80 protein-coding genes, 1 tRNA gene and 1 riboswitch are annotated in these 96,471 nt (G+C 70.3%); of the genes, 30 read left to right on the plus strand and 51 right to left on the minus strand.

All coding sequences use genetic code 11. From position 1 onward, the window contains the following. The 3 genes from ACI2K4_RS33455 to ACI2K4_RS33465 all read right to left on the minus strand — a co-directional run. Positions 1-10,034 (minus strand): LamG-like jellyroll fold domain-containing protein (locus ACI2K4_RS33455; RefSeq protein WP_404517174.1); only part of this gene is annotated, 10,034 nt, incomplete at its 3' end. A 121-nt stretch (positions 10,035-10,155) separates the two neighbouring features. Continuing rightward, positions 10,156-10,683 carry a hypothetical protein gene (locus ACI2K4_RS33460; RefSeq protein ID WP_404517176.1) on the minus strand — a complete coding sequence of 176 codons (528 nt, stop codon included), beginning with the start codon at positions 10,681-10,683 and terminating at the stop codon, positions 10,156-10,158. Positions 10,684-10,838: 155 nt separating this feature from the next. Beyond that, positions 10,839-12,641 (minus strand): NAD-binding protein, encoded by a 1,803-nt coding sequence (locus tag ACI2K4_RS33465; RefSeq protein WP_404517178.1) that lies wholly within the window; start codon positions 12,639-12,641, stop codon positions 10,839-10,841. 130 nt (positions 12,642-12,771) lie between these two features. Between ACI2K4_RS33465 and ACI2K4_RS33470 the strand changes: the two genes are divergently transcribed. The 4 genes from ACI2K4_RS33470 (at position 12,772) to ACI2K4_RS33485 (ending at position 15,781) form a co-directional block, all read left to right on the plus strand. After that, on the plus strand, positions 12,772-13,269 hold the full coding sequence (locus tag ACI2K4_RS33470; protein WP_404517179.1) for an MSMEG_6728 family protein: 498 nt from the start codon (positions 12,772-12,774) through the stop codon (positions 13,267-13,269). A gap of 74 nt (positions 13,270-13,343) precedes the next feature. Next, positions 13,344-14,900, plus strand: a complete 1,557-nt coding sequence (locus ACI2K4_RS33475; protein WP_404517181.1) for an FAD-dependent oxidoreductase — start codon at positions 13,344-13,346, stop codon at positions 14,898-14,900. A 122-nt stretch (positions 14,901-15,022) separates the two neighbouring features. Further along, complete coding sequence (locus ACI2K4_RS33480) at positions 15,023-15,154, plus strand: hypothetical protein (RefSeq protein ID WP_404517182.1); 132 nt, start codon at positions 15,023-15,025, stop codon at positions 15,152-15,154. 183 nt (positions 15,155-15,337) lie between these two features. After that, positions 15,338-15,781, plus strand: coding sequence for an HNH endonuclease (locus tag ACI2K4_RS33485; RefSeq protein WP_404517184.1), 444 nt, complete (start codon positions 15,338-15,340; stop codon positions 15,779-15,781). Between the two features lie 162 nt (positions 15,782-15,943). Here the strand turns inward: ACI2K4_RS33485 and ACI2K4_RS33490 are convergent, their stop codons facing one another. Beyond that, positions 15,944-16,825 carry an oxygenase MpaB family protein gene (locus ACI2K4_RS33490; protein WP_404517185.1) on the minus strand — a complete coding sequence of 294 codons (882 nt, stop codon included), beginning with the start codon at positions 16,823-16,825 and terminating at the stop codon, positions 15,944-15,946. A 125-nt stretch (positions 16,826-16,950) separates the two neighbouring features. Between ACI2K4_RS33490 and ACI2K4_RS33495 the strand changes: the two genes are divergently transcribed. Continuing rightward, positions 16,951-17,184, plus strand: coding sequence for a helix-turn-helix domain-containing protein (locus ACI2K4_RS33495; RefSeq protein WP_404517187.1), 234 nt, complete (start codon positions 16,951-16,953; stop codon positions 17,182-17,184). A gap of 60 nt (positions 17,185-17,244) precedes the next feature. On the opposite strand, the gene ACI2K4_RS33500 is transcribed toward ACI2K4_RS33495, so the two are convergent. The 3 genes from ACI2K4_RS33500 to ACI2K4_RS33510 all read right to left on the minus strand — a co-directional run bounded on the left by ACI2K4_RS33500 (position 17,245) and on the right by ACI2K4_RS33510 (position 19,796). Further along, entirely contained in the window at positions 17,245-18,144 is a 900-nt protein-coding gene (locus ACI2K4_RS33500; RefSeq protein WP_404517189.1) for a peptidase, read from the minus strand. Further along, on the minus strand, positions 18,144-19,442 hold the full coding sequence (locus ACI2K4_RS33505; protein WP_404517191.1) for a VWA domain-containing protein: 1,299 nt from the start codon (positions 19,440-19,442) through the stop codon (positions 18,144-18,146). The genes ACI2K4_RS33500 and ACI2K4_RS33505 overlap by 1 nt, the downstream gene beginning before the upstream one ends. Before the next feature lie 117 nt (positions 19,443-19,559). Beyond that, positions 19,560-19,796 carry a hypothetical protein gene (locus tag ACI2K4_RS33510; RefSeq protein WP_404517193.1) on the minus strand — a complete coding sequence of 79 codons (237 nt, stop codon included), beginning with the start codon at positions 19,794-19,796 and terminating at the stop codon, positions 19,560-19,562. Between the two features lie 116 nt (positions 19,797-19,912). On the opposite strand from ACI2K4_RS33510, the gene ACI2K4_RS33515 reads away from it, so the two are divergent. Further along, positions 19,913-20,578, plus strand: coding sequence for an RNA ligase family protein (locus ACI2K4_RS33515; RefSeq protein ID WP_404517195.1), 666 nt, complete (start codon positions 19,913-19,915; stop codon positions 20,576-20,578). A gap of 9 nt (positions 20,579-20,587) precedes the next feature. Here ACI2K4_RS33515 and ACI2K4_RS33520 read toward each other — a convergent pair whose 3' ends face one another. Together ACI2K4_RS33520 and ACI2K4_RS33525 are read right to left on the minus strand one after the other, a co-directional pair. Next, positions 20,588-21,169, minus strand: a complete 582-nt coding sequence (locus ACI2K4_RS33520) for a hypothetical protein (RefSeq protein WP_404517197.1) — start codon at positions 21,167-21,169, stop codon at positions 20,588-20,590. Between the two features lies 1 nt (position 21,170). Further along, positions 21,171-21,584 carry an ASCH domain-containing protein gene (locus ACI2K4_RS33525; RefSeq protein WP_404517199.1) on the minus strand — a complete coding sequence of 138 codons (414 nt, stop codon included), beginning with the start codon at positions 21,582-21,584 and terminating at the stop codon, positions 21,171-21,173. A gap of 130 nt (positions 21,585-21,714) precedes the next feature. On the opposite strand from ACI2K4_RS33525, the gene ACI2K4_RS33530 reads away from it, so the two are divergent. Next, entirely contained in the window at positions 21,715-21,924 is a 210-nt protein-coding gene (locus ACI2K4_RS33530) for a hypothetical protein (RefSeq protein WP_404517201.1), read from the plus strand. A gap of 18 nt (positions 21,925-21,942) precedes the next feature. Here the strand turns inward: ACI2K4_RS33530 and ACI2K4_RS33535 are convergent, their stop codons facing one another. The 3 genes from ACI2K4_RS33535 to ACI2K4_RS33545 form a co-directional block, all read right to left on the minus strand. After that, positions 21,943-22,275 carry a helix-turn-helix domain-containing protein gene (locus tag ACI2K4_RS33535; protein ID WP_404517203.1) on the minus strand — a complete coding sequence of 111 codons (333 nt, stop codon included), beginning with the start codon at positions 22,273-22,275 and terminating at the stop codon, positions 21,943-21,945. After that, a complete protein-coding gene (locus ACI2K4_RS33540) occupies positions 22,272-22,640 on the minus strand; it encodes a type II toxin-antitoxin system RelE/ParE family toxin (protein WP_404517204.1) in 369 nt (122 codons plus the stop codon). The genes ACI2K4_RS33535 and ACI2K4_RS33540 overlap by 4 nt, the downstream gene beginning before the upstream one ends. Positions 22,641-22,747: 107 nt before the next feature. After that, a tRNA-Thr gene (locus ACI2K4_RS33545) sits at positions 22,748-22,824 on the minus strand. 323 nt (positions 22,825-23,147) lie between these two features. On the opposite strand from ACI2K4_RS33545, the gene ACI2K4_RS33550 reads away from it, so the two are divergent. After that, a complete protein-coding gene (locus ACI2K4_RS33550; protein WP_404517206.1) occupies positions 23,148-24,239 on the plus strand; it encodes an ABC transporter ATP-binding protein in 1,092 nt (363 codons plus the stop codon). 76 nt (positions 24,240-24,315) lie between these two features. On the opposite strand, the gene ACI2K4_RS33555 is transcribed toward ACI2K4_RS33550, so the two are convergent. Both ACI2K4_RS33555 and ACI2K4_RS33560 read right to left on the minus strand, forming a co-directional pair. After that, complete coding sequence (locus tag ACI2K4_RS33555; protein WP_404517262.1) at positions 24,316-26,562, minus strand: ATP-dependent RecD-like DNA helicase; 2,247 nt, start codon at positions 26,560-26,562, stop codon at positions 24,316-24,318. Positions 26,563-26,737: 175 nt separating this feature from the next. Beyond that, positions 26,738-27,187, minus strand: a complete 450-nt coding sequence (locus ACI2K4_RS33560) for a GNAT family N-acetyltransferase (protein ID WP_404517207.1) — start codon at positions 27,185-27,187, stop codon at positions 26,738-26,740. 84 nt (positions 27,188-27,271) lie between these two features. On the opposite strand from ACI2K4_RS33560, the gene ACI2K4_RS33565 reads away from it, so the two are divergent. Next, the gene (locus ACI2K4_RS33565; RefSeq protein WP_404517208.1) at positions 27,272-27,907 is read left to right on the plus strand and encodes a LysE family translocator; all 636 of its coding nucleotides are present in this window, start codon (positions 27,272-27,274) and stop codon (positions 27,905-27,907) included. A 57-nt stretch (positions 27,908-27,964) separates the two neighbouring features. On the opposite strand, the gene ACI2K4_RS33570 is transcribed toward ACI2K4_RS33565, so the two are convergent. The 10 genes from ACI2K4_RS33570 to ACI2K4_RS33615 all read right to left on the minus strand — a co-directional run bounded on the left by ACI2K4_RS33570 (position 27,965) and on the right by ACI2K4_RS33615 (position 42,997). Continuing rightward, entirely contained in the window at positions 27,965-28,159 is a 195-nt protein-coding gene (locus ACI2K4_RS33570; RefSeq protein ID WP_404517209.1) for a DUF397 domain-containing protein, read from the minus strand. A 237-nt stretch (positions 28,160-28,396) separates the two neighbouring features. Next, complete coding sequence (locus ACI2K4_RS33575) at positions 28,397-29,962, minus strand: polysaccharide lyase family 1 protein (protein ID WP_404517210.1); 1,566 nt, start codon at positions 29,960-29,962, stop codon at positions 28,397-28,399. Positions 29,963-30,038: 76 nt separating this feature from the next. Beyond that, positions 30,039-32,594 (minus strand): polysaccharide lyase family 1 protein, encoded by a 2,556-nt coding sequence (locus tag ACI2K4_RS33580; RefSeq protein WP_404517211.1) that lies wholly within the window; start codon positions 32,592-32,594, stop codon positions 30,039-30,041. A 245-nt stretch (positions 32,595-32,839) separates the two neighbouring features. Next, positions 32,840-34,462, minus strand: a complete 1,623-nt coding sequence (locus ACI2K4_RS33585) for a family 16 glycoside hydrolase (RefSeq protein ID WP_404517212.1) — start codon at positions 34,460-34,462, stop codon at positions 32,840-32,842. A 100-nt stretch (positions 34,463-34,562) separates the two neighbouring features. After that, positions 34,563-35,912 (minus strand): polysaccharide lyase family 1 protein, encoded by a 1,350-nt coding sequence (locus ACI2K4_RS33590; RefSeq protein WP_404517213.1) that lies wholly within the window; start codon positions 35,910-35,912, stop codon positions 34,563-34,565. 239 nt (positions 35,913-36,151) lie between these two features. Continuing rightward, a complete protein-coding gene (locus ACI2K4_RS33595) occupies positions 36,152-37,360 on the minus strand; it encodes a Gfo/Idh/MocA family protein (RefSeq protein WP_404517214.1) in 1,209 nt (402 codons plus the stop codon). Between the two features lie 56 nt (positions 37,361-37,416). After that, positions 37,417-38,934, minus strand: coding sequence for a mannitol dehydrogenase family protein (locus tag ACI2K4_RS33600; RefSeq protein ID WP_404517215.1), 1,518 nt, complete (start codon positions 38,932-38,934; stop codon positions 37,417-37,419). Next, positions 38,925-40,220: an enolase C-terminal domain-like protein gene (locus ACI2K4_RS33605; RefSeq protein WP_404517216.1), complete on the minus strand. Its 1,296-nt coding sequence runs from the start codon at positions 40,218-40,220 to the stop codon at positions 38,925-38,927. The genes ACI2K4_RS33600 and ACI2K4_RS33605 overlap by 10 nt, the downstream gene beginning before the upstream one ends. Continuing rightward, a complete protein-coding gene (gene uxaC / locus ACI2K4_RS33610) occupies positions 40,217-41,650 on the minus strand; it encodes a glucuronate isomerase (protein WP_404517217.1) in 1,434 nt (477 codons plus the stop codon). The genes ACI2K4_RS33605 and uxaC overlap by 4 nt, the downstream gene beginning before the upstream one ends. Positions 41,651-41,668: 18 nt before the next feature. Beyond that, the gene (locus ACI2K4_RS33615; protein WP_404517218.1) at positions 41,669-42,997 is read right to left on the minus strand and encodes a Gfo/Idh/MocA family protein; all 1,329 of its coding nucleotides are present in this window, start codon (positions 42,995-42,997) and stop codon (positions 41,669-41,671) included. 309 nt (positions 42,998-43,306) lie between these two features. Between ACI2K4_RS33615 and ACI2K4_RS33620 the strand changes: the two genes are divergently transcribed. The 5 genes from ACI2K4_RS33620 to ACI2K4_RS33640 all read left to right on the plus strand — a co-directional run bounded on the left by ACI2K4_RS33620 (position 43,307) and on the right by ACI2K4_RS33640 (position 48,575). Further along, positions 43,307-44,452 carry a LacI family DNA-binding transcriptional regulator gene (locus ACI2K4_RS33620; RefSeq protein WP_404517219.1) on the plus strand — a complete coding sequence of 382 codons (1,146 nt, stop codon included), beginning with the start codon at positions 43,307-43,309 and terminating at the stop codon, positions 44,450-44,452. A 19-nt stretch (positions 44,453-44,471) separates the two neighbouring features. Beyond that, positions 44,472-45,821, plus strand: coding sequence for an ABC transporter substrate-binding protein (locus ACI2K4_RS33625; protein ID WP_404517220.1), 1,350 nt, complete (start codon positions 44,472-44,474; stop codon positions 45,819-45,821). A 38-nt stretch (positions 45,822-45,859) separates the two neighbouring features. Then, on the plus strand, positions 45,860-46,840 hold the full coding sequence (locus ACI2K4_RS33630; RefSeq protein WP_404517221.1) for a carbohydrate ABC transporter permease: 981 nt from the start codon (positions 45,860-45,862) through the stop codon (positions 46,838-46,840). Further along, positions 46,840-47,745, plus strand: a complete 906-nt coding sequence (locus ACI2K4_RS33635) for a carbohydrate ABC transporter permease (protein ID WP_404517222.1) — start codon at positions 46,840-46,842, stop codon at positions 47,743-47,745. Before ACI2K4_RS33630 ends, ACI2K4_RS33635 begins: the two co-directional genes overlap by 1 nt. Before the next feature lie 173 nt (positions 47,746-47,918). Then, positions 47,919-48,575, plus strand: coding sequence for a hypothetical protein (locus ACI2K4_RS33640; RefSeq protein WP_404517223.1), 657 nt, complete (start codon positions 47,919-47,921; stop codon positions 48,573-48,575). Positions 48,576-48,612: 37 nt separating this feature from the next. On the opposite strand, the gene ACI2K4_RS33645 is transcribed toward ACI2K4_RS33640, so the two are convergent. From ACI2K4_RS33645 to cysS, 3 genes are all read right to left on the minus strand, one after another. After that, positions 48,613-51,510 carry an Hsp70 family protein gene (locus tag ACI2K4_RS33645; RefSeq protein ID WP_404517224.1) on the minus strand — a complete coding sequence of 966 codons (2,898 nt, stop codon included), beginning with the start codon at positions 51,508-51,510 and terminating at the stop codon, positions 48,613-48,615. A 252-nt stretch (positions 51,511-51,762) separates the two neighbouring features. Continuing rightward, on the minus strand, positions 51,763-52,920 hold the full coding sequence (rlmB, locus tag ACI2K4_RS33650) for a 23S rRNA (guanosine(2251)-2'-O)-methyltransferase RlmB (RefSeq protein ID WP_404517225.1): 1,158 nt from the start codon (positions 52,918-52,920) through the stop codon (positions 51,763-51,765). Continuing rightward, positions 52,920-54,335, minus strand: coding sequence for a cysteine--tRNA ligase (gene cysS / locus ACI2K4_RS33655; RefSeq protein ID WP_404517226.1), 1,416 nt, complete (start codon positions 54,333-54,335; stop codon positions 52,920-52,922). Before cysS ends, rlmB begins: the two co-directional genes overlap by 1 nt. Positions 54,336-54,495: 160 nt before the next feature. Between cysS and ACI2K4_RS33660 the strand changes: the two genes are divergently transcribed. Beyond that, on the plus strand, positions 54,496-55,143 hold the full coding sequence (locus ACI2K4_RS33660; RefSeq protein ID WP_404517227.1) for an IclR family transcriptional regulator: 648 nt from the start codon (positions 54,496-54,498) through the stop codon (positions 55,141-55,143). Positions 55,144-55,215: 72 nt separating this feature from the next. Here the strand turns inward: ACI2K4_RS33660 and ACI2K4_RS33665 are convergent, their stop codons facing one another. The 4 genes from ACI2K4_RS33665 to ACI2K4_RS33680 all read right to left on the minus strand — a co-directional run bounded on the left by ACI2K4_RS33665 (position 55,216) and on the right by ACI2K4_RS33680 (position 60,604). Then, a complete protein-coding gene (locus tag ACI2K4_RS33665) occupies positions 55,216-56,625 on the minus strand; it encodes a class II fumarate hydratase (RefSeq protein WP_404517228.1) in 1,410 nt (469 codons plus the stop codon). Between the two features lie 169 nt (positions 56,626-56,794). Next, positions 56,795-58,465 carry a fumarate hydratase gene (locus ACI2K4_RS33670; protein WP_404517229.1) on the minus strand — a complete coding sequence of 557 codons (1,671 nt, stop codon included), beginning with the start codon at positions 58,463-58,465 and terminating at the stop codon, positions 56,795-56,797. A 139-nt stretch (positions 58,466-58,604) separates the two neighbouring features. Next, positions 58,605-60,041, minus strand: coding sequence for a hypothetical protein (locus tag ACI2K4_RS33675; protein ID WP_404517230.1), 1,437 nt, complete (start codon positions 60,039-60,041; stop codon positions 58,605-58,607). A 26-nt stretch (positions 60,042-60,067) separates the two neighbouring features. Further along, positions 60,068-60,604, minus strand: a complete 537-nt coding sequence (locus ACI2K4_RS33680) for an Lrp/AsnC family transcriptional regulator (protein WP_404517231.1) — start codon at positions 60,602-60,604, stop codon at positions 60,068-60,070. Positions 60,605-60,739: 135 nt separating this feature from the next. Here ACI2K4_RS33680 and hppD point away from each other — a divergent pair, with 135 nt between their 5' ends. The 6 genes from hppD to ACI2K4_RS33710 all read left to right on the plus strand — a co-directional run bounded on the left by hppD (position 60,740) and on the right by ACI2K4_RS33710 (position 66,586). Beyond that, a complete protein-coding gene (gene hppD / locus ACI2K4_RS33685; protein ID WP_404517232.1) occupies positions 60,740-61,948 on the plus strand; it encodes a 4-hydroxyphenylpyruvate dioxygenase in 1,209 nt (402 codons plus the stop codon). A gap of 10 nt (positions 61,949-61,958) precedes the next feature. Next, entirely contained in the window at positions 61,959-62,750 is a 792-nt protein-coding gene (locus ACI2K4_RS33690) for an RDD family protein (RefSeq protein WP_404517233.1), read from the plus strand. Further along, positions 62,747-63,751 carry an RDD family protein gene (locus tag ACI2K4_RS33695; protein WP_404517234.1) on the plus strand — a complete coding sequence of 335 codons (1,005 nt, stop codon included), beginning with the start codon at positions 62,747-62,749 and terminating at the stop codon, positions 63,749-63,751. Before ACI2K4_RS33690 ends, ACI2K4_RS33695 begins: the two co-directional genes overlap by 4 nt. Continuing rightward, complete coding sequence (gene hisC, locus ACI2K4_RS33700; RefSeq protein ID WP_404517235.1) at positions 63,748-64,875, plus strand: histidinol-phosphate transaminase; 1,128 nt, start codon at positions 63,748-63,750, stop codon at positions 64,873-64,875. The genes ACI2K4_RS33695 and hisC overlap by 4 nt, the downstream gene beginning before the upstream one ends. A 132-nt stretch (positions 64,876-65,007) precedes the next feature. Next, on the plus strand, positions 65,008-65,565 hold the full coding sequence (locus tag ACI2K4_RS33705) for a hypothetical protein (RefSeq protein WP_404517236.1): 558 nt from the start codon (positions 65,008-65,010) through the stop codon (positions 65,563-65,565). Between the two features lie 31 nt (positions 65,566-65,596). After that, the gene (locus ACI2K4_RS33710) at positions 65,597-66,586 is read left to right on the plus strand and encodes a hypothetical protein (protein ID WP_404517237.1); all 990 of its coding nucleotides are present in this window, start codon (positions 65,597-65,599) and stop codon (positions 66,584-66,586) included. 23 nt (positions 66,587-66,609) lie between these two features. Here ACI2K4_RS33710 and ACI2K4_RS33715 read toward each other — a convergent pair whose 3' ends face one another. Continuing rightward, positions 66,610-67,869 carry a PQQ-binding-like beta-propeller repeat protein gene (locus tag ACI2K4_RS33715; protein WP_404517238.1) on the minus strand — a complete coding sequence of 420 codons (1,260 nt, stop codon included), beginning with the start codon at positions 67,867-67,869 and terminating at the stop codon, positions 66,610-66,612. A 53-nt stretch (positions 67,870-67,922) separates the two neighbouring features. Further along, positions 67,923-68,432: an SRPBCC family protein gene (locus ACI2K4_RS33720; protein ID WP_404517239.1), complete on the minus strand. Its 510-nt coding sequence runs from the start codon at positions 68,430-68,432 to the stop codon at positions 67,923-67,925. A gap of 151 nt (positions 68,433-68,583) precedes the next feature. After that, a riboswitch (cobalamin riboswitch) is annotated at positions 68,584-68,784 on the plus strand. A 108-nt stretch (positions 68,785-68,892) separates the two neighbouring features. Between ACI2K4_RS33720 and bluB the strand changes: the two genes are divergently transcribed. Further along, positions 68,893-69,510, plus strand: a complete 618-nt coding sequence (bluB, locus tag ACI2K4_RS33725) for a 5,6-dimethylbenzimidazole synthase (protein ID WP_404517263.1) — start codon at positions 68,893-68,895, stop codon at positions 69,508-69,510. A gap of 33 nt (positions 69,511-69,543) precedes the next feature. On the opposite strand, the gene ACI2K4_RS33730 is transcribed toward bluB, so the two are convergent. The 4 genes from ACI2K4_RS33730 to ACI2K4_RS33745 form a co-directional block, all read right to left on the minus strand. Further along, complete coding sequence (locus ACI2K4_RS33730) at positions 69,544-70,386, minus strand: methyltransferase domain-containing protein (protein ID WP_404517240.1); 843 nt, start codon at positions 70,384-70,386, stop codon at positions 69,544-69,546. Between the two features lie 277 nt (positions 70,387-70,663). Next, a complete protein-coding gene (locus ACI2K4_RS33735) occupies positions 70,664-70,867 on the minus strand; it encodes a DUF397 domain-containing protein (RefSeq protein WP_404517241.1) in 204 nt (67 codons plus the stop codon). 195 nt (positions 70,868-71,062) lie between these two features. Beyond that, entirely contained in the window at positions 71,063-72,265 is a 1,203-nt protein-coding gene (gene fahA, locus ACI2K4_RS33740; protein WP_404517242.1) for a fumarylacetoacetase, read from the minus strand. Further along, positions 72,262-73,152: a hypothetical protein gene (locus tag ACI2K4_RS33745; RefSeq protein WP_404517243.1), complete on the minus strand. Its 891-nt coding sequence runs from the start codon at positions 73,150-73,152 to the stop codon at positions 72,262-72,264. Before ACI2K4_RS33745 ends, fahA begins: the two co-directional genes overlap by 4 nt. A gap of 95 nt (positions 73,153-73,247) precedes the next feature. Between ACI2K4_RS33745 and ACI2K4_RS33750 the strand changes: the two genes are divergently transcribed. Further along, complete coding sequence (locus ACI2K4_RS33750) at positions 73,248-74,417, plus strand: homogentisate 1,2-dioxygenase (protein ID WP_404517244.1); 1,170 nt, start codon at positions 73,248-73,250, stop codon at positions 74,415-74,417. A gap of 166 nt (positions 74,418-74,583) precedes the next feature. On the opposite strand, the gene ACI2K4_RS33755 is transcribed toward ACI2K4_RS33750, so the two are convergent. From ACI2K4_RS33755 to ACI2K4_RS33770, 4 genes are all read right to left on the minus strand, one after another. Then, positions 74,584-75,651 (minus strand): tetratricopeptide repeat protein, encoded by a 1,068-nt coding sequence (locus ACI2K4_RS33755; RefSeq protein WP_404517245.1) that lies wholly within the window; start codon positions 75,649-75,651, stop codon positions 74,584-74,586. 105 nt (positions 75,652-75,756) lie between these two features. Further along, positions 75,757-76,230, minus strand: coding sequence for a 2-C-methyl-D-erythritol 2,4-cyclodiphosphate synthase (gene ispF / locus ACI2K4_RS33760; RefSeq protein ID WP_404517246.1), 474 nt, complete (start codon positions 76,228-76,230; stop codon positions 75,757-75,759). 36 nt (positions 76,231-76,266) lie between these two features. Beyond that, complete coding sequence (ispD, locus tag ACI2K4_RS33765) at positions 76,267-76,977, minus strand: 2-C-methyl-D-erythritol 4-phosphate cytidylyltransferase (RefSeq protein ID WP_404517247.1); 711 nt, start codon at positions 76,975-76,977, stop codon at positions 76,267-76,269. Between the two features lie 66 nt (positions 76,978-77,043). Beyond that, positions 77,044-77,529 (minus strand): CarD family transcriptional regulator, encoded by a 486-nt coding sequence (locus ACI2K4_RS33770; protein ID WP_396808197.1) that lies wholly within the window; start codon positions 77,527-77,529, stop codon positions 77,044-77,046. Between the two features lie 328 nt (positions 77,530-77,857). Between ACI2K4_RS33770 and ACI2K4_RS33775 the strand changes: the two genes are divergently transcribed. Next, positions 77,858-78,601 (plus strand): hypothetical protein, encoded by a 744-nt coding sequence (locus ACI2K4_RS33775; protein WP_404517248.1) that lies wholly within the window; start codon positions 77,858-77,860, stop codon positions 78,599-78,601. A 30-nt stretch (positions 78,602-78,631) separates the two neighbouring features. Here ACI2K4_RS33775 and ACI2K4_RS33780 read toward each other — a convergent pair whose 3' ends face one another. From ACI2K4_RS33780 to ACI2K4_RS33795, 4 genes are read right to left on the minus strand one after another with little or no spacing between them, the layout of a single operon-like run. Beyond that, a complete protein-coding gene (locus ACI2K4_RS33780; RefSeq protein ID WP_404517249.1) occupies positions 78,632-79,168 on the minus strand; it encodes a hypothetical protein in 537 nt (178 codons plus the stop codon). Between the two features lie 43 nt (positions 79,169-79,211). Further along, positions 79,212-80,291 carry a type III polyketide synthase gene (locus tag ACI2K4_RS33785; RefSeq protein WP_404517250.1) on the minus strand — a complete coding sequence of 360 codons (1,080 nt, stop codon included), beginning with the start codon at positions 80,289-80,291 and terminating at the stop codon, positions 79,212-79,214. Further along, complete coding sequence (locus ACI2K4_RS33790) at positions 80,285-81,454, minus strand: acyl-CoA dehydrogenase family protein (protein ID WP_404517251.1); 1,170 nt, start codon at positions 81,452-81,454, stop codon at positions 80,285-80,287. Before ACI2K4_RS33790 ends, ACI2K4_RS33785 begins: the two co-directional genes overlap by 7 nt. 58 nt (positions 81,455-81,512) lie before the next feature. Next, on the minus strand, positions 81,513-82,322 hold the full coding sequence (locus ACI2K4_RS33795) for a methyltransferase domain-containing protein (RefSeq protein WP_404517252.1): 810 nt from the start codon (positions 82,320-82,322) through the stop codon (positions 81,513-81,515). Between ACI2K4_RS33795 and ACI2K4_RS33800 the strand changes: the two genes are divergently transcribed. The 4 genes from ACI2K4_RS33800 (at position 82,321) to disA (ending at position 87,004) form a co-directional block, all read left to right on the plus strand. Further along, positions 82,321-83,208 carry a UbiA family prenyltransferase gene (locus ACI2K4_RS33800; protein ID WP_404517253.1) on the plus strand — a complete coding sequence of 296 codons (888 nt, stop codon included), beginning with the start codon at positions 82,321-82,323 and terminating at the stop codon, positions 83,206-83,208. The two genes, ACI2K4_RS33795 and ACI2K4_RS33800, sit on opposite strands and share 2 nt — an antisense overlap. Positions 83,209-83,360: 152 nt before the next feature. After that, complete coding sequence (locus ACI2K4_RS33805) at positions 83,361-84,107, plus strand: hypothetical protein (protein WP_404517254.1); 747 nt, start codon at positions 83,361-83,363, stop codon at positions 84,105-84,107. Between the two features lie 106 nt (positions 84,108-84,213). Continuing rightward, complete coding sequence (gene radA / locus ACI2K4_RS33810; protein WP_404517255.1) at positions 84,214-85,656, plus strand: DNA repair protein RadA; 1,443 nt, start codon at positions 84,214-84,216, stop codon at positions 85,654-85,656. A gap of 163 nt (positions 85,657-85,819) precedes the next feature. Further along, positions 85,820-87,004 carry a DNA integrity scanning diadenylate cyclase DisA gene (gene disA / locus ACI2K4_RS33815; RefSeq protein WP_404517256.1) on the plus strand — a complete coding sequence of 395 codons (1,185 nt, stop codon included), beginning with the start codon at positions 85,820-85,822 and terminating at the stop codon, positions 87,002-87,004. Positions 87,005-87,058: 54 nt separating this feature from the next. Here disA and ACI2K4_RS33820 read toward each other — a convergent pair whose 3' ends face one another. The 3 genes from ACI2K4_RS33820 to ACI2K4_RS33830 form a co-directional block, all read right to left on the minus strand. Further along, positions 87,059-87,799, minus strand: coding sequence for a hypothetical protein (locus ACI2K4_RS33820; protein ID WP_404517257.1), 741 nt, complete (start codon positions 87,797-87,799; stop codon positions 87,059-87,061). Between the two features lie 120 nt (positions 87,800-87,919). Next, a complete protein-coding gene (locus ACI2K4_RS33825; protein WP_404517264.1) occupies positions 87,920-88,495 on the minus strand; it encodes a peptide deformylase in 576 nt (191 codons plus the stop codon). Positions 88,496-88,566: 71 nt separating this feature from the next. After that, positions 88,567-89,079, minus strand: a complete 513-nt coding sequence (locus ACI2K4_RS33830) for a glycine cleavage system protein R (protein ID WP_404517258.1) — start codon at positions 89,077-89,079, stop codon at positions 88,567-88,569. Between the two features lie 191 nt (positions 89,080-89,270). On the opposite strand from ACI2K4_RS33830, the gene ACI2K4_RS33835 reads away from it, so the two are divergent. Beyond that, complete coding sequence (locus tag ACI2K4_RS33835) at positions 89,271-90,212, plus strand: A/G-specific adenine glycosylase (protein ID WP_404517259.1); 942 nt, start codon at positions 89,271-89,273, stop codon at positions 90,210-90,212. A 141-nt stretch (positions 90,213-90,353) separates the two neighbouring features. Here the strand turns inward: ACI2K4_RS33835 and ACI2K4_RS33840 are convergent, their stop codons facing one another. From ACI2K4_RS33840 to lysS, 3 genes are all read right to left on the minus strand, one after another. After that, positions 90,354-92,885, minus strand: coding sequence for an ATP-dependent Clp protease ATP-binding subunit (locus ACI2K4_RS33840; RefSeq protein WP_121157508.1), 2,532 nt, complete (start codon positions 92,883-92,885; stop codon positions 90,354-90,356). Between the two features lie 576 nt (positions 92,886-93,461). Next, complete coding sequence (locus tag ACI2K4_RS33845; RefSeq protein ID WP_404517260.1) at positions 93,462-93,812, minus strand: Lsr2 family protein; 351 nt, start codon at positions 93,810-93,812, stop codon at positions 93,462-93,464. Between the two features lie 107 nt (positions 93,813-93,919). Then, positions 93,920-95,374, minus strand: a complete 1,455-nt coding sequence (gene lysS, locus ACI2K4_RS33850; protein ID WP_404517265.1) for a lysine--tRNA ligase — start codon at positions 95,372-95,374, stop codon at positions 93,920-93,922. Between the two features lie 244 nt (positions 95,375-95,618). Here lysS and ACI2K4_RS33855 point away from each other — a divergent pair, with 244 nt between their 5' ends. Further along, positions 95,619-96,362, plus strand: coding sequence for a class I SAM-dependent methyltransferase (locus tag ACI2K4_RS33855; RefSeq protein WP_404517261.1), 744 nt, complete (start codon positions 95,619-95,621; stop codon positions 96,360-96,362). Positions 96,363-96,471: the final 109 nt, after the last annotated feature.

The following is a 96,471-nucleotide window of genomic DNA, read 5'->3' on the forward strand; positions in this document are numbered from 1 at the left end:
AGACCGGAACCGAGCCGCCCACCCACCGCCGCAGCGGCCTTACCGGCCAACGCCCCACCGACACCACCGGCCAGACCCGACAACGCACCCGTACCGAGCGAGCCGAGGGCATCGCCCATCGAATGGATGTCACCCTGTGCCGCGTCCTTGGCCAGGTTGATCAACGCTCCGGCGCCGACCATGCAGGCGACCGCACCCACACCCGCGGTCACCGCCGTACAGGCCATGCCGGCGAGGATCGCCCCGCCGATCGCGGCGAACTCCAGCAACGTGTCCTTGTTCGCCGATGCCCACTTGCTCACCGCCGCGTACGAGTCCTTCAACGCACTCGCCGAAGCCACCAACGGCCGCGCGGCCTTGGCCACGACCTGTTTGCCGAGCTGTTTGGCGGCGGTGGCGGTCTTCTTGACCGCCGTCTTCGCCTGCGAGACCTTCTTTGCTACGTACTTGCGGCCCTGGTCGATTTTTTTGCTGACAGCCTTGACGACCTTGTTCTTCAGGTTTTTCGTCGCGGTGTACCCCTTCTTGGCGATCCCCACCGCTTTCTTCGCCAGGGAGAGAGTCGCATTCCCGATCGTCTTCGCCGCAGCGATCACGGGTGCGGCGACCGCCTTGGCCGCGGTGTACACGTACGTCGTCGCTCGCGAGACGGCCGACGAAACCGTGCTCACCGCCTTCTTAGCGAGCGACTTGAACGGGTTGCCCCAGTGGCCGGTCGGGTCGGTGACGGTCATCGGGTTCGCGTCGCCGTACTGGTAGCGGTTGGCATTGATCGAGTCGGGTACCGGCGAGTTCGAGGCGGTGTCCCGGGTGTCGAACTGGCCGGTCTCCGTGTTGTACCAACGCGCGTGCATGTTGACCCGGCTGGTCGCGGTGTCGGTCCACTCGGACTGGTAGCCGAGGCTGCCGAGCAGCCCCGCCTGGGCGAGCACCTTGCCCAACGGGTCGTAGGTCGTCGAGCCGGTCAGCGCGGTGGCGGTGGCGGTGAACTGGCCGACCACGTCCGTGTGCAGGTCGGTCCAGGTCAACCGCTGGCTGCCGCCCGCCGCCGCGCCCAACACCCCGCCGAACGGGTCACGGGTAAACGTGGTCGTGCCGTCCGAGGCCAGGTCGTTGCCGAGCCCGGCGTACGCGAATCCGGGCCGGACCGCCCGACCGAGCGCGTCGTAGTCGTACGTCTGTGAGCCGGTCGCCGAGCCCTGGGTACGTACCTGGCCGAACGCGTCGGTCTGGGTGGTCACCCCGCCGGCCGAGGCGAGCGTGCCCCGGGCGGTGTACGCGTAACTTGCCCCGTCCGCCGTCAACAGCCGGTTCCGCTGGTCGTACGTGAACAGCTTGCTGCCGTTCTGCACCCGGTTGCCGGACTTGTCGTAGGCGTACGAGGTGATCGTGGCGCCGTTGTTCCAGGAGGTCAGCCGGTCGGCCAGGTCGTAGCCGTAGCTGTTCGCCGTCGTCGTCCCGAAGCCGACCGTCGACTTCGACACGATGTTGTCGTTGCCGTCCCAGCCGTACGTGACCTTCGCGATCGACGTACCGGTGGCGGTTTTCAGCTCGTCCGCGGTCTGCCGGTGCAGCCCGTCGTAGGCGAACTCGCGACTGTTGCCGGTGCCCCCGTAGGTGATCTTCGAGATCTGGGACAGCGTGTTGTACGCGTTGGTCAGCTGCACCCCGGCCGCGGGGTTCGCGACCGTGGCCAGCCGGCCGGCGCCGTCGTAGCCGTACGAGGTGCTGCCGGCGGCGTCGACTCGGGAGGCGAGCTGACCGTCCGGGTTGTAATCGAAGGTCGAGTTGCCCATCGGACCGTTGATCGTCCGTGGCAGGTCCCGGTCGTCGTAGCTGAGGGTGTTCGCTCCTCCCGGACCGGAGAACGAGGTCATCCGCCCGGCGATGTCGTAGTCGAAGACACGGTCCGCCGCAGCCGCCTCGGCACCCGCGCCGACCTGCCGTCTCACCTGCCCCAAAGCGTCATAGGTGCTGGTCAGCGAGACGCCGCCGGGCATCACCTGGGAGACCGGTCGCCCGGCCTTGTCGTAGGTGATGGTGAAGGTCCGGTCCGCCGGTGCCGGATGCGCCGTGGTCGACGGCTCGATCTGCGACTCCGGCAGGCCCCAACTGTTGTACGTGGTGAGGAACGAGCCGCCTCGCCCGTCGGTGAACCGGGTCCGGTTTCCGGCCAGGTCGTAACCGAACGTGGTCTGGATCGAGTCCGACGGGGAGATCGGTTGCAGTTGCCGGGTCAGCATGCCGGTCGCGTCGTACTCGAACGTGGTGGTCGTACCCCGTCCGTCCTTGGTCGCGACCACGTTGCCGGCCCGGTCATAGCCGCTCGACTCGGACGACAGCAGCGTCCCGGTCGCGCTGTACGACCCGGTGGCGGTCGCCCGCCCAGCCAGGTCGTAGCTGGTGGTGGTGTACGTCTGGTCCGGCAGCGTGGTCCGGGTCAACCGGCCGGCACCGTCGTAGGTGTAGCGGGTGACGTTGTTCGCCCCGTCCTTCACCGTCGACGTCTCGCCGAGCGCGTTGTACGTCGTCATCGAGGTCACCGTCGACGGGCTCTTGACCTCGGCGAGCCAGCCGCCGGCCGCGTAGCTGTAGCTGGTGGTGTAACTCTGGCCGTCCTGGCGGACCACCTCGGTCGAGGTGAGCTGCCGACCTAGGTAGTCGTAGGTGGAGGCGCTGACCGCGCCGGACGGGTCGGTCTGGGAGAGCCGGTCGCCCAGCAGGTCGTAGGTGAAGGTGGAGACACCGTCGTTCGGCGCGATCACCTTCGAGGTACGCCCCAACTGGTCGTACTCGTATTCGGTGCTGTTGCCGAGCGGGTCGGTCGTCTTGGTGACCTGGCCGAGGGCGTCGTACTCGGTGATGGTCTCGGCGACCATCGGGGTGGACGAGCCAGGAGCGGTGTAGCTCGGCGATCTCTGCGAGACCAGCCGTCCGCCCCTGTCGTAGCCGGTGACCGACCAGTTTCCGTTCGGGTCCCTGCTGTCGGTTTGCTCACCGAAGGTGTTGTAGCCGGCCCAGGAGACCGCGTTCGCGAGCGCCGCGCCCTGGGTGGCCGACTCCGCCATCGCCGCCGGGGCGGTGGTCTTCGACAGCCGGTCGGCCTCGTCGTACGAGTAGCGGGTGGTGTTGCCGTTCGGGTCGGTGCTGGCCTTGGTGTGGCCGTTCCGGTCGAGTTGTACCGAGGTACGCACGACGTGGCTGCCTGCCGCCGGCAGGGTGCCGCCGTACACCTGCGCCACCTCGGCGGAGGTCAGCGCCTGTTGGTAGACCTGCACGTCGTCGATCGAGCCATCCCACTGGTCGGAGGGACCGCCGTTGTACTTGATCTGGCCGATGGTCAGCGGGCCCTTCGCGGACCAGGAGACGGGCGGCGCGGTTGCCGTTCCTTCGAGCCGGCCGTTGACGTAGAGACTCCGGGTGCCGGAGTTGGCGTCGTAGACGCCGGTCAGATGGGTCCAGACTCCGAGCGACGCCTGGGTGGTCGAGAACGAGCCAGTCCCGGGAAAGAAGTCCGTGTCACTGTCTGCCGTGTAGAACGACCACTTGTTGGAACTCATCTGGTAGCCGAGCAGGAAGGCGCTCGCACGGTCCCCGTCCTGGCCGAGCATGTTGCGGTTCCAGGTGGCGGTGTCGAGCTTGACCCAGCTCGAAACGGTGTAGCTGCGGCGGGTGTCCAGCAGCGGGCCGTCGGAGACAAGTGGTGCGTCGGTGGTGTCGAACGTGGCCGAGCCGCCGCGTTCGGTCGACCAGTGGACGGCTCCGGCCGAGCTGAGCCTGCTGTTGCCGCTCGCGTCAGCGGCGGTTGTACCGGTGGTCTCGTCGAGGTTCCACCGGCCGACCGGGGTCGGTGTCGTCGAGGGGTAGGTGGTTTCGGCGACCGCGTTGCCGTTGCGGTCGTACAGCGCCTCGGACCGAGCCACCACGCCGTTCGGATCGGACTCGACGGTCGTGACGACGTTGTCGTCGCGGTCGTAGGTAAGGGTCGTGGTGCGGTTGACCCCGCCCGGATCGGCGGTGGACGAGATTTGCCGGCTGGCGGCGTCGTAGACCGAGGTCGTCGTGGTCACACCGTTGTTCGCCACCTGCTTGACCACGTTGCCGGCCGCGTCGTAGGAGTTCTCCTCGACCACGAACGTGCTGGTGCCGTCCGTACGGGCGGTCTTCACCGCCAGCCCGTTGTCGGTGTACGTGTACGACGTGGTCCACCCCATCGCGTCGGTCTCGGTCGCGAGGCGGCCCGCCGGGTCGTACCGTTTGGCAACCGTGACCAGGTCCCTTGCCGGGCTGGGGTTGTTCGGATCGTCGGTGAAACCGAGCACGGTGGTGGTGAGCAGGTTGCCGTTGACGTCGTAGGCGTTGGCGGTGACCCCGCCGTCGGGTTCGATCTCCTTGACCAGGTTGCCGTGCGAGTCGTACTCGAAGCTGGTGGTGGCGCCACCGGTGTTGGTGGTGGCGGCCTCTTGGCCGTAGCCGTTGAAGACGTGGGTCTCGGTCCGCGACGCGTCGCCGCCGGTGAGATCGGCGGTCGTCTCGGAGAGAATGTTGCCGTCCGGGTCGTACTCGGTGGTGGTCTTCGGGGTGTGCACCGCCCCGGTGACCCGGTTGGTCACCGCCGGGTCGGTCTGGGAGACCATCCGACCCTGTCGGTCGTAGCTGTAGGTGGTGGTGAGCCCGGACGGGTAGGAGTCGGTGATCTCGCTCTCGCTGAGCTTGCGACCGATGCCGTCGTACGTGAATCGAGTGATCTTGCCGACCGGGTCGACCACCTCGGCCACGTCACCACTGGCGTAGTAACGGACCGTCTGCTTCGCCCCGCCCGGTGTGGTGACCGTGGTCGGCAGTCCGGCGGGCGGGAAGCCACCGTCGAATCCGGGCACGGTCGCACCGTCGGTGTACGTGGTCGCGGTGACCCGACCGAGCGGGTCGGTGATGGTGGTCTGGTTGCCCCTGGCGTCGTACCCGAACTTGGTCAGGTAGGTGTTGTCCGTCGCCGACGCGGACCGGCCGTCGCGGGTCTCCAGCAACAGGTCGTTACGGCCGTCCGGGGGCAGGTTGGTGCTCGTGGCGTCGGGGAAATAGGTGTAGTAGATCGACGAACACTTGTTCGTCTCCTGGTCCTGGCAGGTGATCTTCTGTTTGGTGTTGCCGCGTACGTCCTGGAGTTCCTGGGTCCAGACGCCACGCGGGTCGTAGACCAGGCTGCTGAAGCCACCGACGTCGTACCCGAACTTGGTGGTGTTGCCGAGACCGTCGGTCTGGGCGACGATCCTGTTTCCGTTGACCAGGTCGTAGCTGTAGGAGGTCTGCTCACCCGTCGGTCCGGTGACCGCCACGGTCGAGACCGGCATCGCCATGGTGCTGGTCGCCCCCGACACCAGGGTGATTGCCACCGGGGTGGTCTGCTTCGACGCCTCGAAATGCGCCGCGACCTGCGGCGTGCTCAGTGTCGTCGGATAGTAGGCAAGTTCGGCCATCCGACCGTTGAGGTATGCGGTCGTGTTCGGAAGAAGCCCCGAGAGTCCCGTTCCGGTGGCACCCGCTCCGGCGTACGCGAAAGGCTGGGCGACCGGTGTCAGCGGCTCCGGACCACCGTTGCCGCTGATGACCGCCCCGTCCAGGTAGAGCGCCTGGGTGTTGGCAGTCGTGACCAGCACCGCGTGGTGCCACTTGCCATCGGTCACCGCCGTGCCTGAGCTCAGCGACTGGATCCACTGCTGTGCGGGCGTCCCGTTACAGGTGTTGATTACAACCTGGGAGCCGTTGACGTTCGAGTTGAGGTAGTTGTCCAGGCATTTGCCCGACACCGGATTGCGCAGACCGCCGTTGTACGGCTCCCACTGCTGGTTCGCGCCGCCGTGGCAGCCGTGCAGCACGACCTTGCTCAGGTCGGCCGTGGCGGCGTTGAACACGTCGAGGCATTTGCCCATGGCTCGGAGCGTCCGGTCCGGAAAGTAAGACCAGTTCTGGGCGCTGCCTCCGTTGCAGGCATGGACCACGATCGGATTGCGATCCGCCGTGCTGGCATTGAAGTCGTCGAGGCACATGCCCTGTCGTCCGGCCTGGATCGGTCCGGTCGGTGTGCTGGACGGGGCCAGCGCCCGCAGTCTGCCATCGGAGGTGATCCAGAGCGTGGGCAGGCACGGACATTCAACCCCGCCGAGCGCCGATGTCTGCGAGGAGGCGAGCACCGAGCCCGCTTGAGTCGTGGAGAACCACATCTCGATGGAACTGGAGCCGTTGGGCAGATTTTCCGGCAGCCGCAAGTGCGACGAGGTGCCGTTGAAGGATGCCGCTCGGCTGTCCGAGAACGGGCCGTCCGCGTTGAGGGTTACGGAGTTGTAGGTGGCGACCCCGCCCTGGACCTCGTTGACCGCCTCGGTGGCGTCGGTCTCGCTGAGCCGCCAGTAGTCGGTTGGCTTGCTGCCCAGCACTGCTGCGGCGTACACGTCGCTGCTGCCGGAGACCGTCGGCGTGCCCATCGACCAGACGCCGCCGTTCTCGTCGGTGACCGACGCCACCCGACCGGTCACCTTGTCGTACTCGATCCCGGCGGTGATTCGGCCGCTGGGCCGGGTCACCCGCGACAACACGGGATGCACCCGGGTGCCGGCCAGGTGCAGCGACGAGACCGCCGACGCGGTGAGCGCCTGATTGAAGATCGCTACATCGGAGATCGAACCGTCGAAGTAGGTGGACGACACGGCCGCGCCGGTCTTCGCGTGGCCGGGCCAGGTTCCACCTATGAACCCGGCTCCGACGTGCACGTTGTTGGCGCCACCGGTAGCGGCGATGGCGATGGTTCCCGCGAGGGTGCCACGGGCCAGTCCGTCCAGGTACAGCGTCTGGGTGTCGCCGGCTCCGGCAAGGACGACGTGGTGCCAGGCGCCGTCGTTGACCACGACGTTGGAGTTGATCGGGGTGGTCGCACCCTGCCAGAACTCACCACGTAGCTTGCCATCGCCGCCGATGTAGAGCGCCGGGGAGTAGTTGCCGCCGGTTGTCCCCTTGCTGACCGGGTCGGCGCTGTAGCTGAACAGCACCCCGTTGGCGCTACTGGTCTTGAACCACATGCTGATCGACTGGTACTGGCCGTCGCTGACCAGGTTGCCCGGTAGCTGGACGTACGACGAGGTGCCGTTGAACCCGGCGGTGGTGGCGGTCGAGCCCGGCCGAGCGGCCGGCTGCCCGAGCGTCACGTCGTTGTAGCGAGCGTTGTCGACTCCCGTGTTGGCCAGCACCCGGCTCGACGCGACCGTCGCGCCGCTCGCCTCGTTCAATGGCCAGTACGAGTAGGGGTCGGCGTCGAGCACCGTGTTGGCGTACTGGGAGGTGGTTTCCTGCTGGTACGTGGTGCACCGACTCCAGTCCGGCGGGGCGCAGACCTTCTCGAGTTGGTCGTTCGCGCCGTAGCCGTAGTCCCAGTTGTCAGTCGTGTTCCAGTCGTCCGGAACGACGGGGCTGGTGGCGACCTGGGTCACGTGCGGGTAGGTCGATCCCGGTGGCGTGTTCCAGAGAAACGAGAGGAATCGACCAGAGGCGGAGATCATGCGGGTCGCCCGCGCGGAGGTGTCGTATTCGATCGACAGCCGGCGGCCGTTCGCATCGGCGATACTGCTCACCTTGAACACACCCGGCTCGGCCGGCTGGGCGAAGGTGTAGACCGAGGCGTCCTTGTCCGTCAGCGTGTAACCGGTGAGCGCACCACTGGCGCTCTTGGTTTCCTTGAGCACGGAGAACCGACCGGACGGCGGGGTGAAGCTGCCGTCCGCGTTACGGCCAAAGGCCACGTCCTGCCCCGTCGGATACGTGACGAGAACGGTCTCGACCGCGCCGTTGACGTCCTTGACCTGCGTGGCGCGTACGTCCAGCACGCTCGACCAGCCGGAACCGAAGGCGCTCGCCCGGCGCGTGTCGATGCTGTTGTAGCTGCGGGTGATGTTCAGCGCCGGGCCAACCGTCGCGATGCTGGCGTCGGTCGCCGTGGTGGTGTAGTTGCCGATGCTGGGGTCGTAGCCCCGGCCCGAGTTCTGTGCGAGGTTCGCGGTGAGCTGCGGTTGCGGCACCGAGGTGGCGAATGCGTACGGTGGCGCGATCGCGCTGTAACCCGCCTTGTCGAACGTTTGGACCGTGTACAGGTAGCGCTTGTTCCAGGCCAGTTTGCCCGCCGGAACGGTCCAGGCGGCGGTGGTCCAGCCCGAGTTGGCGACCACCGCTCCGGTTGCCGCATCGCCCACGACGAAGTTGTAGGTGAGCCCCTTGGCCGGCCAGTTGTCCGGGTCGTGTCCCTTGGCGAGCAGCTCAGGAGTGAGCGTCGACACGACCGCGTTGTTCTGCGGATACCGGACGTTGACCTGCGGTGCGACGTTGGCGGCGTAGTCCAGCTCCAGGTACGGCTTGAGCACCGCTCCCGCGTAGTTGGCCGAAGTGAACTGCTTCCACGCCCTCGACTCGGTTTCGGAGGTGGTGACCGCCAGGCCGGCGTTCCAGCCACCGGTGGACCAGTCGTCGAACGTGGCTACGTTGAGCGGAACACCGACCCACTTGCCGACGCCCCGGTTGCCTTCGTCGTTCTGGCACGCCGGATAATTGTCGGTGACGGTCAGCGAACCGATCGGAGCCGAGACGTCAGGACCAGGCCATCCGCCGTCGGCCAGATCGACCACCCGCCACGAACTCAGGATGCGCCGGACGTCGAACGAATAGTGCGAGGAACAGTCATAGGTCCAACTCAGGAAGAGCTTCAGCCGCGCGCCGGTGAACCGCAGCCCATTGAAACCGTTGTCGTCGAACTCGTCGAACGAGATGAACGATCGGGCCTTGACCGTGCCGCTGTTGTAGGTGCCAATCGCCAGTGAATCGCCGTTCGTGTTCTTCGTGGAGGAGTCGTTGTCGGCGAAGACGTCTCCGGTGGTTCCGGTCACGGCGGTCGGGTCCACCCGGATCGGATAGACCCGGGCCGGGTCGTGCAACCACGCCTCGCTGGCGCTGACCCGCAGGGCGGGCTGGCCATCCACCGTCGCCAGCTCGTACGTGACGTCCGGTGACTGGATCGGGGAGCCGGACTGCGGATCGATCCTTGAGTCCTCCATGAAGCCGCGCGGAATCCAGACGACGCTCTCGTCTCGCGCGTTCCGCAACTCGACGACGCCGCTTTCCAGGATCTGGGGTGTCAGCCCGTTCAGCCGGAGCGGGAAAACCCAGGACGATGCCGCCGTCGGCGACCGGAGGACGAGGGTCTCCTTCAAACCATTGTCCGTGGCGTGCAGCTCGACATCGGTCATCGGCAGGATGTCCGGATAGGTAGCGACGGCACCGTTCACCACCGGGGTCACCTCCGCCCCGCCGGCAAGGCCGTATCCGAACACCTCGCCGGTCGGCAGCGTCATCGTCGCGAGGTCGGTGGAGGTCGTGGTCACCGGTTCGGTTTCGGCAGCGTCGGCCCGGTCGAGCGCGCGGGAGCGCTCATTCTCGCTCGCACCGTTGGCGACGGAGACCCGTACCGAGTTGGCACGGGTGTGCAGGCGGCCGTCCGCCCGCTCCTCAAGTGTCGTGTCGATGGGCTGCCAGGTGCCGTCGTCGGCACGGAAATTGACCTGGCCCGAGTAGACGCGTCTGGTCATCGACCCGTCGGGGTTCGAGAAGAGGTCTTCGTTGGCACTCGACTTCGCCGCCACCCGCTGGCTCTTCTGCGCGTCGAAGCCGCTGGTGCCGGTGGTCGTCGACGTGCTCGGCGGCTCGTACGGCTGATAGGGCGACAGCGTTCCGGGGGCCGGTGTCGGCGCCCTGCCCGCGCCGCCGCGCGCGTCGGTCGAAGCGGCGGAAACCTGACCCGTAGGCACATCCTCGGGCCCCCGTCGCTGGGCCGGGAGTCCGGCCAGTGCCCGCTCCGCCAACGAGGCCGACCAGGCGGGTCGTTGGGTGAGCCAGGCAAGCCAGGTCAGCGGAAAGTCACCGTCGGGCCGGACCGCTCCCGGTGGCAGTGCCACGGTGAGTCCGAAGACGATCGCGACGAGCAAGGTGACCCGTGTCAAGACACGACTACCCGAACGGCGCATCGGCCGTCTCCTCCCCCGCTGTGAAACGAACAGCGGGAGTCTGCGGCACCGAAGATCGTCGCGTCAAGGAAAATCTCGACGCAGAGCGAAGACAGAGCTACTGAGCGGCGGATTTGACCGTGGAAACGAGGGCACGCACGTTCGCCTGCACGGCTTCCGCCGTCTGTCCCTCCACAAGGGACACATTTTGGGCCACCACCCCGCCGCCTACCAGCGCAAACCGGGCGGTCGGGAAGCGCTTTGCCTCGCTGTCCACTGCCGACAACGGGCCGGGGCCGACGGCGAGCACCAGGTCGCATCGAGCCTGCACCAGGCTCGCCAGGTATGTCTTCGCGTTCTCAGCCGTCTGCGGGCCGTCCACCTCGAGGTACTGCACCTTGGTCAGGGTCGCCTCGGACGCCTCGCGCATGCCGGCCCAGACTGCGGCCGCCTCGGTCCCGGTCACGCCGTGTTCGTCGGTGAGCAGGCACGCGGTCGCCTCGCCGTACTGCCGGGCCAGTGGCTCCGGCGGCGACGGCCACGCGACCCAGAGCACGATTCCGGTCACCAGGGCGACAGCGGCGGCGAGCGTCCACCAGAGCCGGCGTCCGCCACCGATCACGAACCGCATTCGTCGTTCCAGCACGCTCGAACGCCGACCAGCCTGCGCACGCGACCGCACCTGACGCCCCAATCCGCCACCCAGCACGGCGAGGACCATACCCGGAGTTCGACGGCCGCGTGAACGGTCGTTTGTCACTCGCCGCCGAGTGCCCCCAGCCCGGACCGGCACGGGTCCGATCAGCCGGGACCGGCGGTCGGGAAGCGTGACTGGCTTGGCAGCGTCGGTGGCTCCGGGTCGTCGATCGGTGGACCGGCCTGCTTGAGCAGGGCGCTGAGCGCGGCCCGCCGGACCACCACCACGAGCCGGTCACCGGGGCCGAGCCGCTGCTCGTGTGGCGGAGACCAGTCGAGCATCACCTGCCCGGCCGGGGTCAGCCCGATCACCCGTACGCCGGTTGTCTGGTCGATGTCGGCGAGCGCGCGACCGACCAGCGGTGATCCGGTCGCGACCAGCACCTCGGCGACCAGCAGTGCGTGCCGGTCGATCGGGATGGTGGCGATCACCTCGCGGTTGAGCAGCGCGGCGGCGAACGACGGCGCCGCCAGGTACGACACGCTCCGGGAGATGTTCATGTTGAACGCCTTCTGGATCCGGTCGGCGAAGTCGCCGTCGGAGAGGCGCAGCACCACCCGGAGATCGTTGTTGATCGCGCGACCGTTCAGGGCCGCCTGGAGGTTGGTCACGTCGTCGGTGGAGACGACCACCAGGGCCTGGCAGGTGGCCACCGACGCGGCCTCCAGGATCTCCTCCCGGGCGCCGTCACCGACGATGAGCGGGACGTGCAGCCGGCGGGCGAGCGCGGCACCGCGCGCGTCCGGATCCTTGTCGATCACGACGACCTCGATGCCGAGGTCGTTCAACTGACCCATGACCCGGGTGCCGACGTTGCCGAGCCCGATCACGACCACGTGCCCCTCGCGCGGGCTGCGCAGCCGGCCGTCGTCCAGGGCCAGTCGGGCGTTCACCATGCCGTCGACCACGGCGGCGGTGATCAGCGGGATCAGCGCCAGCCCGGCCAGGTTCAGCACCACCTGCATGACCTGCTCGGGCGCGGCCTTGCCCGGGTCCGGGTCGGCGCCACTGATCGTCGTCACCATGGCGACGTAGACCGCCTGCCAGACCGAGATGCCCTCCTCGGGGTGGGCGAGCAGCGCACCGAAGACGACGATGACGGCGAGCACGGCGAGGGTGGCGATGCCGATCTTGCGAGTGGCGAAGGAGCGTACGGCCCGCCACAGCACCGCGCTCGGGCGTCGCTGCCGGCGTCGGGCGCGGATGATCCGACGGGCGGCGACCTCGGTGCCGGGTGGCTGACCGCTCGCCTCGGCGAGCACCAGGTCCGCCTGCGCCTTGTCCGGAGGCAGCAGGCGCAGGTGGCCGGGGTCGCTGGTGTCGGCCAGCCCACAGACGACGTGCTCGGGGCGGACCTCCTTGCGGCGGGCGACGACGAGGGTACGGGCGCGGAACCGGAAGTGCGTCGGCGTCGGCTCGCCGAGTGCCGCCGCGACGAAGGTCGGTGCGGCCATCGAGGCGTCGGAAAGGACCGCGCAGTCGGCGAAGAGCGGCCGTACGCTGTTGCCGAGTCCGGTGTTGAACATTCGTAGCACCAGTCGCAACTGCGGTTCGACCGCCTGGGCGCAGAGCGCCGCGTGGATGTTGCCGACGTCGTCCTGGTGCATCAGGGCGAGCCCGTACGCGCCGGCCAGTCCGGCCGATCGGAAGGTCTCCTCGTCGAGCCGTTCGGCGACGAGCACGCGTACGCCCCGGATCGCGCGGACGTCGGCACCGTCCGGCGCGCGACGCGGCGGGATGATCACGGTTACCCGTACGGATTCGGCCAGCAGCGCGTTGACCAGGTGGACCACCAGGTCGTTCTGGCCACAGACCACGTAGTGGGGACGGTTCTCACCGGTCCGGAGTCCGTCGCGGAGCCGGGTCTCGACCGCGCGCCGGGCTCGGTTGCGCCACGGATCCGCCATGCCCGGATCGTAGTCACCCCGATCACCGGTCGCTGCCCTCTCATGATCCACCGAGTGCCCCTGCCCGGGGCGGGGAGGGAGAACAGGTTGCGGCGCGCATGTGCCCGGTGGTCCCGGGTAGTGCTCTCGGGTGCAGACCTTCCTCCCGTACCCGGATTTCGGGGACACCGCGAGGGTGCTGGACGCCCGGCGGCTGGGCAAGCAGCGGGTGGAGGCGCTCCAGGTGCTGCGCGGGCTGACCTGGCCCCGGTACGGCTGGCGGCACCACCCCGCGGTCAAGATGTGGGCCGGTTACGAGGAGGCGCTGGTCCGGTACGGGCTCGACGTCTGCGAGGTCTGGACCGCCACCGGCCGGGGTGACACCGTCGCGGTCACCCTGGTCGTCGACCTCGCCGCCGCCTGCAACATCGAACGCGTACGCAGTCAGCCCGAACTCGCCGAGGCCGGTGAGCTGCCGCCCTGGCTCGGGCGCGAGGACCTGCACCTGAGCCACCGGGTGTCGCTGTTGCGCAAGGACCCGGACTTCTACCGCCCGTTCTTCGGCGACCTGCCGCCCGACCTGCCGTACGTCTGGCCCCCCTCGGACCGCCCGCCCACCTGCCGCCCACCCTCGCCCCCGCCTGGTTAGGAAGGGCCCCTTCCTATACAAAAAACGATAAGAAGGGGCCCTTCCTTACCCCCGGGGCGGGAGGATTGGGGTTTATGGGGCTGGTGCGGGGGGTGGGGCGGCTGCTCGGCGTACGGGCGGTGCGGGTGGGCGCTGGCGGCGACGAGGGTGGTACGTCCCGGGTTCCGGACGGGGTGGACGCGCTGGTGGTCGGTGGTGGTGTCGCCGGGATATCGGCTGCGGTCGTGCTCGCCGAACGGGGCGTACGGGTGACCGTGCTGGAGGCCCGGCCGACCCTCGGCGGCCGGCTCGCGTCCTGGTCGGAAACCCTCGCCGACGGCACCGAGCAGTTTGTCGACCACGGCTTCCACGCCTTCTTCCGGCAGTACTACAACTGGCGGTCGATCCTGCGGCGGATCGATCCCGCTCTGGACCTGCTCCGGCCGGTGGCGGGATATCCGGTCCTCTCGGCAGACTGGCCGAGCGAGGAGTTCGCCCGGCTGCCCACCACGCCACCGCTGAGCCTGCTCGCGCTGATCGCCCGCAGTCCGAGTCTGCGCCTGCGTGACCTGCGCACGATGGACGGGAACGCGGCGCTGCCACTGTTGGCGTACCACCCGGTGCGCACTCACGCCGAGTTGGACCGGACCACCGCGAAGGAGTTGCTCGACTCACTGCGCCTGCCGGACCGGGCGCGGGCGATGCTCTTCGAGGTCTTCGCGCACTCGTTCTTCAACCACGAGCACAACATGTCGGCGGCCGAACTGGTGGCAAACTTCCACTTCTACCTGCTGGGCAATCCGGAAGGGCTGGGCTTCGACGCGCCGGACCGGGACTACGACTCGGCCATCTGGCGCCCGCTCGCGGCGTACCTGCGGCAGCGTGGTGGGCTGGTCCGGGTCGGCGAGCCGGTGACCCGGATCGCACCGGACGACGAGCGCGGCGGTTGGCGGGTGTCCGGAGCGGACGGTGCGCAGTACCGGGCCCGGTTCCTGGTGCTGGCGGTTGACCCACCGGCCCTGCGTACGCTGCTCGCCACCGCGCCGGAGGTGGCCGCGCGGGCGCCCCGGTTGGCGAGCCAGGCCGCCGCGATCGAACCCGGCCCACCGTACGCGGTGGCGCGTTACTGGCTGGCCGGCGACGTTGCCCCGGACCGGGCGGTGTTCAGCGGGGTGTCCCGTCAACCGACGCTCGACTCGGTGACGCTCTACCACCGGCTGGAGGCTGGGGCCCGACGCTGGGCCGGCGAGACCGGCGGGTCGGTGGTCGAACTGCACGCGTACGCCTGCCCACCCGACCTGGCCGCCGACGAGTTGGCCGAGCGGATGCGGGCCGAACTGGTTGGACTCTGGCCGGAGGTGGGCCGGCTGCCGGTGGTCGAACTCCGGTCCCGGGTGGAACGGCAGGCGCCCTCGTTCCGGCCGGGGGGCCACTCGTCCCGCCCGACGGTGGTCACCGACGCCGACGGGCTCTTCCTGGCCGGCGACGGCATCCGGGCCGGCGACGGGACACGGGCCGATTCACCGAGTGCGTTGATGGAACGGTCCGCCGTCACCGGAATCCTGGCCGCGAACCAGATCCTGCGCCGGCACGGCACGGCCACCGAACCGATCTGGTCCGTACGTCCCCGGGGCCTGCTCGCCCGAGCGTGAACCGCGTACCAGCGGGTTCCGGCTGATCCGCCCGAGCGGCTGATCAAATCCGTTGGCGGTGGCGGGTGGACGCAATTACCGTTTAGCGCGTCAGGTTTTCCACCCGATCGAGGGGTCGGTCAATGAAGGCGTACGGCAATGGTTCGGTGCGGCGGTGGTGGCCGCTCGGCACCGCCCTGTCCGCCGCCGCCCACCGGCTGACCTGTTGGCGCACGGAGAGCAAGGAACGCAACCCGGGCAGGTTCTCCGGCTGAGTCGATCGTGACCTCGGACCGCAGCCGCCCACCCGGAAGACCAGGGTACGGGCGGTTTTTTGTATCAGTCGCCCAACCACCAGGAGTAGTCGCCAATCGATCGGCGACCGACGCGAAGCAGGACAACGATCCGGCCACACCAGGCCGTACCCCGATTGTTCATCGTCTGGAAAGGAGGACCCGGTGGACGCGGTGCTCGTCATCAACGCCGACCTCGGCCCGCTGCACAAGGTCAGTGTCCAGCACGCGATCCGGATGCTCCTGCGCCGGGTCGCCGAGATCCACGAGGCCGAGCCGGACCGGCGGATCGGGGTCTTCCCGATGCCCCGGGTTGTCCGGCTGGTCCGGTACGTGGTGACCCGCTGGCGGTTCAGCTCCGGCCCAGCCTGGTCCCGGTCGGGGGTGCACCTGCGCGACGGGCACCGGTGCGCCTACTGCGACGGCCGGGCGACGACCATCGACCACGTCCTGCCCCGCTCCCGGGGAGGGCGGAACACCTGGAAGAACACCGTGGCCGCCTGCTACGCCTGCAACCAGCGCAAGGGTGACCGTACGCCGGCCGAGGCGGGCATGCCGCTGCGGTACGACCCTGCCGTCCCGAGCTGGGCGGCACTGGTTCGCCTCTGACCGGTCGGCGGGGATTCGGGGTCCCGCCGGCCCCTCAACTCCTCCCGGTCCGGTCGCCGGGCCGGGAGGAGTGCGTTTTGGCGGGCCGGGCACAGGGGCACGTTCCGGCGAGCCGGGCGGAGTGCGTTTTGGCGGGCCGGGGCTCGGTGCCGCGGACCGTGGTCAGTTCGGCTGGCCCGGCCCGAGTTGGTCGAGCGTGTAGCCGTCGGGATAGGCCGCGTTGGGCTGGCCGGGGGTCCAGAAGTCGACGTCGGGAACTTTGCCGAACCGGCGCAGCCGCCCCTTCGCCCGTAACAGGCCGTGCACCGCCAGTTCGAGCAGGCGTGGCGGTTCGGGGACGCCGAGGGCGGCGCGTACCGGTGGGTCGAGCATGGTGTCGGTGGCCGAGGCCATCAGCCAGCGAGCCCACCCGGCCTGTCGTACGGCCCTGGGCAGCCGCAACGCCATCAGATCCTTGGTGGCCCCGATCAGCGTGCCGGCGGCCGGGTCGAAGGCGAAGTTGACCCGTTCGAACTCGTTGAACTCGGCCTCGAACGCCGCCCAGCTCGTCGGGATGTCCTTGATGCCCATCTCGTCGCCGACCCGGCGGTAGAAGTGAAAGGTCGCCTCGCGCTCCTGTTCGCACAGTTGACGCGCCCCGAACCGGTCGATCCACCTGCTCGGCACGAAGACCAGCGTGCCGAGTACGTAGCGGTACTCGGCGTCGCTGATGTCGTGGACCCGGTGCATCCGGTTCAGCAGGGTCAGCACCTTCCGCCCGCGCGGATGGTCGACGCCGTTGGCGATCAGCTCGTACATGATGGCGCCGGTGTCGTACGCGCGCTTGAGCGGGCGACCGGTCAGCTCACCGGTGGCGATCAGCAGCCGGGCGATGGTCGGCACCGCGTACGTGCGGTAGAAGGCGAGGTTCAGGCCGACCCGGACCTCGGGCCAGAACTCCCGCAGCACCAGGTGACGGTAGATCGCATGATGGTCCGCGACCGGATCGAGACCCCGCAGATAATCCGGGGTACGCCCAGCGGCTGCCGTGTTCCGCACCGCCATTGCCACCCCGTAATCGCCGCCCGATCGCCGCCGTGCCAATTTCTACCCCGGCCCCTTTCTACCCTGCCCGGCGGATGATCCGCACTTCGGGCAGGGGACACGGTCCGTCAGCGTATATTGACGGCGTGTCCGACGAACCCCTCCAGGAGCTGCTCAGACTCTCCGCCGGGCCGGAGCCACTGGAGAGCCTGCGGGCCGCGGCCGAGTTACGCCGTGGGGTGGAGCGGATGGAGGCGGTGCTCGTACGCCGTGCCCGGGTGTCCGGCGCCTCCTGGGCGCAGGTGGCGGAATCCCTCGGCGTCTCGAAGCAGGCCGCCCACCGCAAGTACGGCGGCGGCCTCTTCCGCCGCGAGCCCTAGCAGGGTAAGGAAGGGCCCCTTATTAACGCTATGCGTTAATAAGGGGCCCTTCCTTACACCTCAGGGGCGGCGGGGGCGACGGGTGAGGGCGAAGCCGACCACCCCGGCGACCGCGGCCAGTACGCCACCGACGCTGGTCCAGATCCACCGGGACGAGAAGCCGTCGAACCAGCCGTCGAACCAACCGAAGAAGAACCCGTCCTCCTCGTTCGCCGCCTGGGCGGCCGGATCGGGGCTGCCGCTCGGGGCCGGCGTGGCAGCACCGGCGGCCGGCAGGACCGCTCCGGGCTTGACCGCCGGCACGAGCGGCGTCTTCAGGTCACCGTCCTCGGGCGTGATGTTGTCGTCTTCCACCGCTCCGACCAGCAGTTCCACCTGGATCGGCAGACCGAGGTCCTGCTCGGGCAGGCTGGTGGTGGAGAGCCGGACGAAGTAGGTGCCCGGCAACGGGTCCCCGGACCACGGCTCGGCCCAGGCACGTACCTGGCGCAGGGTGCAGTTGAGCGCGACCGTGGTCTCGGTCGCCGCGACCGTCGGTGCCTGCGCGCCGGCCGTGCACGCCTGCCGCCGACGGAGCCCGTCGAAGACGTCGACCGCCCAGGTCGACGCGCCGTGCCGGTCCGCCGCCGGTGGCAGCGTCACGTTGACCGCGATGTCGTTGGTCTCGCCGGCCTCGGCGGGGAACGACCAGTAGAGGTAGTCACCGGTCGACCCGGCGACGTTGACCGGCTGACCGGCGTTGATCCCGGTCGCGGTGAGGAACGAGGTGCCGGCCTTGGTGACCGTGACCGCGCCGGGTGAGGGCGTCGGCAGTGGCGAGGCCGGCGCGGCCAGTGCCGCACCGGCCGGCAGCAGGATGCCGGCAGCCACGGCGACCGCCGCCACACCGCGCGCGCTCGCACCGAACGCTTTCGAGCCGCGCCGGGCCGCCGTCGCCGTCGTCTTGTCGGTCCGGGGCATCAGTTCTCCCTCCAGGTGGCAACCCACCAGCGGGTGAGCCAGCCGGCGATCAGGCCGGTGAGCAGGCCGGCGACGGTCAGCAGGAGCAGCAGCACCCAGCCCCGGCCGAGACCCGGGCTGTTCGGCGCGGGCGAGAAGTCGACCACGTCGATGGTCAGCTCGACCGGCATGCCGGGCACCTGGGCGGAGGCGTTCTGGGCGGAGAAGGAGTTGCTGACCACCAGGCAGACGGTGGGCGTCTCGGGGACCGTGGCCGCCCCGCCCTCGGAAGGCGCCTCGCTGGCGTCCTCCTCCGGCTCCTCGTCCGGCTCCGACGCCGACCAGCGCAGACCGGTCGAGAGTACGTCGGTACGACCGCTACCAGCGTCGGTGCCGCGTACGAGTTCCCGGCCGTCAGCGGCGGTGGCCCGCAGCAGTACGCCGTAGTCGCGGTTGAGCGGTCGGTCCAGTGCCACGCTCACCGAGGCCCGCAGTTCCTGGTCGGCCCGGACCGGCACCCGGTAGTAGCGGTGCTCCTGGAACTTCTCCCGGTCGGTGTAGACACCGGGGCTGAGGATCGGCGCGTCGCCGCACGCGTCGGTGCCGGTGACCAGCGCCGGGGTCGCGGTGTAGGTGTCGCCCGCCCGGTCGACCAGTTGCTTGATCCGGCCGCTGAGCTGCTCGACGCTGTTCGCCGAGGTGTACGTGCCACCGGTCGCGGCGGCGATGCAGACGAGCTGCTTGCGTACCTTCTCGTCGGGGGCCAGGCCGAGCGTGTCGACGACCAGGTGGGTCCCCTGGGCGGCGAGTTCGCGGGCGACCTCGCACGGGTCGGGCGGCGCGCAGGTGTCCTCGCCGTCGGTGATGAGCACGATCCGGCGGGTGGTGCCGCCGGTGCCGAGGTCCTTGGCGGCGCCGCGCAGCGCGAGCCCGACCGGGGTGAACCCGGTGGGGCGGAGCCCGGCGATCGCGGCCTTGGCGAGTTCGCGGTTGACCGGGCCGACCGGCACGATCTGTTGGGTGTCCTGGCAGCCGATCTTCTTGTCGTCGCCAGGATAGGTGGCGCCGAGGACCCGGATGCCCAACTCGGTCCCGTCCGGCAGGGCGTCCACCACCTCGTGGAACGCCTCCTGGGCGACGGCGATCCGGGTGCGGCCGTCGATGTCGTTGGCCCGCATCGACCCACTCACGTCGAGCACGAGCTCCACTTTGGGCGGCTCGGCGGTGGGTTCGCCGGCCGAGGCCGGTGGAATACCAAGTGGCGTAAGGGCGGCCAGCAATCCTAAGAGGACCGCTATGGACCGTCTCATGATGATCACGCCGAGATCCTAGTGAGGACCGAACGGGCGATCTCCGTGGTATCGAACGAATCCGACAGCCGGTAGCGTCCGCCGTCCCGAGCTCCGGACGCGGTGCCGTACCGGGCCGGCGGGGGGTCAGTTGTCGCTGGTGGCGGCCCAGCTCACCGCCGCGATGCAGAGCAGCAGCACGATGCCGCCCTTGCTCACCGCGACCCGGATCAGGGCCCAGGCCGCCTTGCGCGCGCCGGGGATGCCCGCCTTGGCCTTGCGGTAGTCGACCCAGGACCGCCGGGCGACGGCGTACGCGACGCCGACCGTCAGCCCGAGCACCACCCCGATCGTCAACATGGCTGCCGTGAGGGAGCGTTCCACCAGGTCAGTGTGGTAGTCGAGGATGAAAGGGCACTATCCCCCGTTCGGGGTAAATAGTCATGAATGCCTCTCGTAATCGAGATGCCGGCCGCCCCGGCGTGTGCCACGATCGGCCGATGTGGGATGAGCCGGGACCAGCGCCGGCCCGCAAGTACCCGCGTACCCACCACCTGCCCGACTCGCCGGGGGCGACGACTGACGACCGGATCGTCGCCGATCTCGACGGGCTGACCGGCGAGTTGGTGGTGACCGAGAAAATGGACGGCGGCAACGTCACCTTCACCCGCGACCTGATGTACGCCCGCTCGGTCGACTCCGGCACCCACGCCTGGGACCGGCCGGCGAAGGCGCTCTGGGCCAGGGTGGCGCACGAGATCCCGTACGGCTGGCGGATCTGCGGCGAGTCGATGTGGGCCCGACGCAGTGTGGCGTACAGCGGTCTGGCCGGTGTTTTCCTGGTCTTCGCCGTCTGGGACACCACCCACACGCTGCGGAGCTGGGACGAGACGGTCGAGTGGGCGATGCTGCTGGAGTTGCCGTTGGTGCCCGTACTCCATCGCGGCACCGACCTGGCGACGGCCCGCGCGGCCTGGTCGCGGCAGCGCGACGCCGACGACTCGGAGGGCTTCGTCGTCCGCACGGCCGCCCCGATCCCGGAGGCCGAGTTCGGCCGCCGGGTCGCAAAATGGGTACGCCCGGAGCACGTCCGCACCGAGGCGTCCTGGCGGCACCGCGACGACTTCGCGGTCAACGGCTTCGCGAGCGCCGACCCCACCCGCTGAACGCACGGGTCAGTCGGTGGCGGTGAACCTGACCTTCAGCCGGTGCGCCTGCACCAGATCCATCAGGCGCGGGCTGCACACCATGGTCCGGTAGCGGGCGTCCCGGGCGATCAGGAACTGGTGGGCGTACTCCTCCCGGAAGAAGGGCTCGGTCAGGATCGGCGTTCCGCCGCCGGCCGACGGCCGGTGCCGGGACCGGTCCTCGTCGATCAACGGCAGCACGGTCTTCACCCGGGCCACCGAGTAGTCGTCGTACTCCTCGTCCTGGCAGCGCACGATGCAGCGGTGAAACTCCAGGTCCCGGTCCAGCTCCGACCCGACCGCCGCGACAAACGCGGCCGAGAAGATCGGAATCCGTACGCTCGCCGTCAGGTAGTCGGCCTCGCGGACCAACCGGGTGGGCAGACCCTCCTGGGCCTGCGCGACCACGTTGGTGTGCCGGAGAAAGCCGTCGTCACCCTCGTTCTCCACGAAGTAGGAGATGAGCCGGTGACTGGTGCCCGGACTCGGTTGACCGGTCCGGGCGGAGACGAAGTCGAACAGCCCCGGCACCCGGGCCAAAGTGGGCGAGGTGAGGTAGTGGTAGGCCACGTCAGAACAGCTCCACGACCGTGAACCGCTGGGCCACCGCCCGGGTGTTGTCGTCCACGGTGAACGACGGGTCGCCCAGGAACTCGCGGTACTCGGTCCCGTGCCAGAAGTCCTCGTGCCCGATCCGCCACTCGGCGACGGACTCGAACCCCTCGCCCTCGTCGACGGCGTGGGCCAGGTCGACGTCGCCGAGGCGGACGACGCGTACGTCGGTGGTCTCGATGATCGCGACCGGCTGGTCCGCCGAGTCGACCACCACCGACCGCCGCCCGATGCTGGGCAACGGTTCCTGCTCCCGCTGATAGTCGATTTCCAGTCCGGTGGTCGAGGTCTTCGTACCGTTGAGGATGGCCGCGACGAGTTGGTCGCGCAGTGGCCCGGGAAAGGCGAACTCGGCCTTCGGCAGGTCATGCATCCCCAAAGGCTACCGACCGATCCGCCGTACCTGACCCGTCGTAGCTGGCCGATCGAACTAGATTGAAGGTGCCCACGCGTCCGTACGCGTCTCCCCCGGGCGGCGAGGTGGCTGTTCGGAGAGGGAACCGGTGATCACGCAGACGATCCCGCACGGAGTCTGGACCCGGGTGGGCGACACCGGGGTCGAGGCGTACCAGGACAGCGGCGAGGAGGTCGTGCTCCACGTCGATGACGACGGTACGGAGATCACCGTGCCGGTCGCCTCGGCGCTCCACCTACACTTCCGCGCCGCGTTGAGCCGCCTCAGCGACGAGGACGAGGTCTGGGGCAAGTCCTGAGCGCAGACCGAGCGGGCGTCACGCGACGTTCAGGTTGATGTTTCCGATACGCGCCACAATATCCAGGTGTCCGCCAAGGCCGACGACGTACGCCCGCAGCGTCTCAAGGCTCGTGGACTCGCCACTCTCGATCTGGCTGATCCGGGCCTGGGACAGCCCTGCCGCCTCGGCGAGCTGCGTTTGGGTCAGACCGAGTTGCTTCCGAATCTCCGCCAGTTGGGCACCACTGACGGAGGCGAGCATCGCCTCGCGCATCCGGCCACGGCGCTCCACCCGCTCAGCCTCGTCCCACTGCGGGTCGATATTCCGAGCCCTGTCCTTCACCTCACGCCAGGTCGACTCCCCACTCACCGACGCTCCCCCTCCAACGTTGTCAGGTGCTTCTCGAACCGCTCGTCGGCCAGAGGCACCGCAGTCACGTACCACGAATGCCACTGTCCGGATTTGTCACCAGCGACTAGAAAAATCGCTTCGCGAGCAGGGTCAAAGGCGAAGATCATACGAACCTCGCTAGACCCCGCCGAGCCGGGCCGGAGTTCCTTCATGTGGTGGAAGCCGCTTCCCTTGAGCCGATCCACCAGCGGGCGCCCTAGCGCCGGACCCCGCTCGGCGAGCAGGTCGATCGCTTCCGCGACCAGATCAGCGGTCGCCGCGTCGGTGCGGCATAGGTCAAGGAACCATGCCTCGACCTCGGGATGCAGCTTGACCTCCCACACTCCATGAGCATAAGCCCAACTTATATCCCGGGCATGCCAATCTCGTTCGTTACCAGACCGGTCGCAAGGCAGGTACGGGCCAGCCAGGGAATCCCTGCTGGCGGCGTTGGAGCCCCCGGCCGGGATCGAACCGGCGACATCCCGCTTACAAGGCGGGTGCTCTGGCCAGCTGAGCTACAGGGGCAGCGTGTTCCGGGGTCAGCATAGCCAGTGTGGTCACGATCCCAGCGGCGCCACGGTCCCGCATCGTGAACTTCACCAACTTCGGCACGCCCATTGATGACTGACCGTGCCCCAATGACCGAAATGTGAGCCGATCGCATCTCTCCGTACGGCTCCGACCTTGGCAGGGTGGGCCGAGCGGATTACCGTGGCGTGACACGGGCGACACGCCTACCACCCCAGTGGCCGTCGGCGTGTCTCCCGAACCGGAGCGGCCCCCCGCTCCGGAGCTCCTTCACTCGGATCGTCCGGCACGTTCCTGCCGGTGAAAGGAAGCGCTTCACCATGGCTACGGTCACCTATTCCAAGGCCACCCGCATCTACGCGGGTACCGAACGCCCCGCGGTCGACCACCTCGACCTGGAGATCGGCGACGGCGAGTTCCTCGTCCTGGTCGGCCCCTCCGGCTGCGGAAAGTCCACCAGCCTGCGGATGCTCGCCGGCCTGGAGGACGTGGACGACGGCTCGATCTTCATCGACGACCGGGACGTCACCCACCTGCCCCCGAAGGCCCGGGACATCGCGATGGTGTTCCAGAACTACGCGCTCTACCCGCACATGACGGTCTACGAGAACATGGCGTTCGCGCTGAAGCTCCGTAAGACCTCGAAGTCGGAGATCGACCGGCGGGTCAAGGAGGCGGCGGCGCTGCTCCAGCTCGACGACTACCTCAGCCGCAAGCCGAAGGCGCTCTCCGGCGGTCAGCGCCAGCGGGTCGCGATGGGCCGGGCGATCGTCCGCGAGCCGCAGGTCTTCCTGATGGACGAGCCGCTGTCGAACCTCGACGCGAAGCTGCGGGTGCAGACGCGTACCCAGATCGCGTCGCTCCAGGCCAAGCTCGGCATCACCACCGTCTACGTCACCCACGACCAGGTCGAGGCGATGACCATGGGTCACCGGGTGGCGGTCATGCTCGACGGTGTGCTCCAGCAGGTCGACACCCCCCGGGCGCTCTACGACACCCCGGCGAACGTCTTCGTGGCCGGTTTCATGGGCTCCCCGGCGATGAACATCAAGACCGTGCCGCTGACCGAGAACGGCGCCAACTTCGCCGAGCTGATCGTTCCGCTCACCCGTGAGCAGGTCGACGCGGCCAAGGCCGACGGCGGCAACGGCAAGGTCACGGTGGGCTTCCGGCCGGAGGACTGCGACCTGGTCAGCCCGACCGAGGGTGGCCTGCCGGTCGTCGTCGAGCTGGTCGAGGACCTGGGCTCGGACGCCAACATCTACGGCACCGCCACCATCGACGGCACCTCGGAGCGGTTCGTGGTCCGTACCGACCGGCGGACGATGCCGAACATGGGCGACACCGTCTACGTGAAGCCGCGTACCGGTAAGAACCACACCTTCCACGCCGCCAGCGGCGTACGGATCTGAGCTAGCCAGACCAGCGCGCAGGGGCGGTCCGCGAAGCGGGCCGCCCCTGCGCGTACCCGTCGTCAGGCGGCCGTCATCAGGCCGAGGTCAGCCGGTGGGTCAGGGCGGTGTGTCGGCGCCCGGTCCCGGCGGTACGGACGGCGATGGCGATCGCCTTGCGCGAACCGGCCAGCACGACGAGCTTCCGTGCCCGGGTGACCGCCGTGTAGAGCAGGTTGCGCTGCAACATGGTGTACGAACTCATCGTCACCGGGATCACCACCGCCGGATACTCGCTCCCCTGCGACCGGTGCACCGTGATCGCGTACGCGTGTTGCAGTTCGTCCAGCTCGTCGAAGTCGTACGTCAGGTCCTCGTCCTCGTCGGTGCGGACGGTGAGCTGGCGGTCCTCGCCGCTGAGTGCGGTCACCACGCCGACGGTGCCGTTGAAGACCCCGGCCTTGCCCTTGTCGTAGTTGTTCCTGATCTGGATGACCTTGTCGCCGACCCGGAACACCCTGGCCCCGTGCCGCCGCTCGGGCATCGACTCGCGGTGCGGGGCGAGCGCTTCCTGGAGGATCGTGTTGAGGTTGCCGGCGCCGGCCGGTCCCCGGTGCATCGGGGTGAGCACCTGGATGTCGCGCGGGTGCAGCCTGAACTTGCGCGGGACGCGGCGGGCGACGATGTCCACCACCAGTTTGGCGGTCTCCTCCGGTTCGTCGACCGGGAAGAGGAAGAAGTCGGGATACTCGCCGATGGCGGGCGGCTGACCGGCGTTGATCCGGTGCGCGTTGACCACCACGCCGGACTCCTGAGCCTGTCGGAAGATCTTTGTCAGGCGTACCCGGGGGATGGCCTCGGCGCCGAGGATGTCGCGCAGCACCTCGCCCGCGCCGACCGACGGCAACTGGTCGACGTCGCCGACGAGGAGCAGGTGTGCGCCGGGCGCGATGGCCTTGACCAGCTTGTTGGCGAGGATCAGGTCGAGCATCGACGCCTCGTCGACCACTACCAGGTCGGCGTCGATCGGGTTGTCCCGGTCGTGCGTCGGCTCGCCGCCGGGCCGCAGTTGCAACAGCCGGTGTACGGTCGCCGCCGGGTGCCCGGTCAGTTCGGTCATCCGTTTCGCGGCTCGCCCGGTCGGCGCGGCCAGCACGATCTTCGCCTTCTTCGCCGCCGCCAACGCGATGATCGACTTGACCGTGAAGGACTTGCCGCAGCCGGGTCCGCCGGTCAGCACGGCGACCTTCGCGGTGAGGGCCAGCCGGACCGCCCGTTCCTGCTCCTCGGCCAGGTCGGCGCCGGTTCGCGTACGCAACCAGGCGAGCGCCTTCACCCAGTCGACGCCACCGAAGGCGGGCATCCGGTCGCTGCGGTGGTTCAGCAGCCGGAGCAGGCTGTTGGCGAGCGCGGTCTCGGCCCGGTGGAAGGGCACCAGGTAGACGGCCGGGATGGTGGCGCCCTCGGTGCTCGGGTTCGGCACCTGTTCGCGTACCACGCCCTCGTCGGCGGCGAGCGTGTCCAGGCAGGTCCGGACCAGTTCGGCGGGGACCTGGAGGATCTCGGTGGCGTCCGCGACCAGGTTCGGCTCGGGCAGGTAGCAGTGCCCGCTGTCGGTCGCCTCGGAGAGGGTGTACTGGATGCCGGCCTGGACCCGCTGCGGGCTGTCGTGCGGGATGCCGACCGCCTGGGCGATGGTGTCGGCGGTCTTGAAGCCGATTCCCCAGACGTCGGCCGCGAGCCGGTACGGTTCGTCGCGCACGACCTCGACGGACTTGTCGCCGTACTTCTTGTAGATCCGTACGGCGAGCGAGGTGGAGACGCCGACGCCCTGGAGGAAGATCATCACTTCCTTGATCGCCTTCTGCTCCTCCCAGGCTGCGGCGATCATCGCGGTACGTTTCTTGCCGAGTCCGTGCACCTCGACCAGTCGGGTCGGCTCCTCCTCGATGATCCGCAGCGTCTCGACCCCGAACAGCTCGACGATCCGACCGGCCATTTTCGGGCCGATCCCCTTGATCAGCCCGGAGCCGAGGTAGCGCTCGATCCCCTGGATGGTCGCCGGCAGCACCGTCGTGTACGAGTGCACCTCGAACTGGCGGCCGTACTTCGGGTGCGAGCCCCAGCGCCCGACCAGCCGCAGGCTCTCCCCCGGCTGCGCACCGAGCAGCGCGCCGACCACGGTGAGCAGGTCGTTTCCGGAGCGCTCGGTGGCCACCCGGGCGATCGTGTAACCGGTCTCCTCGTTGGCGTAGGTGATCCGTTCGAGCACCGCCTCCAGCACCGCCGCCCCGGGCGGCCGGCTCCCACCCGTCGCGGCGGGCGGTACGCCGGCCCCGGTCACAGTCGTGCTCACCGCTGCATCATCCATCAGTCGCCGTCGTCCTCGGCGGGTACCTGTGTCGCGGTTTTTTCCTACACGTTCTTTCGTGTAGGTACACGGAAAAACGTGTAGGAAAAAGTTGACCTGATGAGTCTGCCGCGCGTCACGCTGCGTGAGGTCACGCGACCATGGTTCTTCAGGCGATGGTGACGAGGTCCTTGAGGAAGCGAGCCTTGGACGGGGACGCGTCCTCGTAGCCGAGGCGCTGGTAGAAGGCGTGCGCCCGGTCGCGGTGCCGACTGCTGGTGACCTCCAGCCGGATGCAGCCGGCCTCACGGGCGCGCGTCTCGACGGCGGTCACCAACGCCTGCCCGACGCCCCGGCTGCGGTAGCGGTCGTCCACGACCAGGGCGAGCAGCCGTCCGAACTTCCCGCTGACCTCCAACATCGGCAGTACGTGCAGCGCCGCGACGCCGACCAGTTCCCCGTTGTCGTCGGCTCCGACCAGCCAACTCGCCGGGTCGTCAAGCCAGTGGTCGAGCCGCTCGTGCACGGCCGCCTCGTCGGTCGGATAACCCAACTGCCCGAGCAGCACCACGAGTCGCGACACGTCCCGCCGTACGACCGGTCGAAGTTCCCACGTCATACGGCACAGCCTGACATCCGCGCCCTCCGTTGATCCACCCCATGAACGCTGGGCCTGGACCATTCGTGCGATAACTTGGTCCCCGTGACAACGGTCAGCGGCCTGTGGTCCTTTGTCCTCGTCGTGGGACTGCTCACCATCACTCCCGGGATGGACACCGCCCTGATCCTGCGCACCGCGGCCGTCGGGGCACCCCGCCGGGCTTGGGGCGTCGTCATCGGAATCCAGAGTGGAACCCTGGCGTGGGGCTTGCTCACCTCGGCCGGTGTCACCGCGCTGCTGACGGCCTCGCACCTGGCCTATGAGACGCTGCGATGGGCCGGTGCCTGCTATTTGATATGGATGGGCCTCAGCATGTTGTGGGCCGCCCGCCACCGCCCGGCGATCCCGCCGACCGACGAGCCTGTCATTGCCGACGACAGCTTCTTTCCCGGGTGGCGTCGCGGGGCGTTGACCAATCTGCTGAACCCGAAGATGGGCGCGTTCTACGTCGCGCTCCTGCCTCAGTTCATTCCCGCCGGTGCTCCGACCTTCGCCTCCGGTGCGCTCCTGACCTGCGTACACATCGCCCTGGGCACCGCTTGGTCGGCCGTGCTCCTCGTGCTGGCACACCGACTACGCAAGGTGCTCCAACGTCCGACAGCTCGCCAGGCGTTGGACCGCGTCACCGGCACGGTGATCACCGGCTTCGGCATTCGACTCGCCACCAGCAACCACTGACACCGCCACAAGTGGGCTGTGCCGGCAGCAACGGCACCAACACAGCCCCCTCGTTGATTACTCAGATCCCTGCTTCGCCTGACCGACGAAGCCCCGCCACGCCTCGGGCGCAAAGGTCAACACCGGCCCGAACGGGTCCTTACTGTCACGGACAGCCACCACGCCAGGCAGATTGCCAGCCACCTCAACGCAGCCCCCGCCTGCCGTGTTACTTCTGGTGGATTTCCTCCAGCGAGCCCTACTGAGGTCCATGCTGGCTCTCAATTTCCTTAATCAGGGCGACCGATTGATCTCGGGGAAGGGGGCGGGGGTGGGGATGGGGGTGGGGGTTGGCAGGGCGCTGGTGGGGCTGGCTGCTACGGCGACCCTTGCGCCCCGCAGGACTCGCTGCCGCCGTACTGAGCGCTGCGGTCGCACGATCCCTCCCACAAGTGTTAGGAAGGGCCCCTAGTACAACTGAATCCGATAACTAGGGGCCCTTCCTTACTCTTAGATTCGGCCGGTGCCGGCGCCGGCGGTCACGATGGATTTGACGTTGCTGGCGGTGTCGAGTTGGTAGTTGTAGGGGATGCTGGCGACGCTGCCGCCGGTTTGTCCGGTGCCGGAGTTGACGAAGTGGTTGTTGCGGGCGACGAGGGTTCCGGGTCCTGAGTCGCCTTCGCCGAGGTGGTAGGGGTCGTCGGTGTTTTCGAAGTAGTTGCCTTCGACGAGGACTCCGGCGCCTTCGGTGGAGGCGACGCCGTAGCCGCTGATGTTGTTGTAGTAGTTGTTGTAGACGTGGACGGGGTTGCCGAAGCGGACGCGGGGGTGGCGTTGGCCGGAGCCGTCGAACCAGTTGTGGTGGTAGCTGACGCGCAGGTGGCCGGTGTCTTGGCTGGCGTTGTCGTCGCTGTGGCCGAGGAGCATGGATTTGTCGTGGCCGTAGACGCGGTTCCAGGAGATGGTGACGAAGTCGGAGCCGCGTTTGACGTCGACGGCGCCGTCGTAGCCGTCGGTGAAGCTGTTGTGGTCGATCCAGATGTTGGTGGCTGATTCTTGGACGTTGATGGCGTCGTCGTCCCAGCCGCGGAAGTTGAGGTTGCGGATGATGACGTTGCGGTCGCCGTTGATGTTGAATCCGCAGCCGTTGATGGTGGCGTTGGAGCCGGTGCCGAGGATGGTCTTGTTGGACCGGACCCGGAGCATGCCGGAGCAGGAGATGGTGCCGGAGACCCGGATGACGGCCGCGCTGGTGGAGCCGAGGGCGCTGGTCAGGGCGCCGGAGTCGGAGACGGTGACCGGTGAGGCGTTGCCGCCGCCGGAGGTGCCGCCGTTCTGGGTCGCCCAGCCGACCAACCCGGTCTGCGGGGGCAGGGTCGGCCCGCCGGTGCCCGGCGGCGTGGTCGGCGGCCGGGTGGTCGGTCCGGAGGTCGGCGGGGTGGTGCCGTCGCTGTCCACGCTCACGTCGTCGAAGACCGCGCTGGCGTACGTGGTGACGAGCGCGATCCGGCCGGCGGTCTGGGCGTTGTTGCTGCCCGAGCCGATCTGGGTGCCGTTGACGAACCCTCGGATCGTGCTGCCGGTCGCCTCCAGCCGCAGGGTGTACCAGGTGCCGGTGGAGACGGAGAGCGCCGCCGAGCCGATCACCGTGATCGAGCTGCCGTTCACCGCCTGCAACTCGGCCCGGCCGTTGTTGATCAGGGCGAGCCGGTACATCCTGGTCGCGCTGTTCGACCGGGAGGCGATTCCGACCAGCCGGTTCGAGCCGTTGAACGAGGCCGGCTTCACCCGGGCCTGCACCCGGTAGCTGGTCCAGCCGGTGTCACCGGCAAAGGCGCGGGCGAGTTCGCTGCCCGAGTTGCCCTGCTGGTACGCGCCCGTACCGTCGGTCACCACCGACCAGTCGCCGCCGGACTTGGACCAGCCGTCGGCGTTGCCGTCGTTGAAGTTGTCCGCGAACAGGGTCGCGGCCTGGGCTGCCGTGGTCATGCCGACGGTCAGCGCCACCGCGACCGCGCTGGCGCCGAGCGCCAGCAGCAGGCCACGGCGGTGGATGGTTCTTCTTGTCGCTTGCACTGCTTTCCTCCGGGGGCTGGGGTGGGGCGACGGATGGCGGCCGTCGCCCCACCGTTATGGGGTTGGGTTTGGTGGGTCAGGGGGTGATCCGTCCCGCCCCGGCGCCGGCCGTGACGATCGACTTGACGTTCGCCGCCGCGTCCGTGCTGTACGCGTACGGGACGGCGGCGACGTCACCGGCGCTCTCCGGCGTACCGGAGTTGACGAAGACGTTGTTGCGCTGGACCAGGTCGCCCGGGTCCGACTCGGCGTACCCGACCGCGGTCGGCCGGGTGACGTTCTCGAAGTAGTTGCCCTCGACCAGCACTCCGGCGCCCATGGTCGAGGCGACGCCGTAGTCCGCGCCGAAGTAGTAGTTGTTGAACACGTGCACCGGGTCGCCGAAGCGGACCCTCGGGTGCCGTTCCTTGCTGCCGTCGAACCAGTTGTGGTGGTACGTCACCCGCAGGTGGCCGATGTCGGCGGTGTGCCCGTCGTCGTGGCCGAGCAGCATGCTCTTGGTGTGGTTGGTGACTCGGTTCCAGGAGACGGTGACGAAGTCCGACTCCCGCTTCACGTCGACCGCGCCGTCGTACCCGCCGTCGAAGGTGTTGTGGTCGATCCAGACGTTCCGCGAGCCCTGCACGTTGATCGCGTCGTCGTCCCAGCCCCGGAAGGTGAGGTTGCGGATGATGACGTTCGTCGCCGAGCTGACGTTGAGCCCGTTGTCCAGGGTGGCGTTGGTGCCGACGCCGAGCACGGTCTTGTTCGACCGGACGTCGTTCATGGTGTCCGGCATGCTCAGCGAGCCCTGGACCCGGATGGTCAGCGGGGACGACGACTCCATGGCGTCGGCCAGGGCCTGCCCGTCGGTCACGGTGACCGTCTGGCCACCGGCGCCGCCGGTGGTGCCGCCGTTCTGGGTGGCCCAGCCGACCAGTCCGGTCTGCGGCGGGGTGGTCGGCGGCGGCGTGGTGGCCGGTGGGGTGGTGGCCGGCGGCGTGGTGGGCGGGTTGGTCGGCCCGCCGGGGAGGCCGACCTTGCCGACCCCGGCCTGCGCGAGCACGGTCGCCCTGGTGTCGCAGGCAACCCCGATCGTGTACGGGTACGGCGGGTTGCTGACACTGCCGCCGGTCTGGCCCTCGCCCGAGTTGACGAAGCAGTTGTTCCGGGCGACCAGCCGGCCGTCCCCGGACGACGCCTCACCCAGGTGGTAGGGGTCGTCGACGCCCTCGAAGTAGTTGCCCTCGACGATGACGCCGGAGTCCTCGGTGGCGGCGACGCCGTAGTTGCCGGTGTTCAGGTAGTAGTTGCTGTAGACGTGCACCTGGTCGCCGAAGCGGACCCGGGGGTTGCGCTGGTTGGTGTTGTCGAAGAAGTTGTGGTGGTAGCTGACCTTGAGCCGACCCACGTCCTGGGCGGCGTTGCCGTCGTCGTGACCGAGCAGCATGTTCTTGTCGGTGCCGTCCGCGTGGTTGTACGAGATGGTCACGTACGACGAGCCGCGCTTGACGTCGACGCCACCGTCGGCCCCGGTGGTCCACGTGTTGTGGTCGATCCAGATGTGGTGCGAGAACATCTGTACGTTGACCGCGTCGTCGGCCCAGTCGCGGAAGTTCAGGTTCCGCAGGATCACGTTGTGTACGGCGTTGGCCGGCGGTGACGTGATCGCGTTGTCGATCGGCAGCCCGATGTTGAGGCCACCGCCGGTGAAGCCGGAGTTCGCGCCGAGCCCGACGATGGTCTTGTCGGAGCTGACCTCGTGCATCGGTCCGGGCAGCGCGATCAGGCCGCTGACCTGGATGATCTTCGGACCGGACGAGGCCGCCTCGGCGATGAACTGGGACGCGCTGGTGACGGTGACGGTGGGTCCGCCCGCGCCGCCGGTGGTGCCGTTCTGGCCCCACGCGTCCACCGAGGCCCAACCGTCGGCCACGTTCGGGCCGGGGTTGGTCGGCGGGGTCGGCGTGGGAGTGGTCGGGGTGGGCGTCGGGTTGGTCGGGGTCGGGGTGGGGTCGACGCCACCGGAGGAGACCAGCACGTTGTCGAAGTTCGCCGAGGCGTTGAAGGTGGCGACGCCGATCCGGCCGGTGGCGTACTGGCTGTCGGTGCCCTCGGTGAGCAGGGTGCCGTTGACGTACCCCCGGAGATTGCTGCCGCTGACGTCGAGCCGGAGCGTGTACGTGGTGCCGACGCTCACCGTGACGCTGGCCGTGTCCAGGGTGGTGGAGGAGCCGCCGGTGAGCCGCTTCAGCTCGACCGTGTTGTTGCTGCGCAGCGCCAGGTAGTAGTAGCTGGTGCTGCTCTGCACCCGGGCCAGCAACGCGACGAAGCGGTTCGACCCGTTGAACGCGGTCGGCTTCACGGTTGCCTGGACCGAGTAGTTGGACCAGCTTGCCGTACCGGCGATGGAGCGGGCGTCGCTGCTGGTGCCGCCCTGCCGGTAGACCCGACTGCCGTCGGTGGCGACCGTCCAGCTACCGCCGGACGGGGTCCAGCCGGTGGCGTTGCCGTCCTCGAAGTCGTCGGAGAAGAGCGTCGCGGCGTAGGCGGTGGCGCCCATGCCGAGCGCGAGAGCGACCGCGGCTGCCGCCGCGCCGATCGCGATCAGGAAGCCACGGCGATGCTTCCGCCGGGTTTCGGTGGTTTCCACGGAACCTCCTCGGTGGCTATCCGCCCAGGTCAGGCCGATAGATTGACAGATATCGATCTTTGAGAGCCGGGGGTGCTCCGGATCAGGAGGACCGTCCGTACCCGTTCGGATCGACGTGCCGCCGGGAGGGGTGCGGGAGAACCGGGCTGACTCGCCCGTACCCCTTCCCGACGTCGCGCTGGCGCGCGGAGCTGGTGCTGCGCGGAGCTGGTGGCACGCGGAGCTGGTGGCACGCGGAGCTGGAGCTAGAGACCGATCTTGCCGGTGCCGGAACCGGCCGTCACGACCGACTTGATGTTGTTCGGGTCGGTGACCGTGTAGCTGTAGTAGCTGCTCGGCTCCTGCACGGTGCCGCCGGAGTCACCCGTCTCGCTGGTTCCCGCGAGTACGTTGTTCCGCGCGACCAGCCGACCCCGGGACCCGGAGTAGCTGATCGACCAGGGCACCTCGACGTCCTCGAAGTAGTTCCCCTCGACCACGCAGCCCGAGTTGAGCTGGCAGGCGACGCCGACATCGGTGTTGTAGACGAAGTAGTTGTTGAACACGTGCACCGGCTCGCCGAACCGGACCCGGGGATTGCGCTGCGGCGTACGGTCGAACCAGTTGTTGTGGTACGTCACCTTCAGGTAGCCGGTGTCCTGCGCCGCGTTGCTGTCGTCGTGCCCGAGCAGCATGTTCTTGGTGTGGTGGTGGGTGTGGTTCCAGGAGACCGTGACGTAACTGGCCCCCCGCTTGATGTCGATCAGGCCGTCGTAACCGAGCGACAGGTCGTTGTGGTCGATCCAGACGTGGTGGGTGAACATCTGTACGTTGATCGCGTCGTCCACGGTGTTGCGGAAGTTCAGGTTGCGGACGATGACGTTGTGCACCGCGTCCGCCGGTGGGCTGGTCGCGTCGCTGACCGGCAGGCCGATGTTGAGCCCGCCGCCGGTGATCCCCGAGCTGGCGCCGACACCGACGATCGTCTTGTCCGAGGTCACGTCGTGCATCGGTCCGGGCAGCGCGATCATGCCGCTGACCCGGATGTTCAGCGGTCCCGACTGGGAGATGGCGGCGAGCAGTTCGGCCGGGGTGTCGACGGTGACGGTCGGGCCGCCGGCCCCGCCGGTGGTGCCGTTCTGGCCGAGCGAGTTGACCGAGGCGAACCCGATCGGCGGCGCCCCCGGGTCCAGCGGCGGTTCGGTCGGCGGGAGCGTCGGACCGGTGGTCGGGCCGGTGGTCGGCGGGGCACCGGTCACCGTCGCCACCTCGACGTCGTCAAAGGAGGCGCTGGCGTACGAGGTGGCCAGCCCGGCCCGGCCGGAGCTGAAACCGCTGTCGGTGGCCTGGACCACCAGGTTGCCGTTGACGTACCCGCGCAGTGAGCTGCCGACCGCGTCCAGCCGCAGGGTGGCCCAGGTCCCGACCGGCACCGCGGCCGAGCCGGTGCCGAGCGCGACCGGGTCGCCACCGGCCCGCTTGACCAACTGCACCGCGCCGCCGCTGGTCACCACCAGGGCGTAGTAACTGCTGCTGCTCTGCGCGCGGGCGACCACGCCGACGTGCCGGTTCGCGCCGTTGTAGCCGGTCGGCTTGACCCGCGCCTGGACGAAGTAGTCGCCCCAGCTCGGCTGGCCGACCAGGGTGCGGGCGTCGCTGCTCTGGCCGGACTGCCGGTAGACCAGGGAACCGTCGGTCACCACCGACCAGCTCCCGCCGGACTTCGACCAGCCGTTGGAGTTACCGTCCTCGAAACTGTCCGACAGCAGTGTGTCGGCGAACGCATACGGCATCCCGTAGGTCACCGCGACGGCGCTGAGGGTGCCGGCGAGACCGGCGGCGGCGAGCAGCCGCCACCTCGGTCCTCCCCGGGTCCGGATCGATTTCACACTGGGCCTCCTCCTGTGGTGGTGGTGGGATGCGGTCAGGTGTAAGGAAGGGCCCCTAGTACAACCGAATGCGATAACAAGGGGCCCTTCCTTGCATGGGTCAGAGGGGGATGCGGTTGGCGCCGGCGAGGAGCTGGACGGCGAGCGGGACCAGCGCGGTGGGCAGGGGCGGAGCGGACCGCAGGGTGGGGGTCCAGCCGGCGTCCGCGCCCAGGTCCGGGTCGTGGCGGCTGTTGTACGCGTCGAGCAGGCTGGTCGGTCGGGGCCAGCCACCGTCGGTACGGACCCAGCTCCCGCGCTCGGTGACGGCGGTCCCGCCCCAGTCGTAGAGCAGGTCCTCGGCGGCGATCCCACCGGCCAGCGCGAAGAAGTTGTTCTCCGCGTAGAGCGCCGACTGCACGCCGACGCCGAGCGCGTACTGGAAGTCCGGGCCGGCGAGCTGGTAGTGGTTGTTGTAGAGGTCCACCTGGCCGAACCGGATCCGGGGCAGCCGTTGCAGGTCACCGGCGAAGAGGTTGTGGTGCAGGGTGACGTTCAGCCGGCCGACGTCCGGGCCGACCGTGTTCGACGAGCCGATCAGCATCACCTTGTCCCGGCCGTCGAACCGGTTGTAGGAGACGGTGACCCGGCTGGCGGTGTGGGTGATGTCGACCGACCCGTCGTGCACCTGGTAGGGCCGTCCGAAGTAGATCGGCTGGCCCGAGTCCGGGTTGTCGCCGTCGGTGAAGGTGCTGTGGTCGACCCAGACGTTCTCGCTGCGGCGTACCGAGAGCTGGTCGAACTGCGAGTTCCAGTTGCCGGCCTCGCCGTCGGTCGGTGCCCACGCCGGAAAGCAGTCCCGGGCGTCGACAAAGGTGAGGTTGCGGACGATCGAGTTGCTGGCGCCGTCGAGCATCAGGGTCAGCCCGGTCAGCTTCGCGCCGCGCAGCCCGACGATGGTGGTGTTCGGCCCGACATTGATCTGCGTCTGCCGGGTCTGGTTCGCCACCGACCGCACCCGGGCCGCCTCCAGCGGTCCGCTCGGCGCCACCCGCCCCCAGACCGCCGGGTCGTACGCGGCGAGATAGGCGGGCAGGCTGTATTCCGGATCGGCCAGGTCGGCGCAGTCGAGCAGTGTTCCGTCGACGGCTTCGAAACCGTCGACGGAACCGCGTACGAAGATGATTTTCGGGGTGGCGTTGGTGCGGTTCGTGGAATTGTCACCGCCGAGCGCGGCCACCAGTTCGGTTCGGCTGTCGACGACGTGCACCTGATTGTCGGTGGCGGCCGAGCCGCCGGTCGTACCCGGCCCGGCGGCGGCCCAGCCGTCATTCGCCGGCAGAACCTGCCGACCCAGCAGACGGGCTCCCCAGGACAGTCGGTCATCGGAACCACCTGCGGTGACGGCCGTCCCCGGCCCAACCGCGAGCGAGATCCCCACCAGTACGGCGGTCAACCTGATCAGTCGCATCTGCACTCTCCGCGTCTGCGTGTGGGTTACCGGTTCCGTAACGCGTACGAAACCTGTTCACAAACAGACGGTAAGTATTCGCAGTCACAATAGTCAATGTGCTGCGTGTGCAGTTATGTTGCAGAGAATGGAGGCAATATTAATTGCCCCGGCCACCCGTTGGCCGAGAAGGGGGTATTCGGTCCGATTCTTACCGCACGGCCGCCCCGTCGGTTTGCAGCCTGTTTTCCGTACGCCGCTCACCCATCACGCTTCTCCTCGCCCAGCGCCACCCGGTACGGCTCGACCGCCCACGGCACGCCCAGTTCGGACAACAGGGCGCCGGTCTCGGCGGCCTGCCGCAGCAGCCGGTTCACCCCCACGATCGACCGGACCCGCTCCGGCGGCTCACCGATCGCGACCACCGTGTCGCCGTCCAACAGGGCCGGCTCGGGTGCCGCGTGGATCGCCTCCACCAACGCGGTGAAGCCCGCCGTACGCGCCAGCGGCACCAGCAGCGGCACCCCGGTCGGGTCGGCCCGGTGGTCGAGCAGGTTCTCCAACAGGCCCGTCCGACCCGGAATCTCGCGCGGCTCCGGTTGCTCGGCCCCGTGGGCGACGTCCAGCCGTTCGCCCGGCAGCAGCAACCGGTCGGTCGGGTACTCCAGCACCGCCCGGCCCGCCGTACCGCGCACGATCACCTCGCCGGGGATGAACTCCTCCCCGGCCAGGGAGACCGCCGCCACCACCGGCAACCCGGAACCGAGGGTGACCCGCAGCGAAGCGGTGTCGTCCACCTCGATCGGCCGGGTCCGGTACCGCTCCAACTCGATCGCGATCGGCTCGGCTGCCCGCACTCCCTGGCGAAGTGGAACGGCGGCGGCTACCGCCAGGCACTGCATCAGCGCGTGCGCCAACGGGTTGACCAGGGCGCCGTCGAGCACCGGACGCCCGTCCAGGAAACGCCGCCCGGCCCACGGCGAGCGGGCGTAGTAGGCGTCGGTGCGCTGCCAGGAGGCGACCGTGGCGATCCCGGTGACCGTGCCCAGCCTGCCGGCGGCGATGGCGCTGAGCAGGGCGGTCAGGGCCGCCGAGCCGAGTGCCTGGAAGCCCACCTGGACGATCCGACCGGCTGCCGCCCGCGCCTGCTCCAGCCTCCGGTGCTCGGTCAGCGAGAGCACCGGAGGCTTCTCCAGCAACAGGTCGGCCCCGGCCGCCAGCACGTCCAGCCCGATCGGCAGGTGCGTGTGCGGTGGCGTGCAGACCACCACGACATCCGGCCGGACCGCACGGAGCATCTCCCGGTGATCGGTGAAGACCGCCGTCACCGGCTCGCCGTCCGCCTCGGGCAACGGTTCCACCGGACGTACGTCCACCAGGGCGACCAGTTCCAGCCGACCGCTCCCGCCCAGCCGGGCGATGGTCTGGCGGTGCCAACGGCCGTGACCGCTGGCACCGATCAGCGCCACCCGGGGCGGGTCCGGCGCAACCGGACCAACGCCCTGGCCGCCCGGTCGTCGGCCGGTCACGTCGCGGCCGCCACGGTCGCCTCGACGCCGTGCCGGTCCAGCGCGGTCAACCACTCCAGCACCAGCTCGCGGACCACCTCGTCGTCGGCTAGCTCGGCCGGGAAGACCTCACCCAGCCCGAACAGGGCGTCGACCACCCCGGCCGGGGTGTCCTTCGCCTCGGCCAGCGCGGCCCGGATCCGCTCCGCGAGCGGGTCGTCCAGGGGCAGGGCGGTGCCGTCGTCGGCGCGGCCCTGGACGTACCGCATCCAGGCCGCGATCATCAGCGTGGCGAAGCGCGGCCGGTGTCCGGCCGCCCGCAGGTCGACCACGGTGTGCAGGACCCGCTGCGGAAGCTTCTGCGAACCGTCCATTGCCACCTGGACGGTCCGGTGCCGGATCACCGGATTGGCGAACCGGTCCAACACCTGGTCGCCGTAGTCGACCACCGAGACACCGTCCGGCGGGTCGAAGCTGCGCGCCACGTCCTCGGCGATCAGCCGACGCAGCACCTCGACCAGGCCGGGGATCGCCAGCGCGTCCGCGATCGTCTCCCGCCCGGCCAGCGCACCGAGGTACGCGGTCGCCGAGTGCACCCCGTTGAGCGCCCGCAGCTTCAGCCGCTCCCACGGGCCGGCGTCGTCGGTAAGCACCACCCCGGCCCGCTCCCAGGCCGGACGTCCACCGGGGAAGTTGTCCTCGATCACCCACTGCCGGTACGGCTCCGCCGCGACCGCGGCCAGGTCGGTGACGCCGAGCGCGGCCCGAGCCGCCTCCAGCGTCGCCGGGGTGCTGGCCGGCACGATCCGGTCGACCATGGTGCCGGGGTAGGTGATGTTCGCCCGCAGCCAGTCGGCGATCCGCTCCGCGCGGGCACCGTCGCGGCCACCGGCCGACTCGGCCAGCGTCGTCAGGGCCTGACCGACCAGGCTGTGCAGCCGTCGACCGTTCGAGGGCAGATTGTCGCAGCTCACCAGGGCGAGCGGACCCGCGTCGGCGACGGCTCGGGCGAGCAGCCCACGGACCAGCAGACCGGGCACCGTACGCGGGTCGCGGTCGGTGGTGAGATCGGCGGTGACCTCGGCGTCCGGCCGCAACCGGCCACTGGCCGGGTCGAGCTGGTACGCCTTCTCCGTCACGGTCAGCGTCACCACCCGGATCGCCGGGTCGGCGAGCAGTGCCACGATCGCGGCCGGATCGCTGGCCGCGTGCCGTACGCCGGCCAGCGCCCCGACCACCCGGGTCTCGCTGCCGTCGCCGGAGAGCGTGGTGACGCTGAACAGGCAGTCCTGCCCGACCAACCGGGTCACCACGTCGGTGCTGCGCGGAGCCACCCCGACGATGCCCCAGTCGCCGCCGGCCCGAGCGACCGCCTCCTCGGTGTAGACGGCCTGGTGGGCCCGGTGGAACGCGCCCAGGCCCAGGTGCACGATGCCGGCCGGCACGGTGCCCGGGCGGACCAGCGGTCGGGCCGACTCCGGCAACCGGCGCAGGGTGCCCAGTCCGAGCGGCGACGCGCCGAGGGTCACCGCCATGCCGGGCCGTCCGGGAAGCTGAACTCGGCGATCGAGGCGGGCTTCATGGTCGCGCTGTAGCCGGGTTGCTCCGGCAGGAGGTAGCGCCCGCCCCGGGTGCGTACCGGATCGACGAAGTGCTCGTGCAGGTGGTCGACGTACTCGACCATCCGGCCGTCGAGCGAGGTGCCGACCCGCAGGTAGTCGAAGATCGCCAGGTGTTGGACGTACTCGCAGAGGCCGACCCCTCCGGCGTGCGGGCAGATCGGCACCCCGAACTTGGCCGCCATCAGGATCACCGAAAGCACCTCGTTGACCCCGCCGATCCGGCAGGCGTCGATCTGGCAGACCCGGATCGCCTCGGCCTGGAGGAGCTGCTTGAAGATCACCCGGTTCGCCGCCACCTCGCCGGTGGCCACCCGGACCGGCGCGACCGCGCGGGCGATCCGGGCGTGCCCGAGTACGTCGTCCGCGTGCGTCGGCTCCTCGATCCAGTACGGCTCCACCTCGGCCAGCCGCGCCATGTTGGCGATCGCCTCGTCCACGTCCCAGACCTGGTTGGCGTCCATCATCAGCAGCGCGTCCGGGCCGATCTCGTCCCGGATGATCCGGGCCCGCCGGACGTCGTCCTCGATCGGGCCGCCGACCTTCATCTTCATCGCCCGCCAGCCGTCGGCGTACGCCGCCCGGGTCAGCGCCCGCACCTTCTCGTCCGGGTAGCCGAGCCAGCCAACCGAGGTGGTGTACGACGGGAACCCGCTCTCCTCCAGCTCGGCCAGCCGCTCCTTGAGCCCGACGAGCCCGTTGTCCAGGATGGTGGTCGCCTCGGCCGGGGTGATCGCGTCGCTGATGTGGTGGAAGTCGACGCTGGCCACCAGTTCCTCGGTCGGCAACTCGGCCAGCAGTCGCCACATCGGCTTGCCGGCGAGCTTGGCCCGCAGGTCCCAGACCGCGTTGACCAGCGCCCCGGTCGCCATGTGGATGACGCCCTTCTCCGGCCCGAGCCAGCGCAACTGCACGTCGGCGGTGAGCGAGCGCCAGAAGGTCACCGGGTCGGCGAGGATCTCCTCGACCGTACGGCCGACCACGTGGTGGGCCAGCGCCCGGATCGCGCCGCAGGTCAGCTCGTTGCCCCGACCGTTGGTGAAGGTGAAGCCGGCACCGAAGGCGCCGGACGGATCGTCGGTACGCAGTTCGACGTAGGAGGCCGAGTAGTCGCCCCGGTTGATCGCGTCGGAGCCGTCGCCCGCCGCTGCCGTGGGAAACCGTACGTCGTGCACCTCGGCCGAGGTGATGGTCACCGTCACCGCAGTTTCTCCCCGATTTTGAAGACCCGCTTGGGCAGGTGGTACGCCAGGTCGACGATGGTCTCGGCGGCCTCGTCCAACGGCAGCCGCTCCTCGGCGACCAGTCGGGCCAGGAAGCCCGCGTCGATCCGGCGGGCCACGTCGTGGCGTACCGGGATCGAGCAGAACGCCCGGGTGTCGTCGACGAACCCGGCGGTGTTGTAGAAGCCGGCGCTCTCGGTCACCGCCTCGCGGAACCTGCGCAGCACCTCGGGCGAGTCCAGGAACCACCAGGGCGCGCCGAGGTAGAGCGCGGCGTAACCACCGGCGAGCGGGGCGAGCTCCCGGGTGAAGGTGTACTCGTCCAGGGTGTAGACGACCACCCGCAGCCGGGGATCGTTGCCGTACGCGTCGAGCAGCGGGGTGAGCGCGTGCAGGTACTCGGTCGCCTGCGGGATGTCGCCGCCGACGTCGCGCCCGTGCCGCCCGTACAGCCAGCGGTTGTGGTTGCGTACGGCGCCGGGGTGGAGCTGCATCACCAGGCCGTCCTCGATGGACATCGCGGCGAACTCGACCAGCATGTGCGCGCGGAACGCCTCGGCGTCCTCCGGCGTGGCGGTGCCGGCGCGTCCCCGCTCGAACAGGGTGGCCGCCTCGCCCTGGCTCAGCCGCAGGGTCAGCGCGGTCGGGTGGCCGTGGTCGGAGGAGGTGGCACCGGCGCTGATGAACGCCGACCGGCGGGCCCGCAGGGCGTCGAGATATCCGGCGTACGTCGAGGTGTCCGTGCCGGCCACCTCACCGAGCCGCTCGATGTTCTCGGCCCAGCCGTCGAACTCCATGTCGACCACGTTGTCCGGCCGGAACGTGGTGATCACCCGGCCGCCGGGGCCGCCCCAGCCGTCGGCCGCGAGCTTGGCGTGCCGGCCCAGGTCGTCCAGGGGCGACTCGGTGGTCGCCAGGGTCTCGATGTTGAACTTCTCGAACAGCGCCCGGGGACGGAACGCCGGCTCGGCCAGCCGGGCGGCGATCTGGTCGTAGATCTCGTCCGCGGTCGCCGGACCGAACGCCTTTGTCACCCCGAAGACGTGCTGGAACGTCTGCTCCAGCCAGAGCCGCGACGGGGTGCCCCGGTAGAGGTGCCAGTGCGCGGCGAAGCGGCGCCAGATGGTCCGTCCGTCGGTCTCGACCGGTGCCCCGTCGACCGTCGGCACCCCCAGTTCGGCCGGGGGAACGCCCTGGCTGAGCAGCATCCGGGTCAGGTAGTGGTCGGGCACGATGATCAGGCGCGCGGGGTCGGGGAAGGGCGCGTCCTCGGCCAGGATGGCCGGGTCGACGTGCCCGTGCGGCGAGATCAGCGGCTGGTCCTTCGCCAACGCGTACAACTCCCGCGCGATCGCCCGTTGACCGGGCTCGGCGGGGAGGAGCAGGTCGGCTCCTGGTAGTGGCGGCACGGAAGCGGACTCCTCTGGTCAGGCGATGGTGAGCAGGTCGGCGACGCGGACCGGCTGCCCGGTCTCGAAGGAGCGGTTCGCCGCCAGACCGGTGAGCAGGGCGAGCGCGCCGTCGCGGGCGGTGGCGCCCCGGTCCATCGGGTCGGGGTGCCCGCCGAAGAGCACCCCGGTCATCCGTACGTCGGCACCGCCGTGCCCGGTCCGGGTGTAGCCGGACACCGGCACCTGGCGGGCCTGTTCCCAGAACGGGCGGACGGTCAGCTTCGCCCAGCCCTCCTCGATCGCGGCCTGTACGCCGTGCAGCGCGGCCCCCTTGAGCTCCCCGGCCGCGTACGGGCTGACAAAGTCGCTCTCGACGACCTCCAGCTCGAGCCGCCCCCGGCTGCCGTTGACCATCACCCGGTAGCCCTCCCAGGGCGCGTACGCGGTCAGGTGGTAGGTCATGGTGGCGCCGTTGGAGTAACGGGCCAGCACCGACATGTCGTCCTCGATGGTCACCCCGGGCGCGAACACGTTCTGGTCGCGGTGGTAGCCGTCCTCGGCCTCCGCGTCGAGGTAGAGCGCCCGCAGGCGGGGGTGGTTGGCCAGGTGCAGGGCGAACGGGTCACCGGCGGCGGCCGGCGAGCCGTGTGCCCGGTCGTAGTCGCGGGCGTAGCCGTGACGCCGGCCGGTCTCGCCGTAGAAGAAGAGCCGACCGGAGGCGTAGACCTCCACCGGCACCGCGTCCAGCCACCAGTTGACCAGGTCGAAGTGGTGGCTCGCCTTGTGCACCATCAGGCCGCCGGAGTTGGCCTTCTGCCGGTGCCAGCGCCGGAAGTAGTCGGCACCGTGCCGGACGTCGAGCAGCCACTCGAAGTGGACCGAGCCGATCTCGCCGATCTCGCCCGCGGCCAGCACCTCGCGCACCTTCTCGTGCAACGGGTTGTAGCGGTAGTTGAAGGCGACCGAAACGTTTCGGCCGGTTTCCGCGACCGCGTCGAGTATCCGCTGGCAGCGGGGCACGTCGATGGTCATCGGCTTCTCGGTGATCACGTCCCGGCCGGAGCGGAGCGCGGCCACGATGTACTCGTCGTGGACCCGGTCCACCGTGGTCACCAGGACCACGTCGACCCGTTCCTTCTCCAGCATGGTGGCGTAGTCGACGGCCAGGTAGGTCGGCACCGAGTCGAAGCCGAGCTCCTCCAGCCACTCGTTGTGCGCGTCCATCCGGGCCTGGTTGACGTCGGCGAACGCGACCAGTTCGGCGGTGGCGGGATGGTCGAGTACGAGCGCGCGGACGAACATCTCGGCTCGTGCGCCGGTGCCGACCACGGCGTAACGAAGTCGCTTGCCGGGTTCTGTGGACATCCCGCTCAGCCTCCGGGTGACTACATGGGCCGTTCGGCCTCCGTGTGACTGCAAAGGTTTGCAGCCGAAGTAACCACGTGAATGCTTCCGCCGTCAACGATCGACAACAATCCTGTGTATTTTCTCCGGTTTTCTGAGGTTATGCCGGCATCGAAGGTCACCGCCCGCAACAAACCCGTAATCAGGACCCGTTGACACCTGAGCAACCGTTTGCATTAATTGGCCACACCAAACGTGACGGCTACCACAACCAGCAGTGTGTGGACGGCCCGACGACGATCAACCCGACCCGGAGACGAAGGGACTCACGTGCCAGCCACCATCCGAGATGTCGCACGTGCTTCCGGGGTGCACATCTCCACCGTGTCCCGCACGTTCTCCGCCCCGCACCTGGTCAACCCCGAGACCCGGCTCCGGGTGCTGGCCTGCGCCGAACACCTCGGCTACCGACCCAACCGGGCGGCTCGCGCGCTGATCACCGGCCGTACGCACAACATCGGCCTGATCGTCGCCGACATCGCCAACCCGTTCTTCCCGCCACTGATCAAGGCCGCCGAGAGTCAGGCCCGGCACCGCGACTACCACATCTTCGTGGCCGACACGAACGAGGACCCGGCCGCCGAAGAGGACCTGGTGCACGCCCTGGCCAAGCAGGTCGACGGCATCCTGCTGTGCAGCCCCCGGATGAGCAACAGCCTGATCGAACAGCTCAGCCGTGAGGTGCCACTGGTCGTCATCAACCGTCAGGTGACCGGGCTGCCGGCGGTGGTGATGGACGTCGGGCAGGGGGCCCGACTCGCGGTCGAACACCTCACCGGGCTCGGGCACACCGAACTCGCCCTGCTCGGCGGCCCGCGCGGCTCCTGGACCAGCCGGGAGATCCGCCGGGCGGCGACCGCTGCGGCCCGTTCCGCCGACGCGGCGCTGACCGTACTCGGGCCCAACCCGCCCACCGAGGGCGGCGGCACCGCGATGGCGGAACAGGTGCGCCGGGCCGGCGCCACCGCCGTGCTCGCCTACAACGACCTGATGGCGATCGGTCTGATCGAGGGGCTCGACACGCTCGGTGTCCGGGTGCCCCAGGAGGTCAGCGTCGTCGGCATCGACGACATCGCGCTGAGCCGGCTGGTCCGGCCGAAATTGACGACGGTGGCCACACCAACTGCGGCCGCCGGCCGGACGGCCGTCGACATGCTGCTGCAACACGACAGTGCCGCCGCCCACCGCAACCGGGGTGGCAACCGCACCGTCGCAGCGGACGACCGTCGCACCACCGCACAGGTAATGCTCCAGACCGAACTGGTCATCCGCGACTCGACGGGGCCCCGCCACCCGGCCCTCACCGGCCGGACCAGCGCCGCGGCCACCACCACGACAACCGCAGACCCGGGTCCGCACAGCCCTGCGGACCCGGGCGACGCGGCCGCGGTCAACCCCGAAGCTGTCGCCTCCTAACGCCAAGGAGTGAGCGCACATGCACCCCGCAACACCCCCGATGGCGGACGAACGTGCCGCGCATGATCACCGTACCCCTCCACCCCGACGTGGCCTGATCAGCCGTTTGGTGGCTGCGGCCATCGTCCTACCGCTTGTTCTCGGCGCCGCAGCCTGCGGCGGCGAGGAGGAGGGGCCCTCCGCCCCCGACGCCCCGGTCGAGCTCTCGGTCTTCTGGTGGGGCGGTGAGGCGCGGGCCAAGCTCACCGAGGACGCCCTCGCCCTCTACACCAGCAAGCACCCGAACGTCACGTTCAAGAAGACCTGGCAGGCCAACCAGGGTTACTTCGACAAGCTGGCAACCCTCACCGCCAGCGGCGACGCCCCGGACATCTTCCAGATCGACGACAACTTCCTCACCGAGTACGCCTCGCGCAACGTCACGCTGGACCTGACCAAGTACAAGGACGACAAGAAGCTCGACGTCACCAAGCTCCCCGAGAGCCTCTGGCAGTACGGCGTGGTCGACGGCAAGCTCGCCGGCATCGCCGGTGGCGAGAACACCCAGGGCATGGTCTACAACAAGACCCTGCTGGCCAAGCACAACCTGCCCGAGCCGACCACCGGCATGGGCTGGGCCGACCTCGTCACCTGGGCGGAGAACGTCTCCAAGGTGACCAAGGTGCCCGGCACCATGGACCCGAGCGCGGACTACAAGGCGTTCTGGGTGTGGCTGCGCCAGCAGGGCAAGGACCTGTACAAGGGCAAGGAACTCGGCTTCACCGCCGACGACGTGACCAAGTGGTTCGAGCTGTGGAAGGGCGCCCGCGACCGGGGGGCCACCCCGACCGCCGACGTGATCCACGAGGGCAACGCCACCGACATCACCAAGCAGCTCGTGGTGACCGGCAAGGCCGCCACCTCGTTCGTCTGGGCCAACCAGCTCCCCGAGCTGAAGAAGGCCACCAAGGACGAACTGGGCGTGGTCGCCTACCCCGGCGACCCGAGCGCGCAGTGGGCCCGGGCCGCGCTCTACTACTCCGTCTTCCGGGGCAGCGAGCACAAGGACGTCGCGGTCGACGTACTGAACTTCCTGGTCAACGACCCGGAGGCGGGCAAGATCCTGGGCACCGACCGAGGGCTGCCGTCCAACCTGGACGTACGCAAGTCGGTCAGCGAAGGGGTGACCGACCCGGCGATGAAGCTCTCCATCGCGGTGGAGACCGAGCTGGCCGCCAAGTTCGGCCCGTCGCCGCAGGTGCCGTTGAAGGGACACAGCAAGATCCGGGCCGAGCTGATCAAGGCGGCCGAGGAGGTCCAGTACGGTCGGCAGACCCCGTCCCAGTCGGCCACCGCGTTCCTGGAGATCTGCAAGAGCGCGATCGCATGACGATCGGCCGAACCACCTAACCGGAGAGGAGCCGGCTCGTGGCGTTGACCACGGCGCCCAGCTCGACTCCGCGCGCCACCGGCCCCGTCCGGACCCCCGCACAGCGCGGGTCCGGACGGTTCTGGCAGCGCGAGGGTCTGGCCGGGTACGTTTTCCTGTCGCCGTGGCTGATCGGCCTGCTGGCCATCACGGCGGTCCCCATGCTCTTGTCGCTCTACCTCAGCTTCACCAACTACGACATCCTCACGCCCTGGTCCGAGGTCGAGTGGGTGGGGCTGACCAACTACGAACGGATGTTCACCAGCGACGCGTCGTACTGGCACGCGGTGCAGGTGACGGTCGCGTTCGCGCTGATCGCCGTACCGCTGAAGCTCGCCGCCGCACTCGGCGTCGCGCTGCTGCTCAACCGCGCCTGGCGCGGCGTCGGGCTGTTCCGGGGTCTGTTCTACCTGCCGTCGCTGCTCGGCGGCAGCGTGGCGCTGGCCATCGTCTGGGTCAGCATGTTCAACCGGGACGGCGCGTTCAACTCGTTCCTCGGCCTCTTCGGCATCGAGGGCAAGCCCTGGGTGAACGACCCGGAGTGGGCCCTGGAGACCCTGATGGTGCTGGCCATCTGGCAGTTCGGCGCCCCGATGGTGATCTTCCTCGCCGGGCTCAAGCAGGTGCCGACCGAACTCTACGAGGCCGCGTCGGTGGACGGCGCCGGCCGGTTCCGGCAGTTCGTCAGCGTCACCCTGCCGATGCTCTCGCCGGTCATCTTCTTCAACCTGGTGCTCGAGACGATCAACGGCTTCCAGGGCTTCACCTCGGCCTTCGTGCTCAGCAACGGCACCGGTGGCCCGGTCGACTCCACCCTGATGTACACCCTCAACCTCTACATCAAGGGCTTCGTCGACCTGGAGATGGGCTACGCCTCGGCGATGGCCTGGGTCTTCCTGCTCGCCATCGCGGTGATCACCATCGTGCTCTTCAGCACCGGTCGGTTCTGGGTGCACTACTCCGACGGGGAGGACCGCTGATGGTTACCCAGACCGAGGCCCCGGCCCCGAGCAGGACGCTCGCGCCGACCTCGACCCGGCGCCCCAGCGGCACCGGCCGACACCTCGGCCGCCTGGTCATCCTGGTCGCGATCCTCGCCCTGGTGCTCTACCCGCTGTTCTGGATGATCGGTACGTCGGTGAAGTCACCGGAGGAGATCGTCAACAACATCGGGCTGCTGCCGAGGGAGTTCACCCCCGGCAACTACCCCGACGGCTGGAACAACTTCGACGTCAGCTTCGGCCGGTTCTTCCTCAACAGCGCGATGGTCAGCCTGCTCACCGTGCTCGGCAACGCGATCTCCTGCCTGCTCGCCGCGTACGCCTTCGCCCGGCTGCGGTTCCGGCTGCGGGGCTTCTGGTTCGCCATCATGATCGGGACCCTGCTCCTCCCCGGTCACGTGCTGATCGTGCCGCAGTACATCCTGTTCCGTACCTTCGACATGGTCGGCGGACCGTGGCCGTACCTGCCGCTGGTGGTGCCGCAGTTCCTCGCCACCGAGGCGTTCTTCGTCTTCCTGATGGTCCAGTTCATCCGGGGCATCCCGCGTGAGCTGGACGAGGCGGCGAAAATCGACGGGGCCAGCCCGTTCGGCATCTTCCGGCACGTCATCCTGCCGCTGAGCCGACCGGCGCTGGTCACCACGGCCATCTTCTCGTTCATCTGGACCTGGAACGACTTCTTCCGGCAACTGGTCTACCTCTCCGACCTGGAGGACTACACCGTGCCGGTGGCGCTCACCCTGTTCATCGACTCGACCAGCCAGAGCGCGGTCGGACCGATGTTCGCCATGTCCGTGCTCTCCCTGCTCCCGGTCTTCCTCTTCTTCGTAGCCTTCCAACGCATGCTCGTAGAGGGCCTGAACACCACCGGCCTCAAGGGGTGAGTCGGAGGGTCACGGCGGGGTGGTCAGTGGTCAGGCAGAGAGGTGCTGGTAGTCGGGGGTCGAGGTATCCCGTCTTGGTAGAGCGGACGAGGTGCTGGTAGTCGACGGAGGGGTGCTGGTGATTGGGTGAGTAGATGTTGTCCGAGTCGCTGGTGAAAGTGGGTGGCGTGGTGATGTCAGGAGTTGCGCGGAGTGGGAACCGTTGGCCGGAGGAGCCGGACGGGTCGGTGGCCCGGCGCCCGGACTGGCGGGACACCCTGCGCAACGCCAGCGACCTCGCCCTGGTCGGCATCCTCACCACGGTGGCCGCGCTGCCGGTGCTGACCGCGGGTGCCGCGGTCGCCACCGCCAGCGCGGCCGTGCATCACTGGAGCGCGAACGAAACCTGGCCGGGAGTCCGACCGGTGCTGCGCGGTTTCCGCCACGCCCTGCTGCCCGGCGTCGTGGCAACCCTGGTCGCCGGCGGGACGGCCGCGCTGCTCACGCTGAACCTGCTCGCCCTCGGCAACGGCGTCGTGCCCGGCGGGCCAGTCCTGATCGCGGTCACCGCCCTGCTGGCCCTCTCCGCGGCCGGACTCGCCGGGCTGACCGTGGTGCAGATCGGTCGGCAGGACGGTCAGGGCTGGCGGCAGGCGGTACGCCGAGCGTGGCAGGTGGCGCTCGGCCGTCCGGTCGTACCACTGGCGCTGGCCGGGGTGCTGGCGCTGGTGGCCGTGCTCTGCGGGCTGGTCCTGCCGCTGCTCACGCCGATCCTGGCCGGTTACACCCTGCTCGCCCTGCACGCGACCGTACGCCGGATCGAACGACCGACCCCGTCCACGATGGATTGACGGGCGACCGTCCCGGACGTCCACCGCACACAGACGGCTACTCGACGAAGCTCCGGAAGAGCATCGCCGCCCGGCCCGGACAGACGATCACCGAACTGTTCCACGAACAGCTTGCCGCCCGTACGCCCTTCAACTCGCCCAGCTCGACCGGGTCGGCCGAACTGACGCGTACCCCGGCGACGCTCACGTCGGTGGCGACGGTGGAGGGGTTGTCGGCGAAGAGCAGCAGGTTGCCGCCGTCGAGCCGGACCGCGACTCCCTCCCTGCTGACCAGTTTGGCGCCGTCCGGGCCGTAGAGGGTGACGGTCTCCGGCGAACCGCCGCTGGCCAGCACGTGTTCGCCCACCGGCAGCAGGGTCTCCACCTTTGCCGCCGGCCTGCGCCACACCCGATCGTCCGCCTTCGCCCCGTCCTGCGCCTTTGCCGACACCGAGAGCAACTCCGTTGTCTCGGTGTCGAAGCTGCGCCGGTCGAGCAGACAGACCCGCTCCCGGCCACAGGGCACCAACTGGTCCGGATAGTGCTGGTCGTCGCCGGTGTAGAGAATCGCCGGCTCGCCCATCCGGTCCAGGTCGTACGCGCTGACGCGGTAACCGCTCTCCTTCGGTGCGACGTAGAGGCGGCCGTCGTGCGCCGTGACGAGGTCGTCGTAGTCGGCCACGTTCTTGGCGCTCTGAAGCAGCTTGCCGCTGTCCACGTCGATGATCCGCGCGGAGCGGTCGACCGTGATCTGCACGATCCGGCGATCCTCGCCGCCGTACGAGAGCTGCCCACCGCCTTCACCCGCCGCGCCACCCAGGTCCTTCGGAACCGTCACCGGGTACACCGAGGTCGAGGCGTTCTCGTACTGGTCCTTCGGGTTGGACTCGTCCCAACGTACCTTTCCGGTGCGCAGGTCGAGCCCGACGAGTTGGTTCGCCACCCGGTCGACCAGCACCACCGTCCGGTCGAAGTAGTAGACGGAGTCGTCACCGTGGACGGCACGACCCCAGAGCTTCCTGCCGTCGGCGGGGTCGAGCACGCTCAACTCACGGGGGTCGGCTCTGCCGGCACCATTGGCCAGCACCACCAACCCGTTCGGCAGCGCGGCGATGCCGGCCCACCGCTCGGACGTACCCTCGGTCTGCCGCTGCCACTCCAGTTTGCCCGTGCTGGCCTTGGCGGCGATCACCTCCAGCCGCTTGTCCTCCCGCTCGTACGCCAGGTACGCCCGGTCCCCGACCAGCGCCGTGTAGGTGTAGTACGGATCTTCCTCACCCAACGCGATCCCCTCGCCGAGATCGCGGAAGGGGGCAAACGCGACGTCGTCGTAACCGCCCCGGTTCAGGTACAGCATCGTCGCCGCGACCACCCCGACCAGGGCCAACACCGCCGCCGCCCCGATCCAGACCGCGCGTCGCCCGCGCCATTTTCGAACAAACGCCACACCCGGGTACGTCCCCGCCCCACCCCCGGACCCCACGGAACCACCAGAAACCGAAACACCCGAAACCGCCCCACCCCCGCCCCCCGCTCCCACCCCGGAACCCGAACCTTCGCCCGAGCCGGACCCCGAGCCCGAGCCCGACTCCGAGCCGGATCCTGCACCCGGCTCCGAGCCGGATCCTGAACCCGACTCCGATATCGGCGAATCACCACCGGAGACCCCGGTCGCCGCCACCCCGGCCCCGAAACGCGCCGGCTCCGCCGCCCGCGCTCCACCCGCCGAGGCCCCCGGCGCTCCACCTTCCGACGCCCCCCTCGCTCCGCCCGCCGACACCGCCGACACCGCCGGGACCGCCGGGGCCGCCACTGTCAGCTCCGCGAGCGCACCCTCCGCCACCGGCAACTCCGGTTGCTCCAGCACCGTCGGCGCCACGCCCAGTTCGGCGTGCAACATCCGGGCTACCAGCGGCACCCGGGACGACCCGCCGACCAGGAACAGCCCGGCCAACTGGTCTGGCCGCAGACCGGAGTGCCCGATCACCGACGATGCCTCGAAGATTGCACGGCGTAGCAGCGGAGTCGCCAGTCGCTCCAGTTCCTCACGGGTCAGGTGAACCGCCTGCTCCACCCCGGGTACGGCAACCGGTGCCGTCGTGGCGCGCGACAGCATCTCCTTCGCACCGCGTACGTCGTCCCAGAACTGCCGCCGGTCACGCCAACCGGTGGTGGTCTCCGGCTGGGCCAATCGTTGCCACACCTGTGGCGCGTTCGCGCCGATCAGCCGCCCGAGGTGATCCACCAGCGCGGCGTCCAGGTCGAGTCCCCCCAACTCGGGCAGCCCGCCCGAGCCCACCACCGCGAACCGTGGTCGTCCACCGTGGTCGAGCCCGTCGTTGCGTACGACCGCGATGTCCAGTGTGCCGCCGCCGAAGTCGAAGACCGCGAGGGCGCCACCCACCGGCACCGGTCGTCGCAGCACCTCGACGAAGTATCGGGCCGCCGCCACCGGCTCCGTCACCAACCGCGTCCCGCCGCCCGGGGCGTCGGTCAACGTCCCGCCAGGCAGCTCGGGTCGCACCGGGGGCCACCCGGCCCGGGCGACCGCCGTGGCCAACGCTCCCCGACGCCGGGCACCCCAACTCGCCGGATGGGTCACCACCGCCGGAGGCAGGAACCCCACCGCCTCGATCGCCGCCTGGGCCACCGCGTGCAGCAACGCGGCGAGCAGGTCCACGGTGGCCACCTCGGCGTCGCCGAGCAGCACTCCGGGCTCGTCGATTCTGCGCTTCGGGTTCGGGTCGTACCGTCCCGGCTCGGCCTGGGCCAGGCGCTGCGCGTCCCGTCCCACGTGCAGCAGTCCGGCCTGGTCGACAAAGACCCCGGAGGGCAGGAGAGGCTGCCCGTCGAAGAGCAGTGGTCGGGTCCGCCCGTCCGGCCAACGCAGCACCGCCACCGTGTTGGACGTACCGAGGTCGACGCCGAGTGCGTAGCCGCCGTCCTGCCCTGCCATTTGCCGACTCCTCCGGGGCGAGGGATTACCCGGCCCCGCATGCTACGGCCACCATGCAGCCAACAGGCTCCGCCTACAGGCTCACCCCACGGCTCCACCGATGAGACAAAAGGTTGGGCCCGCCGTGCCCGGCGACGGCATCAAGCCTGACGGCCCACGCCGGGCACGGCGGGCCCAACCCCCACCGCAAGAATCACAGCCGGCCAACCCCACCGCAAGAATCACTGGCGAGCCCAACCCCGCCCGAGCAGCTCAGAGAGCAGTACGCCGCCGAGCCACCTCGGCCAACGTCACCGCCGCCGCCACGCTCGCGTTCAACGACTCGACCTCGGACATCATCGGAATGCTCACCCGCAGATCACAGGTCGCCCCGACCAGCCGCGACAGCCCACGCCCCTCCGAGCCGACCACAACGACCAACGGTCCCGCCGCGGCCTCCAGGTCGTACAGGTCGGTTTCGCCGTCGGCGTCGAGGCCGACCACGACAAAGCCCGCCTCCTGACACGCCTTCAACGACCGGGTGAGGTTCGTCACCTGGCTGACCGGCACCCGGGCGGCGGCGCCCGCGCTGGTCCGCCACGCGGTCGCGGTGATGCCCGCCGCCCGCCTTTCCGGTACGAAGATCCCCTGCGCGCCGAAGGCCGCCGCCGACCGGATCACCGCGCCGAGATTGCGCGGGTCGGTCACCCCGTCGAGCGCGACCAGCAGCGGCGCGGTCTGCTCCAGCGACGCCGTGACCAGGTCCTCGAACGGCTGGTACGCGAACGGCGGCACCTGGATCCCGACACCCTGGTGCAGAACCCCGCCGGTCATCCGGTCGAACTCGGCCCGGCTGATCTCCAGGATCGCGATGCCCCGGTCGGCCGCGATCCGGACCAGCTCGTTCACCCGGTCGTCGATCTCGATGCCCTGTGCCACGTAGAGCGCGGTCGCCGGTACGTTCGCGCGCAGCGCCTCGACCACCGGGTTCCGTCCGACCAGCAACTCCGGCGCGTCCTTGGCCGGGTTCGACTTGCGCCCCGGCGCGACCCGTGGACCCGACCGGCCAGGCTGCTTGCCGGCGCCCCGGCCGCCCGTACCCCGGCCGGTGGAACCGCCGCGAGCCGGAGCCGCGCCACGGCCCCGGCCGCCTCCACCGCCAGCGCCCCAGGTGGTGTCCTTGGTCCCCGGCTGACCGATCTTGGGCGCGCGGCCCTCCTCGGCCGCCGCGCGGCGCTCCTTCTCCTGTTTCCAGGCGGTGCGCTGCGGCAGTTGCTCGGTGCCGGAGTAGCCCTTGTGCCACGGACGCTCGTCGGCGGGCAGGGTCCGGCCCCGGCCGGCGAGTCCGGCGCGGTTCTTTCCGCCGGATCCGGCGGACGCGCCCTTCTTGGCGGTTACCCGCCGTCCACGGCGCTGTGAGTTGCCGGCCATCAGTCCTGTTCTCCGATCGTCCATCGCGGTCCGTGCGGGGTGTCCTCGACAACGACACCCGCATGTCGTAGCTGGTCGCGCACCCCGTCGGCGGCGGCCCAGTCCTTCCGCGCGCGGGCCTGCGTACGTTGTTCCAACGCCAACGCGACCAGCGCGTCGACGACCCCACGCAGCTCGTCGTCCTGCCCGCTGCCGGCGAAGGCCGGGTCGAGGGGGTCGACACCGAGCAGGTCCAGCATCGTGCGGACCGCGACCAGCGTACTGCGGACGGCGTCGTCGTCGCCTTCGGCCAGCGCGTTGTTGCCGTCACGCAGGACGTCGTGCAGGGCGGCGAGGGCGGCCGAGGTGTTCAGGTCGTCGTCCATCGCAGCGGCGAAACCCGCCGGGACCTGACCCAGGGAGCCCGGGCCGACCCGTTCCACCGCCCGCTGGACGAAGCCCTCGATCCGGCGGTACGCCACGGCGGCCTCGCCCAGCGCCTCGTCGGAGTAGTCGATCCGGGAGCGGTAGTGCGGTGAGGCGAGGTAGTAGCGCAGCTCGACCGGGCGTACGCCGAGCGCGGCGACGTGGGCCAGGTCGAGCGCGTTCCCGAGCGACTTGCCCATCTTGGCCTCGCCGAGGTTGAGCAGGCCGTGGTGCACCCAGTAGCGGGCGAACGGCAGCCCGGCCGACCGGGACTGGGCCAACTCGTTCTCGTGGTGCGGGAAGACCAGGTCGAGCCCGCCGCCGTGGATGTCGAACTCGGCGCCGAGGTAGCGCCGGCACATCGCCGAGCACTCGATGTGCCAGCCGGGACGGCCCCGCCCCCACGGCGACGACCAGGAAGCATCGGTCGGTTCTTCCGGTTTCAACCCTTTCCACAGGGCGAAGTCCCGGGGGTCCCGCTTGCCCCGGCCCGGCTCGTCGGTGTTCGCCTGCACCGCGTCCGGCTGCTGACCGGAGAGCATCCCGTAGTCGGGATCCGACTGGACGTCGAAATAGACGTCGCCCGAATCGTCACCGGCCGGGTAGGCGTGCTTGTTGTCGATCAGAGTCTGGATCAGCTCGTGCATCTCCGGGATGTGTCCGGTCGCCCGGGGCTCGTACGTCGGCGGCTTGACGTTCAGCGCCCGGTACGCGCCGGCCAGGATCACCTCGTTGGCGTACGAGATCGACCAGAACGGGCGCCCCTGCTCCTCCGACTTGACCAGCAGCTTGTCGTCGATGTCGGTGAGGTTCCGGATGAACGTCACGTCCAGACCGTCGTAGGTCAGCCAGCGGCGCAGCACGTCGTAGTTCACGCCGGAACGAAGATGGCCGATGTGTGGCGGCCCCTGGAGTGTGAGACCACACAGATAGACCCCCACCTTGCCGGGCTGCCGCGGGACGAAGTCCCGCACCGATCGGGTGGCGGTGTCATATAGGCGTAGCGTCACCGCACCAGGGTAGCCGTCGACGGTTTCCGGCGTCGTACTCGTCGGGCTCATCCGGCTGGCCGCTCCGGCTTCAGGTCCGCCAGCGAGAACACGTGGCCGGAACGCGTCGTACCCGTGCCCTCGCCCGCGATCCGGACAGCGTCGCCGTACCCTGCCTGGTGTGGAGGCGACCGGTCGCGTGGGCGAGACCGCACAGACCCTGGACCGGGGCCTGCGCCTGCTGCACCTGGTCGCGGACGCGCCGGGCGGATTGACGGTGACCGAGGCGGCGAGCCGTCTCGGTGTGGGCCGAGCGGTGGTCTACCGGCTGGTCGGCGCGCTCAGCCAGCACGGTCTGGTCCGACGCGACGCCGCCGGCCGGCTGCGACTCGGTGTCGGGGTGCTGCACCTGGCCCGGCGAGCCCAACCGCTGCTCGCCGAGGGCGCGTTGCCGGCCCTGCGTCGGCTGGCCGAACAGGCCGGCGCGACCGCCCATTTGACCGTGGTCGAGGCGGGCGAGGCGGTGGCGATCGCGGTGGTCGAACCGAGCTGGACCACGTTCCACGTCGCGTACCGCACCGGTTACCGGCACGCGCTCGAGCGAGGCGCGGCCGGGCAGGCGATCCTCGCCGGGCGGTCGGGCCGACCCGACCCGGTCGCCAGCAGCGGTGAGTTGCAACCCGGGGCGTACGGGGTGGCGGCGCCGGTGCTCGGCGTACCCGGGCTGGAGGCGAGCGTGGGTGTGGTGGCGCTCGCCCCGCTGGCCGTGCCGACCGTCGGCGAACAGGTACGTCACGCCGCCCAGACGATCAGCCAGGCGCTCGCCTGACCCGTCAGCGCCCGCCTGGCGGGTTAGGAAGGGCCCCTTGTTATACAAAAAGCGATAACAAGGGGCCCTTCCTTACGGGTGGGTCATGCGGAGGACGTCTAGGGCTTCGTCGAGCTCTTGCTCGGTGAGTTTGCCGGCTTCGACGTGGCCCCGGCTGAGCACCACCGCCTTGATCGTGGACTCGGTGGCGAGCGCCTCCTTGGCGATGGAGGCCGCCTCGTCGTACCCGAGGTAGCGGTTGAGCGGGGTGACCACCGAGGGCGAGCCCTCCGCGTACGCCAGGGCGACCTCCGCGTTCGCGACCAGGCCGGCGATGCAGCGGTCGGCGAGCAGCCGGCTCGCGGCGGCCAGCAGTCGGATCGACTCCAGCAGGTTGCGGCCCATCACCGGGAGCATCACGTTGAGTTCGAAGTCGCCCTGCGAGCCGGCGAAGCCGACCGTCGCGTCGTTGCCGATCACCTGGGCGCTGACCTGGCGCACCGCTTCGCAGACCACCGGGTTCACCTTGCCCGGCATGATGGACGAGCCCGGCTGGAGATCGGGGATCTGCAACTCGCGCAGCCCGGCCCGGGGACCGGAGCCCATCCAGCGGATGTCATTGACGATCTTGTAAAGCCCGACCGCGATCGTACGGAGCTGCCCGGACGCCTCGACCAGTGCGTCCCGCGCCCCCTGGGCCTCGAAGTGGTTGGCCGCCTCGGTCACCGGCACCCCGGTCTGCTCGCGCAACTTCGCGATCACGGCCGGGGCGAAGCCGGCCGGGGTGTTGATCCCGGTACCGACCGCGGTGCCGCCGAGCGGCAGTTCGGCGAGCCGGGGCAGGGCCGACTCCACCCGCTCGATGCCGTAGCGGACCTGGGCGGCGTACCCGGAGAACTCCTGCCCCAGGGTGACCGGGGTGGCGTCCATCAGGTGGGTGCGGCCGGCCTTCACCACGGCCGAGAATTCCTCCACCTTGGAGCGGAGCGTCTGCTCCAGGTGCGTCAGCGCCGGAATCAGATCCTGGATCACCGACTCGGTCGCGGCCAGGTGGATGGAGGAGGGGAAGACGTCGTTGCTGGACTGGGAGGCGTTCACGTGGTCGTTCGGGTGCACGTCCCGGCCGAGCTCACGGGTGGCCAGGGTGGCGATGACCTCGTTCGCGTTCATGTTCGACGAGGTGCCGGACCCGGTCTGGAAGACGTCCACCGGGAACTGGTCGTCGTAGCCGCCGTCGGCCACGTGCGCGGCGGCGGTGGCGATCGCGGCGGCGATCTCCGCGTCGACCACCCCGAGTTCGGCGTTGACCTGCGCGGCCGCGCCCTTGATCTGGGCCAGGGCGCGGATGTGCGCCGGTTCCAGCCCGCGTCCGGAGATGGGGAAGTTCTGCACCGCCCGCTGGGTCTGCGCCCGCCACAACGCCTCGGCGGGGACCTCGACCTCGCCCATCGTGTCCCGCTCGATCCGGAAACCGGATGTCCCTGATGTGCTCACGCGTTCCATCCTGCCCCGCGTCGTGCCGGAGCGCAGATGATCCCGGTCACCGGCCGAATCGCCGGACCCCGCCGGGGCCGGGGCACGGCCGGGCGCGTACCGGACTCCGCCGGACCCCGCTGGGTGCGTGCCGGATGCCGCCCGGTCGGTGGCCTCCGGCACGCGGGCACCGGTACGGTCAGCGCCGGCCGACGGTCAGGACCGGCTTGGTCACCTCGGCGAAGAAGTCGTTGCCCTTGTCGTCGACGACGACGAAGGCGGGGAAGTCCTCGACCTCGATCCGCCAGATCGCCTCCATGCCGAGCTCCGGGTATTCCAGGACCTCGACGTGCTTGATGCAGTCCTGGGCGAGCCGAGCCGCGGGACCACCGATCGAACCGAGGTAGAAGCCGCCGTGCTCGTGGCAGGAGCGGGTGACCTGACCGGAACGGTTCCCCTTTGCCAGCATGACCTGGGACCCCCCGGCGGCCTGGAACCGCTCCACGTACGCGTCCATCCGGCCGGCGGTGGTCGGCCCGAACGAGCCGGAGGCGTAGCCCTCGGGTGTCTTGGCCGGTCCGGCGTAGTAGACCGCGTGGTCACGCAGGTACTGCGGCATCGGCTCGCCCGCGTCCAACCGCTCGGCGATCTTCGCGTGGGCGATGTCCCGGGCCACCACCAACGGGCCGGAGAGCGAGAGCCGGGTCTTCACCGGGTACTTCGACAGCTCGGCCCGGATCTCGTCCATCGGCCGGTTGAGGTCGATCCGGACCACGTCGGTGCCGGCCTCGAGCTGGGTGTCGGTCACCTCCGGCAGGAAGCGCGCCGGATCGGTCTCGAGCCGTTCCAGCCAGACCCCGGACGGAGTGATCTTGGCTACCGCCTGCCGGTCGGCCGAGCAGGAGACCGCGATCGCCACCGGGCAGGAGGCACCGTGCCGGGGCAGCCGGACCACCCGTACGTCGTGGCAGAAGTAGCGGCCACCGAACTGCGCGCCGATGCCGAACTGACGGGTCAGCTCCAGCACCTCCGCCTCCAGTTCGAGGTCGCGGAAGCCGTGCGCGAGCATCGAACCCTCGGTGGGGAGCGCGTCGAGGTACTTCGCCGAGGCCAGCTTCGCGGTCTTCAGCGCGTACTCGGCCGAGGTGCCGCCGATCACGATGGCCAGGTGGTACGGCGGGCAGGCGGCGGTGCCGATCAGCCGTAGCTTCTCCTCCAGGAACTGCATCATCCGGGTTGGATTGAGCAGCGCCTTTGTCTCCTGGTAGAGGTACGACTTGTTGGCCGAGCCACCGCCCTTGGCCATGAAGAGGAACTTGTACGCGTCCGGGTGCCCGTCCGGGTCCTCGGCGTAGATCTCGACCTGGGCCGGCAGGTTGCTGCCGGTGTTCCGCTCGTCCCACATGGTGAGCGGCGCGAGTTGGGAGTAGCGCAGGTTCAGCCGGGTGTACGCCTGGTAGACGCCACGCGAGACGGCCTCGTGGTCGGCACCGTCGGTCAGCACGTGCCGGCCGCGCTTGCCCATCACGATGGCGGTGCCGGTGTCCTGGCACATCGGCAGCACCCCGCCGGCCGCGATGTTCGCGTTGCGCAGCAGGTCGAGCGCGACGAACCGGTCGTTCGGCGAGGCCGCCGGGTCGTCGATGATGGCGCGCAGCTGGGCCAGGTGCGCGGGGCGGAGGAAGTGGGCGATGTCGTGCATCGCCTCGGCGGTCAACGCGGTCAGCGCGGCGGGTTCCACGGTCAGGAATCGCCGGCCACCCGGCCCGTGTACCACGTCGACGCCCTCGTCGGTGATCAGCCGGTACTCGGTCTGGTCCGCGCCGACGGGGAGCAAGGGAGCGTAGGAGAACGCGGCGGCACTGCTCATGAGCGGAAAGCCTAGGCCAGTCGACCGGAACCGTCCTAGCCGCCGGGTCGGCTCCGCGTCGTCTCGCTCGTCCGCCGAGCGCTCGCGCCGCTCCGGACGGTCGTGACCCGCTGGTCAGTCCCGGTCGTGACCCGGCTGGTCAGTCCTTGCCGGCGTCGGCCGGGCGGCACTCCTCCATCTTCGGCCCACCGCAGGTCGGGCCGGTGCCACCGGGCCCGGCGCCCGGCCCCGGGGAGGTGCCGGGACCCGGACCGGGCACACCGGCCGCCGTGGCGAACTGGACGTAACCGATGTCCCGGCCGTCGCCGATCACCAGTCCGGACTGGCCGACCGCGAGCACCTTCGCCGAGGTGGCGAGGTCGAGCAGCTCCCGTCCGCTGAGCGGGTCGAGCGCGAGCACCCGGTCCGGTTTCTGGTCGACCAGCAGGGCCGCGGACCGGGTCAGGGTGGCCCCGCCCTCCTCGGTCAGCGGGCGGTTCCAGCGGGGTGCGGTCCGGGCCAGCTCGCGGCCGATGACCGTACGCCGGTCGGCCGAGCGGACCAGCGCGTACCGGTCGTCGACGGCGAGCAGCTTCTCACCTTCCGCGCTGGACCAGAGGCTGCGGCCGTCGTACCCGTCGAGGACCGTCTCCCGGCCGTCCGGGCCGACGCCCACCAGGACGTTCTGCCCGCCCTGTGGGTCCTCACGCTGTACGCACCCGCCCGCGTTCGCGGTCCGCAGGTTGATCCCGGAGCGGCGCCAGATCTCCTGCCCGCTGATCGGGTCCCGGGCCAGGACGGTGAAGTAGCAGCTCCCGTCCTCGGCACGGGCCTCGATCCGCAGCATCCGCCCGCCGACCACCGCCAGCCGGTCGGCCCGACCTGGCTGGACGTCCCGGAGCACCCGACCGGTGGCGGTGTCCACGATGTGCACCCGGCCGTCGACCGGGAAGCCGAGCAGGGACGGCATGGTCTCCGGGCCGCTCGCGTCGGCCGCCACGTGCTTGGTGGTCAGTCGTCGGGTGCCGAGCACCTCCGGGTTGTCGGCGAAGAGGCCGGTGCCGACGCCGGGCAGGAAGGTGGTCCAGACCGGTTTGGTGCCGCGCGGGTCCCACCGGCTGAGGGTGCACTCACGCGGGTCGCTGCACCGTACGTCGAGCAGTGCGTTCCGGTACGTCCAGACGCCGCTGGCCCGGGTGTCCCTGCGCCGTACCGCCCCGGTCTCGGGGTCGATCAGCTCGTACCCCTTCTCCAGCAGCTTGCCGGTCGCGACCACCGGATCGGTCTCGCCGCCGGCCACCGCGGCCCAGTCCGCCTTGCGTTCCCAGAGCTTGCCGCCGGTGGCGAGACTGCGCGCCTCGACGAAGGTACGTTGCTCGACCACGACGGTGCTGCCGGTGACGGTCACGCTCTTCGGGGTGCCGCCCACCCGCTGCTGCCAGACCACGTCCGGTTCGGAGAGTGGCTGGCTGCGGTTGACCCAGGCGAGCACGTTCGGGAAGGGGTTCCAGAGCCCGGTGGCCGAGAGCGCGATGACCGCGACCAGCATGAAGGCGAGGAACCACTTCGCGCTCCGCCCGGCGCTCCCCTTCGCCATCCGGCTACCGTAGCGAGGCGCGGGGGTCAAACGCGGGAGGGCTCGCCGCCGGGATCTTCCGGAGTTGGCCCCACGTCGCCGGTCGCCGCCGCCCGGACCAACGGCAACACCCGGTACGGAATCTGCTCGGCCAGCGCGATGATCGTCGAGGCCCGGGCGATCCCCCGGTACGACACGATCTCGTCGATCACCCGCTGAAGGTCCGCGTTGGACCGGGCGACGATCCGGCAGAGCATGTCGCCGGAGCCGGTGATGGTGTACGCCTCCAGCACCTCCGGAATCCGGCGCAGGTGGGCCGCGACCGGGTCGTGGCCGTGCCGTTGACTGATCTCCAGGGTGACGAAGGAGGTCACCCCGAAGCCGATCGCGGCCGGTGCCAGGTCCGGCCCGAATCCCCGGATCACCCCCCGCGCGACCAGCTTGTCCAGCCGCGCCTGCACCGTGCCCCGGGCCACCCGAAGCCGGCGGGAGCACTCCAGCACGCCGATTCTCGGCTCGTCGGCGAGCAGCTCGATCAGCCTGGCGTCCAGTCGATCGAGCTGTACATCCTGTACAGCGGTCACGGTGGTTGACCATACCGAATGCGCAAGCTGACCAGCGAATCGACCAACTCTTGCCCAGCCATGCCGACAGACGCGATCCTCGCCACAGGACCGCGACCCCACCAGGCGAGCGGCCGGCACGGAGGAGGCCAGACCATGACCCAGGCGATTGACCGCCCGACGCCCGACAGCACCGACGTCGACGTCGACGCGCTGGTGGGCGCGGTCGACCACGACATCTCCGCCGACCCGTTCCCGGTACGCGGCATCGACCACATCCAGTTCCTGGTCGGCAACGCGAAGCAGGCGGCGCACTACTACTCGACCGCCTTCGGCATGACGTGTGTCGCGTACCGGGGTCCGGAGCAGGGCTTCCGGGACCACGCCGAGTACGTACTGACCAGCGGCTCGGCCCGGTTCGTGCTGACCGGCGCCGTGCACGCGGACGCTCCCGGCAGCGAGCACGTGGCCAAGCACAGCGACGGGGTGCGCGACATCGCGCTGGAGGTCCCGGACGTGGACGCGGCGTACGAGCACGCGCTGGCCCAGGGCGCCACCGCCGTCGTCGCACCGTACGACAGCACGGACGAGCACGGTACGGTCCGCACCGCCGTGATCGCGGCGTACGGTGACACCCGGCACTCGCTGGTCGACCGGTCCCGCTACACCGGCCCGTTCCTGCCCGGCTTCGTGGCGCGCGGCCCGATCGTGGACCGGCAGCCGATGATCGACGCGGGCGTGCAGCCGAAGCGCTTCTTCCAGGCCGTCGACCACGTGGTGGGCAACGTCGAGCTGGGCAAGATGGACGAGTGGGTGGAGTTCTACCGGCGGGTCATGGGCTTCACCAACATGGCCGAGTTTGTCGGTGACGACATCGCCACCGACTACTCGGCGCTGATGTCGAAGGTGGTAGCGAGCGGCACCCGCAAGGTCAAGTTCCCGTTGAACGAGCCGGCGGTGGCGCGGCGCAAGTCGCAGATCGACGAGTACCTGGAGTTCTACGGCGGTCCCGGCCCGCAGCACATCGCGGTGGCGACCAACGACATCCTGCGCAGCGTGGACGCGATGCGGGCGGCCGGGGTGGAGTTCCTGGACACCCCGGACTCCTACTACGACGACCCGGAGCTGCGGGCCCGGATCGGCGAGGTGCGGGCGCCGATCGAGGAGCTGAAGGCCCGCAAGATCCTGGTCGACCGGGACGAGGACGGTTACCTGCTCCAGATCTTCACCAAGCCGGTCCAGGACCGGCCCACCGTCTTCTTCGAATTGATCGAGCGACACGGATCGCTCGGCTTCGGCAAGGGCAACTTCAAGGCACTGTTCGAGGCGATCGAGCGGGAGCAGGAAGCGCGCGGGAACCTGTAACACTGTCCGCGTGACCGAGCCGACCCCGCACTCGACGCCGCCGCCCGGCGGGACCGCCACCCCCAACCCCCAGGGGCCGGTCCCGCCGGGCGGCAACATCCCGGCCCAGGCCGGGCCGCCGCACGGCACCGCGCCGCTGCGGTACGGCACCCCGCCCGCTCACCTGCCGCCGGGCCCGTACCCGGTCCCGGGCTGGCCGGGCATGCCCCCGCCGGCCGGCACCGCACCGGGCTGGCGGCCCGGCTTTCCGCCACCGCCACCGGTCAGCCCGGCCGGACAGCCGCTGGCCGACTTCTCCGACCGGTTCCTGGCCGGGCTGGTCGACTACGGGATCTACTTCCTGGTGAGCCTGGTGCTGAGCGTGCCGTCCATGATCTTCTATCTCACGCGGGTCATGCCGGAGATGTTCCTGGTAACCGGCGACGGCGTCGTACGCGAGCCGGACCTCCTCGCCGTCCTGGTGCCGATGCTCCTGCTCCAGCTCGCCCTCCTGCTGCTCATGCTGGGGCTGTTGTACGTCTACCACGTCGAGATGATGTTCCGGACCGGGCAGACCCCGGGCAAGCGGATCATGAAAATCCGGGTGGTCCCGCTCGACCCTCGGGCCACCCTCAACCGGGGCGACGCGGCCAAGCGGTACCTGGTCCAGTTCGTCGCCGGAGCGGTCGTACCCGGCTTCAGCTACCTCGACGGGTTGTGGCAGCTCTGGGACAAGCCGTACCAGCAGTGCCTCCACGACAAGGCCGCTCGCACGGTGGTGGTTAAGGTTCCCAGGGTGAACGAACTGAGGTTGGCGCCATGACGGTGCAACCGGGCTGGTACACCGACCCCGCCGAGCCGAGCACCCAGCGTTACTGGGACGGCGACGGCTGGGTCGGCGCGCCACTGCCCGCCGACGCCACCCCGCCCCCCGGACCGCCGCCCGCCGAGCCGGAGCCGTCGACCGCTCCGCCGGCCGGACCGGCGTCGCCGGAGGGGACCGGGACGACCACCACCGCCACGCCCACGGCGATCCCGACGAGCGGGCTGCCGGGCGTACCGGGGTCTCCGATCCCGCCCGGAGCGCCCGGGGCGCCGCCGGCCAACGGCGTACCGCCGTGGCCGGGCGCGGCCGGGTCGGCCTCCCCCGGTCAGCCACCGACCGGACCGGTCCCGCCGGTCTGGGGCTACCCACCGTACCCGTTCCCGGCGCCGGAACCTCGGCCGCACGGCAGGGCGTTGGCGCCGCTCGGCGCCCGGATCGGCGCCCGGTTGATCGACATCGGCCTGGTGCTGCTGCTCAACGTCCTGGTCAACGGCTGGTTCGTCTGGCAGTACGTGGAGGAGATCGGCCCGGTCTACCGGGAGATCCTGCGCCGCTCGATGGCCGGGGACTCGTCCACCGACGGGCTGCCGCCGGTCAGCGCGCAGGCCGACTGGCTGCTCCTGGTCATCCTGCTGATCGCCGCCGCGCTCTGGTTCGCCTACGAGGTGCCGGCGATGGCGAACACCGGACAGACCGTCGGCAAGCGGGTGCTCCGCCTCAAGGTGGTCGCGCTCGGCGAGAACGAGCACCTGGGCTTCGGCCGCGCCGCCCGGCGCTGGAACACCCTCGGTCTGCCGACCTTCTTCTGGTACTGCTGCGGCATCGGCTTCCTGCTACAGCTCATCGACTGTGCCTTCGCGCTCTTCGACCGACCGCTCCGGCAGGCGTTGCACGACAAGCGCGCGCAGACCGTCGTGGTACGGCTCGACCGGTTGGCCACCGCCGCGTCCGCACCCGCGGCCGACCGTTCCGACACTCCAGGAGGTCCCACGACATGACCGGCCGCGACCGCAGCCAGCCCAGTCGGCTCACCCGAGCCGATCTGGCCGCCCTGCCGAACTACGTACCCGGACGCAGCCCCGCCGACCTGGCCCGCGAACTCGGCATGACCGAGGCGATCAAGCTGGCCAGCAACGAGGTGCCGTTCGGGCCGCTGCCCGGCGTGGTGGAGGCGGTCGCCGAGGCCGCCGCCGGGGCGCACCGCTACCCGGACCTGGCCGCGGTCGCGCTCCGCGAGGCACTGGCCGAGCAGTACGGCGTCGCGGCGGACCGGATCGCCACCGGCTGCGGCTCGGTCGCGCTCGCCGAACACCTGACCCGGGTCACCACCCTGCCCGGCGACGAGGTGGTCTACTCCTGGCGCTCGTTCGAGGCGTACCCGATCATCACCGCGACCAGCGGGGCGACCAGCGTACGGGTGCCGAACACCGCCGGCCACGGGCACGACCTGACGGCGATGGCCGACGCGGTGACCGACCGGACTCGGCTGATCTTCGTCTGCAACCCGAACAACCCGACCGGCACCAGTGTGCGCCGGGCCGAGTTGGACCGTTTCCTGGACACCGTCCCGGACGACGTGCTGGTGGTGCTCGACGAGGCGTACCGGGAGTTTGTCACCGACGCTGAGGTACCGGACGGGCTCACCGCGTACGGCGACCGGCCGAACGTGGTGGTGCTGCGTACCCTCTCCAAGGCGTGGGGCCTGGCGGGCCTGCGGATCGGCTTCCTGGTCGCGCAGCCGGAGGTGGCCACGGCGGTACGCAAGGTGGTCACCCCGTTCTCCAGCAGTGTCGTGGCGCAGGCCGGCGCACTCGCCGCGCTGACCCAGGCCGAGGAGGTACGTCGCCGCTGCGCACTGGTGGTGGCCGAACGCGATCGGGTCACCGAGGCCCTGCGCAAGCTGCTGCCCGAGGTGCCGACCAGCCAGGCGAACTTCGTCTGGCTGCCGCTGCCGACGCTACCCGGCGGGGTCGACCGGGCGGTCCAGTTCGGCCGGGTCTGCGAGTCCCGGGGCGTGATCGTCCGCCCCTTCCCCGGCGAGGGCGTACGGGTCACCATCGGTACGGCGGCCGAGAACGACGCGTTCCTCGCCGTCGCGGAGACCGCCCTCTTGTTCAACTAACCGGATCGAGCCTATTTGCCGCTTTTCGCCGTGAACGTGGCCATACTGCCCTAGTTTTCGAAGCGGGCCTGTACTGCCAGCACTGAGGCATTGCAGCCCTGTCAGCCACTTCGAAACCATGGGGGACAACTCGTGCGTATTGCCAGAATTCTCACGCTGGGGGCTGCTGCGGCGGCCGCAGCGGTCGCCTTCACAGCTATGCCGGCGACGGCCGCCCCGACCGATGACACGGAGGTGACCTTCGAGATCCTCGCGGGGACGCTCGACATCACCGCTCCAGCCACCGCCGATCTGGGCACCGGAGACGCCGGCACCGTGATCGAGGGGCAGATCGGGCCGGTCACGGTCGACGACTCCCGAGCGAGCGACGACGCGTCCTGGGAGGCGACGGTGACGTCGACCGACTTCACCACCGGCACCGCGACGCCGACCGAGACCGTTCTTGCCTCACAGGTTGACTACTGGTCTGGGCCAGCAACCGCGACCACCGGTAACGGAACGTTCACACCTGGCCAGGTCAACGCGGCTGCCGCCGCACCGCTCGATGACACCACTCCGTTGACCGCGTTCACCCACACGGGCGGCACCGGAAACAACACCGCCACCTGGAACCCGACCCTTGAGGTCAACGTCCCGCTGGCCAACGTGGCGGGCACGTACACCGGAACGGTGACACATTCGGTGGCGTAGCCGCTGCGGCCGATCGGCCCTCTGCGCCATTGTGGCGCTGCTCTGCCTCGCCGTGCCGGGCCAACCCGCCCGGGGCGGCGAGGCAGAGCCGGAGCCCGATCCGGGAAGCATCGGCATTCAGTTGCTTGAGGCGCCGACCGAGCGCTCCAAGGACCCCCGCGCACTCCGCTACATCGTCGATCATTTGCCGCCCGGCGCCATTGTCAAACGACAGATGTTGGTGGCGAACAAGACCGACCAGCCGCAGAAGATCGAGCTCTATCCGGCTGCGGCGACGATCACGGGTACCCGGTTCCAGTTCGGCGAGGGGCGGGCCTCCAACGAGCTGGCCTCGTGGATCTCGCTCGACCGCGCGTCGGTGGATCTCGCGCCCAGGGAGTCGGCACGTTTCCGGACGACCATCACCGTGCCGCCGAGGGCGTCGAGGGGCGAACGGTACGCGGTCATCTGGGCCTCCGTCGCCTCGGCGACCGACCCTTCCGCCAACGTCAACAAGATCCACAGAGTTGGCGTGCGGACCTATCTCAACATCGGCATTGGCGGCGAGCCGCCGTCCAGTTTCACGATCGGCGACATGATCCCGAGCCGCGACACCCTCGGCGTGCCCTCGGTGCGGGTCGCGGTACGCAACACCGGCGAGCGTGCGCTCGACCTGGCCGGCTCGGTGGCCCTCTCCGACGGGCCGGCTGGCATGAGAGCCGGGCCGTTCGACGTACTCGAAGGCACCACCCTGGCACCGGGCGAGTCCGGCACGGTGGTCGCGGTTCTTCCCCGCGAGTTGCCCAACGGCCCCTGGCAGATAGCGGTGGAGTTGGAAAGTGGTCTGGTGAGGGAAACCGCCACCACCCGGATCACCTTCCCGGACCCGGGACGGCCAGGGCAACCGGGCTCGCCCCTGAGCCGGTTGGAATCGCCCTGGCTGCTGACTGCCGGAGCACTGGCGATCACGATGATCGTGGTGCTCGTGCTGGCACTGTCGAGGCGTCGTTCCCGGCGGAACCGGTCCACGGTGGCTGGGTGACCTTCCGGTAACCGCCCGAAAACTCAGGTCGCGGCGAGGATGACCGGCTGGGCGGCGCCGTAGAACTGCTGGTCGTCCGCGTCCGGCGGGGCGGCCGAAGCGAGCCGTTCCACCGCGACGAAGCCGTCCGCCGCGTACGCGAAGCCGGGCCGCCACGCGACGACCTCGTCCCCGGCGGTCAGCGGGAAACTCGACCGCTCCGCCCCGGTCATCGAATTCAGCGTGACCAGCTCGTGCGCGTCGGTGAGCAGGTGCACCCGGCCGGACTGGACGGCGACGATCCGGGCCGGCTCACGCCCGGTCCGGCGCCAGAGTTCGCTGCCGTCGCGGACCGAGCGGGCCACCAGTTCGCGACCGCTCGGGGTCAGCGCCACGTCCCCGTCGAGCACCGCCTCGGTCGGGTCCAGCACCGGCACCGGCACCGGCTCGTCCCGATCCACCAGCCAGCCACGGGTGGTCCCGGCGCTGCTGGTCCGCATCGCCGGACAGTTCGACCCGCCGTTGCCGCAGCCGAGCGGGGCCAGCCCCAGCTCCGGGCCGGCGTCCTCCGGACGCCACCGGTCGACCAACTCGCCGGACTCCACGTCGTGGAACTCGGCCACCTGCGGGGCCGCGCAGGCGTCGACGGTGACGAGCTGCCCGCCGCTGGTGGTGAGCGCGCCGGCCCGGCAGGAGCCGTCGATGCCGACCCGCCACAGCTCCCGCCCGTCGGCCAGGTCCAGACCACGCACTCCCGAGCCGCCGATCACCACCAGCACCGCCCGGCCGCTCCGACCGGTCGCCGGGATGAGACCGGCGGGGGTGTAGTTGGTGCTGGCTCCGGTGCGTCGTCCGTTGTACCCGTGTCCGGGCGGTGGACCGTCGACCCGCCACACGATCCGGCCCGTACGCGCGTCGAGAGCGACCAGGTTCCCGTCCGACCAGCGGCTGACCACGGTGGTGCCGCTGGCCACGACGCCGATCAGTTCGGCCGGCCACCGCCGGTACGACCAGTACGGCGTACGCCGGGTCCGGGCGTCCACCGGCAGGTCGGCGCGGACCTGGCGGGTGGTGGCGTAGACCCGCAGCCGGCCGTCCACGATCAGCGGGGCGGAGGCGAGCGTGCCGACCACACCGGTCGCCGCGTTGACCGGGGCCGGATATCCGGTACGGGCGGTGGTGAGCACCTCCGCCGGGGCGAGCACCCGGTGGACGACCACGGCGACTGCCGCGACGGCCAGCAACGCCGCGATCGCGACGACGATCGGCCGACGCCGAGCCACTCCCCCGCTCCGGGATCGCATCCAGCACCTCCGCCGGCACCCTATCCATCCGGTCCGGGCCGGCGCCTGGCAGGTCAGGCGGCAGCGGCGGGGTCACCCCGACGGCCCGGCCCGGTCACCCCGACGGCGGCGGCGAGATCGGCCAGGTCGCGGCGGAGCACGTTCTCGACCGTACGGGCCGCCAGCCCGCCGAAGAGCAGCGCGATCAGCCGCCCGGACGGCGTGGTGACCACGCCCTCCTGCACCACGCTGACCGCCGTCCAGCCGCCCCGCCGACATCGCCGACCGTCGACCGGCGTGAAGCTGTACGCGGTCCGGTAGTCGACGCCCGCTCCGGCGGAGGTGACCGTCAACCGGTGCGGCGCGACCATCTCCTCCACCCGGAACTCCTCGACCAGCCCGGTCCCGTCCGGTAGCCGGTGCCCCTCCCGCCAGGTCGTGCCGGGCCGGACCGGTCCCGGGGTCAGCACCTCGATCCCGGTGACGGTGGAGAGCCAGCCGTCTCGGCCCGGAAGGTCGGTGAAGACCCGCCACAACTCGTCGGCCGACGCCTCCACCAGTCGGGTCACCGCCACCGTCGCCATCGCACCCCCCGAGCCCTTCCCCGAACACCCACCGTACGGGCGAGAGCGCCCGACCAGCGCAAAGATCGGCGAGCGGCGACAAGAAGGTGACGCGGGTGACGTCGCGAACGGCTCGGTGACGCCGGGGCGAACGACTCCGCTATGGTCCCGGGTGGCACAAACGTTGCGAGGTGCCCCGCGGTCGCGGGGAGAATCGGGAAGCCGGTGCGAATCCGGCACGGGCCCGCCGCGGTGACCGGGGAGCTGCCACCCACGCGTACGAGACGCGGCCACTGGCCCACGAGGGCTGGGAAGGCGGGTGACCAGCGCTGATCCGGGAGTCCGAAGACCGGCCTCGCGTCACGAGCCCCGTTTCGGGGCACGAGCGCAGCGGGAGCCTGCCTTGGACACCGAACCCGTCACCCAACCCGTGCCGGTAACCGAACCCGACCCGATCGGCGGGACGGATCTTGCCGCCGCGCTGTACCAGGTCATCCACCGCCGTCGGGACGTGCGCGCCGAGTTCACCGGCGCCCCGATCCCGAACGAGGTGCTGCACCGGGTGCTGGCCGCGGCACACGCCGCGCCGAGCGTCGGACTCTCCCAGCCCTGGGATTTCCTCCTCGTTCGCGACCCCGACCTGCGTCAGCGGTTCCACCGGCACGTCGAGCGGGAGCGCGAGAGTTTCGCGGCCACCCTCGACGGCGAGGCCGCGGCACGGTTCGCCCGGATCAAGATCGACGGCGTACGTGAGTCGACGCTGTCGGTGGTGGTCACGTACGACCCGGAGCGGGGTGGCCCGGCGGTGCTCGGGCGTCACTCGATCGCCGACGCCGGCCTCTACTCGGTCTGCCTGGCGATCCAGAACCTCTGGCTGGCCGCGACCGCCGAGCGACTCGGCCTCGGCTGGGTCTCGTTCTACCGGGAGGAGTTCCTGCGGGACCTGCTGGGCATCCCGGCGACGGTCCGCCCGGTGGCCTGGCTCTGCCTCGGCCCGGTCAGCCACCTCGAACAGGTCCCCGACCTGGAGCGGCACGGCTGGCGTCGGCGACGGCCACTCTCCGAGGCGGTCCACCACGACCGGTGGACCGCCCGCTGACCCGGTTCTCGACGCGGAGGCCGGGTAGCGCCGTCAACCGAGCGGCTTGACCCCGCTGACCACCCAAATCGTGATCGCGAGGAGGAAGTCACCCCGGGCGACCGAGGCGTCGACGGCTTCGAACCATTCCGCGCCGAGCAGCGCCGGATCCGCCCCGAGCCTGCGGATCGCGTCCCGGTCGAAGATCGGGGCGATGGCGTTGGCCTCCGCGAAGTCGGTCACCGCGACAGTGATCGGTTCGGCGCGCACCTCGTCGAGTCCGGCCGCCAGCAGCCTGCGGCGCAGCGTACGGCCCATCCGGAACTTGTCCGGCTGTTCGGGGGTGGCGACGTACTGGAAGAACTTCCCCCGGATGCGCTCGATCAGCTCGGGCGCTATCCCGTCCAGCAGAAGACTCTCCCAGTCCGTGTCGATCAGACACAGTCGTCCGCCGGGGCGCAGCACGCGTACCAGCTCCGCCACCGCGCGGTCGGGCTCGGCGAGGTGCTGCATCACCCGCTCGCTCCGTACGCCGTCGAAGCTCTCGTCGGCCAGGTCGAGCGCGGTGACGTCTCCGACGAGGTACTCGACCCGGCTGCCGTCGTGCCGCCTGGTCGCCGCCGTCACGAAGAACTCCGACCGGTCGACCGCGACCACCTCGCCCTCCGGTCCGACCAGCCTCGCGAGTTCGCGGGCCACCTCGCCCGCCCCGGCCCCCGCGTCGAGCAGTCGCTGACCCGGCCAGGCGTCCAGCGCGGCACGGGCCACCTCGCGCACCTGCCGGATGGACGGATAGGCGGCGATGCGTTCGAGGTAGTCGACCATGCTCGTCTGGAGCTCGTTCCCGGCCCCGTCGACGTCACTGAAGGATGTGGTACCTGCGATTTCGTCCGTCACGTCGGTAAGGCTGCTCTGCCGACGGGTCGTCGCGACAGCCATCCCCGCGTTGCCTGCGTCACACCGGTCGGCAAGCATCGTTTTGCCTGGTCATCCGCAACGGTGAGCGGGCGGCCGAGAAAAGCGTCACGGGGGTGAATTTCGCACCGATCCGTGCGTGGCTCGCGGCGACCGACCGGCAACGACCGGCGGCAACCGGTGCCGGACCTGGCGAGGCGGCCCCGACCTGTCATCGCTGGACGGGGCCGCCCGGGAAACGCGAATGGAGTTGTCTGAATCAGCCGTCGAAGGAGCCGGCCCGTGCCGCGCCGATGAACGCGGACCAGTCGGTCGGGCTGAACGAGAGCACCGGTCCCGTGACGTCCTTCGAGTCACGCACCCCGACCACGCCGGCCAGGTTGTCGGCCACCTCGACGCACCAGCCCTGGTCGTTCGACCGGGTGCTCTTACGCCACGACGCGCGCGCGAGATCGATCTGCATTTTATACCCCTTTACGACGAGTTATGCACATAAAAGTGCGTTCGCCGGTATTCTTACACGGCGAAGGGAGCGAACGCGTTACCGAATGCAACATGCGCCACTACAGCGGGGCACGCTCACACAGACTGTGCGACTCGATCAATCGCACCGCGACCAACGGTGCTCCACAATCGATAGACGATGGCGAAGTAGGGGTCAGGGGCGCGCGGGAAGTACGGTGCCGGTCACTTCGCCGAGGGCGACGGTGCGGCCGTCGGGGCCGGCAGCGGTAGCGCTGATGGTGACCGTGTCGCCGTCGGCGAGCCAGCTACGGGCCACGCCCTCGGCGAGTGCCACCGGCTCGGCCCCGCCCCAGGTCAGCTCCAGGAACGAGCCGACCTGGTCGCGGCGTACGCCGGAGACGGTGCCGGAGGCGTAGAGGTCGCCCGCACGCACCGAGGCGCCGTTGACGGTCAAATGGGCCAACTGCTGAGCCGGGGTCCAGTACATGCCGGCGAACGGTGGCTCGCTCACCCGGCTGCCGTTCCAGTCGACCGCGAGCCGCAAATCGAGACCGAGGTGCGGCTCGTCGCGCAGGTATTCCAGGACCGGCGGGTCCTGCTCCGGAGCCGGCACCCAGGCGTGCTCCAGGGCGTCCAGCGGCACCACCCAGGGTGAGATCGAGGTGGCGAACGACTTGCCCAGGAACGGGCCGAGCGGCCGGTACTCCCAGGCTTGCAGGTCCCGCGCCGACCAGTCGTTGAGCAGCACCACACCGAAGACGTACGCCCGGAAGTCCTCGACCGGCACCCGGTCGCCGAGCGCCGAGCCGAGCCCGATCACGAAGCCGACCTCGGCTTCGATGTCCAGGCGCGTCGAGGGCCCGTACCCGGGTCCGTCCCCAGTGGAGTGTTGTCCGGCCGGGCGGACGACGGGCGTACCGGAGACGACCACGGTGCCGGCCCGGCCGTGGTAACCGATCGGCAGGTGTTTCCAGTTCGGCAGCAGCGGCGGCTCGCCGGGACGGAAGATCTGGCCCACGTTCGACGCGTGCTGCTCCGAGGAGTAGAAGTCGACGTAGTCGCCCACCGCGAACGGCATCAGCAGGTCGACCTCGGCGAGCGGGTGGAGCAGCGGGGCGACCGCCGGCCGGTGTGCCGGGTCGGTGAGCAGTTCGACCACCCGCTTGCGCACCGTGCCCCACTGCGCCTGCCCGAGCGCCATGAACGCGTTCAGCGAGGGCTCACGCAGCGCACCCCCGGCCAGGACCAGCCCGGCCGCCTCGGCGCCGTCGAGGTCGAGGACATACTCCCCGATCCGTACGCCGATCCGCGCCGGCACGTCGCCGTGGGCGAACACCCCGTACGGCAGGTTGTGTACGTCGTACGGCGAGCCCGCCGCGCCCTCGACCCAGCTCACGTGCTCTCCCCCTGGTTGATCAGCCCGAGCCGGGCCAGGTCGGTCAGTGGTTCGTCGATGCTGCACGAGCCGAAGCCGCGCCAGAGCGGCCGGGCCTGCTCCCGCCGGACCCGGGCCGGCTCGACCATCCGGAGCGGGTCACCGCTGGCCAGCAGCTCGGCGATCTCGGCCACCTCGGCGCCCTCGGCGGCGGCAGCCGTGGCGACCAGCACGTTGACGAACCCGTGATGGGTGAAGCCGGTCTCGGCGTCGGTGTGGCGCAGCGCGTGGTGCAGGCCGGCGGTGAGCTTGAACGGCAGGGCCCGGTCCCGGCAGGCGCGGATCACCGCGGCCAGCTCGACCGGGGTGGGAAAGAGTTCGGCGGCGAGCCCGCCGGTGCGGAACTTCGCCGCGACCGGCGCCCCGGCCGCGCGCGCCCGCGCGATCCGGTCCAGTGCGGCGAGCAGTCCCCAGGTCAGCGGGACTTCGGCGTACAGGTCGAGCGTCGGTGACCCGCTGTGGCCAGCGGTTGCGGCGGGCGGCAGGTCGCCGTGGACGGCGAGGAGTTCGGCCAGTCCGGGGGTGGGGTCCTCGCCACGCTTGCCGACCGCCACCTCCAACTGGCGTGGGCACAACCGGTCGTCGATCGCGCCGAGCAACGCGGGCAGTCGGCCGATCGGCACGTCGCCGATCACCCCGACCTCGATCCGCTCCCCGGGCTCCAGCAGCGCCGGCAGGTGGGCCAGCGCCGACGCCGGGACCAGCAGCGGCCCGACCAGGTCGGCGTACCAGGCGGTGCGGTGCTCGCGGTGGGCCACCAGGGCGTCGGCGAGCGACGCGCTGCCGGGCGGGAAGACGGCGGCGTCGTCGACCAGGCCGGCGAAGAGCCGGGGCACCTGCGTTGACACGAACAGAGAACTTACGGGACGCTACGACTAACGGACAACAGCGTCCGATTATCGGACACCATCGGCCGCTGAATGGGACAAATGCGGAGGTCAAAGTGCCGTACTACCGCAGCGTCGGTGAGCTGCCCCGTAAGCGCCACACCCAGTTCCGGCAGCCCGACGGGAGCCTCTACGCCGAGGAGCTGATGGGCCAGGAGGGCTTCTCCTCCGACTCGTCGCTGCTCTACCACCGCTACCCGCCGACCGCGATCGTGGCCGCCGAGGAGTTCACCCCGCCGGCCTGGTCCCGGGTGCCGAACCTGCCGCTCAAGCCCCGGCACCTGCGCACCCACAAGCTCGACGCGGGCGGCGCCGACCCGGTGCTGGGGCGGCAGCACCTGTTGGCAAACGACGACGTACGCATCTCGTACGTGGTCGCCGACCGGCCGTCCCCGCTCTACCGCAACGCCATCGGCGACGAGTGCCTGTACGTCGAGTCCGGCGCGGCCCGGATCGAGTCGACCTTCGGCGTACTCGGGGTGACCGCCGGCGACTACGTGATCATCCCGACCTCGGTGGTGCACCGGATCGTGCCGGTCGCGCCGGACCCGCTGCGCCTGCTCACCATCGAGGCGACCGGGCACGTCGGCCCGCCCAAGCGCTACCTCTCGGCGCGGGGCCAGTTCCTGGAGCACTCCCCCTACTGCGAACGTGACGTACGCGGCCCGGCCGAGCCGTTCCTGGTCGAACAGTCCGACGTCGAGGTGTACGTCCAACACCGGCGTGGCTGGACCCGGTACGTCTACGCCAACCACCCGTTCGACGTGGTCGGCTGGGACGGCCACCTCTACCCGTGGGCCTTCTCCATCCACGACTTCGAGCCGATCACCGGGCGGGTGCACCAGCCGCCGCCGGTGCACCAGACCTTCCAGGGGCCGAACTTCGTGATCTGCTCGTTCGTCCCGCGCAAGGTGGACTACCACCCGCTGGCGATCCCGGTGCCGTACAACCACCACAACACCGACTCGGACGAGATGCTCTTCTACACCGGCGGCAACTACGAGGCGCGGCGCGGCTCCGGCATCGAGCAGGGCTCGATCTCGCTGCACCCGGCCGGTTTCACCCACGGTCCCCAGCCGGGCGCGGCCGAGCGTGCGATCGGCGTCGACCACTTCGACGAACTCGCCGTCATGGTCGACACCTTCCGTCCGCTGGACCTCTGCGACCCGGCACTGACCGTCGAGGACCCGGCGTACGCGTGGACCTGGGCCGGCCGCACGCTCTGAGCCGGTACGCCCGGATCCACGCCGTGGCGCCCGGGATCCGTACGTCGACACGGAAAGCGTGCCCGTCCGCGCGGGAGTGGGCACGCCTTCCCTGTGGGCGTGCGGGTCCCGGCCGGGGGTGCGAATCCCGGACCGGCGTGCCGGTGCCGGTCCACCGGCGGCCCGGTCAGTTCGACGCGGGGCCGTAACGGCGCAGCACGGCGAGTTCGGCCACGGCGGTCGCCACGATCGCCAGCACCAGCGGCCAGGGGGTGCCGACCAGGGCGTACAGCAGGATGAACGCCGGCCCGGCCAGGGCGGCGTAGACGGACAGGGCCAGCGTCCGGTCCTGGCTCATCAGCGCCGGCAGGGTCGTCCTGACCAGCCCCGGCACCGCCGAGGCGAACCGCCACACCAGCACCCCACCGACCACCGCCAGCAGCACCGCCCAGGCCCGGGAGGCGCCCGGACTCACCGCGGCCAGGTAGGCCACCAGCACCGCCGCGACGATCGAGTAGCCGGCGCCGTACATCACCAGGCGGAGCAGGCTCTCGCCAACCGAACGGACGCTGTTCACCCGGACCGGCTGGACCGAGACGGTGGCCGCGACCTCCTCCAGCGCCCGGGCGTAACGCCGCCGCTCCAGCCGGGTCTGCCCCACGTCGTTGCCTGCCTCGTCCAGCGTCGGGTCGAGCCGCAGCGCCTCCTGGTACGCCCGCTCGGCCAGGTCGAACAGGTCGAGTCGGGCCGCGACCATGCCCAGCACCAGGTGGTTCTGCGCCTCCTCGGGGGCGAGTTCGACCGCGCGCCAGGCCGCGTTCAGCGCCGGCTGGCCGTTGCGCGCGTCGGCCAGGATGCCGGCGGCGCTGCGCTGGGCGTACGCGTCCGCGGGTCCCCGGGCCAGCAGCTCGTCGGCGACCTCGGCCGCCTCCCGGAACCGTCGCAGATCGACCAGCGCGAGCCCCCGGACGGCCAGCGGGGCCGCCCAGTCCGGGGCGGCACCCGGGATCGCGGCCGTCGCGGTCGAGACGGCCACGGCGGTGTCGGCGGCGGTCAGCGCCTCCTCCGGCCGTCCCGCCGCCACCTGCACCCGGGCGAGCATCGTCCAGGCCCGCACGCTCGCCTGGTCCAGGGTGATGGCAAAGCCCAGCTCCGCCACCGCGTCGTCGTATCGGCCGAGTTCGGCCATCAGGTCGGCCCGCTGGAGGTAGTCCTCGGCGGAGGCGTGGTGTTCGGGTACGGCGTCGCTGGACACCGCCCGAGCCTAGGCCATCCGGCCAAGCCGACCGCGCGTACGCGGTGCGGTTCCGGGCACCCCGCCGGGTGTCGGGGGGCGGTTCGAACGCGACAGCAGAGCCGCTCAGCGGGCGTGCACGAGGGCGGTGGCGATGCCGGCCAGCCCCTCGGCCCGACCGGTGAGTCCGAGCCCGTCGGTGGTGGTGCCGGAGACCGAGACCGGGGCGCCGACGGCCTCGGCGAGCACCCGCTGGGCCTCGTCCCGCCGTGGCCCGATCTTCGGCCGTACCCCGATCACCTGGATCGACACGTTGCCGATCTCGAAGCCGGCCGCCCGGACCCGGCGCGCGGTCTCGGCCAGCAGCACCACGCCCGCCGCTCCGGCCCACTCCGGGCGGTCGGTGCCGAAGTTCGACCCGAGGTCGCCGAGCATGGCCGCCGAGAGCAGCGCGTCACACGCGGCGTGCGCGGCGACGTCACCGTCGGAGTGCCCGGCCAGGCCGTCGACGCCGGGCCAGTGCAGGCCCGCCACCCAGCAGGGCCGGCCGGCTTCGAAGGCGTGTACGTCGGTGCCCACACCGATCCGGGGAACGATCACCGGCACAGGTTACCGACCCGGGTGGCGCCCAGCCGCTCAGCCGACGCCCGGCTCCGGCTGGGTCTGCCACAGGTGCTCGGCCAGAGCCAGGTCGAACGGGGTGGTGATCTTCATCGCGTACGGCGATCCGGGCACGCAGGTGACCCGTACGCCCTGCTTCTCGACCAGGCCGGCGTCGTCGGTGAGCGCGTCGACGGCGGCGGCGTGGGCGGCGGCCAGGACCGGCCGGCGGAAGCCCTGCGGGGTCTGTACGGCGCGCAGCGCGGAGCGGTCGACCGTGCCGAGCACCAGTCCGTCGGCGGAGACTTCCTTCACCGTGTCGATCACCGGCAGGACCGGGATGGCGGCGTCGTGCCCGGCTCGGATGGTCGCGGCCACCGACTCGACCAGCACGGGTGGGATCAGCGCGCGGGCCGCGTCGTGCACCAGCACGATCTCCGGTCCGGCCGGTACGGCACCGAGCGCGGCGGCGACCGACGACTGCCGGGTGGCCCCACCGACCACCACGATCACCTCGGCGACCGGGGCGAGCATCAGCCGCACCGCCTCGACCTCGGCCGGCGGCGCCGCCACCACGATGGTGTGTACGGAGGGAGCGGTGGCGATCCGGCGGACCGCGTGCACCAGCAGCGGCTCCCCGGCGAGCAGCCGGAGCGCCTTCGGGGCACCGGGGCCGAGCCGTACGCCGGCACCCGCCGCAGGAACGAGGACCGCGACGTCACCGCGCGGATTGAGCTGCGCGGTCACGTCGCGGTCCTCGTTCTCTTCTCGGATGAGTGGGCGTGAATCGCCAGGATTGTCCCTACCCGGGCGTTACGCCTCGGTGAGCACCTTGTCGAGGAGGTTCTCCGCCTCGTCCTTGGTGCTCTTTTCGGCGAGCGCGACCTCGCCGACCAGAATGTCGCGGGCCTTGGCGAGCATCCGCTTCTCACCCGCCGACAGGCCCCGCTCCCGCTCCCGGCGCCAGAGGTCACGAACGACCTCAGCCACCTTAAGGGGGTTTCCGGAGGCCAGCTTTTCCAGATTCGCCTTGTAACGCCGCGACCAGTTGGTCGGCTCCTCGGTGTGAGGGGCGCGGAGGACATCGAAGACCTTGCCCAGGCCCTCTTCACCGACCACTTCGCGGACGCCGACGATCTCGGCATTCTCAGCGGGCACCCGGACCGTCAGGTCACCCTGAGCGACCCTCAGCACGAGGTACTGCTTCTCCTCGCCCTTGATGACCCGAGTCTCGATTGCCTCGATGAGTGCGGCCCCGTGGTGGGGGTAAACAACGGTCTCGCCGACACTGAAAACCATAGGTTCGAAACCCCTTTCGCTGTGTCTAGGGTAACACGCTCAGGCACCGATGTCCCACCTCAGTCCTGACCATTAGCGCAGCTCAGAGGCCCTGTGAGAGGTCTTTCTTCCGCTTGACAGGCCGCCGGCCCGCGAGTCTCACCACGCTGAGTAACCTCCGGATCACCGGGCGGCGGGGGCCAGTCGGAAGAATCGGATGTAGGGCGTTCCGGTGGTTCAATCATATCTCTCCCCCTTAGGGGACGCCGGAGACTAGCGGTAGAGGGCCCCGTACGGGACGCTGGACGAAGAGCCCGATCCACTACCACGTGACCGTCGAGGGGGCACGATGGGCACGCCCGGAAATACCGACGGGTGGCCGGAGAACAGCGGCCCACCGGACGGGCTGCCCGATCTTCCGCCCGAGTGGGGACCGATCGTCATCCCGGACGATCCCGCCGAACTCGCCGCCGAGGCCGCCCTGATCCGGCGCGAGTTGCGCCAACGGGCCCGGCGCGCGGCCTGGCGCCGACGCCTGCGCCTGCGGCGCGGTGGGCCGTCCGCGCTCCGGCTCACCCTGCTGATCATGCCGCTCGCCCTGCTCGCGGCGGTGACCAGCCTCTTCGCCGTGGTCTGGCCGGGCCAACACCGGCAGCCGAGCACGCCACGGGCCAGCGCCGGTGGCAGCCCCAGCCGGACGCTGCCGGCGCTCGACCTGGTCGACGCCGACGCCGCCCCGGTGGCGCTACGCGGGCTGCTCCCGGCGGTCATCCTGCTGACCGACGGTTGCGCCTGCGCGGACCAGGTCACCGCCGCAGCCGCCGCCGCACCCCCCGGGGTGACCGTGATCGTGGTGACCAGCGGCCGCTCCCGGCCCAGCCCACTGCCGAGCCCGCCGCAGACCGTCGCCGCCCCGGTACGCAACCTCGCCGACCCGGCTGTCGAACTCCGTGGCCTCGTCCAGACCGCCCCCCAGCCGGGCAGTGCGACCGCGCTGCTGGTCGACCGGACCGGGCAGATCGTCCGGATCCTGCCCACCCTCGGCTCGCCGGCCGACTACCAGGGCAACCTGCCCCAGCTCACCCGTACCTGACCGGAGCGGGACGGGTCGCCACCGGCCGACTCAGGACAGGGTGGTCAACCGGAGCGTCACCGCGGCCGGTCCCGGACGCGTGGTCGGCCCGGCGAGCGAGATCGTCAGATGGGGCGCGCGCGCATCCAGCTCCACCCGGGCGGAGCCCTCGCCACAGGCGATCGCCGTCGGCCGTCCCTGCGCACCCTCGACCCGTACGGTGACCGGGCCCTGCCCGTCACACTCGTACTCCAGCAGGTAACGACCACCGATCCGCGCCTGGACCCACCAGGCCGCCTGGTTGACGTTCTCGTCGACGCGGAGCACGGTACGGCGTACCGGGTCGGGCTGGGGCGACGGGACCGGGCCTCCGACGCCCCCGACCACCGCCCCGGTCACCGCGTCCAGCACGACATACGAGTCGAACGACGAATCGGGCGGCGGCACCGACGCGGACGGCACCGACGCGGTCACCGGGCCCGGCTCGGGTGCCGAGTCGGCCCACCACCAGCCGCCGACCGCCAGCGCGACGACCGTACCGACGCTCAGCACTACCCCGACATCCCGGTCGCCACGCCGTACGGTCACTTCGACACCTCTCCAGCCTCGACCGGGGTCGGTTCGGCTTCGATCAGGGGACGACCGGGAGATCGAGCAACATCGCGTACAGGGTAAGACCCGGGCCGAACGCGAGCATGACGACCCGACGCGGTGGTCGCGGCCTGTTCCGCAGCCGGTCCAGGATCAGCAGCACGGTCGGTGACGAACAGTTGCCGTACTCGGCCAGGGTGGCCCGGGAGTCGACCAGACTCTCAGGTGGCAGGCCCAGCTCCCGCTCGACCACGTTCAGGATCCGTGGCCCACCGGGATGCACCGCCCAGCCGTCCACGTCGGCGATCCGCAGCCCGTGCCGGTCCAGCAACTCCTCCACCAACGTCCGGACGTGCATCGCGAGCACCTGCGGCACCCGGGGCGACAGCCCCATCCGGAAACCGGTGTCGGTCACCTCCCAGGTCATGTGGTCGGCCGTCGAGGTGTCCGTGACGGCGGAGACCTCGCGCACCGCGTACCCCCGGGGTCCGGGCGGGGTGACCACCACGGCCGCCGCAGCGTCCGAGAAGAGCGCGTGCGAGACGATCTGCTGGGTGTCCACCCGGGCCGACGACGGCTGGATGTGCAGGCTGGTCACCTCGGCGCAGAGCAGCAGCGCCGGGCGGCCCCGGGCGGCCACGAAGTCGCTCACCGTGCCCAGGCCGGGCAGCGCCGCGTAACAGCCCATGTGCCCGACGAAGACGCGCTGGGTGGCGGCGGACATGCCCATGTCCCGGGCGAGCAGGATGTCCAGTCCCGGGGTGGCGTACCCGGTGCAGGAACAGACCGCGAAGAGGCCGATGTCCCCGGCGGAGACCCCGGCGTCGGTCAACGCCCGGCCCACCGCCTCCTTGCCCAGCGGCAGCGCCTCCACCAGGTAGCGACGCATCCGTCGCTCGGTGGACCAGGTGGAGATGTCCTCCAGCAACGGGTTGACCGCCGCCTGGCGGGTGACCACGCCGGAGTTCGCGAAGATCCGCTCCGCCAGGGCCCGGGTCGCGCCGCCGAAGTGGCGGACGAAAAAACCGGACCAGAGGTCGCCCTGGTTGGCCCGGGGCGGGAGTGCGGTACCGAGACCGGCGATCACCGGCACCGCGTCGTTGCCCCCGGCGCTCACCACCGGGGGGCCGACCCGTCCCGGTCCGGGTCCCCGCCGATCGCCGCCACGCCCAGCCAGTCGGCGCAGACATCCGAGGTGGCCGGGTGCAGCGACCCGCAGCGCGCGTCGCGGTAGAGCCGTTCCAGTGGGTGTCCCCGCCGGGTCGCGGAGGTACCGGCCGCCTCCAGCATCGACGCGGCCACCTCGGCCGCCGTGGTCCCGGCGAGCAGCTTGGCCCGCCACACCCAGCGGTTGGTCTCCGGGTCGCCGGGCTCCTCGTCGACCCGCCGGGCCGCCTCCGCCACCACCAGCCGCGCGGCGGCCACCGCCGCGTCGGCCCGGCCGATCCGGGCCCGGACGGCCGGCAGCTCCCCGAGGTTGCGGGCGTTGACGTGGGCGACCGCCGCGTCCACCGCCGCCTGGGCCACCCCGACGTAGACCGCCGCGTAGCTCGCCACCAGCCAGTGCGGCATCAGCTGCGCCACCACCAGGGCCAGCCCCTCCACCCCGCCGAGCAGCCGGTCCGCCGGCACCGTCACGTCCAGGTGCAGGTCGTGCGAGGCGGTCGCGCGCATGCCGAGCGAGTCCCAGGTGGGTTCCACCCGCAACCCCGGCGCCGAGGCCGGCACCAGGAACTGCGACACCATGGACTGGTCGGCCACGCTCCGGGCGGCCACCAGGTACGCGTCCGCGTGCCCGGCGCCCGAGCAGAAGGTCTTCGCGCCCTTGATGTGGAAGCCGCCGTCGACCTGCTCGTACACGGTGGAGAGCTGGGACAGCCGGGCCCCGGCGCCCCGTTCGCTCATCGCGACGCCGTACCAGGCACCGGCCGCCGCCTCGGCGAGCAGCCGGTCCCGCGCGGCGAGCGCCTCGTCCGGCACACCGAGCGCCTCGGCCAGTTCCTCCGTCACCGCACCGAGCGCGCCGGTCACCGAGGCGTGCATGTTGAACACCAGCGCGGTCGCCCCGTTACCCCGACCCAGCTCGGTGGCGACGGCGGCGTACTCGGCGAACCGGGCGCCCATCCCGCCCAGCGTCGCCGGCACCATCAGCCCGAACAGGCCGGCGTCCCGGAGGTCCATGAAGTCTTCAACGGGAAAGGTGCCCTCGCGGTCGTGCTCGGCGGCCCGTGCGGCCAACCGTGGCGTCAACCGGCGTACCGCTCCGAGCGCGTCCACCGACATTCCTGCCCCCTCCTGCACACTGGCCCTGTACCGGCCCTGCCGTCGAGCTACCCCTGCTTCACCCCACGGCCCTGGTTGCGTGCTTCACCCCGAGGCCCTGGTAGAGCACCGCCGTCGACCGGGTCGGCACGATCCGGGGTGTTTTCCACCCGCGACCGGCCGTCCCGGAAGTCCTGCCGCCGGCACCGGCCTGGGCGGCGAGCCAACGCAGCAACCCCGGTACGGCCGGACGGATCCCGCGCACCCGCAGCGTCACGCCGTGCCGGGCGCACTCGACCACCAGCGCCCGGGGGTCGACGAACAACCTCGGGTCGTGGATGCCCCGGGGTACGCCGCGCACCCGCTCGGCCAGTCGTACCGCCACCAGCCGGCTCAACGCCGTGTCGTTGAGCGTGTCCAGCACCAACGTCCCGCCGGGCCGGAGCACCCGGCACGCCTCGGCCACCGCCGCCCGCCAGTCCGGTACGTGTTCCAGCAGCTCACCAGCGGCGACCACGTCGGCACAGCGGTCCGCCAACGGCAGCGCGGCGGCGTCGCCGTTCACCGCGCCCACCCCGTGCGCCGCCGCCTGGGCGAGCGCCGACCGGGTCAAATCCACCCCGACGTGCCGGTAGCCGAGGCCCGCCAGGTGCGGGGCGAGCAGGCCGGCGCCGCATCCGACGTCGACCAGCACCGCCCCGGGGCGGGTCGCGGCCGGCACCATCCGGGCCCGCGCGGCGGCCAGCCAGTGCAGCATGGCGAAGACGCCCTCCGGCCGCCACCACTCGTCGGCCAGGTCGTCGTACTGCCGTGGATCGTTGCGCGGCCGGACCGGGGTCCGGGCACGCGCCGTCCGGACGTCGCCCACCTCGGGATCCTCACCCGCCATGGCTTCGAGCCTGGCACGACTCGCCGGTAACAAACAGACTTCCTCTATGTCGCGAATGGTGTTAGGGCTGGTCCGGGCGAGTCACCCCGAGCCGGCGGCGGCGGTGACGGCGGTCGCGGCACTGCTCGCCTGGGGGGTCGGACACCGGCCGTCGGGCATCGTGGCGGTCGCCGCGAGCGTGTTGGCGAGCCAGCTCGCCGTGGGCTGGCTCAACGACCGGCTCGACGCCGACCGGGACGCCGCCGTGGGGCGGACGGACAAGCCCCTCGCGACCGGCGAACTCAGCCGGCGTCTGGTGCTGCTCTGCGGGATCGTGGCGGCGCTCGCCACCCCGCTGCCGGCCCTGCCGCTCACCCCGGCGGCGCCGGTCGCGATCGGGCTGGCGCTGGTCAGCGCGCTGCTCTACAACTGGCCGCTGAAGTTCACCCCGGCCTCCGTGCTGCCGTACGCGGTCTCCTTCGGCACGCTGCCGGCGTTTGTCGTACTCGCCCTGCCCGGCACGCCGACCCCGCCCGGGTGGCTGGTCGCGGCCGGGGCGCTGCTCGGTGCCGGCGCGCACTTCGCCAACGTGCTGCCGGACCTGGACGACGACGCCCGTACCGGCGTGCGCGGGCTGCCGCACCGGATCGGTCCAACCGCGTCCCGGGTGGCCGCCGCCGGCCTGCTGCTCGCGGCCACCGCGATGCTCGTCTTCGGTCCGTCCGGGGCACCGTCGTGGGCCGGGCTCGTCGCCATCGCCGCCGCCGCCGTGGTCCTGCCGCTCGGCTGGTACGCCAGCCGCACGGCGAACCGCCGGGGTGACCGGGCGGTGGGTGTGTTCCGGGCGGTGATGGTGGTGGCCGTGATCGACGTGGTGCTCCTGGTCGCCAGCGGACGGGTGGTGTGAGCGGGTCGCCGCTGGCCAGCTCGGTGCCGACCGGTTGTCCGGGTCGCCGTACGGCGACCGACCACCCCCAACTACCCTGGAGGCCGGTCTGCGCGGGTATGGCCACCGCGCCCGGTGCCAGCCGGGCGTGGATCGCAACGAGGAGGACCGACGTGACGCGCTCGATCAGGCGACCCCGGCGGGCCGCGCTGCTGCTGGGCGGCGCGGCGACCGCTACCGCCCTGCTGCTCTCCGGGTGCGGGACGGGCCAGATCGCGGAAACCGCCGCCATGCGACCCACCGTCTCCGGGATCAACACCCAGACGGGGGACAACGCCTTCAAGCTCCGCAACCTCGCGGTTGTCTACAAGGACACCAAGGGCTACCCGGCCGGGTCCGACGCGCCGCTCGAGGTCTCCATCTACAACGACTCGGCGAACCCGGTGACCCTCACGGTCACCACCACCAGCGCCCGGGCCGTGGTGCTCGGCGGCAAGCTGGCGCCGAGCCCGCAGCCGAACCCGTCGAGCGCCTCGCCGTCGGCCGCCGGCAGCGCGAACCCGTCCGGCAGCGCCGACCCGTCCGGCAGCGCGAACCCGTCGGGCAGCGCCGACCCCTCGGGCAGCGCGAACCCGTCCGGCTCCGGGTCGCCGAGCCCGAGCGCGAGCAGCGCCGCCCCGGTCGACCAGCCGGCCCGGATCGAGATCCCGGCCCACGAGTTTGTCGTGCTCAACCCGACCAGCGGCAGCTTCCTGCAACTGGCCGGACTCAGCAGCGACCTGAAGCCCGGCCAGTCGGTGCAGCTCGTCTTCGACTTCGGCGGCCAGCGGATCGAGACCGCCGCCCCGGTCGCGATCCCGCTGACCCCTGCCCCGGTGGCCACCCCGATCGTGCCCGAGGGTGAGGGACACGGCGGCTGACCGTACGGGCGGGGGTTTCCCTCCCGGGACCGGATCGTCGAACGGGCCGGCGTGGCAGTTGCCACGACCGGCCCGATTCGTCGTACGGATTGGCTAACGTCGCGGGGTGACCCCGCCCCCCGCTCCGCGCGCCACCCCCACCCGCTCCCGAGCCGCGGCTCGCGAACCCCGGCCCACCTACCAGTGCGACGCCTGCGGACACCAGCCGCCCAAGTGGGTGGGGCGGTGCCCGGAGTGCGGCGAGTGGGGCGCCGTGATCGAGACCACGGTCAGCGGCCCCACGGTGGCCGGGCGGGTGGTCAGTTCCCGGGTCCCGGGCGAGCCCGCCCGGCCGATCGCGACGATCAGTGCCGCCCCGGCGAAGGCCAGACCGACCGGCATCGGCGAGTTGGACCGGGTGCTGGGCGGCGGCCTCGTGCCCGGTGCGGTGGTGCTGCTCGCCGGTGAGCCCGGCGTGGGCAAGTCGACCCTCCTGCTCGACGTGGCCCAGCAGTGGGCGGCGGTGGCCGGGACCCCCTCCCTGGTGGTCAGCGGCGAGGAGTCGGTCAGCCAGGTACGGCTACGGGCCGAGCGGATGGGCACCCTGCACGAGCGGCTCTACCTCGCGGCGGAGAACGACCTCGGCGCGGTGCTCGGCCACCTGGACGCGGTCAAGCCCGGCCTGCTCGTGCTCGACTCGGTGCAGACCATCGCCACCCAGGCCAGTGACGGCGTGCCCGGCGGGGTGACCCAGGTCCGGGCGGTGACCGCCGCGCTGGTCTCGGTCGCGAAGGAACGCGGCATCGCCACCGTGCTGGTCGGCCACGTCACCAAGGACGGCCAGGTGGCCGGGCCCAGGGTGCTGGAGCACCTGGTCGACGTGGTGCTGCACTTCGAGGGGGACAAACACTCCTCGCTGCGGATGGTGCGCGGGGTGAAGAACCGCTTCGGTGCCGCGGACGAGGTCGGCTGCTTCGAGATGCACGAGGGCGGGATCAGCAGCCTGGCCGACCCGTCCGGGCTCTTCCTCACCCGCTACACCGAGCCCGTTCCGGGGACCTGCGTGACGGTGGCCATGGAGGGACGCCGGGCCCTGCTCACCGAGGTCCAGGCGCTGATCGGGGCCACCGTCGCCGGCTCGCCCCGGCGCACCGTCTCCGGTCTCGACTCGGCCCGGCTGGCCATGGTGCTGGCCGTGCTGCAACGGCGGACCGAACGGCTCACCCTGCACGACCGGGAGGTCTTCGCCGCCACCGTGGGTGGCATCCGGGTGGTGGAGCCGGCGGCCGACCTGGCGGTCGCGCTCGCCGTCGCCTCCGGCGGGCTCAACCTCGCCATCGCCCCGAACCTGGTGGCCATCGGCGAGGTGGGTCTGACCGGCGAGGTGCGCCGGGTCGGTGCGGTGCCTCGCCGGCTGGCCGAGGCGGCCCGGCTGGGTTTCCGTTTTGCCCTCGTGCCGCAGGGTTGCGGCCCCGAATCGACCGGGGTCAGCCAGGAGAACATGCGGGTATGGGAAGTGACCGACGTACGATCGGCCCTGCAACAGGCCGCGCGCGTCTCGGCCGAGTGACCGGAAAGTCCCAGAGATCTCCCGTACGGACGAAAGTGACAGACACCTGGATGGTGGGCGTCATCACGACGCCGGCCCCGATCGCGGCGGAGGGAACGGACGAAGTGGCACATCACAGTAACCGCGGCAGCACCGAGTGCATGCCGATCCGTAGACTGTCCGGGTGCCGACCGACCGCGACGCGAGCAGAAGCGCTGGCGCGAGTGCCCCTGTCCGCGGCATCGCCGTGGGCTCGCTGGCGCGTACCGTCAGCGCGGGGGTGATCGTGAACGTTCCCGGATCCACCGGCGATCCGCTGCGCGCCAATCTGGCGTTGATGGCGCCCGGCACCGCGCTCCGCGACGGGCTGGAGCGCATCCTGCGCGGCCGTACCGGCGCGCTGATCGTGCTCGGCTACGACAAGGTGGTCGAGACACTCTGCACCGGCGGCTTCCCGCTCGACGTCGAGTTCTCCGCCACCCGGGTCCGCGAACTGTGCAAGATGGACGGTGCGGTGGTGCTCTCCAGCGACGGCACCCGGATCGTCCGGGCGGCGGTGCACCTGATGCCCGATCCGTCGATCCCGACCGAGGAGTCCGGCACCCGACACCGCACCGCCGAGCGGGTCGCCCGGCAGACCGGCTACCCGGTCATCTCGGTGAGCCAGTCGATGCGGATCATCAGCCTCTACGTCAACGGCCAGCGACACGTACTGGACGACTCGGCCGCGATCCTCTCCCGGGCCAACCAGGCACTCGCCACGCTCGAACGCTACAAGCTACGACTGGACGAGGTCTCCGGCACGCTCTCCGCGTTGGAGATCGAGGACCTGGTCACCGTGCGGGACGCGGTCGCCGTGGTCCAGCGGCTGGAGATGGTCCGCCGGATCGCCGACGAGATCGCCGGCTACGTGGTGGAACTCGGCACCGACGGCCGGCTGCTCGCCCTGCAACTCGACGAGCTGATGGCCGGCGTCGACGCCGACCGGACCCTGGTGATCCGCGACTACCTGCCCAGCGGGCGCAAGGCGCGCACCCTGGACGAGGCACTGGTCGAACTCGACCTGCTCACCGCGACCGAGCTGATCGACCTGGTGGCCGTGGCGAAGGCGATCGGCTACCCGGGCGCCTCGGACGCCCTGGACGCGGCGGTCAGCCCACGCGGCTTCCGGCTGCTGGCCAAGGTGCCCCGGCTCCCCGGTACGGTGGTGGACCGTCTGGTCGGTCACTTCGGCAGCCTGCAACAACTGCTCGGCGCCACGGTCGAAGACCTCCAGGCGGTCGACGGTGTCGGCGACGCGCGCGCCCGTGGCGTACGTGAGGGACTCTCCCGGCTCGCCGAGGCGTCCATCCTCGAACGTTACGTCTGACCTGACCCGCCCCGGCGCCGCCCGCGTACGCTGCGCGGCGCCGGAGGCGGCGACTCAGTCGGTGATGGTGAACGCCACCGGGTCGCTGTGCTTGGTGCCGAGTCGGGCGAAGATCTGGTACTCGCCGGGTGCCGTGTCCGGGCCGTCGGCCAGCAAGCCGTTGCACTTGGTGTCCCGGTTGCCGTTCCAGTCCGCCTGGTAGGTGTGCTCCACCCCCGGCACCAGCGAGACCATCTCTTTGCCCTTCACCCCGCAGGTGTCGGAAGACCAGATCTTCTCGGCACCGCTCTTGATGAAGACCTCCTGGAGGTCGGCACCGAGGTCACGACTACAGGTGCGGTTGGAGATGTTCTTGATCACCAGCTTCAGCCCGACCGTGCCGCCCGTCCGGATGGACTTCGCCAACGGCACCGGCACCACCGAGATCTCCTCGTCCGTGCACGAGCCGGGCGCGGGCGGCGGCACTTCCGGCACCGTACCCACCGGTGGGTCGCCGGCCGGCGCTCCGGTCGGGTCGGCGGCACCGGGGTCGGCTGCTCCCGGGTCACCACCGTCGCTCCCCTCGGGAACCGACGGCGCGCCGGTCTCCGGGATGAGCAACGGACCGGTGGGGGTCGACGCGGGCGTCGGACTCGACGTCGGTGGCGGTGTGCTCTTCGCGCCGTTCGGACCGGACTTGCCGGGTTGATTGCACGAGAAGAGCACGACGATCAGGAAGAGCAAACCCGCACCGAGCACGACGGCTCGACGCCGCCAGTAGACGGCGGGTGACAGGGGGCCAACCGTCAAACGCATGATGCCCTCACCGTATCGGGACGGGCTCTGCGTACTCCCGCGACGCGCCGGGGTTGGCGGCCACGGAATCCGTACTCCCCCGCCCGCGATCCCCTACCAGGTAAGCGGATCCGGCAGATGTCACAGGTAAACCTTGCGTTGGTAGACCGCGTGCGCGCCGGCCACCCGGTCGAGAAAGATCAGCCCGGCGCAGTGGTCGATCTCGTGTTGCAGCGCCCGCGCCTCGAAGCCGTCGGCAACCAGCCGTACGGCCTGTCCGGTGCCGGGCAACTGACCGGTCACCACGAGCCGGCTAGCCCGTTTCACGTCGCCGGTCAGATCCGGCACCGACATGCAGCCCTCCCGTCCGGGCCGCCACCGGGTCGCCTCGACAATCGTGGCGTTGCAGAGCACGAAGGTGCCGTGCACGGTCAGCGCCTTCGGGTGGCCGGTCACGTCCACCGCGAAGACCCGCGCTCCGACACCTATCTGCGGAGCCGCGAGACCCACGCAACCGGGCGACGCCCGCATCGTCACAACCAGGTCGGCGGCGAGCCGTACCACCTCGTCGGCGGTCGGGTCGACCTCGGCGCCGGCGCGGCCGAGCGGCGCGGCGGGCGCGGTGAGCACCGGGCGTACCCGCCCCCCGGTGCCGAGCACGGCCAGATCCCAGTCCCCCAGGCCGACAACCTCGAACTCCCGGCCCGCACCAACAATCTCCGTCTCCCGGCCGGCACCGTCGCCCAGGCCGGCGACATCCACCTCCCGGCCGGCGTCTTCGGCGGGGGTCACAACAGGTCCGAATCGGCTCGCCGCAGGGTCAACCCGACGTCCAGCCCGGCGGCCACCTCGGTCAACCGCGCGGTGAGCGGGCCGGCACTCTCCGGCGGCAGGTCCACCTCGGCCACGATCAGGTAGAGCGCTCCGCTGAGTCGGGTGGTCAGGTCGGTGACGTTGCCCCCGTACTCCGCCAGCACCCGGGTCACGGTGGCCACGATGCCGAGCCGGTCCGCGCCGTGCACCGCCAGCACGTACGGGTCGCCCGCCGGAGGCTGCTCCCCGTCAGCCCGCAACGCCCGTACGTTGGTCAGCAGTTGGCCGTCCGCGCTCAGCGGGTGCAGCGCGGCCTCCACCTCGTCGGCGCCCGGCCCGACGCAGATCAGGGTCATCGCGAAGTGGCCCCGTAACCGGGTCATGGTCGAATCGGTCAGGTTGGCGCCGAGACGGGCCAGCACCTCCGCCACGTCGGCCACGATGCCGGGGCGGTCGGGACCGATGACGGTGATCGCGAGCTGGCTCATCCGCGCATTCTGCCCGATCAGCGCCCCTGTACCGCCCCGGCCCGGCGTACCGGTCCACCTCTCGGGACGCCCGCCCGAGTCCTCCGGTAAACCCGTGCTGGCCCCCGCCCCGGGCGCCGCGCCAAGCCAACAGCGCCCGACATCGCGGGCCAACTCCGGCGTGGGCCGTGGTCGTGACAGGATCGGGCGCGATGTCCGAACCAACGCTCGCCACCGTGGCCGTCCGGTGGTACGACGAGAACGCGCGCGACCTGCCGTGGCGCGAGCCGGGGATCGGCGCCTGGCCGGTGCTGGTCAGCGAGGTCATGCTCCAGCAGACCCCGGTGGTACGCGTACTACCCGCCTGGCAGGCGTGGCTGACCCGGTGGCCCGGGCCAGCCGAACTCGCCGCCGATCCGGCGGCGGAGGCGATCCGGATGTGGGGCCGGTTGGGCTACCCCCGCCGGGCGCTGCGGTTGCACGACTGCGCGTCTGCACTGGTGGAACGGCACGGTGGCGAGGTGCCCGCAGATCTGCACGCGCTGCTCGCGTTGCCCGGAATCGGCGACTACACGGCGCGCGCGGTGCTCGCGTTCGCGTACGGGCAGCGGCACCCGGTGGTGGACACGAACGTACGCAGACTCGTCGCCCGCGCGGTCGCCGGAGCCGCCGACGCGGGACCGACCACCCGTCCGGCCGACCTGGTCGCGACCGAGGAACTGCTGCCGGTGGAGCCCGCCGTGGCGGCCCGGGCCAGCGCCGCCTTCATGGAGTTGGGCGCGTTGGTCTGCACCGCCCGCGCACCCCGCTGTACGGACTGTCCACTCTCCGACCGGTGCGCCTGGCTAGCCTCGGGTGAACCGGCGCCGGCCGGGCCGACCCGTCGCCCCCAGCGCTACGCCGGCACCGACCGGCAGGTACGCGGTCTGCTGCTGGCCGTACTGCGGGAGACCGCCGGCCCGGTCTCCCGGGACCGACTGGACCTGGTCTGGTCCGACGACGTACAGCGCGCCCGCGCACTCGCCACCCTGGTCGAGGACGGCCTGGTAAACCACCACTCCCACACCACCTACACCCTCCCCGGCGACACCCCACCCCCCTCCCCCTCCCCCTCGCCCCTCCGCCCCGTCGATCTAGGGGCAGATCAACGCTAGTTGATCTGCAATCACGCGGATTTGCCCTAGATCGCGAACGGGGTGGGGGAGGGGGGAGGAGGGGGTGGGGGGTTGGGTGGGGAAGGGGGCGGCCCCGGTCGGGGGATCCCGACCGGGGCCGCTTGTTGTTCGTGCCTGCTGTTACTCGTCGGCTCCTGCCGCGGCCGTGTTGCCGAGGTCGGCGGGCACCGCGTCGGGCACCGGCACCGGCTTGTCCGCGCCACGGAACACCAGCTTGGACTTGTCGATGTTCTCCGGGTCACCCTCGCAGTCCACCACCACGATCTGACCGGGGGTCAGCTCGTTGAACAGGATCCGCTCGGACAGGTTGTCCTCGATGTCGCGCTGGATCGTCCGACGCAGCGGCCGGGCGCCCAGCACCGGGTCGAAGCCCTTCTTCGCCAGGTACTTCTTGGCGTTGTCGGTCAGCTCCAACCCCATGTCCTTGTTGCGGAGCTGGGTCTCGATCCGCTGGATCATGATGTCGACGATGTGCAGGATCTCGTTCTGGTTGAGCTGGTGGAACACGATCGTGTCGTCGATCCGGTTGAGGAACTCCGGACGGAAGTGCTGCTTCAGCTCGTCGTTGACCTTCTGCTTCATCCGCTCGTAGTTCGAGTCGGAATCCTCGGAGGCCTGGAAGCCGAGCGACACCGCCTTGGCGACATCCCGCGTACCCAGGTTGGTGGTCAGGATGATGACCGTGTTCTTGAAGTCCACGATCCGGCCCTGACCGTCGGTGAGCCGACCGTCCTCCAGGATCTGCAGGAGGGTGTTGAACACGTCCGGGTGGGCCTTCTCGATCTCGTCGAAGAGCACCACCGAGAACGGCCGCCGACGCACCTTCTCGGTCAGCTGGCCACCCTCGTCGTAACCGACGTATCCGGGAGGCGCACCGACGAGCCGGGACACCGTGTAACGGTCGTGGAACTCGGACATGTCCAGCTGGATGAGGGCGTCCTCGCTGCCGAAGAGGAACTCGGCGAGCGCCTTGGACAGCTCGGTCTTACCCACACCCGACGGGCCGGCGAAGATGAACGAGCCGGAGGGCCGCTTCGGGTCCTTCAGACCGGCCCGGGTCCGCCGGATCGCCTTGGACACCGCCTTGACCGCGTCCTCCTGGCCGACGACCCGCTTGTGCAGCTCGTCCTCCATGCGGAGCAGCCGGGAGGTCTCCTCCTCGGTGAGCTTGTAGACCGGGATACCGGTCCAGTTCGCCAGCACCTCGGCGATCTGCTCGTCGTCGACCTCGGACACGACGTCGAGGTCGCCGGCCTTCCACTCCTTCTCCCGCTGGGCCTTCTGGCCGAGCAGCTGCTTCTCCTTGTCCCGGAGCTGCGCCGCCCGCTCGAAGTCCTGCGCGTCGATGGCGGATTCCTTGTCCCGACGCACCTGGGCGATCCGCTCGTCGAAGTCGCGCAGGTCTGGCGGCGCGGTCATCCGGCGGATGCGCATCCGGGCACCGGCCTCGTCGATCAGGTCGATCGCCTTGTCCGGCAGGAAGCGGTCCGAGATGTACCGGTCGGCCAGCGTCGCTGCGGCGACCAGCGCGGCGTCGGTGATGCTCACCCGGTGGTGGGCCTCGTACCGGTCCCGCAGACCCTTGAGGATCTCGATGGTGTGGGCGAGCGACGGCTCACCCACCTGGATCGGCTGGAACCGGCGCTCGAGCGCGGCGTCCTTCTCCAGGTGCTTGCGGTACTCGTCGAGCGTGGTCGCGCCGATGGTCTGCAGCTCGCCACGGGCCAGCATCGGCTTGAGGATGCTCGCCGCGTCGATCGCGCCCTCGGCGGCGCCCGCGCCGACCAGGGTGTGGATCTCGTCAATGAACAGGATGATGTCCCCGCGGGTGCGGATCTCCTTCAGCACCTTCTTCAGGCGCTCCTCGAAGTCACCGCGGTAGCGCGAGCCAGCCACCAGGGCACCCAGGTCAAGCGTGTAGAGCTGCTTGTCCTTGAGCGTCTCCGGGACCTCGCCCTTGATGATCCGCTGGGACAGCCCCTCGACGACCGCGGTCTTGCCGACCCCGGGCTCGCCGATCAGGACGGGGTTGTTCTTGGTACGGCGGGAGAGCACCTGCATCACCCGCTCGATTTCCTTCTCGCGCCCGATGACCGGGTCGAGCTTGCCCTCCCGGGCGGCCTGGGTCAGGTTCCGGCCGAACTGGTCCAGCACGAGGCTGGTCGACGGCGCGGCCTCACCCGGCGCGGCTCCGGCGGCGGCCGGTTCCTTGCCCTGGTAGCCGGAGAGGAGCTGGATCACCTGCTGGCGGACCCGGTTGAGGTCGGCGCCGAGCTTGACCAGCACCTGGGCGGCGACGCCCTCACCCTCACGGATCAGCCCGAGCAGGATGTGCTCCGTACCGATGTAGTTGTGGCCGAGCTGCAGCGCCTCGCGCAGCGACAGCTCCAGCACCTTCTTGGCCCGCGGCGTGAACGGGATGTGCCCACTCGGCGCCTGCTGACCCTGGCCGATGATTTCCTCGACCTGCTGGCGGACGCCCTCCAGGGAGATGCCCAGGCTCTCCAGAGCCTTGGCGGCGACGCCTTCGCCCTCGTGGATGAGACCCAACAGGATGTGTTCCGTACCGATGTAGTTGTGGTTGAGCATCCGGGCTTCTTCTTGAGCCAGGACGACAACCCGCCGCGCTCGGTCGGTGAACCGCTCGAACATGCCCTCGTGCTCCTCACGTGCCGTGCGCCATTGATCTTGGCGGGGCCAGCGCCCGGGCGTCCAGGTGACACCCGTGCCATCACTCTATCGCCGCGAACCGACTCTCTTGAGGTCGTGTGTTGCTGGAATGCGCCACGTCCGCGACGTTTTTTCCCAACTGCCCGCGCTCAGAGCATGTTCCCCGGCCCTCGGCTCTACGCGTAGAGCGAAATCCAGCCGGGCAGTCCGACGTCCACAGGCAGTCCCGAGTTCATCCACAGCTTGTGGATAACTCTTCCACTGGTTGTGGACAACGCCCGACCTGCCCGATTCGTTCCCACCTCACCCAACGGATCTTCCACCCACCACTCACGCCCGCCAGAGCGAGCAGCACCCACGACACCCACGGCGAGCACCACCCCACGGCAGCACCCCTGAAGCCCCACCCCCGCATGGTCAGCCCCGAACCGGGCACGGTCAGCCCCGAACCAGACATCGAACAGCCAAACCAGACGCAGCGACACAAAAAACCAGCGCCGGGCCAGAAGCGTCAAATCCGCTCCGGACCCGGCGCAGCGGCCGGTCGATCAACACGACTCAGCGGCCAGCCTTGGCGTGGTACTCGTCCACGATCTCCTGGGGGATGCGCCCACGGTCGGAGATGTCCCGGCCCTCCTTCTTGGCCCAGGCCCGGATCGCCTTGTTCTGCTCCCGGTCGGCGGTGGCGCCACCGCGCCCGCGAGCGGCCCGGCCACCGACGACCACACCGCCCCGACCGACCTTCGAGCCGGCCGCGACGTACGGGCTGAAAAGGTCCCGCAATTTGCCTGCGTTCTTCTTCGACAGGTCGATCTCGTACTGAACGCCGTCGAGCGAGAACTTGACGGTCTCTTCCGCGTCGCCGCCGTCAAGGTCATCGACAAGCTTGTGAATGATCTGCTTGGCCACGTGCCGTAATCCTCTCGAGCAGGGTGTTCCGCAAACAAGAGCACAATAGCCCGTTACGCGCTCGTTGCGTCAATAGGACCCGGAAATTACTCAACCGACTTACGCGACTACTCCGCGCGGATCAAGGGGAACAGGATGGTTTCCCGAATTCCGAGGCCGGTGAGGGTCATCAGGAGCCGGTCGATTCCCATTCCGACGCCCCCCGAGGGCGGCATTCCGTACTCCAACGCGCGGAGGAAGTCCTCGTCCAGCCGCATTGCCTCATCGTCGCCCTTGGCTGCCAGTTGCGCCTGGGCGATCAGCCTGGCCCGCTGCACCACCGGGTCCACTAGTTCGGAGTAGCCGGTGCCGAGTTCGAATCCGAGGACGTACAGGTCCCATTTTTCGGTGAGTCCTGGCTGGTCACGGTGGGCGCGGACGAGCGGACTGGTCTCCTCCGGGTAGTCCCGTACGAACGTCGGCTCGCGCAGGCCGGGAACCACCAACTCCTCGAAGAGTTCCTCGGCGAGCTTGCCCGGCCCCCACTTGGGATCGACCCCAAGGCCCACCTTTTCCGCGTACCGCACGAGCTGGCCACGATCGGTCGCGACGGTCACCTCCTCGCCGAGCGCCTCCGAAATCGAGCCGAAGAGAGTGGTCGAGCGCCACTCGCCGCTCAGGTCCAACTCGGCACCGTCGGCGTGCGTCACGACGTGCGAGCCACTCACCGCGTACGCCGCCTCCTGCACCAGTTCCCGGGTGAGCTTGGCCATAGTGTCGTAGTTGCCGTATGCCTCGTACATCTCGAGCATCGCGAACTCCGGTGAGTGCGACGAGTCGATGCCCTCATTACGGAAGTTGCGGTTGATCTCGAAGACCCGGTCGATCCCGCCGACCACGGCGCGCTTGAGATAAAGCTCCGGGGCGATTCGTAGGTACAGATCGGTGTCCAGTGCATTGCTGTGCGTCACGAATGGCCGGGCGGTAGCCCCACCGTGCAGCAACTGGAGCATCGGGGTTTCCACCTCGACGAAACTGCGCGCGTGCAGAGAATCGCGCAGACTCCGTACGGCGGTGGCCCGGGTGCGTACGGTCTCCCGCGCCTGCGGCCGGACGATCAGGTCGACATAACGCTGCCGGACCCGCGCCTCCTCGCTCAGCGGCTTGTGCGCCACCGGCAACGGCCGCAGCGCCTTCGCGGTGATCGTCCAGGAGTCCGCCAGGACGGAGAGCTCACCGCGCCGGCTGGTGATCACCTCGCCGGTGACCCCGATGTGGTCACCGAGATCGACCTGGCGCTTCCACTCGTCCAGCCGCTCGGCACCGACCTTGTCCAAGGAGATCATCGCCTGGATCTCGGTGCCGTCACCGTCACGCAGGGTGGCGAAGCAGAGCTTGCCGCTGTTCCGTACGAAGATCACCCGACCGGTCACCGCGACGGTGTCGCCGGACGCGGTGTCGGTGGCGAGGTCGACATACCGGGCGCGGACCTCGGCCAGGTTCGCGGTACGCGGGTATCCGACCGGGTACGGCTCGACGCCGTCGGCGAGCAGGCGGTCCCGCTTCTCCCGTCGTACCCGCATCTGCTCCGGAAGGTCGTCCACGGGGTCGGCGGGGGCGGGGATGTGCTCGGTCACGGCAGGCTTCCTCAGGACAGTGGTTCGGCAGAGTTCCCCGAGCCTACTCAAGTGCTTCAGGCCCGGACATCGGATAACCCCGGGAAGACCCCCCATGGCATCGGACAACCCGGAAAAGACCCCGGTGGCATCACCTGACCCCGATGGCGTCGAACGACTCGCGAAGGCCCGGATGGCTAGCATGAGCGGCATGGCAGATCTTGAACAGGCACTCTCGTTCGGGACCGCCGCGGCGACCTACGACCGGTTCCGTCCGGCCTATCCGTTGACCGCGCTCACCTGGGCGGTCGACGCACCCGCGCCGGTCGAGGCGGTCGACCTCGCCGCCGGCACCGGCATCCTGACCCGGCAACTGCTCGGGCTCGGGCACCGGGTCGTACCGGTCGAGCCGGACCCCGGCATGCGGGCCCAGCTCGACCTCGCCACGCCGGGCACGACGGCGTTGGCCGGGAGCGCCGAGTCGATGCCACTGCCGGACGGCGTCGCCGACGTGGTCATGACCGGCCAGGCGTACCACTGGTTCGATCGCGAGCGCGCGCACGCCGAGGTGGCCCGGGTGCTGCGTCCGGGCGGGCGCTTCGCCCCGATCTGGAACAGCCGGGACGAGTCGGTGCCGTGGGTGGCCGAGCTGAGCCGCCTGCTCGCCAACTTCGCCGGGCGGTCCAGCGTCGACACCGCCCCGGACCTGACCTCCTTCGGTGAATGGTTCGAGCCGCTGGAGCGGGCCGAGTTCACCCACGCCACCCGTCACACCGCCGACACCCTGGTCGGGCTGGTCGGCACCCGTTCCTACTATCTGACCGCGTCACCGCAGCGTCGGCGCGAGCTGGAGTCGGCCGTACGCGACCTCGCCACCAACCATCCCGACCTGGCCGGGCTGGAGAGCTTCGAACTGCCGTACCGGACCACCGCCTACCGCGCCCGCCGGGTGTAAGGAAGGGCCCCTTGTTAACGCGGCGGATTCCAGGGGTCGTTGCAACACGGTGGTTAGTCGGTGACGGTTAGGAGTTTAGCGAGGCGCTCGGCTGGGGTGTCCCAGCCGA

Source organism: Micromonospora sp. NPDC050397 (assembly GCF_044901685.1).
Taxonomy (GTDB): Bacteria; Actinomycetota; Actinomycetes; order Mycobacteriales; family Micromonosporaceae; genus Micromonospora_G.

Excerpts from the sequence above, each read along its gene's own strand:
- ACI2K4_RS33465 (WP_404517178.1), bottom strand. The coding sequence starts at position 12,641 with ATGGCGGATCCGTGGCGCAACCGAGCCCGGCGCGCGGTCGAGACCCGG.
- ACI2K4_RS33475 (WP_404517181.1), top strand. The coding sequence starts at position 13,344 with ATGGGGCTGGTGCGGGGGGTGGGGCGGCTGCTCGGCGTACGGGCGGTG.
- ACI2K4_RS33480 (WP_404517182.1), top strand. The coding sequence starts at position 15,023 with ATGAAGGCGTACGGCAATGGTTCGGTGCGGCGGTGGTGGCCGCTCGGC.
- ACI2K4_RS33490 (WP_404517185.1), bottom strand. The coding sequence starts at position 16,825 with ATGGCGGTGCGGAACACGGCAGCCGCTGGGCGTACCCCGGATTATCTG.
- ACI2K4_RS33500 (WP_404517189.1), bottom strand. The coding sequence starts at position 18,144 with ATGCCCCGGACCGACAAGACGACGGCGACGGCGGCCCGGCGCGGCTCG.
- ACI2K4_RS33515 (WP_404517195.1), top strand. The coding sequence starts at position 19,913 with ATGTGGGATGAGCCGGGACCAGCGCCGGCCCGCAAGTACCCGCGTACC.
- ACI2K4_RS33525 (WP_404517199.1), bottom strand. The coding sequence starts at position 21,584 with ATGCATGACCTGCCGAAGGCCGAGTTCGCCTTTCCCGGGCCACTGCGC.
- ACI2K4_RS33550 (WP_404517206.1), top strand. The coding sequence starts at position 23,148 with ATGGCTACGGTCACCTATTCCAAGGCCACCCGCATCTACGCGGGTACC.
- ACI2K4_RS33560 (WP_404517207.1), bottom strand. The coding sequence starts at position 27,187 with ATGACGTGGGAACTTCGACCGGTCGTACGGCGGGACGTGTCGCGACTC.
- ACI2K4_RS33570 (WP_404517209.1), bottom strand. The coding sequence starts at position 28,159 with ATGGACCTCAGTAGGGCTCGCTGGAGGAAATCCACCAGAAGTAACACG.
- ACI2K4_RS33590 (WP_404517213.1), bottom strand. The coding sequence starts at position 35,912 with ATGCGACTGATCAGGTTGACCGCCGTACTGGTGGGGATCTCGCTCGCG.
- ACI2K4_RS33600 (WP_404517215.1), bottom strand. The coding sequence starts at position 38,934 with ATGGCGGTGACCCTCGGCGCGTCGCCGCTCGGACTGGGCACCCTGCGC.
- ACI2K4_RS33615 (WP_404517218.1), bottom strand. The coding sequence starts at position 42,997 with ATGTCCACAGAACCCGGCAAGCGACTTCGTTACGCCGTGGTCGGCACC.
- ACI2K4_RS33625 (WP_404517220.1), top strand. The coding sequence starts at position 44,472 with ATGCACCCCGCAACACCCCCGATGGCGGACGAACGTGCCGCGCATGAT.
- ACI2K4_RS33635 (WP_404517222.1), top strand. The coding sequence starts at position 46,840 with ATGGTTACCCAGACCGAGGCCCCGGCCCCGAGCAGGACGCTCGCGCCG.
- ACI2K4_RS33640 (WP_404517223.1), top strand. The coding sequence starts at position 47,919 with ATGTCAGGAGTTGCGCGGAGTGGGAACCGTTGGCCGGAGGAGCCGGAC.
- ACI2K4_RS33645 (WP_404517224.1), bottom strand. The coding sequence starts at position 51,510 with ATGGCAGGGCAGGACGGCGGCTACGCACTCGGCGTCGACCTCGGTACG.
- rlmB (WP_404517225.1), bottom strand. The coding sequence starts at position 52,920 with ATGGCCGGCAACTCACAGCGCCGTGGACGGCGGGTAACCGCCAAGAAG.
- ACI2K4_RS33665 (WP_404517228.1), bottom strand. The coding sequence starts at position 56,625 with ATGGAACGCGTGAGCACATCAGGGACATCCGGTTTCCGGATCGAGCGG.
- ACI2K4_RS33670 (WP_404517229.1), bottom strand. The coding sequence starts at position 58,465 with ATGAGCAGTGCCGCCGCGTTCTCCTACGCTCCCTTGCTCCCCGTCGGC.
- ACI2K4_RS33675 (WP_404517230.1), bottom strand. The coding sequence starts at position 60,041 with ATGGCGAAGGGGAGCGCCGGGCGGAGCGCGAAGTGGTTCCTCGCCTTC.
- hppD (WP_404517232.1), top strand. The coding sequence starts at position 60,740 with ATGACCCAGGCGATTGACCGCCCGACGCCCGACAGCACCGACGTCGAC.
- ACI2K4_RS33695 (WP_404517234.1), top strand. The coding sequence starts at position 62,747 with ATGACGGTGCAACCGGGCTGGTACACCGACCCCGCCGAGCCGAGCACC.
- hisC (WP_404517235.1), top strand. The coding sequence starts at position 63,748 with ATGACCGGCCGCGACCGCAGCCAGCCCAGTCGGCTCACCCGAGCCGAT.
- ACI2K4_RS33715 (WP_404517238.1), bottom strand. The coding sequence starts at position 67,869 with ATGCGATCCCGGAGCGGGGGAGTGGCTCGGCGTCGGCCGATCGTCGTC.
- ACI2K4_RS33720 (WP_404517239.1), bottom strand. The coding sequence starts at position 68,432 with ATGGCGACGGTGGCGGTGACCCGACTGGTGGAGGCGTCGGCCGACGAG.
- ACI2K4_RS33735 (WP_404517241.1), bottom strand. The coding sequence starts at position 70,867 with ATGCAGATCGATCTCGCGCGCGCGTCGTGGCGTAAGAGCACCCGGTCG.
- ACI2K4_RS33770 (WP_396808197.1), bottom strand. The coding sequence starts at position 77,529 with ATGGTTTTCAGTGTCGGCGAGACCGTTGTTTACCCCCACCACGGGGCC.
- ACI2K4_RS33775 (WP_404517248.1), top strand. The coding sequence starts at position 77,858 with ATGGGCACGCCCGGAAATACCGACGGGTGGCCGGAGAACAGCGGCCCA.
- ACI2K4_RS33790 (WP_404517251.1), bottom strand. The coding sequence starts at position 81,454 with ATGTCGGTGGACGCGCTCGGAGCGGTACGCCGGTTGACGCCACGGTTG.
- ACI2K4_RS33800 (WP_404517253.1), top strand. The coding sequence starts at position 82,321 with ATGGCTTCGAGCCTGGCACGACTCGCCGGTAACAAACAGACTTCCTCT.
- ACI2K4_RS33795 (WP_404517252.1), bottom strand. The coding sequence starts at position 82,322 with ATGGCGGGTGAGGATCCCGAGGTGGGCGACGTCCGGACGGCGCGTGCC.
- ACI2K4_RS33820 (WP_404517257.1), bottom strand. The coding sequence starts at position 87,799 with ATGCGTTTGACGGTTGGCCCCCTGTCACCCGCCGTCTACTGGCGGCGT.
- ACI2K4_RS33830 (WP_404517258.1), bottom strand. The coding sequence starts at position 89,079 with ATGAGCCAGCTCGCGATCACCGTCATCGGTCCCGACCGCCCCGGCATC.
- ACI2K4_RS33835 (WP_404517259.1), top strand. The coding sequence starts at position 89,271 with ATGTCCGAACCAACGCTCGCCACCGTGGCCGTCCGGTGGTACGACGAG.
- ACI2K4_RS33840 (WP_121157508.1), bottom strand. The coding sequence starts at position 92,885 with ATGTTCGAGCGGTTCACCGACCGAGCGCGGCGGGTTGTCGTCCTGGCT.
- lysS (WP_404517265.1), bottom strand. The coding sequence starts at position 95,374 with ATGCGGGTACGACGGGAGAAGCGGGACCGCCTGCTCGCCGACGGCGTC.
- ACI2K4_RS33855 (WP_404517261.1), top strand. The coding sequence starts at position 95,619 with ATGGCAGATCTTGAACAGGCACTCTCGTTCGGGACCGCCGCGGCGACC.